The sequence below is a fragment of the Sphaerisporangium dianthi genome, from assembly GCF_042654065.1.
In the GTDB taxonomy this organism is placed as follows: domain Bacteria; phylum Actinomycetota; class Actinomycetes; order Streptosporangiales; family Streptosporangiaceae; genus Sphaerisporangium; species Sphaerisporangium dianthi.
In genome coordinates this window covers 94,776-210,118 of the sequence record NZ_JBHSFP010000013.1, presented here as the reverse complement: position 1 = coordinate 210,118, position 115,343 = coordinate 94,776, and the positions used below count along the sequence as shown (strand labels likewise).

The 115,343-nt window shown below is 71.2% G+C and carries 69 protein-coding genes and 2 pseudogenes (2 of these 71 cut by a window edge); 45 read left to right on the top strand and 26 right to left on the bottom strand.

Features of this window, described 5'->3' with window-relative positions:
- Positions 1-67, bottom strand: a pseudogene (locus ACFO60_RS20585) (extracellular catalytic domain type 1 short-chain-length polyhydroxyalkanoate depolymerase) (its annotated part extends 140 nt beyond the left edge of the window); the annotation flags it as partial.
- A 256-nt stretch (positions 68-323) separates the two neighbouring features.
- Between ACFO60_RS20585 and ACFO60_RS20580 the strand changes: the two are divergent.
- Positions 324-785, top strand: a complete 462-nt coding sequence (locus ACFO60_RS20580; RefSeq protein WP_380842331.1) for a MarR family winged helix-turn-helix transcriptional regulator — start codon at positions 324-326, stop codon at positions 783-785.
- An 809-nt stretch (positions 786-1,594) separates the two neighbouring features.
- Here ACFO60_RS20580 and ACFO60_RS20575 read toward each other — a convergent pair.
- From ACFO60_RS20575 to ACFO60_RS20560, 4 genes are read right to left on the bottom strand one after another with little or no spacing between them, the layout of a single operon-like run.
- Positions 1,595-2,740, bottom strand: coding sequence for a mandelate racemase/muconate lactonizing enzyme family protein (locus ACFO60_RS20575; protein ID WP_380842328.1), 1,146 nt, complete (start codon positions 2,738-2,740; stop codon positions 1,595-1,597).
- A gap of 34 nt (positions 2,741-2,774) precedes the next feature.
- The gene (locus ACFO60_RS20570; protein WP_380842326.1) at positions 2,775-3,602 is read right to left on the bottom strand and encodes a carbohydrate ABC transporter permease; all 828 of its coding nucleotides are present in this window, start codon (positions 3,600-3,602) and stop codon (positions 2,775-2,777) included.
- A complete protein-coding gene (locus ACFO60_RS20565; protein WP_380842324.1) occupies positions 3,602-4,591 on the bottom strand; it encodes a carbohydrate ABC transporter permease in 990 nt (329 codons plus the stop codon). Before ACFO60_RS20565 ends, ACFO60_RS20570 begins: the two co-directional genes overlap by 1 nt.
- Before the next feature lie 4 nt (positions 4,592-4,595).
- Positions 4,596-5,882, bottom strand: a complete 1,287-nt coding sequence (locus ACFO60_RS20560; protein WP_380842322.1) for an ABC transporter substrate-binding protein — start codon at positions 5,880-5,882, stop codon at positions 4,596-4,598.
- 138 nt (positions 5,883-6,020) lie between these two features.
- Here ACFO60_RS20560 and ACFO60_RS20555 point away from each other — a divergent pair, with 138 nt between their 5' ends.
- The 11 genes from ACFO60_RS20555 to ACFO60_RS20505 all read left to right on the top strand — a co-directional run bounded on the left by ACFO60_RS20555 (position 6,021) and on the right by ACFO60_RS20505 (position 19,325).
- A complete protein-coding gene (locus tag ACFO60_RS20555) occupies positions 6,021-6,818 on the top strand; it encodes a FadR/GntR family transcriptional regulator (protein WP_380842320.1) in 798 nt (265 codons plus the stop codon).
- Positions 6,819-7,108: 290 nt separating this feature from the next.
- Positions 7,109-7,957 (top strand): fumarylacetoacetate hydrolase family protein, encoded by an 849-nt coding sequence (locus ACFO60_RS20550; protein WP_380842318.1) that lies wholly within the window; start codon positions 7,109-7,111, stop codon positions 7,955-7,957.
- A gap of 82 nt (positions 7,958-8,039) precedes the next feature.
- Entirely contained in the window at positions 8,040-8,795 is a 756-nt protein-coding gene (locus tag ACFO60_RS20545) for an SDR family NAD(P)-dependent oxidoreductase (RefSeq protein ID WP_380842316.1), read from the top strand.
- Positions 8,792-9,703 (top strand): aldo/keto reductase, encoded by a 912-nt coding sequence (locus ACFO60_RS20540; RefSeq protein ID WP_380842314.1) that lies wholly within the window; start codon positions 8,792-8,794, stop codon positions 9,701-9,703. The genes ACFO60_RS20545 and ACFO60_RS20540 overlap by 4 nt, the downstream gene beginning before the upstream one ends.
- Positions 9,693-10,946 carry a nickel-dependent lactate racemase gene (larA, locus tag ACFO60_RS20535; RefSeq protein ID WP_380842312.1) on the top strand — a complete coding sequence of 418 codons (1,254 nt, stop codon included), beginning with the start codon at positions 9,693-9,695 and terminating at the stop codon, positions 10,944-10,946. The genes ACFO60_RS20540 and larA overlap by 11 nt, the downstream gene beginning before the upstream one ends.
- Positions 10,943-11,608: a nickel pincer cofactor biosynthesis protein LarB gene (gene larB, locus ACFO60_RS20530; RefSeq protein ID WP_380842310.1), complete on the top strand. Its 666-nt coding sequence runs from the start codon at positions 10,943-10,945 to the stop codon at positions 11,606-11,608. Before larA ends, larB begins: the two co-directional genes overlap by 4 nt.
- Positions 11,605-12,720 carry a nickel pincer cofactor biosynthesis protein LarC gene (gene larC, locus ACFO60_RS20525; RefSeq protein WP_380842308.1) on the top strand — a complete coding sequence of 372 codons (1,116 nt, stop codon included), beginning with the start codon at positions 11,605-11,607 and terminating at the stop codon, positions 12,718-12,720. The genes larB and larC overlap by 4 nt, the downstream gene beginning before the upstream one ends.
- Positions 12,717-13,571 carry an amidohydrolase family protein gene (locus ACFO60_RS20520; protein ID WP_380842306.1) on the top strand — a complete coding sequence of 285 codons (855 nt, stop codon included), beginning with the start codon at positions 12,717-12,719 and terminating at the stop codon, positions 13,569-13,571. Before larC ends, ACFO60_RS20520 begins: the two co-directional genes overlap by 4 nt.
- Before the next feature lie 872 nt (positions 13,572-14,443).
- Positions 14,444-15,781: a CE1 family esterase gene (locus tag ACFO60_RS20515; protein ID WP_380842304.1), complete on the top strand. Its 1,338-nt coding sequence runs from the start codon at positions 14,444-14,446 to the stop codon at positions 15,779-15,781.
- Positions 15,782-16,268: 487 nt separating this feature from the next.
- Positions 16,269-18,602, top strand: a complete 2,334-nt coding sequence (locus ACFO60_RS20510; protein ID WP_380842302.1) for a ricin-type beta-trefoil lectin domain protein — start codon at positions 16,269-16,271, stop codon at positions 18,600-18,602.
- Positions 18,603-18,821: 219 nt separating this feature from the next.
- Positions 18,822-19,325 carry a MarR family winged helix-turn-helix transcriptional regulator gene (locus ACFO60_RS20505; protein ID WP_380842300.1) on the top strand — a complete coding sequence of 168 codons (504 nt, stop codon included), beginning with the start codon at positions 18,822-18,824 and terminating at the stop codon, positions 19,323-19,325.
- A gap of 74 nt (positions 19,326-19,399) precedes the next feature.
- Here the strand turns inward: ACFO60_RS20505 and ACFO60_RS20500 are convergent, their stop codons facing one another.
- The gene (locus ACFO60_RS20500) at positions 19,400-20,140 is read right to left on the bottom strand and encodes a FadR/GntR family transcriptional regulator (protein ID WP_380842298.1); all 741 of its coding nucleotides are present in this window, start codon (positions 20,138-20,140) and stop codon (positions 19,400-19,402) included.
- 700 nt (positions 20,141-20,840) lie between these two features.
- Here ACFO60_RS20500 and ACFO60_RS20495 point away from each other — a divergent pair.
- Positions 20,841-22,664, top strand: a complete 1,824-nt coding sequence (locus ACFO60_RS20495) for a family 43 glycosylhydrolase (protein ID WP_380842296.1) — start codon at positions 20,841-20,843, stop codon at positions 22,662-22,664.
- Positions 22,665-22,782: 118 nt separating this feature from the next.
- Here the strand turns inward: ACFO60_RS20495 and ACFO60_RS20490 are convergent, their stop codons facing one another.
- Complete coding sequence (locus ACFO60_RS20490) at positions 22,783-23,859, bottom strand: LacI family DNA-binding transcriptional regulator (protein WP_380842294.1); 1,077 nt, start codon at positions 23,857-23,859, stop codon at positions 22,783-22,785.
- A 150-nt stretch (positions 23,860-24,009) separates the two neighbouring features.
- Here ACFO60_RS20490 and ACFO60_RS20485 point away from each other — a divergent pair, with 150 nt between their 5' ends.
- The 4 genes from ACFO60_RS20485 to ACFO60_RS20470 are packed head-to-tail and all read left to right on the top strand — an operon-like array spanning position 24,010 to position 28,375.
- Complete coding sequence (locus ACFO60_RS20485; RefSeq protein WP_380842292.1) at positions 24,010-25,374, top strand: ABC transporter substrate-binding protein; 1,365 nt, start codon at positions 24,010-24,012, stop codon at positions 25,372-25,374.
- Positions 25,375-25,380: 6 nt separating this feature from the next.
- Positions 25,381-26,343, top strand: coding sequence for a carbohydrate ABC transporter permease (locus tag ACFO60_RS20480; protein ID WP_380842290.1), 963 nt, complete (start codon positions 25,381-25,383; stop codon positions 26,341-26,343).
- Positions 26,340-27,164, top strand: coding sequence for a carbohydrate ABC transporter permease (locus ACFO60_RS20475; protein WP_380842287.1), 825 nt, complete (start codon positions 26,340-26,342; stop codon positions 27,162-27,164). Before ACFO60_RS20480 ends, ACFO60_RS20475 begins: the two co-directional genes overlap by 4 nt.
- Complete coding sequence (locus tag ACFO60_RS20470) at positions 27,164-28,375, top strand: glycoside hydrolase family 68 protein (protein ID WP_380842284.1); 1,212 nt, start codon at positions 27,164-27,166, stop codon at positions 28,373-28,375. The genes ACFO60_RS20475 and ACFO60_RS20470 overlap by 1 nt, the downstream gene beginning before the upstream one ends.
- A gap of 49 nt (positions 28,376-28,424) precedes the next feature.
- Here the strand turns inward: ACFO60_RS20470 and ACFO60_RS20465 are convergent, their stop codons facing one another.
- Complete coding sequence (locus ACFO60_RS20465) at positions 28,425-30,554, bottom strand: family 43 glycosylhydrolase (RefSeq protein WP_380842282.1); 2,130 nt, start codon at positions 30,552-30,554, stop codon at positions 28,425-28,427.
- Between the two features lie 1,032 nt (positions 30,555-31,586).
- On the opposite strand from ACFO60_RS20465, the gene ACFO60_RS20460 reads away from it, so the two are divergent.
- The 5 genes from ACFO60_RS20460 (at position 31,587) to ACFO60_RS20440 (ending at position 37,926) form a co-directional block, all read left to right on the top strand.
- Positions 31,587-32,972 (top strand): glycoside hydrolase family 43 protein, encoded by a 1,386-nt coding sequence (locus ACFO60_RS20460; RefSeq protein WP_380842280.1) that lies wholly within the window; start codon positions 31,587-31,589, stop codon positions 32,970-32,972.
- A gap of 113 nt (positions 32,973-33,085) precedes the next feature.
- The gene (locus ACFO60_RS20455; protein WP_380842277.1) at positions 33,086-33,835 is read left to right on the top strand and encodes a FadR/GntR family transcriptional regulator; all 750 of its coding nucleotides are present in this window, start codon (positions 33,086-33,088) and stop codon (positions 33,833-33,835) included.
- 382 nt (positions 33,836-34,217) lie between these two features.
- On the top strand, positions 34,218-35,309 hold the full coding sequence (locus tag ACFO60_RS20450) for a sugar ABC transporter substrate-binding protein (protein ID WP_380842275.1): 1,092 nt from the start codon (positions 34,218-34,220) through the stop codon (positions 35,307-35,309).
- Between the two features lie 12 nt (positions 35,310-35,321).
- Positions 35,322-36,887 carry a sugar ABC transporter ATP-binding protein gene (locus ACFO60_RS20445; RefSeq protein WP_380842272.1) on the top strand — a complete coding sequence of 522 codons (1,566 nt, stop codon included), beginning with the start codon at positions 35,322-35,324 and terminating at the stop codon, positions 36,885-36,887.
- Positions 36,880-37,926, top strand: a complete 1,047-nt coding sequence (locus tag ACFO60_RS20440) for an ABC transporter permease (protein WP_380842269.1) — start codon at positions 36,880-36,882, stop codon at positions 37,924-37,926. The genes ACFO60_RS20445 and ACFO60_RS20440 overlap by 8 nt, the downstream gene beginning before the upstream one ends.
- Before the next feature lie 26 nt (positions 37,927-37,952).
- Here the strand turns inward: ACFO60_RS20440 and larE are convergent, their stop codons facing one another.
- Genes larE through ACFO60_RS20425 form a run of 3 tightly spaced genes read right to left on the bottom strand, consistent with a single transcriptional unit; the run spans position 37,953 to position 40,801 of the window.
- A complete protein-coding gene (larE, locus tag ACFO60_RS20435; protein WP_380842266.1) occupies positions 37,953-38,804 on the bottom strand; it encodes an ATP-dependent sacrificial sulfur transferase LarE in 852 nt (283 codons plus the stop codon).
- Entirely contained in the window at positions 38,797-39,507 is a 711-nt protein-coding gene (locus tag ACFO60_RS20430) for a FadR/GntR family transcriptional regulator (RefSeq protein ID WP_380842263.1), read from the bottom strand. The genes larE and ACFO60_RS20430 overlap by 8 nt, the downstream gene beginning before the upstream one ends.
- A 1-nt stretch (position 39,508) precedes the next feature.
- Positions 39,509-40,801 (bottom strand): L-fuconate dehydratase, encoded by a 1,293-nt coding sequence (locus ACFO60_RS20425; RefSeq protein WP_380842260.1) that lies wholly within the window; start codon positions 40,799-40,801, stop codon positions 39,509-39,511.
- 732 nt (positions 40,802-41,533) lie between these two features.
- On the opposite strand from ACFO60_RS20425, the gene ACFO60_RS20420 reads away from it, so the two are divergent.
- Entirely contained in the window at positions 41,534-44,386 is a 2,853-nt protein-coding gene (locus ACFO60_RS20420) for a glycosyl hydrolase family 95 catalytic domain-containing protein (protein ID WP_380842258.1), read from the top strand.
- A 203-nt stretch (positions 44,387-44,589) separates the two neighbouring features.
- On the opposite strand, the gene ACFO60_RS20415 is transcribed toward ACFO60_RS20420, so the two are convergent.
- Together ACFO60_RS20415 and ACFO60_RS20410 are read right to left on the bottom strand one after the other, a co-directional pair.
- Positions 44,590-46,569 carry an alpha-L-fucosidase gene (locus ACFO60_RS20415; RefSeq protein ID WP_380842255.1) on the bottom strand — a complete coding sequence of 660 codons (1,980 nt, stop codon included), beginning with the start codon at positions 46,567-46,569 and terminating at the stop codon, positions 44,590-44,592.
- 669 nt (positions 46,570-47,238) lie between these two features.
- Positions 47,239-48,234, bottom strand: a complete 996-nt coding sequence (locus tag ACFO60_RS20410; RefSeq protein ID WP_380842252.1) for an isopenicillin N synthase family dioxygenase — start codon at positions 48,232-48,234, stop codon at positions 47,239-47,241.
- Between the two features lie 178 nt (positions 48,235-48,412).
- On the opposite strand from ACFO60_RS20410, the gene ACFO60_RS20405 reads away from it, so the two are divergent.
- The 14 genes from ACFO60_RS20405 (at position 48,413) to ACFO60_RS20340 (ending at position 84,519) form a co-directional block, all read left to right on the top strand.
- The gene (locus ACFO60_RS20405; protein WP_380842250.1) at positions 48,413-49,540 is read left to right on the top strand and encodes an FAD-dependent oxidoreductase; all 1,128 of its coding nucleotides are present in this window, start codon (positions 48,413-48,415) and stop codon (positions 49,538-49,540) included.
- 41 nt (positions 49,541-49,581) lie between these two features.
- A complete protein-coding gene (locus tag ACFO60_RS20400; protein ID WP_380842248.1) occupies positions 49,582-50,538 on the top strand; it encodes a glutathione S-transferase C-terminal domain-containing protein in 957 nt (318 codons plus the stop codon).
- Between the two features lie 524 nt (positions 50,539-51,062).
- Positions 51,063-52,349, top strand: coding sequence for a helix-turn-helix transcriptional regulator (locus ACFO60_RS20395; RefSeq protein ID WP_380842346.1), 1,287 nt, complete (start codon positions 51,063-51,065; stop codon positions 52,347-52,349).
- A 91-nt stretch (positions 52,350-52,440) separates the two neighbouring features.
- A complete protein-coding gene (locus ACFO60_RS20390; protein WP_380842245.1) occupies positions 52,441-58,758 on the top strand; it encodes a type I polyketide synthase in 6,318 nt (2,105 codons plus the stop codon).
- A gap of 14 nt (positions 58,759-58,772) precedes the next feature.
- A complete protein-coding gene (locus ACFO60_RS20385; RefSeq protein WP_380842243.1) occupies positions 58,773-63,443 on the top strand; it encodes a type I polyketide synthase in 4,671 nt (1,556 codons plus the stop codon).
- Between the two features lie 18 nt (positions 63,444-63,461).
- Entirely contained in the window at positions 63,462-71,747 is an 8,286-nt protein-coding gene (locus ACFO60_RS20380) for a type I polyketide synthase (RefSeq protein ID WP_380842241.1), read from the top strand.
- An 11-nt stretch (positions 71,748-71,758) separates the two neighbouring features.
- Entirely contained in the window at positions 71,759-77,716 is a 5,958-nt protein-coding gene (locus ACFO60_RS20375; RefSeq protein WP_380842239.1) for a type I polyketide synthase, read from the top strand.
- Entirely contained in the window at positions 77,713-78,486 is a 774-nt protein-coding gene (locus ACFO60_RS20370) for an SDR family NAD(P)-dependent oxidoreductase (RefSeq protein WP_380842237.1), read from the top strand. The genes ACFO60_RS20375 and ACFO60_RS20370 overlap by 4 nt, the downstream gene beginning before the upstream one ends.
- An 8-nt stretch (positions 78,487-78,494) precedes the next feature.
- Complete coding sequence (locus ACFO60_RS20365) at positions 78,495-78,896, top strand: ester cyclase (RefSeq protein ID WP_380842234.1); 402 nt, start codon at positions 78,495-78,497, stop codon at positions 78,894-78,896.
- A 7-nt stretch (positions 78,897-78,903) separates the two neighbouring features.
- A complete protein-coding gene (locus tag ACFO60_RS20360) occupies positions 78,904-79,299 on the top strand; it encodes a nuclear transport factor 2 family protein (RefSeq protein ID WP_380842232.1) in 396 nt (131 codons plus the stop codon).
- Positions 79,300-79,419: 120 nt separating this feature from the next.
- Complete coding sequence (locus ACFO60_RS20355; RefSeq protein WP_380842229.1) at positions 79,420-81,066, top strand: ABC transporter substrate-binding protein; 1,647 nt, start codon at positions 79,420-79,422, stop codon at positions 81,064-81,066.
- Entirely contained in the window at positions 81,066-81,986 is a 921-nt protein-coding gene (locus ACFO60_RS20350; RefSeq protein WP_380842227.1) for an ABC transporter permease, read from the top strand. The genes ACFO60_RS20355 and ACFO60_RS20350 overlap by 1 nt, the downstream gene beginning before the upstream one ends.
- Positions 81,983-82,783: an ABC transporter permease gene (locus ACFO60_RS20345; protein WP_380842225.1), complete on the top strand. Its 801-nt coding sequence runs from the start codon at positions 81,983-81,985 to the stop codon at positions 82,781-82,783. Before ACFO60_RS20350 ends, ACFO60_RS20345 begins: the two co-directional genes overlap by 4 nt.
- The gene (locus ACFO60_RS20340) at positions 82,780-84,519 is read left to right on the top strand and encodes a dipeptide ABC transporter ATP-binding protein (protein ID WP_380842223.1); all 1,740 of its coding nucleotides are present in this window, start codon (positions 82,780-82,782) and stop codon (positions 84,517-84,519) included. The genes ACFO60_RS20345 and ACFO60_RS20340 overlap by 4 nt, the downstream gene beginning before the upstream one ends.
- A gap of 132 nt (positions 84,520-84,651) precedes the next feature.
- On the opposite strand, the gene ACFO60_RS20335 is transcribed toward ACFO60_RS20340, so the two are convergent.
- The 5 genes from ACFO60_RS20335 to ACFO60_RS20315 all read right to left on the bottom strand — a co-directional run bounded on the left by ACFO60_RS20335 (position 84,652) and on the right by ACFO60_RS20315 (position 91,538).
- A complete protein-coding gene (locus ACFO60_RS20335) occupies positions 84,652-86,007 on the bottom strand; it encodes a PepSY-associated TM helix domain-containing protein (protein ID WP_380842221.1) in 1,356 nt (451 codons plus the stop codon).
- A gap of 250 nt (positions 86,008-86,257) precedes the next feature.
- The gene (locus tag ACFO60_RS20330; protein ID WP_380842219.1) at positions 86,258-86,803 is read right to left on the bottom strand and encodes a hypothetical protein; all 546 of its coding nucleotides are present in this window, start codon (positions 86,801-86,803) and stop codon (positions 86,258-86,260) included.
- Between the two features lie 328 nt (positions 86,804-87,131).
- Positions 87,132-88,634, bottom strand: a complete 1,503-nt coding sequence (locus ACFO60_RS20325) for a CehA/McbA family metallohydrolase domain-containing protein (RefSeq protein WP_380842216.1) — start codon at positions 88,632-88,634, stop codon at positions 87,132-87,134.
- Positions 88,635-88,817: 183 nt separating this feature from the next.
- Positions 88,818-90,035: an FAD-dependent oxidoreductase gene (locus ACFO60_RS20320; RefSeq protein ID WP_380842214.1), complete on the bottom strand. Its 1,218-nt coding sequence runs from the start codon at positions 90,033-90,035 to the stop codon at positions 88,818-88,820.
- Positions 90,036-90,320: 285 nt separating this feature from the next.
- Positions 90,321-91,538 (bottom strand): FAD-dependent monooxygenase, encoded by a 1,218-nt coding sequence (locus tag ACFO60_RS20315; protein WP_380842211.1) that lies wholly within the window; start codon positions 91,536-91,538, stop codon positions 90,321-90,323.
- A 120-nt stretch (positions 91,539-91,658) separates the two neighbouring features.
- Between ACFO60_RS20315 and ACFO60_RS20310 the strand changes: the two genes are divergently transcribed.
- Positions 91,659-92,174 (top strand): MarR family winged helix-turn-helix transcriptional regulator, encoded by a 516-nt coding sequence (locus ACFO60_RS20310; RefSeq protein ID WP_380842209.1) that lies wholly within the window; start codon positions 91,659-91,661, stop codon positions 92,172-92,174.
- 209 nt (positions 92,175-92,383) lie between these two features.
- Positions 92,384-92,842: a GNAT family N-acetyltransferase gene (locus ACFO60_RS20305; RefSeq protein WP_380842207.1), complete on the top strand. Its 459-nt coding sequence runs from the start codon at positions 92,384-92,386 to the stop codon at positions 92,840-92,842.
- Between the two features lie 441 nt (positions 92,843-93,283).
- On the opposite strand, the gene ACFO60_RS20300 is transcribed toward ACFO60_RS20305, so the two are convergent.
- Together ACFO60_RS20300 and ACFO60_RS20295 are read right to left on the bottom strand one after the other, a co-directional pair.
- Positions 93,284-95,245, bottom strand: coding sequence for a multicopper oxidase family protein (locus tag ACFO60_RS20300; protein WP_380842205.1), 1,962 nt, complete (start codon positions 95,243-95,245; stop codon positions 93,284-93,286).
- A gap of 162 nt (positions 95,246-95,407) precedes the next feature.
- Positions 95,408-98,137: a GNAT family N-acetyltransferase gene (locus ACFO60_RS20295; protein WP_380842202.1), complete on the bottom strand. Its 2,730-nt coding sequence runs from the start codon at positions 98,135-98,137 to the stop codon at positions 95,408-95,410.
- A 146-nt stretch (positions 98,138-98,283) separates the two neighbouring features.
- Here ACFO60_RS20295 and ACFO60_RS20290 point away from each other — a divergent pair, with 146 nt between their 5' ends.
- From ACFO60_RS20290 to ACFO60_RS20280, 3 genes are all read left to right on the top strand, one after another.
- Positions 98,284-99,957, top strand: a complete 1,674-nt coding sequence (locus tag ACFO60_RS20290; protein WP_380842200.1) for an NADH-ubiquinone oxidoreductase-F iron-sulfur binding region domain-containing protein — start codon at positions 98,284-98,286, stop codon at positions 99,955-99,957.
- Between the two features lie 103 nt (positions 99,958-100,060).
- Positions 100,061-102,739 (top strand): formate dehydrogenase subunit alpha, encoded by a 2,679-nt coding sequence (gene fdhF / locus ACFO60_RS20285; RefSeq protein WP_380842198.1) that lies wholly within the window; start codon positions 100,061-100,063, stop codon positions 102,737-102,739.
- A 40-nt stretch (positions 102,740-102,779) separates the two neighbouring features.
- Positions 102,780-104,072: a PP2C family protein-serine/threonine phosphatase gene (locus ACFO60_RS20280; RefSeq protein WP_380842196.1), complete on the top strand. Its 1,293-nt coding sequence runs from the start codon at positions 102,780-102,782 to the stop codon at positions 104,070-104,072.
- Between the two features lie 55 nt (positions 104,073-104,127).
- On the opposite strand, the gene ACFO60_RS20275 is transcribed toward ACFO60_RS20280, so the two are convergent.
- The 3 genes from ACFO60_RS20275 to ACFO60_RS20265 all read right to left on the bottom strand — a co-directional run bounded on the left by ACFO60_RS20275 (position 104,128) and on the right by ACFO60_RS20265 (position 109,968).
- Positions 104,128-106,980: a cation-translocating P-type ATPase gene (locus ACFO60_RS20275; protein ID WP_380842193.1), complete on the bottom strand. Its 2,853-nt coding sequence runs from the start codon at positions 106,978-106,980 to the stop codon at positions 104,128-104,130.
- Between the two features lie 58 nt (positions 106,981-107,038).
- On the bottom strand, positions 107,039-107,269 hold the full coding sequence (locus ACFO60_RS20270; RefSeq protein ID WP_380842344.1) for a universal stress protein: 231 nt from the start codon (positions 107,267-107,269) through the stop codon (positions 107,039-107,041).
- Between the two features lie 92 nt (positions 107,270-107,361).
- Positions 107,362-109,968, bottom strand: coding sequence for a cation-translocating P-type ATPase (locus ACFO60_RS20265; RefSeq protein ID WP_380842191.1), 2,607 nt, complete (start codon positions 109,966-109,968; stop codon positions 107,362-107,364).
- A gap of 588 nt (positions 109,969-110,556) precedes the next feature.
- Here ACFO60_RS20265 and ACFO60_RS20260 point away from each other — a divergent pair.
- Complete coding sequence (locus tag ACFO60_RS20260) at positions 110,557-110,886, top strand: hypothetical protein (protein WP_380842189.1); 330 nt, start codon at positions 110,557-110,559, stop codon at positions 110,884-110,886.
- A gap of 14 nt (positions 110,887-110,900) precedes the next feature.
- Here the strand turns inward: ACFO60_RS20260 and ACFO60_RS20255 are convergent, their stop codons facing one another.
- Positions 110,901-111,761: an SDR family NAD(P)-dependent oxidoreductase gene (locus ACFO60_RS20255; protein ID WP_380842186.1), complete on the bottom strand. Its 861-nt coding sequence runs from the start codon at positions 111,759-111,761 to the stop codon at positions 110,901-110,903.
- Between the two features lie 184 nt (positions 111,762-111,945).
- Here ACFO60_RS20255 and ACFO60_RS20250 point away from each other — a divergent pair, with 184 nt between their 5' ends.
- On the top strand, positions 111,946-112,827 hold the full coding sequence (locus ACFO60_RS20250; RefSeq protein WP_380842184.1) for a helix-turn-helix transcriptional regulator: 882 nt from the start codon (positions 111,946-111,948) through the stop codon (positions 112,825-112,827).
- Between the two features lie 284 nt (positions 112,828-113,111).
- Here the strand turns inward: ACFO60_RS20250 and ACFO60_RS20245 are convergent, their stop codons facing one another.
- The gene (locus ACFO60_RS20245; RefSeq protein WP_380842182.1) at positions 113,112-114,494 is read right to left on the bottom strand and encodes an NAD-dependent succinate-semialdehyde dehydrogenase; all 1,383 of its coding nucleotides are present in this window, start codon (positions 114,492-114,494) and stop codon (positions 113,112-113,114) included.
- Between the two features lie 180 nt (positions 114,495-114,674).
- Between ACFO60_RS20245 and ACFO60_RS20240 the strand changes: the two are divergent.
- Positions 114,675-114,857: pseudogene (locus tag ACFO60_RS20240) on the top strand (erythromycin esterase family protein); the annotation flags it as partial.
- 95 nt (positions 114,858-114,952) lie between these two features.
- On the opposite strand, the gene ACFO60_RS20235 reads toward ACFO60_RS20240, so the two are convergent.
- On the bottom strand, positions 114,953-115,343 hold the final stretch of the coding sequence (locus ACFO60_RS20235; RefSeq protein WP_380842180.1) for an LLM class F420-dependent oxidoreductase. The gene runs 455 nt beyond the window's last position; 391 of the gene's 846 nt are visible here — the last part of the coding sequence; its start codon lies beyond the right edge, outside the window; its stop codon occupies positions 114,953-114,955.

Genomic DNA, 115,343 nt, shown 5'->3' with positions numbered 1-115,343 from the left:
CCAGCGCGACGGCGGCGTACAGCAGCGCTGCGCACGCAGTGGCCAGTAAGGCGGTGAACCGTTTCATCCGCTCTCCTCTGCTGGGTATGCGGGTTGATCCTCTGCTCGATGCCAAAGGGCCGCGACGCGAGGGCGCCGGAAGCCGGGCTCGACGGATGCAAAGTAGGCGTGGCCCGAAGGGAGGTCAAGGTAATGCCCGCACAGGCCTTGCCGACCAGGAAGAGCAGCGGTGTCTTTGGGCTGCTTATCAAGCTACTTGTTATCAACCCGCTTTATATTGGGCGCGAAACTTACACGCGACGACCGCACGGTATGGTCGTCCGGTGACCGCCCGCCAAGATTCGCAGCCGGCCGCTCCCGCACCACGCCTGAGCTATTTGGTGTTCCGCCTGGAACGCCGCATCCGGGCTCGTCTGGACGAGGCTCTCTCCCGGCACGGCGTCACCACCCCGGCGTACATGGCGCTCAGCGAGCTGCGCATGCGCGATGGGTTGTCCTCGGCGGAACTGGCCCGCATCGCCTTCGTCACGCCGCAGGCGATGAACCTCGTCATCCGCGACCTGGAACGGCGTGAGCTGATCCGTCGTGACCCGCATCCGAACGGCGGCCGGGTGTTGTGCGCCCGCCTCACCCCCAAGGGGCTGTCCCTGCTGCGGCGCTGCCACCGCTCGCTCGACGCCATCGAAACGGCCATGCTCACCGAGATCGACGACGCGACCGGCAAGACCCTGGTGGAGGGGCTGACACTGTGTGCCCGCGCCCTGCATCCGGACACTCACGCGTGAACCTTTCAGGCGGTTCGGCCCCGATCGTCCCCCCCATCTGCGGCCGGACGGGTGCGGCCCGCCACCGGCATGAGACGGGCGTTCGAGAGCCCGTGGTCCCATGGCACGCCAGAGGGCCGGCCCGTGATGCGAGGCCGGCGCTACCGTGCTTTCCGCTCTCTCATCGCGGAACGTCGCGAAGTGAGGGCATCGCGTCCGGGGCATGCCGGGATCCGGCGCGTCGTGGCTCGCCGGTCACCTGACCCGCGTCGCCGCGCGGTCAGCACCGCACCGGCCGCCGCGGCCGCCGGTGTGCACAGGGAACCTTCCTGTCGAGAGATCGGCGACAGGGACGGCGGACCGTGGGCGCGGTGCCGTCCAGGTTCACGGATTCTGGTCGCCGGGCGCGTCTCCGTAGAGAAGCACCTAATTATGTTAGCGCTAACAATTATTGTCCGGGGGTGCGTGCTCCTCTTCGCCGAGCGGTATGAAGGTGGTGGTGGTGCAGCGGAGCAAATACGACGCGCGGACGGTTCGTCAAGGGCGCGGTGTGCGCGGGTGCCGTCGCCCCACCGGTCGTCGCCGGCTTCCCGCGCTTCCAGCAGGCGTGCTCACACGGTGTGCCCGGTGCGTCATGATGCAACTTTCATCGCCTGGCGGCATGGCGCGGCCGAGGGTACGCCCGTCCGACAGCCCGGCACGGGCACGACTCGGGCATGGGCCGGCGCGACGTTGGGGGGTGAGCCGGTGCCTCATGGGCACGGCTTGGGCGAGCCGGTGCCTCAGTGGCAGTGGCACGGCTTGAGGTGTGCCGGCGCCCTGCCGGTGCCTCAGGGAGTCGGCTGGCGCTGTTGCGCCGCACCATGATGGGCCACCGACAGCAGCCTTCGGCCGGCGTGCTCGGGACGCACGTGCGGGCCGTCCGCCGACGCGACCGGCCGGCGGGTGGACGCCGTGATCGCGTCCTCGTCGATGGTGACGCCCAGGCCCGGCGACTGCCCGAGGACGAACGCGCCGTCCTCGATGTGCAGGTCGAGGGACACACCCCGCGGCGGCCGCAGATCCTGCAGCTCGCTGACCATGTGGTTGGGCACCGACGTCGCGGCGTGCAGCAGGCCGACCGAAGTGGTGCCGATCGGGCTGACCGGCAGGTCGTGGGCGTGCGCCAGGGCCGACACCCGCAGGAAATGGGTGACGCCCCAGACGGCCGCCGTCTGGACGATGTCCAGGGCGCCCGCGGCGATGAGCGGCCGGAACTGCTCGAGCCCGCTGAGGTTCTCCCCACTGGCGACCGAGGCACGGACGCCGGCGCTGACGGCGGAAAGGCCCTCGGCGTCCCACCGCCGGACGGGCTCCTCGATCCAGGTGAGATCCAGGGTGCGCTCGAGCTCGCAGACGTGCCGGACCGCCTGCTTGCGCGTCCAGGCCTCGTTCACGTCGAGCATCATGCTCGGCCGGGATCCGTGCGCGGCCTCGGTCAGGACCTCTCGCACGAGCGTCAGGCGGTGCAGGTCGCGCTCGATGTCGAGGCCGCCCTTGAGCTTGGCCGCCCGCAGACCGTGCTTGGCGTAGTCCTCGTAGAGCGAGACGAGCTCGTCGTCGTCCAGGCCGATGTCCAGGCCCGACGCGTAGGCGGGGACCCGCCGGTCGCGGCCGCCCAGCAGGCGCCAGAGCGGCTCGCCGGCGGCCTGTGCCTTGATGTCCCACAGGGCGGTGTCGAGCGCGCCGATGGTGCCGAACACCGCGCCCGCGTGGCCCGCCTTGAAGGTCTGCCGCAGCATGCGGTCGTACAGCGCCGTCACACCGCGCGGGTCCTCGCCTTCGATGGCGGCGAATATGGAGTCGAGTTCCACGTGCGGACCGAGCCCGACGCCGGTGATGCCTTCATCGGTGTCCACCAAGATGATCGGCACCGAGACGTTCCCGTCGGTGTACACGCCATTGGCGTCACCGACGGGACGGCCCCATTCATGCACCGTCGTCAGAGTCCGATACCCCGAAATCCGCATGTCAGCCCTTCGTGGAGCCGGCGGTGACACCGGCGGCGATCTGACGTTGAAGGAAGAGATAGATCAACAGGACGGGTATCGCGGCGATCAGGACTCCCGAGGCGAAGGTGGGGATGTCATCGGAGTACTGGCCGCGGAGCGAGGTGACCCCGACCATGAGGGTGCGATGCTCGGCCGACGGCATCATCACCAGGGAGATGAGCACGTCGTTCCAGCAGAACAAGGTATCGAGGATGCCGACCGACAACAGGGCCGGGACACCCAGCGGGATCATGATCCGCCGGTAGACGCCGTAGGTGGTGTTCCCGTCGATTCTGGCCGCGTGGACGATCTCCGCGGGGATCGTCCTGTAGTGGCTGGTCATCAGGAAGATGGTGAACGGCAGGAACTGCGCCACGTAGGCCAGGATCAGTCCCGGGTAGGTGTCGATGAGACCGGTGTCCGCCATGACGCGGGCGAGCGGCACCATGATCACCTGGAACGGGATGAACAGTGCCGCGAGGCAGCCCAGGAAGAGCGCCTTGGAGCCGCGGAACCGCAACTGGCTCAGCGCGAAGCCGGCCATCGACCCGAAGAGCAACAGGAAGAAGACCGAGAGCCCCACCACCACGACCGAGTTGGCGAAGTAGCGTGCCATGCCGACGGTGTTCCACGCGCCGGAGATGTTGTCGGCCTGCAGGGAGGTCACCGGGGAGAACCGGTCGAGGATGTACTCCCGCCGGGTCTTCATGGCGACGTTGACGGTGAACACCATGGGGTAGATCGTCGCGAGGGCGAGGGCCGCCATCGGAACGGCGGCCACCCACTTGCCCAGGCGCTTGCCGGCCATCAGCTCTCCCTCCCCGCGCGGCGCAGCACGCTCATCTGGGCGAGTCCCACCACGAGCATGATGAGGAACAGAACCGTCGAGGCCGCCGAGGCGAGCGCCGGGGCGTTCATCCGTCCCTGCTGGATCCAGATGTAGAACTCCGGCAGGTAGGTCGAACCCTCCGGGCCGCCGGCGGTCATGACGTACAGCAGGCCGAACATGGACGTCAGCATCCCGATCATGGTGGTCACGAAGACGAACTGGATGGTGCGCGACAGACTCGGGATGATCACGTGCCAGATGGTCTGGGGAAGCGTCGCGCCGTCCACCTTGGCGGCGTCCAGGAGAGCGGAGTCCAGGGTGGAGAATCCGGCGAGGAACACGACCAGGGCCATCCCGAACGTCGCCCAGATGTGCACGCCGACCACGGTGAACATGGCCACGTTCGGATCGCCGAGCCAGTCGACCGGGCCGAGTCCGATCGTCCCGAGAAGGGCGTTCAACGGACCGTCGAAGGCGAGGATCAGGTTGAAGATGGCGCCGACGATCACCGGTGACAGGACGGCAGGGAAGAAGTAGACGCTGCGGTAGACCCGGTTCCCCGGCACGCGCAGGTAGATGAACGTCGCGAGCAGACCGGGGATGGCCACCGCCACGGGAAGCAGCACCACCAGCAGTCCGACGTTGCCCAGCGCGGTGCGGAACAACGGGTCGTCGAGCAGCAGCAGGTAGTTGTCGAAGCCGACCGCCGTCCCGTTGCGCTCACCGTCGCCCGTGAAGGAGAAGTTGACGCCCAGGATCAGCGGGTACAGCCGCAGCACCACGATGATCAGTACGGCCGGGGCCAGCAGGACCAGGGGGGCGAAGCGTTCGGCGAGCGCCCCGGCGCGGGAGGTGCGCCGCGCGTGCGTTCCGGCGCCGCCGCGGCGTGCTCGCCCTTCGAGCCTCGCACCGCCGGTCCGCTCGGCCTCGGCCGAGCGGACCAACGGCGAGGAACCTCCGACTGGCACGTGATCAGCCTGCCCGGTCGGAAGCGGCAAGCTGCTTCACCGCCTCGTCGACGCTCGCCGATCCGCTCAGGAGCTGCTGGGACAGTCTGCCCATCAGGTCGAGAGTCTTGGAGGAGAGCGCGACGTGCAGCGCGGGCTTGCCGGCCTTGAGCTGCGACACGAGCGTGCCGACGGCCGGAGGGGCCTGCGACACGTCGATCGTCGTGTCGGAGGCGATCGCGCCGGCCCCGGTGAAGAAGGCGGTCAACGCGTCGGTCGACGTCAGGGACCGGACCAGGTCGGAGGCCGACTTCGGATCCTTGGTCCACTTGGCGACCGCGTAGCCGATGCCGCCGTCGTACGGGAGGACCGGCTCGGCTCCGGTGGTGACGAGCGGGGCCTGCATGACGCCGACCTTGTCGCCGAGGAACTCCCCGAAGTCCTTCCAGTGCCCGATGTCCGACATCAGCCCGATGATGTTCGCGGCCTTGCCGGAGTCGAAGAGCGTGAAGGAGTCGTTGAACATCGCGGTCGAGTTGGCCCCGTCGTTGTTCAGCTTCTTGTCGTTGACGTCCTTCCACAACTTGAAGATCTGCTTCACGTTGGGGGAGGTCCAGTCACGCTTCCCGGCGATCCAGTCGTCGTACTCCTTGGGCGTCAGGACGCCGGGGCCGATGCCGGAGAGCCAGAACTGGATTCCGAAGCCCTCCTTGTTGCCGAGCGAGAAGCACTTGGCGCCGGCCTTCTTGATGGCGGCACAGGCGCTCATCAACTCGTCCCACGTCTTGGGCGGCTGCGCCGGGTCGAGCCCCGCCTTCTCGTAGAGCCCCTTGTTGTAGTAGATGGGGTGGCCCTGCAAGGTCACCGGAGCGGCGTAGGTCTTGCCGTCCTTGGCGAACGCGTCCCAGCCCGCCAGCCGCTGCTTGTCCTCGGTGACGTACTCGTCCAAGGGGAGGAGCGCGCTCACGCGGTCGCGGATCTGGCCGCCTCCGTTGAAGAGCATGACGTCGGGACCCTTGCCGGACTGGATCGCCCCCCCGAGCAGGGTGTAGTACTGGTCGAACGGCTGGGCGACGAATTCGACGGTGATATCAGGGTGCTTCTTGGCGAAGTCGGCCTTCGCCTTTTCGATGTAGGTAGCCACGTTCTTGTCGCTGGACTTCCAGTCCCAGACCACGAGCTTGCTCTTCGAGGCCCCGGAGGTGGATCCCGATGTCGGCTCCGACCCTGAACCCGTCGGCGCGGCGCTTCCGCAGCCGGCCAGGGCCAAGCCCGCGATCAGGGCGACCGACCATAAAGTGTGCTGCTTCATTGCTGTTCACTCTCCAGAGGGCGGCCAGCCACCCCGGCCGTCTGCCGCGAAACGTAACTCGTATGACGTCTTACGTCAATACAGATGACATATACTGCCCCGGTGACGCTTGTCCTCGGCGGGTCACCGGAGGGGGATATGACGACATCGCAGGAGTCGCCCGGCAGCGTCTCGGCACCGGTGGACGGCCTGGTCGCCCGCAAAGAGCCGGCCTGGGTACGACGACCGGCCAGTCTGGCGAAGGCGGTGACGGCAGAGCTGGTGGAGCGCATCGTCCGCGGAGTTCATCCGTCGGGAACGCCGCTTCCCCCTGAGCCCGCATTGTGCGAGACCTTCTCGGTGAGCCGCACCGTCGTCCGCGAGGCCGTGAAGATCCTTCAAGAGAAGGGGCTCGTGCAGGTCCGTCAAGGAGCGGGCACGATGGTGACCCCGCCGACGATGTGGGACATGCTCGACGAGCTCGTCCTCGGGGCGGCCATCGAGGAGGACGAGAGTTTGGCGATACTCGACGACCTCGTCGTCACCCGCCGCGTCCTTGAGTCCGACATGGCGAACCTCGCCGCCCGCGTGGCGGACGAGGACGCCATCGAGCGGATGGGTGCGCTGGTCGATCGCATGGACGAGCACGTGGACGATCATGTCATCTACGCGGACTATGACCGCGCCTTCCATGACACCATCATGCAGGCGTCCGGGAACCGCATCGCCAGGGGCGTGGTGCGGTCACTGGAGAGCCAGGTCATCAACATAGCCCGGTACATGGGCAGGACCGAGCGGGCCTTGTGCGTGGCATCGAACCTCGGCCATCGCCGCATCTACGAACGCATCGCCGCCCATGATCCTGAAGGTGCCGCCGAAGCGATGTTCACGCACATCACCGAGGCATGGCTCGTCCGTCGCAGCGCACCGGGCGATCCCGTGCGCCTGCAGCGTTAGGGCGCGTCGTATTCTCACCTCAAGCTCGGCCGGCAAGGCCGGCAAGGGCGGCCGCGAGGCGCGGGCGGCCGGGCGTCCTCGACGGCGAGGACGCGCGCGGCCGTGAAGAACAGGCGAACTCTGCGGCGATTGACCCGATGAATGCGGCTCGGACAGTATGGTCCGCGCCTCGTGGGGGCCACGAGGCCTGATGGGAAGAGCGACCCGTGGACCTGGCTTTACTTCGACCCGGTGAATCTGCCAGGCTCCCCCACCACCTCCATCAGTGAACCCATGAAAGAAGGCGGTCAGTGAAGCTGTTGCGTGTGGGGCCGGCAGGCGGCGAGCGGCCGTGTGTGCTCGGGCCCGGCGGCGAGGTGTTCGACCTGTCGTCGCTGACGGCGGACATCGACGGCGCGTTCCTCCAGGCGGGAGGCGTCGAGAGGGTGCGGGCGGCCCTGGCGGAGGGGCTGCTGCCCGAGGCCGGGCCGTACGAGCGGGTCGGCGCGCCGGTGGCCAGGCCAGGGAAGATCGTTTGTATCGGGTTGAACTACTCCGACCACGCGGAGGAGACCGGGGCCGCGATCCCCGCCGAGCCGGTGGTCTTCATGAAGGCGTCCAACACGCTCGTCGGCCCCGACGACGAGGTCCTCGTGCCGCGCGGCAGTGTGAAGACCGACTACGAGGTCGAGCTGGCCGTGGTCCTCGGCCGCGAGGCGCGCTATCTGTCCTCGCCGGAGGAGGCGGCGGAGGTGATCGCCGGGTACGCGATCGCCAACGACGTCTCCGAGCGCGAGTTCCAGATCGAGCGCGGTGGCCAGTGGGACAAGGGCAAGTCGTGCGAGACGTTCAACCCGCTCGGTCCCTGGCTGGTCACGGCCGACGAGGTCGATGACCCGCAGGCGCTGGGCCTGCGGCTGTGGGTCAACGGAGAGCCGCGCCAGAACGGCGACACCAAGAACCAGATCTTCGGTGTGCACCACGTGATCTGGTATCTCAGCCAGTTCATGGTGCTGGAGGCCGGCGATGTGGTGAACACCGGCACCCCGGCGGGCGTGGCGCTCGGCCGCGGGCCGGAGGCCTACCTCCGGGAGGGCGACGTCGTGGAACTGGAGATCGACGGCCTCGGCCGCCAGCGTCAGCGGGTGGGCCAGGCGTGAGAGCGGGCGAAGCACTCACCGCCCCCAGGGACGTGAGGATGAACGGGCGTCGTCCCGAGGCCGAGTCCGCACAGGAGGAACGATGACCGAGCCGGCGGGCAATGGCGGCGAGTTCGAGGGGCTGGTGGCCGTGGTCACCGGTGGCGCCTCGGGCATCGGGGAGGCGGTCGCCGGCGAACTGGCCGCGCGGGGCGCACAGGTCGCGGTCCTGGACCTCAAGGACACCGAGTTCGTCTGCGACGTGACCGACGACACGACCGTACGGCGCGCGATCACGGCCGTTGCCGAGCGGTTCGGCCGCATCGACGTGCTGGTGAACAACGCGGGCATCGGCGCGCAGGGGACCGTGGCCGACAACGACGACGCCGAATGGCTGCGCGTGTTCGACCTCAACGTGGTGGGCATCGCCCGCGTCACGCGGGCGGCCCTGCCGTACCTGCGGGAGTCTCCGCACGCGGCGATCGTCAACACCTGCTCGATCGCCGCCACCGCGGGGCTGCAGCAGCGGGCGTTGTACTCGGCGTCCAAGGGCGCGGTGCTCGCGCTGACCCGCGCGATGGCGGCCGACCACATCCGGGAGGGGATCCGCGTCAACTGCGTCACCCCCGGCACCGTGGACACCCCGTGGATCGGGCGGCTGCTCGACGCCGCTCCCGATCCGGCCGCCGAGAGGGCCGCGCTGTCCGCGCGGCAGCCGCACGGCCGCCTGGTCGGCGCACAGGAGGTCGCCCAGGCCGTCGCCTACCTCGCCAGCCCCGCCTCGGGTTCCACGGTCGGCATCGAGCTCGCGGTGGACGGCGGCATGTCCGGCCTGCGCCTCCGGCCGGTGTCGTCATGAAGATCGACCTCGGGCCGTACGGGCTCGGCACCGCGCCGCTCGGCGGCCTGTTCACGCCGGTGAGCGAGGAGCAGGCGCAGGAGGCGCTCGCCGCCGCGTGGGACGGCGGGATCCGGTACTTCGACACCGCGCCGCACTACGGCACCGGTCTCGCCGAGGAGCGCCTCGGTCGTTTCCTGCGCGGCCTGCCCGCGAACACCGGCAAGGCGATCGTCTCCACGAAGGTGGGCCGCCTCCTTGTGACAGGTCAGGGCGAGGAGGACGGCTTCCCCGGCAGGGAGGGCCACGTGCGGGTGCGGGACTACAGCCGCGACGGCGTCCTGCGCTCGCTGGAGGACAGCCTGGCGCGCACCGGGCTCGACCGGTTCGACCTGGTGTTCATCCACGACCCGGACGACCACTGGGAACAGGCGGCGGGCGAGGCGTACCCCGCGCTGGCCGAGCTGCGCGACCAGGGTGTCATCGGCGCGATCGGCGCCGGCATGAACCAGGCCGAGATGCTCACCCGGTTCGTCCGTGAGACCGACGTCGACGCGGTCCTCGTCGCGGGGCGTTACACGCTGCTCGACCGGTCCGCCGCCGTCGAACTGCTGCCGGCGTGCGAGCGGCGCGGCGTCGCCGCCATCGCGGGCGGCGTGTTCAACAGCGGTGTCCTGGCCGGCGGGACGACCTACGACTACGACGCGGCTCCTCCCGAGGTGCTCACGCGGGCGCGTGAGCTGGAGCGGGTCTGCGCGAAGTACGGCGTGCCGCTGCCGGCGGCCGCGCTGCGGTTCCCCCAGCGGCATCCGGCCGTCACGACGGTCCTGATCGGCGCGCGCAGCGCGGCCGAGGTCCGCGAAGACCTCGAACTGGCCGCCGCCGCCGTGCCCGGGGAACTGTGGGAGGAACTCGATCATGCGAGTTGACCTCGCGTACGGCACCGGCGGGCTCGTGGTGGACCTGCCGGACGACCGGACCACGGTGATCACGCCGGTGGCCCGGCCGGCCGCCCCGGACGAGGCGGCCGAGCTGCGGCGTGCCCTTCGTGAGCCCGTCGCGGGGCCGCCGCTGCGCGAGCGGGTGCGCCCGGGGCAGACGGTGGCGATCTCGGCCTGCGACGGCACCAGGCCGCAGCCCCGGCACCTGATGATCCCGGCGATCCTCGCCGAGCTGGACGGGGTGACCGACCTGGACGACGTCGTGATCCTGGTCGCCACCGGCACCCACCGCGGCAACAGCGCGGACGAGCTGCGCAAGATGTTCGGCGACGAGGTCGTGGACGCCGTGCGCATCGTCAACCACGACGCCCGCGACAGCTCCTCGTTGCGCTGGATGGGCCGCCACGGCAAGGACGTCCCGGTCTGGCTCAACCGCGAGTGGGCCGAGGCGGACGTGCGGATCACGACCGGGTTCGTGGAGCCGCACTTCTTCGCCGGGTTCTCCGGCGGCCCCAAGCTGGTCGCGCCCGGGCTGGCCGCGCTGGAGACCGTGCTCACCCTGCACGACGCGGCCCGCATCGGCGACCCGCGGGCCACCTGGGGGGTCATCGAGGGCAACCCCGTCCATGACGACGTCCGCGCCATCGCCGCCGCGACCGGCGTCACCTTCGCCCTCGACGTCGTGCTCGACCGTGAGCAGCGCATCGTGCGGGCGTTCGGCGGCGACCTGCCGCAGATGCACGCCGCCGCCACGGCGGCCGCTCGCGCGGTGGCGATGCGTCCGGTCGCCGAGCCGTTCGACGTGGTGGTGACGACCAACGCGGGCTTCCCGCTCGACCAGAACCTGTACCAGTCGGTCAAGGGGATGAGCGCCGCCGCCCAGGTCGTGAAGCCAGGGGGGACCATCATCTGCGCCGCCGAGTGCCAGGACGGGTTCCCCGACCACGGCTCCTACCGCGAGGTCCTCACCTCCGCGGCCTCGCCGGACGCGCTGTTCGAGGAGATCTCGCGTCGTGCCGAGACCGTGCCCGACCAGTGGCAGGTGCAGATCCAGGCCCGCATCCAGCGGACCGCCCGGGTGATCATGCACACGTCGTACATGAGCGACGCCGACCTGGCCGAGGCTCATCTGGAACAGACCGGCGACATCGGCCGCACCGTGCACGGCCTGCCCGGCCGGGTCTGCGTCCTGCCGGAGGGGCCGATGACCATCCCCTACCTGACGCCATGAGCGGCGCCTTCGATCTCGGTTACGCGCGCGTCGACCTCGACCGCGAGGCGCGCCAGGGGCTGCCCGAGATCGTCTACGGCCCGGGCAAGCAGGTGACCGAGATCGCCGGCATCGTGACCACCCTGCTCGACCGCAACACCGGGCCCGTCCTGGTGACGCGCGTCGAGTCCGGCGCGGCCGAGGCCGTGCTCGCGTCCGTCCCGGGCGGCCGGTACGAGCCGGCCGCCCGGCTGCTGGTCTGGCGCGAGGCCCCGCCGGCCGCGCACACCGTGGCCGTGGTCACCGCCGGGACGGCGGACGGCCCGGTGGCCGCCGAGGCCGCCGCCGTCGCCGCCGCCCTCGGCCTGGGCACGACGGTCGTGCGCGACGTGGGGGTGGCGGGCTTGCACCGGGTGCTCGCCGCGGCCGACGACCTGCGCGCGGCCGACAGCGTGATCGTCATCGCCGGGATGGAGGGGGCCCTGGCCAGCGTCGTGGGCGGCCTGGTCGAGACGCCGGTGATCGCGGTGCCCACCTCCACCGGCTACGGCGCGGCGCTGGAAGGCGTGACGGCCCTGCTGGCGATGCTCACCTCGTGCGCGGCGGGGATCACCGTGGTCAACATCGACTCCGGGTTCGGCGCCGCGCTCGCCGCCTACCGCCTCACCCGGGGGCCGAGGTGATCCTCTACCTCAACCCGTTCACCGGCCTGGCCGGGGACATGCTGCTCGCGGCGCTGCTGGACGCGGGCGCCTCCCTCGACGCCGTCCGGCGTGCCGTCGATCTGACCGGCCTGACCGGGTGGCGGCTGTCCGCCGAGCGCGTGCGCACCGGCCCGTTGATCGCCACCCGCGTCCTGATCGACGTCCACGACGACGCCACCGAGCGTCCCGCCTCGACGCTGATCGCGATGGCGGAGCGCACCGGCCTGCCGGCCGCCGTGGCGGCGCTGACCGCGATCGCCGAGGCGGAGGGCGCGCTGCACGGCGTCCCGGCCGCCGAGGTGCACCTGCACGAGCTCGGCGGGCACGACACGCTGATCGACATCGTCGGCTGCGCGGCGGCGCTGCGCGACCTCGGCGTGACGCGGGTCCATTGCGCGCCGCTTCCGCTGGGCGAGGGCACCGTGCGCACCCGCCATGGCGTGCTGCCCGTGCCCGCTCCCGCCACGCTCGCCCTGCTGCGCGGGGCACTGGTGCGGGGCGGGGCGGCGGGCGAGGCGGTCACCCCGACCGGCGCCGCCGTCCTGCACGCCGTGGCCACGGTCTACGGGCCGGCCCCGGAGATGGAACTACGCGCCACCGGGTACGGCGCGGGCAGCCGCGAGCTGCCCGACCGGCCCAACGTGACCGTGGCCATGCTCGGAGAGCCCGCGGCCCGGCGCGACTCGCAGGTCATCCTCACGACCAACCTCGACGACGTGACCGGAGAGGTCCTCGGGTACGTCATCGAGCGGGCCATCGCCGCCGGCGCCGCCGACGCGTGGGTCACGCCCGCGGTCATGAAGAAGGGCCGTCCCGCGCACATTCTGCACGTGCTCACCTCGCACGAACTGGCCGGCGCCCTGCAGGACCTCATCCTCACCGAGACCGGAAGTCTTGGCCTGCGCCGCAGCGTGGTCGAGAAGGTCGCGCTGCCCAGGAACGTCGGCACCGTGGAACTGCACGGTCAGACCGTACGGATGAAGCACGGGCCGTGGGGGGTCAAACCCGAGCACGACGACCTGGCCAAGCTGGCCGCGACAACCGGCAGACCGCTCAGAGAACTGGCACGAGAGGCCCTCGACGCACTATGACCCGCATCGACGCGCACCACCACATCTGGGACCTGTCCCGGCGGCCGCAGTCCTGGCTGGAGTCCCCGGAGGTGGCGCCCATCCACCGTGACTTCACCCTCACCGACTTCGCCGCCACCGCGGCCGAGGCGGAGATCGGCCGCTCGGTGCTCGTTCAGGTCCTGCCCGACGCCGAAGAGACCCGCGAGTTCCTCGCCCTGGCGGCGCGGTCGGACAGCGTCGCCGGGGTGGTGGGCTGGGCCGACCTGACCCGGCCCGACCTGTCCGACGAACTGGCGGCGCTCGGCCGGTCGCCCGGCGGCGAGCTGCTGCGCGGGATCCGGCACCTGGTGCAGGCCGAATCCGACCCGCGGTGGCTCGCCCGGGAGGACGTGCGCGGGGGACTGCGGCAGGTGGCGGAGGCCGGGCTCGTCTACGACCTGCTCGTCGTGCCGCACCAGCTGCCCGCCGCCATCGAGACCGTGCGCGCGCTGCCCGAGCTGGAGTTCGTCCTGGACCACCTGGCCAAACCGCCGGTCGCGTCCGGCGAGCTCGAACCGTGGGCCGGTCTGATCCGTGAGCTCGCCGCGGAGCCCAACGTGACGGCCAAACTCTCGGGCCTGATCACCGAGGCGGCCTGGGACGACTGGGAGGCGGAGGCCCTGAAGCCCTACGTCGACGTCGCGCTCGACGCGTTCGGCCCCGGACGTCTCATGTTCGGCTCCGACTGGCCGGTCTGCCTGCTCGCGGGCTCGCTGCCCGCCTGGGCCGAGACCGCGGGGGCCCTGCTCGCCGGCGCCGGGCTGTCGGCCGCCGAGTGCGACGAGGTCTTCCAGGGGACGGCGACGCGGGTCTACCGGGTTCGCCCGTAGCGCTCCCGGCCCTTGGGGTCTCACCTGAAGGCATCGCACGCTCCTGGGCGCTTGGTGGTGTCCGGCGGAGGAATCGGGGGTCCGGACCGGGAGTTCGGGCTCCCCGATGACCAAGGCGACAGACGTCACACGTCAGAGGTCGTACGTTAGGTCGGAGCGCCAGAGGCGTCAACGACTCACCTTCGCGGCATGTCACGACGATCCCAGACGGGTGCTGTCCGGCTTCGCACCTCATCGCGGAAAACGCGTCATAAGTTGATCGATGGACGCCACCGGAAGGCGTGAAATTTTCACGGGCCGTGTGCCGCGGGTCGCACGAGCGGAGGCATCCGGCGTTCCGGCATTCCGCCGATCCGGCGTTTGCCGTGACTCCCGGCACGCCCATTCCATTCGGCTGGTGGCCCTTGAATTCGCCTGTGCGCGGGCCGTCGTGAAACGGTCGATGACCTCGCCGCCGGCCCGCGCGAAGCCGGTGAAATTTTCATCATGACGCCTCGGCGACGTGTCCGCCGCCTCCCTGGTCACGAGCAGGAGGAATGGATCGTTTCGAGCAGGCGCTCCGGGGGGAGGCGGCCCATCCTTGACAGATCTCGTCACGGTCATATTTGCTCCGCTGCACCGTCTGTCCAGCCGCCCGGACGAGAGGAGTGCGCGACGTCTTCTCATGTTAACGCTAACACGAGTGCTGTTCTCGCCATTTCGGGCGTGCGGAGTTCCCCCTGGAATAACGGTAGCGCCCGCCGCGCGGCCCAGGTATTCGCCAGACCGGACTCCGCGCATGCCGGCCGATCGATAGATCGCCCCAAAAAGGAGAATCAAATGGTCTTGCCATTCAGGTGTGCCGATATTCGAGCCGCGGAAGGAATCGGCTGATGTCACGGCGCAGAACCCTCTTCGGAGCGGTCGCGGCCGCGGCGCTTCTCGTCCTGACCGCGGGTCACGCGGCGCTCAGCGACAGTTTCGGCGCGACGAAGGCGTCAGCGAGCGCGGGAACCCTCGCGGCGACCGCGGGATGCGGCAAGACTCCGACGCTGAGGAGCGGCACGCAGTCGATCACGACCAGCGGTAAGAACCGCTCGTACATCCTGCGGCTCCCCGACAACTACAACAACAACACCCCCTATCGGTTGATCTTCGGGTTCCACTGGCGGGGCGGTACCGCCAACGATGTCGACTCGGGCGGAACCAGCGGGTACCCGTGGTCCTTCTACGGGCTCAGGCAGCTGTCGAACAACGGCGCGATCTTCGTGGCGCCCCAGGGCTTCAACAACGGCTGGGCCAACTCCGGCGGCGAGGACGTGGTCTTCGTCGACGACATGATCAAGCGGATCGAGGCCGACCTCTGCGTCGACACCTCCCAGCGCTTCGCCACCGGTTTCAGCTACGGCGGCGGCATGAGCTACTCGCTCGCGTGCTCGCGGGCCACGGTCTTCCGCGCGGTCGCCGTCTTCTCCGGGGCGCAGCTCAGCGGATGCAGCGGCGGCACCCAGCCCATCGCGTACATGGGGCTGCACGGCATCACCGACAACGTGCTCAACATCTCCCAGGGGCGGAGTCTGCGCGACAAGTTCGTCCAGAACAACGGCTGTACCCCGCAGAGCCCGCGCGAGCCGGCTTCGGGCAGCCGGACGCACATCGTCACCGCCTACTCGGGGTGCCGGGCCGGGTATCCGGTCGTCTGGGCCGCGTTCGACAACGGTCACATGCCCGGTCCGGTAGACGGGACCTACTCCGAGAGCGGCATCACGACCTGGACCAAGGGGGAGGTGTGGAAGTTCTTCACCCAGTTCGGCAGCACCCCGTCCCCCAGCCCCACGCCCACCCCGACCCCGACGCCGACCCCCACGCCTACGCCGACCCCCACGCCGACGCCGACGCCGACCCCCACGCCTACGCCGACTCCCACGCCGGTACCCGGTGGGTGCGCCGCCACGATCGAGACGGTCAACACCTGGCCCGGAGGCTTCCAGTCCAGCGTCACCGTCCGCGCCGGCACCAGCGCCATCGGGGGCTGGACGGTCAGCTGGACCTGGCCGGGCGGGCAGACCATCAGCAGTCTGTGGAACGGCGTCCGCTCCGGCTCCGGAGCCGACGTGACCGTCCGCAACGAGGCCTACAACGGCTCGATCGCGGCCAACGGCAGCACCACGTTCGGCTTCACCGCCGGCGGCACCGCGGCCACACCAACCCTTTCCTGCAGCGCCTCCTGACCCGATGACGGCGCGGCGACGCGCCTGACTCGAGGCCGCGGCCGCGGCACCCTCGCCACGAGCGGGGGTGCCGTGGCCTGCGCTCCCGAGCCGGGGCCACCCGTATGCCCGCCCGCCTGTGAGCCGGCCGCAGACGCGGCCCGGCGGGCGCGCTCGTGGCCTCCCGCTCGATGCCTGGTTCGAGCTCTGTCGTCGAATGGACGACCCCATGGACGATTACGGCATATACCCCAACATGATTGACGTGAGACGTCATACGAGTTACGTTTCGCGGACCGACGGTCGAGTTCACCCATCCGGTCGCTGGAAAGTGAGGGCCGTGAGGGCAACCGCGCTCGCCCGGCGCCTGAGCGAGTACCGGAGCCGTACCCGCCCGGATCGGCTTCTGCAGGACGTTTCGCCGACCACCCCCCACACATATGGAGGTCCTGTGTTCGAATCGTCGTACCGTGCGATGCGGAGACTGGCGTTAGCGGGAGTCGCCACAATGGGGCTGACCGCCGCGGTCGCTCTGGTCGCGCCGGTCTCTCCCGCGTCGGCGGCCACCACGACCCTCTACGCCTCCCCTTCCGGCACCGGCACGAGTTGCTCCGCAGCCGAGCCGTGCTCGTTGCCGTCCGCGCAGACAGCGGTGCGGGGACTCACGGGCTCGATGTCCGGTGACATCGTCGTGGAACTGGCCGACGGGGTGTACCGGCTCTCCGAACCGCTGAGGCTCACCGCCGCCGATTCCGGCAACAACGGATATCAGGTGATCTGGAAGGCGGCCGCTTCGGCGCGTCCCGTGATCAGCGGCGCCAGGGCGGCCACCGGCTGGACGCTCGCCGACTCCGGGAAGAACATCTGGCGGGCCACCGTCGGCACCGGGGTCGACCCCCGGCAGCTCTACGTCAACGGCGCCATCGCCACGCGGGCGCGCACCACGGTGAACCGGTCCGACTTCACCGCCAGTAACACTGGGATGAGGTTCAGCAACAGCGCTCTGAGCTATCTGAACAACCTCGCCAACCAGACCCGGGTCGAGATGGAGAGCGTCGGTTCGTTCACCGACCGCTACGTGCCGGTGCAGAGCATCAGCGGGAACTTCATCACGATGCAGCAGCCCGCCTGGAACAACAACAACTTCGGGTACGACACCTTCAGCAACCCGCACCGGGCGGGCCCGCTCTACCTGGAGAACGCCTACGAGTTCCTCGACGCGGCGAACGAGTGGTACGTCAACACCGGGACCGGCGTCCTGTACTACATCCCGCCCGCCGGGCAGAACGTGAGCAACCTCAGCGTGGAAGTGCCGGTGCTGCAGTCCCTGGTGAACGTCGGGGGCTCCTACGACGCGCCCGCGCACCACATCACCTTCAGCGGGGTCACCTTCTCCGGCACGAGCTGGCGGGGGCCCAGCAGCAACCAGGGCTTCGTGGACCAGCAGACCGGCTCCTACATCGCCGGCAACTGGAACTGGCCCAGCTTCGGCTCCTGCCATGAGGGCTGCCAGCAGTTCGAGGCCGCCCGGCCGAACTGGTTCCAGATGCCCGCCGCCGTGCAGGTCTCCGCCGCCAACAACATCACCTTCACCGACTCCCAGTTCATCAACCTCGGTCAGACGGCCGTTGGCATCGGAAACGACGCCAACGCCCACGCCAGCGGTGTCGGCCTGGGCGCCAGCAACATCACGGTCACCCGGTCGGAGATCGCCCGCAGCTCGGCCGGCGGCATCGTGATCGGCGGCGTGCGCGCCGACGCGCACCACCCGAGCGACCAGCGGATGGTCAACCGGAGCATCACCGTCAGCAACAACCGCATCCACGACCTCGGCGTGGACTACCGCGGCGTCGTCTCGGTCCTGCCCACCTACGTCACCGGCGCCACGATCTCCCACAACGAGGTCTACAACATGCCCTACAGCGGCATGTCGCTCGGGTACGGCTGGGGCGCCAACGAGCCCGGTGGCAACACCTCCTACACCAACCGCGGCCTGTACAACTACCAGCCGCGCTACACCACGGCCACCACGGCGTCCAACAACCAGCTCGTCGGCAACTACATCCACGACGTCATGCAGCAGATGACCGACGGCGGATGCATCTACACGCTGTCGTGGAACCCGGGCGCGGTGATCAGCGACAACTACTGCCTGCGGACCAACGGCTTCTTCGGCGTCTACTTCGACGAGGGCTCCAAGTACTTCACCGTCAGGAACAACGTCCTGTCCAACACCGGTACCTGGCTCACCGCCAACTACTGGGGCGGCGAGAACATGGGCAACTTCACCGTCACCGGCAACTGGTCGAGCAACGGCAGTGCCAACGTGACCAACGGCGACCGCGGCAACGTCGTCAACAACAACGTGACGGTCACCAACGGCAACTGGCCGTCCGGAGCCCAGGCCGTGATGGCGTCCGCCGGACCCCAGACCGGCGGCGGCAACACCCGGACGAACGTGCAGCTCGTCGGGACCCAGTCCAACCGGTGCGCCGACGTGCCGAACAGCACCACGACCAACGGCACCCAGCTCCAGCTCTGGGACTGCGGGAGCGGCACCAACCAGCGCTTCACCTACACCTCGGGCAAGCAGCTGCAGGTGTACGGCAACAAGTGCCTGGACGCCAACGGGCAGGGCACCAGCAACGGCACCAAGGTGATCATCTGGGACTGCAACGGCGGCACCAACCAGCAGTGGAACATCAACGCCGACGGCAGCATCACCGGGGTGCAGTCCAACCTGTGCATGGAGGCGACCAACTTCGGGACCGCCAACGGGACCAAGGTCCAGCTGTGGTCCTGCACCGGCACGAGCAGCCAGAAATGGACTCTGCGCAGCTGATGCACGATCTGGGGGGCCGGGCGCGCGAACGCCCGGCCCCGCGGGCCGCCGGCCCGGCGGCGCGGCGTCAGCGGGCAGCGGCGCCAACGGCGCGTCGTCCGGGCCGGCGCCGGCGCCGGGCGGGCGTGCCGGAGCTCCGCTCCCGGCACGCCCGCGGACATGCTTGAGCACTGATGACGTACGGCGTAAGCCGGAATTCAGGTCTGGAGGTGTGTGGTGGTGGCAAGCCTGCGCACGATATTCGATGACTTGGTGCGGCTGGAAACGCTGATGTGGAACGGGATCGACGCCCGCATGAAGCAGGAGTGCGACCTCCCCCTGGGCTTCTTCAAGGCCCTCCTTGTCATTGACTCGACCCCGTCCTGCCGTGTCCAGGACCTCGCGAGCGCCCTGGCGGTCACCGTCGGCGGCGCCAGCCAGGGCGTCGATCGCATGGCGCGGGCCGGGCTGTGCGTGCGGCAGGCCAACCCGACGGACCGGCGGTCTTCCCTCGTGCGGCTGACACCGGAGGGGCGGCGCCGGCTGAAGTGCGCGGACGAGACCTTCGACCGCGGACTGTCGGATCTTTTCGGACCGCTCGCCGCGGCGGACCTGCAGGTGCTCGGCCCGGCCCTCGCCGCTCTGCGCGGCGTCGTCGAGCCCCCGCGGGCGCAGGAGGCGCCAGAGGCGCCGGGTCACCGCTTCACCGGGCGCGTCGCGCCGGAGATCTCAGAAAAGCGGTGAATCGGACCAGGCGCGAACGCATGCACCGGCGGCCGGCCGCCACGCGGCGCGCCCGCAGGAAATCCCCGGTCTCGTCAGCCGGGCGAGGAGAAGAGGCGCTGCTGGATCTCTCTGCGGTAGTCGTCCAGCGTGTTGTCGATGTGCGTGGCCGCGGCATGCGCGGCCGCCTCCGGGTCGCCGGCGCGGATGGCCTTGTAGATGGCCTCGTGCTCCTCGACGGCCTTGGCCGCGTGCCCGCCGACGGAGCCGCGCAGCCCGATGATGCTGGACTGAGCCTGCAGGCGGCGGACCTCGCGCACCGCCACCTGCAGGAACATGTTGTGCGCGGCGGTGGCGATGCCGGCGTGGAAGGCGTCGTCGCCCTCGTTGAACACGGCCTCGCGTCCGGTCTCGAATCCCTGGCGGCACAACTCGGCCGCCTTCTCGATGGCTCCGAGCTCGGCAGGGGTGGCGCGGTGGGCGGCCAGCCGGCTGGTCTCCATCTCCTGCGCCCGCCGGAACTCGAAGAGCATGTAGACGTGGTCCAGGTCGGTGGGGAGGAAGAAGGACGCCCATCGTCCCGCGCCGAGCATCCCCTCGTCGTCGGACACGTAGATGCCGCGGCCCTTCTGGGCGCGCACCCGGCCGAGCGCAGAGAGTATCTTCACGGCTTCCCGCACGACGGTGCGGCTGGTGCCCAGTTGCCGGGCCAGTTCGTTCTCGGTGGGCATGCGGTCCCCGGGGCGCAGACGCAGCCGCGCGATCAACTCCAGCACCTGCTCGGCGGCCACCTCGTAGCCTGGCCGGTAACCGCCCTCGCGTGGAGTCTCGGTCACAATGCTCCCTCCTTGTGATCCCTCGCAAAAGTATGACTCATCGGCCGACCGGCCGCCGGGTGACTGTTTTCCGTCGCCGGTTCACCGGCGCGCGGTTTCGCCGGCCCCGGGGCGCGATCGCTGGATCGTCCTACGGTGAATTTCCAGCACGGTGCTTCTCGGGCGATATGTGGTCCAGGAGTAAGGCGGCGTTGGATCCGCGGACGCCGGATGGATGCTACTTAATCGTCCTTGACGGGTCTTCGTGCATCGGATTTGCTCCACAGCGTCCCGCCGGAGAGAACGACTCAGAGGAATGATCGCCGCGGGGCGCAGGCGCCGGAATAGGTCTTGTCCGTCTGGCGGCCGGCGGACGAAGGCGGCTGAAAGTTTCAGCTCCATGCAAGATCGACGTCCCCCTCCGCGAGACTTTGTCGTCCAGTTCAGGAGGGCTCTCGCGGCGCGACTGTGAGCGGGGAAGGGCCGGGCGCCTTGACCCGTCTCTCGCGCATGAGGTTGGCTCCGCGCGTGGCGGTGGAGATGCGGCCGCCCTCGGCGCACACCGGCAGGGATCGTGGGCGGCGGCCCGTGCGATTGGCGACTCCTTTGTCGCCGATTGAATTGTGAGCGCTAACAACTTCCGCAGGAGGGAATTCTGCGAGGTGAATTCCCTCCGAACACGAGGCGCAAGGCGAGTGGTTACCGCCTTTGAAAGGTGATCATGAGATTCACGTTACCGCTTCCAGATCTCGGATCCAGGCGTGGCGTCGTCTGGCTGGTGGGCCTGCTGTGTCTGGTGGCGTTGCTGCCCGCGGTTCCGGCCAGGGCGGACAATCCGATCGTTCAGACGATCTACACCGCCGACCCCGCCCCGCTGGTGTACAACGGCCGGGTCTACCTCTACACCGGGCATGACGAGGACGCCTCGACCTACTTCACCATGAAGGAATGGCGGGTCTGGTCCTCGGCGGACATGGTGAACTGGACCGACCACGGCCCCGGGATGAACGTGTCCACCTTCAGCTGGGCCAGCCAGGACGCCTGGGCCGGACAGACGGTCTACCGCAACGGCAAGTTCTACTGGTACGTGCCGGTCAAAGACCGCGCCAGCGGGCAGATGGCCATCGGAGTCGGGGTGTCCACCAGCCCCACCGGCCCGTTCACCGACGCCATCGGACGCCCCCTGGTCAGAAACGGCGAAATCGACCCCACGGTGTTCATCGACGACGACGGCCAGGCCTACCTGTACTGGGGCAACCCCAACCTGTGGTACGTCCGGCTGAACACCGACATGATCTCCTACTCGGGCAGCCCCACCAAGATCCAGCTGACCACCGCCGGGTTCGGCACCCGCACCGGCGACGCCAACCGCCCCACCCTGTACGAAGAAGGCCCCTGGGTCTACAAGCGCAACAACACCTACTACAACGTGTTCGCCGCCAAGTGCTGCTCGGAATTCATCGGCTACTCCACCGCCACCGGCCCGCTTGGACCCTGGACCTACCGCGGCACCGTCATGCCCACCCAGGGCAGCAGCTTCACCAACCACCCCGCCGTCATCGACTTCAACGGCGGATCCTACTTCTTCTACCACAACGGCGCCCTGCCCGGCGGCGGCGGTTACACCCGCTCGGTCGCGGTGGAGAAATTCACCTACAACTCCAACGGCACCATCCCCACCATGAACATGACCACCACCGGCGCCCCCCAGATCGGCACCCTCAACCCCTACATCCGCCAGGAAGCCGAGACCGCCGCCTGGTCCCAAGGCGTGGAGACCGAAGCCGCCAGCGAAGGCGGCCGCAACGTCGGCTTCATCGAGAACGGCGACTACATCAAGGTCAAGGGCGTCGCCTTCGGCACCGGAACCACCGCCTTCAACGCCCGTGTCGCCTCCGCCACCAACGGCGGCCGCATCGAACTACGCCTGGACAGCACCACCGGCACCCTCGCCGGCACCTGCACCGCCCCCGCCACCGGCGGCTGGCAGACCTGGACCACCATCACCTGCCCCGCCACCGCCACCGGCACCCACGACCTCTACCTCCGCTTCACCGGCTCGACCGGCAACCTTTTCAACTTCAACTACTGGCAGTTCACCCCCACGGGCGGGCCCACCCCGACGCCCACGCCCACGCCCACGCCGACCCCGACTCCGACGCCCACCCCGACCCCGACCCCGACGCCCACGCCCACGCCGACCCCGACTCCGACCCCCACCCCGACTCCCACCCCCACGCCGACCGTGAGCGGCGCCTGCGACGCGACCTACCGCACCACCAACAGCTGGTCCGGCGGCTTCCAGGGCGAGGTCACGGTGACGGCCGGCACTTCGGCGATCACGGGCTGGACGGTCAGATGGACCCTCGGGAACGGCCAGACGATCAGCCAGGTCTGGAACGGCACGCTGAGCAGCAGCGGTTCGGCCGTGTCGGTGGCGAACGCCTCCTACAACGGCTCGCTCGCGCCGTCCGCCTCGACGACGTTCGGTTTCCTCGCCAACGGCACGGCTTCCACACCGTCTCTCACCTGCACAGGTTCGTGACGGTGACGGCGCCCTGACGACGGGTGCCGCCGCTGCCCGTGGCGATCGCGGGTCGTGCGGACCGCCCCGGCCGCGGCACTCCCTCAGCGCGAGGGGGTGCCGCGGCCCATGCGGCAGGTCAGGTGCGGTGGCCGGCTCGGGCGCCTGGTGGCGCGACGGACTCGCGGGCGCGGATCGGCATCGGGACGCGGTGGACCTCGGTCTCGGGGGCGGCGCCGGCGCGGTGGTGGCGGATCTCCGTGAAGAGCACGTCCACGGCCCTCCGGCCGAGCTCGTAGTACGGGAGGGCGACCGTGGTGAGCTTGGGGCGCATCCACGAGGCGAGGGGATGGTCGTCGAACGAGACCACCGAGACGTCCTCGGGGACCCGCAGGCCGTACTCGCCGAGCGCCTGGTAGGCGCCGAAGGCGAGGCGGTCGTTGAAGCAGATCAGCGCCCGCGGGCGCTCTGAGGCGAGGATCGCTCGCGTGGCGTCCAGGCCGTAATCAGGCTGCCAGTCGGCGCAGAGACGCCCGCCGGCGATCTTCACCCCTGCCTCCCCCAGCACCTCGCGGATGCCGGCGAGCCGTTCGACGGCGGCGGCGCCGCCCGGCGGCACGTCGCGTGTGCGGGGGCCGGCGCCGATCAGGTGGATGCCGTCGCGGTGGCCGGCCTCCAGCAGCACGCGCGCGGCGGTGCGCCCGGCCTCCACCTCGTCGGGCAGGATGCACGGCAGCGTCGACGGCTGCTTGGGCAGCGCGTTGAGCAGGACGGCGGGCGAGGCCGTGATCTCTTTGGGGACCTTGATCGCCCTTGTGTACATGGCGGCCAGGACGATGCCGTCGACCTGGCGGTCGTGCATGGCCTGCAGCAGACGCCGCTCGAGCTCGGGGTCGCCCTCGGTCTCACCGATGAAGAGCATCACGCCACGGTCTCGCGCGGCCTCCAGAGCACCTTTGATCATGTCCCCGGCGAGCCGCGAGGTCGCGACCGTGTCGGACACGAAGCCGATCGTCCTGGTCGTGCCGGTGCGCAGGCCGACCGACACCGCGTTCGGGCGGTACTCCAACTCGTCCGCCGCCTTCAGGACCCGCTTGCCGACCTCCTCGGAGATGCGCATCTCCCGCCCACGGCCCGACAGCACCAGAGATGCGGTGGTCGGGGAGACACCGGCGGCCTTGGCGACGTCGGCCAGTGTGACCCGGCGTCGGCTCACCGGCGGACCTCCAATGTTCAGATCGTATTACGGGGTCTTGACATCGGCGGAGACGTACGGTGAGACTATCGCACCGCTAATACGATTTAGCAAACCAAATCCGGGACATCTGGCGCAGGCCGGCGGTCCCATTGCACGGAGGAGACGCAGATGTCGCGTCGAGCTCGCCCCCGCTGGCAGGCGGCCGCGCTTGTGGTCATCACGGGAGGGACGCTGGCCGCCGGCTGCGCCGCACCCGGAAGCGATGCGCCGCAGGCCGAACCCACCACCGGCACCTCCCCCTCGACGGCTCCGGCCTGCGGCACGGCACCGGTCACGCTCAACGCCTACTTCGAGACCGGGTTCCCCCTGGCCAAGGCGCTCACTGTCGAATTCTCCAAGCAGCACCCGAACGTCAAGTGGAACATCCGCGAGGACCAGTTCGCGGTGATCACCCAGAACGCCCCGCGCGTCCTCGCCGACGACCCGCCGGACCTGATGCGGCTCCCGCAGGTGTCCGAGCTGGTCAAGGACAACCTGCTGAAGAACATGGACGGCTACGCGCAGGCGTTCGGCTGGGACAAGTGGCCGGCCTCGCAGCTCCAGCAGATGCGCCTCGCCCCCGGAGGGAAGACCCGCGGCGAGGGGTCGCTGTACGCGATGGGGCTCAACTTCAGCATGACCGGCGTCTTCTACAACAAGAAGCTCGCCGCCAAGATCGGCATGTCGGCCCCGCCCGCCACGCTGGCGGAGTTCGACGACCTGCTCGCGAAGGCCAAGGCCGCGGGCGTCGACCCGATCGCCCAGTTCAACGGCGGGGCCACCGGCGGTCTGGCGTTCCCGCTGCAGAACCTCATGGCCGCGTACGGCCCGGCGGCGCCGATCAACGACTGGATCTTCCAGAAGCCGGGCGCCACGATCGACACGCCGTCCAACCTGCAGGCCGCCCAGCACCTGGAGAAGTGGATCAAGGCCGGGTACTTCTGGAAGGACGTCAACGCCGTCGACTACGCGACGATGATGAGCCGCTTCATCGGCGGCAAGGGCCTGTTCATGTTCGACGGCGACTGGGAGTCGGGCAACCTCGACAAGCAGATGGCGGGCGACGCGGGCTTCTTCCTGATGCCGTCCGCGCAGGACGGCGGCAAGCTGGCCGCGATGTCGGCCCCGCTCACCTTCGGCGTGGGCGCGCGGGCGAAGAACACCGACTGCGCGGCGTTCTTCCTCAACTGGGTGGCGACCGACACCAAGGCGCGTGACATCACCGTGGAGATCGGAGGCTCGCACCCGATGGGCCCGGCCGACGCGCACATGCCGTCGGTGAAGCCCGGCACCGTCACCGAGAGCACGCTCGCGGCCGGCGCGAAGATCGCGGAGGACAACGGCGCGATGGACTTCATCGCCAACGCCACCGGTGCGATCTACGCCAAGAGCTGGACGCCGAACCTGCAGAAGATGATCGCCGGAAAGCAGACCCCGGACGGCCTGCTGAAGTCCGTGCAGAGCGACTACCAGAGCCAGACCGGAGGGAACTGAGCACCCATGGAAGGGCCGACTCCCGACACAGCGGTCGATCTCGCCGAGAGCCGGCCCGGACCGGCGAGCCGGACGCGAAGCCGCCTGCGGCGCAGGGGGCTTCGCGGATCGGTCCTCGTCGGCTGGTTGTTCATCCTTCCCGCGCTCGCGTTCTACGCGGTCTTCGTGCTGCGGCCGATCGCCTTGACGTTCCAGTACTCGATGTACACGTGGGACGGCATCGGGCCGTCCACCTGGGCCGGGTTCGGCAACTACGTGAAGGTGTTCACCGACCCCGACCTGTTCGCCTCCATCCTCAACGCCGTGAAGCTGATCGTGTTCTTCAGCGCGATCCCCGTCGTGCTCGGCCTCGCGATCGCCTCGACGATCCGGCGCATCGCCACGAGCCGGCTGGCCCTCGTGGCGCGGACGGTCATCTTCCTGCCGCAGGTCATCCCGCTCGTCGCGGCCGGCATCGCCTGGAGCTGGCTGCTGTCCTCCAACGGGGTGGTCAACCAGATGCTCGCTCTCGTCGGCCTCGACGGGGTGACGCGGGCCTGGCTGGGCGACTTCTCGACCGCGCTGCCCGCGGTCGGCGTGATCGGCGCGTGGGTGCTGCTCGGCCTGTGCATGCTCCTCCTGCTCGCGGGCATGAGCAAGATCGACCCGGCGCTCTACGAGGCCGCCCGGCTGGACGGCGCGGGGCCGCTGCGCGAGTTCCTCTCGATCACCCTGCCGAGCCTGCGGCAGGAGATCGCCGTCTGCGTGACGGTGACGGTCATCGCGGCCCTCGCGAGCTTCGACATCGTCTACATCTCGACGCAGGGCGGCCCCGGCAACGCCTCCATGGTCCCCGGCCTGGAGATCTACTACCTGGCCTTCTCGGAACGGAAGGTGGGCGTCGCGTCGGCGCTGGCCGTGGTGCTCATGGTGCTCGTCATCGCCGTCGCGCTGCCCATCCAACGGCTCTCCAGGGACAGGTCCTCATGATCACTGCGCGCCGGGAGGCGTGGACCGGAAGGCTCCTCCTCGTCCTGCTGATGGCGGTCACCCTGCTGCCGTTCCTCAGCCTGTTCGTCACGGCCCTGCATCCGCCGGGCACCTACCCGCCCGGCCTGAGCTGGCCAGGAGACCCGCACTGGGGGAACTTCCTCCAGGCGTTCGAGGCGGCCCGCATGGGCGAGATGCTGAAGTCGAGCACGCTCATCGTGCTCGGCGTGGTGCCGCTCTCGCTGGTGATCGGCACAATGGCCGGTTTCGCGATCGGCCACCTGCGGACGGCCGGGCGGAACGTCGTGTTCATCGTGTTCGTCCTCGGCCTGACCCTGCCGTTCGAGGGCGTCATCACGCCGCTGTACTACCAGGTGCGCGACATGGGGCTGCTGAACACCCGGTGGGCCATCATCCTGCCGCTGATCGGGCTGTTCATGCCGTTCTCGGTGTTCTGGATGCGGGCGCACTTCGTGAACATGCCCGAGGAGCTGTCGGAGAGCGCGCGGATCGACGGGGCGAACGTGTGGCAGCTCTTCTGGCGCGTCCACGTGCCGCTGGCCATGCCGGCGATCTCGTCCCTGGCCATCCTGCTGTTCCTGTGGACCTGGAACCAGTTCCTGCTGGCGATCGTGCTGGTCGACGACCCGCTGAAACGGACGATGTCCGGCGCCCTCGGCGCCTTCCAGGGGCAGTGGGGCACCGACATCCCGCTGCTGTGCGCCGGGTCGCTGCTCATCCTGGCCCCCACACTCCTGATCTTCCTCATCTTCCAGCGCCGGTTCGTCACGGCTCTCCTGCAAGGTTCCCTGAAGGGCTGATGGACGACACCACCGATCACGACGCGGTCGAGGCGAGCGGCGCCACATGGGCGGGGCCGCGCGACGTCGAGGAGCACCGTGTGAACGACACCCGGCCGGCGCGGTGGACGCGGCGGCATCTGGACCTGCTCGTCGAGAGCGCCGCGACGACGGCGCCGGCCGTGCCCGCCGGGCCCGCGCCGCGCGCGCTGCCGCACGACGACGTCTGGGACCCGTGGCCGGTCCAGGAGGAGGACGGCACGCCGGCCACCGTCCTCGGCCAGGAGCTGTGGATGGCGCTGTCGGCGCCCGCCACCGGCCACCCGGAGGAACGCCACTCCCGCGCCCGCCTGCGCCTGCTCGGCAAGGACGCCGGCGGCTGGACGGACCTCGGGCACGTGTTCGCCGACGGCGCGTCCCTGGGCGGCCGCGAGTGGTCGGGGTCGGCGGTGCGCAGGCCGGACGGCACGGTCTCGGTGTTCTACACGGCGGCGGGCCGGCGCGGGGAGCAACGGCCGACGTTCTCCCAGCGCGTCGCCGAGGCCCGGCCCCGCCTGCTCACCGGCGGCGGCCGCGTCACGCTCGGACAGGACGCCGAGCACCGTGAGATCCTCAGCTCGGACGGCCGCACGTACCTGCCGGCCGACGAGACCGAGGGGGCGCCCGGCGCCATCCGCGCCTTCCGCGACCCCGGATGGTTCCGCGATCCCGCCGACGGACGCGAGTACCTGCTGGTCGCCGCGTCCGTCCCGTGGCACGACGGGTTCATGGGGGCGATCGCCCTCGCCGGCGCCCGGCCCGGCGGTTGGTCGCTCGGCCCGCCGCTCCTGGTCGCCGACGGGATCAACCACGAGATCGAACGGCCGCACATCGTCGTGCACGACTCGGCGTACTACCTGTTCTTCGTGACGCAGCGCCACAACTTCCACCCGCGCGACCGCGCCCCCACCGGCCTGTACGGCTTCGCCGCCCCGGCACTCGCCGGGCCGTACGAGCCGCTCAACGGCAGCGGGCTCGTGGTCCAGAACGCGCCCGGGGATCCGGACCTGGCGTACGCCTGGCTGGTGCTGAGCGATCTTCGGGTGGTGGGTTTCCTGAACTACCGCTCCATCGGCGGCGCGGACCCGAGGCACGCCGGCCCGCCGGAGGCCCGTGCGGCCTTCGGCGGGACGGTCGCGCCGGTGCTGAAGCTCGCCCTCGACGGGCTGAGCACCTCGGTGATGGTGTGGTGACCGGCGGCCGTTATGGAGGACACAGCCGCCGGTCTCCACGATCAGGGGGTCACGGGGTCGTCAGGTCGAACCGGCGCACGGTGACGGAGCCGCCGAGAGCCTGGGTCGCGTAGTTGAAGATCCCGTATCGGTGCCCTGGGAAGAACTGCCAGGCGTTGCCCAGGGTCATCGCGGAGCCGAACGAGGTGAAGTTCACCCCGTCGGTGCTGTAGGAGAAGCGGGCCTGCCTGCCGGTTCCCGGGCGGATGTCGGCCGTGGCACGCAGCCAGATCCGGCCGCCTGAGACGGACGCGCTCGCGACCTCGCTTCCGGTACTGGTCGTGTTCCAGCTGCTGTTCATGGTCAGGTTGTTGGTCATCACCACGCGGGTGGCGCCGCTGTCGCGCCGGACCCCGATCCAGGCCGAGGAGTCGCGCAGGATGGCGAGACCGGTGCGGTCACCGTCGCGCATCGTGGAGTAGTCCAGCTCGATGGTGGCCGTCGAGGACGGTCCCTGGGTGCGGTGGGTGAGCGTGTTGCGGGCGTTGTAGAGGTCGTTGGTGACCGTCGCCGTCTGCAGGGTCAGGCCGTTGTTCACCGAGTACTTGGTGGTGTCGGGGTTGTGGTTCCACTCCCACTGCGGCCCGAGCGCCGTGCCGGAGAAGGTGTCGGCGCCGGTCAGCGGCTTCACCTGGCGTGGCGGCGTGGGCAGGTTCGGGCGCGGGTAGGTCGCGCCCCAGCCGCCGTTGACGGTCGTCACGGTCGGCCAGCCGTCGGAGGTCCAGGTGATCGGGGCCATGGCGGGCACCCGGCCGCCGGGGTAGGCGTCCACGAACGCCATGTAGTACCAGTCGCCGTTCTGCGTCTGCACGAGGCCGCCCTGGTGCGGCACGCCGCCACCGGAGATGGGGCTCGGCATGTTGAGCAGCACCTGGCGCATCTCGTACGGGCCGAAGGGGCCGTTGGTGGACTTCAGCACGTACTGGCCGTTGGCGGGACGGGTGAGCCAGATGTAGTAGGCCCCGTTGCGCTTGTAGAAGCGCGACCCTTCGAGGGTCCCCACGCTGGAAGGCGTGGTGAACACCTGCTGCGTCCGCACCTCGCTCGTGCCGTCGGCGGAGAGCTGCGCGACGCTGATGTTGCTGTTGCCGTAGGCGACGTACATGGTGTCGTTGTCGTCAACGAGCAGGCCCGCGTCGTAGTAGCACTTGTTGATCACCGATCGCCGCTGCCAGGGGCCTTCGACGGCCGAGGCGGAGTAGACGTACGTCCGGGCGAAGTCGATGCAGCCGAGCCAGTAGAACTGGTTGTCGCTGTTGCGGTGGCCGAAGGCAGACGCCCAGATGCCGTCGACGTAGGCGCGGTCGCCGTTCAGGCTGTACTTGTTGCCGAAGTCGAGCGTCGGCACCGAGTGCCCGGCGAACTCCCAGTTCACGAGGTCATAGGAGCGCAGGATCGGCGCGCCGGGCGAATAGTGGAAGGTCGAGGACGACATGTAGTACGCGTCGCCGACCCGGATGATGTCGACGTCGGGGAAGTCCTGCCAGACCACCGGGTTGTTGTACGTGCCGCCGCCTCCGGTCGGTGTGGGCGTGGGCGTCGGGGTCGGGGTCGGCGTGGGGTTGGTGCCGCCGACCTGGACGAGCTGCCACTGCTGGTTGTTGCCGCCCCAGTCGTCGTACTGGACGATGTTGCCGCCGTCGGCGGTGGAGGCGCTCTGGACCTCCATGACCTTGTTGCTGTTGCGGTTGATCAGCCGCACGTACCCGCCCGCGGAGTCGGCGAGGCGGAACTGCTGGTTGGTGCCGTTGGTGTCGCTCCACTGCACGATGGCCCCGCCGTTGGCGGTGGAGAAGCCGGAGACGTCCAGCACCTTGCCCGACAGCCGGGACTTCACCCGGTAGTAGCCGCCGCCGGAGTCGACGAACTGCCACTGCTGCTGGTTGCCGTTGTTGCGGGTCCACTGGGTGATGCGCGCGCCGTCGTTGGTGGCCAGGTTGTACACGTCCAGGGCCTTGCCGCTGTTGCGGTTGACCAGCACGTACCAGGCGGTGGTGTCGACGGTCGCCGCCGACGCGGTCGCCGAGTTCACCGCCGCCGCCGTGCCGGCCAGCAGGATCGCGACGACGACGGCGGCCAGCCGCGACCACGGACTTCGCCGCCGGGGCGCCTGCCGCCGGGGCTCATCAATGGTGATCATGACTCTCCTTCAGGGCGAGATGGTTCCAGGAACCACTGGAATGAGGCGTCGTCGATGGAGAGGCCGTCGGTGCCCGACGCGGTCTCCACGGAGAAGGCGGCATCGGACACGCCACGCCTCGTCGCGATGGCGGCGATCGGCGGAGATGTGAGTCTCACAACCACCCTCCGGGTGAAGTTCGCACGCTTCCGCCGCCCTCCGACTCGGCCGCGGGCATGCGTCATGGAACGTATGGATCGGCACAGCCTGGGGGGATCCTCGGGCGAAACGCCGGACATCCGATGGGATTCCCTGGCGCGGGACACGGATGGCACTCGAAGAAGTCAGGTCGAGCGCAAGCATTGTTAGCGCTAACATTCATCGCTGGTGCCGATCGCTCCTCTCTTCGGGGGACCGGAGTCGGTGGTGGGGCGGAGCCAATACGACAGGATCGTTTTCGTCAACGTCCCGGCCTCCCGCGTCACGGCGTCTCCCGGCCGCCGAAGCACGTCTGGTGTGCGGATATCCGAGGCCCGCGGCGAGCCCCACGCCGTCGCGGAGGTGAAACTTTCACCGCCCTGTATCCCGATGTCATCACCGGCTCCCGCGTGATCGGCGCCGGCGCGCGCCCGCGGCGGCACGACCGGGCGGCACTGTTCCAGTCGTGGTCTTGACAGGTTTCGCCGATGTTTCCAAACTGGCGACCGGGACGGTCCCCTGCCGGAGCCGGTGGTGCGCACGGCGGAGATCGCCGGCCGCGGCGCGGTCCGGCGACGGGTGGAACGTGGAGTCGCACGCCGGCTCACCCGTCCTGTCACCGCGCGTTCCCCTGCGATGGCGACGAGGCTCACCGGTCCCGGACGGCGCCGGAGAGGCGCTGCCCGCCCCACGTCGACCGCCGGCCGCGCGTCGAATCGTTCGCCGGCATCGGCGCCCGCCGCTCCGGCGCCGCCTTCCACCTCCGTCGCCCCTGGTCATGAGCCACGGCGTCGCACCACCTCGTGCAGGACCCCGCCCGCAACGCGTCGTCCCCCTGAGAAAGGTCAGCCCTCCATGACCCTGAGCCGCCGAGCATTCACTCAGGCCGCCCTCACCACCGCCGCGCTCGCCGCCACCGGCATGGCCTCGCCCCTGCGGGCGAGCGCGGCGGCGGCGAACACCGCCTACGCCTTCGCGTACTTCACCGAATCCCCGAACTCCCAGGGCGCGGACTACGGCCTGCACCTGGCGGTCAGCCGGGACGGCCTGAACTGGACCCCGCTGAACCAGAACAACCCGGTGGTCACCCCGACGGCCGGTCAGCAGGGCCTGCGCGACCCGTTCGTGTACCGCAAGCAGGACGGCACGTTCGTCGTCATCGCCACGGATCTCAAGGGCACCAACTTCGGCCTCAACAGCCAGTACCTGCACGTCTGGGACTCCACCGACCTGGCGTCCTTCACGGGGTACCGCCTCGTGCGCATGCACACCATGAACACCCACACCTGGGCCCCCACGGTGTTCTGGGACGCCTCTCGCGGCCAGTACGGCATCGTCTACTCGGCCAACAACGGGCGCGACGTGTTCATGGTGAACTACACCAGCGACTTCCGCACCGTCAGCGCCGCCCAGGTGTACTTCAGCCCGAGCGCCGGCGTGCTCGACGGGGACATCGTCGTCGACGGCGCCACCACCTACATGTATTACAAGAACCTCGCCGACGGGTACATCTACGGCGCGCGGTCCTCCACCGGCGCGCCCAACAGCTACACCACCTACACCGGCGGCCTCCGGCAGGGCAGCGGCATGGAAGCGCCGCTGCTGCTCAGGACCAACGAGGGCGGCTGGCGGCTGTGGGGAGACTCCTACAGCCCCGTCAACAACGACTTCTACGCGTGGTCCTCGAACAACATCTCCGCGAACGCCTGGACCGTGCTGAACCAGCGCGACTACACCCCGCCGCTGAACGCGAAGCACGGCTCCATCGTCGGCATCACCGACGCCGAGTACAACGCCATGGTGTCCCGGTGGGGCACCCCCAACTGGGTCAGGCTCAAGTCGTCCAACTATCCCGACCGCTATGTGCGGCACGCCGACCGCGTCGGCCGGATCGACCCCTACCCCTTCGACCCGTACCAGGACCAGCTGTGGCGCATGGTCTCCGGCCTCGCCGACCCGGCCGGCGTCTCGTTCGAGTCGGTGAACTACTCGGGAAACTATCTGCGCCACTACGACTACGCCCTGCGCCTCGACCCGAACGAGAACACCGCGGTCTTCCGCGCCGACGCCACCTTCTACCGCACCGCCGGCCTGGCCGACGCGTCCTGGTCCTCCTTCCGCTCCTACAACTTCCCCACCCGCTACCTGCGCCACTACAACAGCCTGCTGCGCATCGACCCGCTCAGCTCCGCCTCCAGCGCCGTCGACCGGCAGGACGCGACCTTCCGCGTCGTCTCGTGACGCGGCCGATCCCGGGGGCCTGCCCCGGAGCGGCATGATCACGCCGAGACCGGGCTGATCGCCGGCAGCGGGGCGGGTGGTCCTCTCCCGTGCTGAGGGACGAAAATCTGTCCATGTCGTTGACCGAGCAGGCGATCGAGCACATCAGGCAGCTCATCAAGGAAGGAACGCTGTCGCCGGGTGCCCGGTTGCCTCCTGAACAGGAGTTGGCCGTGGAACTGGGCCTTTCTCGGAATCTGCTCAGGGAGGCCGTGCGCTCTCTCGTCACCACCCGCGTGCTGGAGGTGCGCAGGGGGGACGGCACGTTCGTCACGAGTCTCAAGCCTGAGCTGCTGCTGGAAGGAGTCGGCCTCGCGGTCGAGATGATGCGGGGCGACGACCTCCTGGAGATCATGGAGGTGCGCCGCCTGTTCGAGCCCGTGGCCACCGGGCTGGCCGCCACGCGTATCACCGCCGGCCAGCTCGCGGTGGTCGAACGTCACCTCGAAGCGATGCGCGCCGCGCAGGACGACGTGGAGGCGCTCAACCACCACGACGACGCCTTCCACCGCGCTGTGTTCGAGGCCACGGGCAACAGGTCGCTGTTCGCCCTGCTCGGCGGCATCGCGAGCCGCACACTTCGCGCCCGGGTGTGGCGCGGGCTGGTCGAGGACAACGCGGCCGGCCGCACCGTCGCCGAGCACACCTCCATCTACCAGGCGCTGGTGCACCGCGACGCCCCGCTCGCGCAGGCGGCGGCCCTCATGCACGTCAGCACCACGGAGACCTGGTTGAGGGAGAACCTCGGCAGATCGTTCACCGAACCTGAGGCGCGGGAACGCACCGAAGGGACCGACGCCGGCGGGACGGCGGCCGCGCACTGAGCCGGGTGCGCGTCCGCCGGTGCCGTTCGCCGGGTGACGGCGCGGGCGCCGGACGCCGGTGAAGAGGCGTGATCCGGTCCTGGGCGCCGGTGCGGTCGTACGGCCGGCGACATGCGATGTGTCGTTATCGTCCCCTCCCGGAAAGGCGTATACATCGGAGCGCTAGCCGGAGCTTGGAGGGTCTCTGCGCGCATTTTGGCGATTCTGTCGCAGAGGTATGGACACCGACCCAGGTTTGGTCATAGAAAGACATCCCATGTCCTGTTGGTGAGTGGGCGAGGCGGACCTCCCCGGAGTTCTCCGCGTCAGGAGCGCGGGCCCGCCCCGAATGCGGTGCGTCGGCGACGGCAGGGCAGCCGTGGTGCTTTCAGAAGGAGAGACGATGGAACGCAGACGGTCCGCGCTCGTCGCGGCCTTGGCCATATCGGGGAGTCTGGTCGTGGCCTGCGGCGGGAACGGCGGGAACGGCGGGGACGGCGGGGGCGGGAACGCCGGCGCCAGCAGTGCGCCCGCGAAGCCGATCATCGGCGTGGACTACCCGCGCTCGGACACCGACTTTTGGAACTCCTACATCAGCTACGTGCCGAAGACCGCTGATGAGCTGGGCGTGGAGCTCAAGACCACCAACTCCCAGAACGACATCGCCAAGCTGACCGCCAACGTGCAGACGCTGGTCGGGCAGGGCGTGCGCGGCGTGGTGATGGCGCCGCAGGACACCGCCGCCGTGGCCCCCACGCTCCAGCAGCTCGAAAGCAAGAAGATCCCCGCCGTCCTGGTGGACACCCGGCCGGACACCGGCAACGCCTTCATGGTCGTGCGCGCCGACAACCGGGCGTACGGCGAGAAGGCCTGCCGCTTCCTCGGAGAGAAGCTGCAGGGCAAGGGCAAGGTGATCATGCTGCAGGGCGACCTGGCCTCCATCAACGGCCGGGACCGCACCGAGGCGTTCAACGAGTGCATGCAGAAGAACTACGCCGGCATCAAGGTCTTCGGCGAGGCCACCAAGTGGGACGGGGCGATCGCCGCGCAGAAGCTCTCGACGGTCCTCACCGCGAACCCGGACCTCAAGGGCGTGTACATGCAGTCCAGCTTCGCCCTCGCCGGCACGCTGCAGGTGCTCAAGCAGCGCGATCTGCTCGTGCCGCCGACCGACGCCAAGCACGTCTTCGTCGTCTCCAACGACGGCATCCCGCAGGAGCTGAAGGAGATCGCCGCGGGGAACATCGACGCGACCGTCTCCCAGCCGGCGGACCTGTACGCGAAGTGGGCGCTCTCGTACGCCCAGGCGGCGGTCGAGGGCAAGACCTTCCAGCCCGGCAAGACCGATCACGACAGCACGATCATCGAGGTCCGTCCGGGATTGCTGGAGGACCAGCTGTCCGCGCCTCTGGTCACCTCGGACGGCGGCACGTACGGAGGCATCTCCAGCCTGAAGAGCGACGACAAGTCGCTGTGGGGCAACAACCTGAGCTGAGAGGTCCGGTCAATGGGCGAGTTCGCGGGAGGGCCCGCGAGCCCTTCGTCCGCCCCCGATGACGAGCCGGCCCCCACGGGCCGGCCCGCCGTCGCGGAGGCGGAGCACATCACCAAGAAGTACGGCGAGACGGTGGCGCTGGACCGTGCGCACATCACGATCCGGCAGGGGGAGGCCCACGCCCTCGTGGGACGCAACGGCGCGGGCAAGTCGACCCTGGTGTCCATCCTCACCGGGCTGCAGGCGCCGGACGACGGCGAGATCCGCTTCTCCGGTGCCCCCGCCCCCCGGCTGCCCGACCGCGACGCGTGGCGCGCGCGGGTCGCCTGCGTGTACCAGAAGTCCACGATCATCCCTGAGCTCACCGTGGCGGAGAACCTGTACCTGAACCGGCACGAGCGCGACAGGTTCGGGCTGGTCCGGTGGAAGAGCCTGTGGAGGAAGGCGGCCGAGCTGCTGGAGATGTGGTCGGTGGACGTCGACGTCCGGCGGCCGGCCGGTGAGCTCGGGGTGGAGCAGCGGCAGTTCGTGGAGATCGCGCGGGCGCTGTCGTTCGGCGCGAGGTTCATCATCCTGGACGAGCCCACCGCGCAGCTCGACGGCGCGGCGATCTCCCGGCTCTTCCAGCGGATGCGGGCGATGCGGGAACAGGGGGTCACCTTTCTGTTCATCAGTCACCACCTGCAGGAGGTCTACGAGATCTGCGACACCGTCACGGTCTTCAGGGACGCCCGGCACATCCTCACCGCACCGGTGGAGGAACTGCCGCAAGGAGATCTGGTGGCCGCGATGACCGGCGAGGCCGCGGGCCTGCGGCAGCACACCGCCCGCCCGCCGCTCCAGCCGGACGCCTCGGTCGTCCTCGACGTCCAGGGCCTGACCGGCGAGGCCTACGAGGAGGTGGACCTGAGGGTCCGCTCCGGAGAGATCGTCGGGCTGGCCGGCCTCGGAGGCAGCGGGAAGACGGAACTCGCCGAGGCCATCGTGGGCCTTCATGCTCCGCGGGCGGGAACCGTGCGGGTGGCCGACGGCCGTCCGCGCCCCGGGAGCGTGCCGGCCTCGCTGGAGGCGGGCGTGGGGTTCGTGCCGAGGGACCGCCATCACCAGGGCCTGGTGCCGTTGATGTCGATCGCCGACAACGCCACGATGACCATCCCCGAGCGGCTCGGCACGGCGGGCTTCGTCAACGGCCGGCGCAAGGACGACCTGGCCCGCGAGATGATCGGCAATCTGGCGATCAAGACGCCCGGCCCTGAGCTGCCCGTCTCAGGCCTGTCCGGCGGCAACCAGCAGAAGGTCGTCATGGCCCGCGCTCTGGCCAACGACCCCCGCCTGCTCGTCCTGATCACGCCGACCGCCGGGGTCGACGTCCGGTCCAAGGAATTCCTGCTCGGCAAGGTCGAGGAGATCGCCGGGAACGGAACCGGCGTCGTGATCGCCTCCGACGAACTCGATGATCTGCGCCTGTGCGACCGGGTGCTCGTGATGTTCCACGGCCGCGTCGTCGCGGAACTGGCCGCCGGCTGGCACGACCACGAGATGGTGGCCGCCATGGAAGGAGTCGACCTCGATGCCTGAGACCACCGAGGCTCACGCCACGACGGAACACCCGCCGGGCCCCCCGCCGCCGGACGGCGAGCGAAGGCGTCGCGCCGGGCTCCGCCTGGCACGGCTGCGGGACCTCGCGCTGGTCCCCGCGGTCATCGTGATCGCGATCGTCGGGCAGATCGTCAACCCGATCTTCCTGCAGGGCGACAACGTGATCAACATCCTGCAGACCATGTCGGAGATCTCGCTGCTCGTCCTGGCGCAGACGCTCGTGCTGGTCAGCGGGAGGATGGACCTCTCGCTTGAGTCGACCTTCGGGCTGGCGCCCGGAGTGGCCGCCTGGATGACGGTGGCGGCGGGGGCCGGGCACGGGCTCGGGCTGCTGCCGGGGGCGTGGGCCATCCCCGTGACCCTCGCCGTCGGGGTGCTGGCCGGGGTGGTGAACGCGCTGTTCATCGTCCGCTTCGGGCTGAACGGCTTCATCGTCACCCTCGGCATGCTCATCGTGCTGCGAGGCCTGCTCACCGGCATCTCCGGCGGGCAGACGTTCTTCAACCTGCCGTCGTCCATGACCTACTTCGGCTCGGCCATATGGTTCGGCGTTCCCGCGTCGATCTGGATCTGCCTTCTGCTGTTCGCGGCGGGCATCGTGCTCCTCGGGCACACCCGGTTCGGCCGCTCGCTGTACGCCATCGGCGGGAACATCGACGCCGCCAAGGCGGCCGGCATCCGCACCGGCCGGGTCCTGTGGATCACGCTGATCGCCGCCGGCCTCCTGGCCGCGCTCGGCGGCCTGCTGCTGTCAGGCCGGCTGGCCTCCGTCGCCGCGGGCCAGGGCAACGGAGCGATCTTCACGGTGTTCGCCGCCGCCGTCATCGGCGGCGTCAGCCTCAACGGCGGCAAGGGCACGGTGTTCGGCGCCTTCACCGGCATCCTGCTGCTCTACATGATCCAGAACGTGCTCACCCTCGCGGGCGTCCCGGCGCAGTGGATCGAGGCGCTCAACGGAGGGATCATCCTCACCGCCCTCGCCATCTCCCGCCTCACCGGTGGAAAGTCCCAGGAATGACCGGTGGCCGGTCGCCTCTGCGAAGGTCACGGCGAGAGCAGCGGCAGCAGCGCGTTGAGGCGACCGGAGGCGAACCCCGACAGATCAAGCGAGCAGAAGGTGAAGCCGGCGCCGCGGACGGCGGCGTCGGCCCGCTCGCGCAGCTCGCTGAGGCGGGGGATCTCCTCCCGCGGCACCTCGATGCGGGCGAGCGTGCCGCCGGCGTGGGCGCGCACCCGGCACACCGGGAAGCCCAGATCGCGCAGCGCGGCCTCCGCGGTCTCGACCTTGCGCAGGACCTCGGGGGTGACCGGGTCTCCGTAGCTCACCCGCGAGGCCAGGCAGGGCGCGGCGGGTTTGTCCGCGGTGGCCAGGCCCAGCTCACGGGCGGCGGCGCGGACGCCGGCCTTGGTCAGCCCGGCGTCCACCAGCGGAGCGATGGCCCCGCGCTCGGCCGCGGCCCGCTGACCGGGGCGGTGGTCGCCGAGGTCGTCGAGGTTGGTGCCGAGCGCCACGCGGGCGCCCATCGCCGCCGCCAGCGGCGCGAGCGCGTCGAACAGCGCCGACTTGCAGTGGTAGCAGCGGTCGGCGCCGTTGGCGGCGTACTCGGGCCGGTCGGCCTCGTCGGTGCACACCTCGACGTGGGCCAGGCCGTGCTGCCGCGCGAACGCGCGGGCCGCGGCGCGTTCGGAGGCGGCCAGGCTGGGGGACACCGCGGTCACGGCGAGCGCCCGCGCGCCGAGCACCTGGGCCGCGGCGAAGGCCAGCAGCGCCGAGTCGGCGCCGCCGGAGTAGGCGACGACGACGGCCGTCTCCTCGCGCAGCCGGGCCGAGAGGCGCTCCATGCCGTCGCTCGTCGCGGCGCCGGCCGGTCGAGCGAGAGCGAGGTGATCAGACATCGATGCCACCGCCATAGGTATGCGAATCGGTGAGGCTCTCTTCCACGCCGAGGACGTGCAGGGCGGCGTGGAGGCGGGCACGCTCGGGGTCTCGCGCGAGCAGAGCCCGGTGGACGGCCCGGTGCTCACGCAGCGAGCGCTGGACCGCCTCAGGGTCGGTCATGCCGCGCCAGATGCGGGCCCGTGCGGTGCGGCCGGACATGTTCTGGATGACGGCGGCGAGCACGGCGTTGCCGCAGTGGGAGATGATCAGCGAGTGGAAGTCCTCGTCGAGGGCGATCAGTTTCCCGTGGTCGACCTCGCTCTCGGCGGCGAGCCGCTCGGTCTCGTCGAGCAGCTCGCCCAGGCGGAGCAGGTCGGCGTCGGGGATGCGCGTGGCGGCCGCCGCCGTCGCCTCCGGTTCCAAGATCCTGCGCACGTGCAGGAACTGCCCGGCCCCGGCGTCCATGTGGAGGTCGGCGGCGAAGCCCATCGCGTCCAGCAGCAGGCCAGGGGAGAGGCTGGTGACATAGGTGCCGTCGCCCTGGCGCGTCTGCACGACCCGCATGGCGATCAGCGCGCGGACGGCCTCGCGCAGGGTGTTGCGGGCGACGCCGAGCTGGTCGGCGAGGTCCTTCTCGACGGGGAGCTTCTGTCCAGGACGCAGCTTCCCATCGATGATCATCTGTTTGATCGTGTCGACCGCGCCCTCGATGACGCCCATCTCACCCTCCCCATCGCCGCCCATCAGGGTAGCGGTAGTCGGCCACGGAGCCGGAGTGCATGCGGCTGCTGTAGCCGGGCAGGTCGGGCAACCGGTAGCGGCCGCGCTCGACGCGCACGGGGTCGGTGAAGTGCTCGTGCAAGTGGTCGACGTATTCCAGGACCCGTCCCTCGAGGCTGCCGCTCACGCAGACGTAGTCGACGACCGCCAGGTGCTGGACCAGTTCGCACAGGCCCACGCCCCCGCCGTGCGGGCACACCGGCACCCCGAACTTGGCCGCCATCAGCAGGACAGGGATGATCTCGTTGACCGAGGCCAGGCGGCAGGAGTCGATCTGGCAGTAGTCGATCGCCCCCGCCTGCAGGAGCTGCTTGAACATGACCCGGTTGTGGCAGTGCTCGCCGGTGGCCACTCCGACGGGCGCGACCGCCTTGCGGATGGCCGCGTGGCCGAGGACGTCGTCGGGGCTGGTCGGCTCCTCGATCCACAGCGGCTCGTACGGCGCGAGCCGGTTCACCCACTCGATGGCCTGGGGCACGTCCCACACCTGGTTGGCGTCGATCATGAGCGTGCGGTCGCCCAGCGCCTCCCGGGCGATCGACAGCCGGCGGATGTCGTCCTCGACCTTCGCGCCGACCTTGAGCTTGACATGGGTCCAGCCGTCGGCGACGGCCTCACCGCACAGGCGGCGGAGCTTGTCGTCGTCGTACCCGAGCCAGCCGGGGGATGTGGTGTAGGCGGGGTACCCGTTCGCGGCGAGCTCGGCGACGCGCCGCTCGCGTGTGGGGGCGAGCGCGGTCAGCATCTCGACGGCCTCGGCGGGAGTGAGCGCGTCGGAGAGGTAGCGGAAGTCACAGGCGGCGACCAGCTCCTCGGGCGGCATGTCGGCGATCAGGCGCCACAGCGGCTTGCCCGCCCGGCGCGCCGCCAGGTCCCAGGCGGCGTTCAGCACGGCCGCGGCGGACAGGTGCACCACGCCCTTCTCGGGCCCGAGCCAGCGCATCTGGCTGTCGGACATGATGTCGCGGTACAGGCCGCCGAGGTCGGCCGCCACCGTGTCCACGTCGCAGCCCGCCAGACGTTGCCCGATCTGCTTGGCCGCGGTCACGCACAGGTCGTTGCCCCGGCCGATCGTGAACGTCAGGCCGTACCCCGAAAGGTCGCGGTCGTCGGTCTCCAGTACGACGTACGCCGCCGAGTAGTCGCCGTCCGGATTCATCGCGTCCGAGCCGTCGAGCGTGGCGGAGGTCGGAAACCTGATGTCGATCACGTTCACCGAGGTGATCGTCGGCATGAGTGAACTCCAATTAACCCGATGAATATGTTTCGAACAGTAAGGTTATCCCTGGATGTAGGTCAAGCCAGCGGGCCCGCTCGTAGCACAGGCTTTACATTAACCCGATGAATCCCGCAAGCCTGTCACGAGACGCGTCTGGAGGAGTCGGCGGAGGCGAGCCGGCGCCCTCGCGGGCCGATCCGCAGGAGGACGTCCTGGAGCGTCGGCATCCACATGGGATGTCTACTCCGACGGAACCTTCCCGTCGACCGGACCCTCCTGGGCGAAGAGGATGAATCATCGTGCCGAGTCGACCGTCATAGGCTCGATCCTTGAGGGAACGTCCGTGATGTGCGCTTCACATCCCATGTCTGTAGTTGAAACTTTCAGATCAAGCGCCTTGCGCCCGGCCGCTCTCCCGCCTCCGCGGAGGCCTTCCCGGTCCGCCGTCCGGCTCAAAACCCCTGGTACGGAGGCCTGGCCCTATCTCACCGAGTCAGAGGTCCGACCTGTCGTCGCGCACCATGGCGTCTGATGCGCGCTTGACACCCGGAAACCCCCGCTTAACGTCGGGTGTCTGGTGGTCAGATCCATTGAGGAACAGAGGTGGAAGACCTCTGCGAGCGACGCACATATGGCAGCAGCGCGGCGACGCGTCATGCCCGACCAGACCCACGGCTCCCGGCGGCACCCGCCGCGTCCGCCAGGGCCGGAGCCCCGTCCGCAACCCCTTCGGGATGGAGAACCAATATGTCTGACTTGTCGCGCCGGCAAGTGCTGCGATTCGGCGCGGTCGGAGCCGGAGCAGCGCTGTTGCCGTTCCAGTGGACGGCGGTCGCGCGGGCCGCGTCGGTGGCGCCCGCGCAGGTGCTCGCCGCGAACGATCTGGCCCTGTGGTACGACGAGAGCGCCGGGACGGACTGGCTGCGTGCGCTTCCGATCGGCAACGGGCGCCTGGGCGCGATGGTGTTCGGGAACGTCGACGTCGAGCGGCTGCAGCTGAACGAGGACACCGTCTGGGCCGGCGGGCCGTACGACCAGAGCAACACGCGTGGCGCCGGCGCGCTGGCACAGATCCGGCAGGCGGTCTTCCAGAACCAGTGGAGCCAGGCCCAGTCCCTGATCGACCAGAACATGCTCGGGAGCCCCGCGGGGCAGCTGGCCTACCAGACCGTGGGCAACCTGCGGCTCACCTTCAACGGCTCCAGCGGGGTCTCGGAGTACAACCGCATCCTGGACCTGACCACGGCCACCACGACGACGACGTTCCTGCAGAACGGCGTGCGCTACCAGCGCGAGACGTTCGCGAGCGCGCCCGACCAGGTCATCGCCATCCGCCTGACCGCCGACCGGGCCGGCTCGATCACCTTCTCCGCGACGTTCGACAGCCCGCAGCGGACGACGCGCACCAGCCCCGACAGCACGTCGGTCGGCCTGGACGGCGTCTCGGGCAACTTCGAGGGCAAGACCGGCTCGGTCCGGTTCCTCGCGCTGGCCAAGGTCGTCGCCGACGGCGGCAGCGTCAGCAGCTCCGGCGGCACGCTGCGGGTGCAGAGCGCCAACAGCGTGACGGTGCTGATCTCCATCGGCTCCAGCTACGTCAATTACCAGAACGTCGGCGGCGACTACCAGGGCATCGCCCGCAACCACCTGAACGCCGCCGTCGGCAGGAACTACGACGACCTGCGCTCCCGGCACGTGGCCGACTACCAGCAGCTGTTCGGGCGCACGACGCTCGACCTCGGCCGCACCGGCGCGGCCGACCAGCCGACCGACGTGCGCATCGCGCAGCACTCGAGCACCAACGACCCGCAGTTCTCGGTCCTGTTGTTCCAGTACGGCCGGTACCTGCTCATCTCCTCCTCCCGCCCGGGCAGCCAGCCGGCCAACCTGCAGGGCATCTGGAACGACTCGCTGGCCCCGGCGTGGGACTCGAAGTACACCCTCAACGCCAACCTGCCGATGAACTACTGGCCGACCGACACCACCAATCTGTCGGAGTGCTACGAGCCGGTGTTCAAGATGATCAATGATCTCGCGGTCACCGGCGCCCGCACCGCCCGGGTGCAGTACAACGCCGGCGGCTGGGTCACCCACCACAACACCGACGCGTGGCGGGCCTCCTCGGTGGTCGACTTCGCCGCGGCGGGCATGTGGCAGACCGGCGGCGCGTGGCTGTCCACCCTGATCTGGGACCACTATCTGTTCACCGGCGACGTCGCGTTCCTGCAGCAGTACTACCCCGCCATGAAGGGCTCCGCGCAGTTCTTCCTCGACAGCCTGGTGAACGAACCGAGTCTCGGGTTCCTGGTCACCAACCCGTCGAACTCCCCGGAACTGAACCACCACTCGGGCGTGAGCGTGTGCGCCGGCCCGACGATGGACAACCAGATCCTGCGCGACCTGTTCAACGGCGTCGCCCAGGCCAGCCAGGTGCTCGGCACCGACGCCGACTTCCGCACGCGGGTCCTCGCGGCCCGTGACCGGCTCGCGCCGATGAAGGTCGGCTCGCGCGGCAACATCCAGGAGTGGCTGTACGACTGGGTGGAGACCGAGCCGAACCACCGGCACATCTCCCACCTGTACGGCCTGCACCCGAGCAACCAGATCACCAAGCGCGGCACCCCCTCGCTGTACACCGCCGCGCGGCGGACGCTTGAGCTGCGCGGTGACGACGGCACGGGATGGTCGCTCGCCTGGAAGATCAACTACTGGGCGCGGATGGAGGAGGGCGCCCGGGCGCACACCCTGATCCGCCTGCTGGTGTCGACGGCCCGGCTCGCGCCGAACATGTTCGACCTGCACCCGCCGTTCCAGATCGACGGCAACTTCGGCGCCACGTCCGGCATCGCCGAGATGCTGCTGCAGAGCCACAACGGCGAACTGCACGTGCTGCCCGCGCTCCCGTCCGCCTGGCCGAGCGGGAAGGTGCAGGGCCTGCGGGGCCGCGGCGGCTACACCGTTGGCACGACGTGGAGCAACGGCGCGTCCAGCGAGATCCTCCTCAAGTTCGACCGCGCCGGCACGGTCAACGTGCGCAGCCGGATGTTCACCGGAACCTACGAGGTCGTCGACACCTCGACCGGCGGCGCCGTGACCGTCACCAAACCCGAGTCCGACGTCGTCAGGCTCACCGGCGAGGCCGGGCGCACGTACCGCCTGACCCTGCTGCAGAGCGGTCCGGAGCCGACGAGTTATGTCCGCATCGCCAACGGCACCACCGGCCTGATGCTGGACGGCGGCGGCAACGTCGCGTCCGGGTCCAACGTCAAGCAGTGGACCAACAACAGCAGCACCAACCTGCAGTGGCAGATGGTGGACCTGGGCAGCGGCTGGTACCGCATCGTCAACCGCACCAACGGCATGGTCATCGACAGCTGGGGCAACACCGCCAACGGCGCTCCGGCCAGGCAGTCCGCCTGGAGCGGCAGCAACAACCAGCAGTGGCGCCTAGCCAGCACGGGCAACGGCCGCAACCAGATCATCAACCGCGGCACCGGCACCGCCCTGGACGGCGCCGGCGTCACCACGTCCGGCTCCAACGTGGTCATGTGGACGCCGAACGGCAGCTCCAACAACCAGTGGACCATCACCGCCGTCTGACGACCGGAGACCTGCCCACACACCTGACCCGCTCGACGCCTCGCCGCGACCGATCACCGGTCGCGGCGAGGCGTCGGGCGGGTTCGGGCTGTCGCCGATCAGGCGACCGGCGCGTCAAGGCAGCCGGCGGGACTCCGATCCGGCGGGACTCCGATCCGGCGGGGCCACGGATGCGCGGAGCCCCGCCGGCGCGGACGAGGAGGTCACACCGCGGTGATGGTCCACTGGTTGTTGGTGCTGGCGTTCGGAGTCCACAGCTTCACCTGGGAGCCGGCCGTGGTGGCGCCCGCGCCGTCCAGCGCGGTGCCGGTGCCGCGGTTGATGATCTGGTAGCGGCCGTTGCCCATGCTGTTGAGCCGCCACTGCTGGTTGTTGCCGCCGTTCCAGGGCGCCTGCGGGCAATCGGCGCCGTTGGCGGTGTTGCCCCAGCTGTCGGCGACCATGCCGTTGGTGCGGTTGACGATGCGGTACCAGCCGCCGCCCAGGTCCACCAGCTGCCACTGCAGGTTGGTGCTGCCGTCGTAGTTCCACTGCTTGAGCGCCGATCCCGAGGCGACATTCCCGCCGCTGTCCAGCGCCAGGCCGGTGGTGGCGTTCGAGATCCGCGTCCACCCGGTGGGGGTGGGGCCGGAGCCGAGGGCGGGGATCTGGCCGGAGAAGGTCAGCCTGACCACGTAGGCGGGGGCGCTGAAGGGGGCGCTGGAGGACGGCATCGTGATGTGCAGGCCGGAGCCGTCCTGGGTGCGGGTGGGCAGGTTGGTGAAGGACCCGGCCGTGGAGCCCAGCAGCTCCACCGAGGCCAGGCTGCTCAGGTTGATCCGGTTGGAGCCGAGCGTCGCGATGTTCAGCGTGCCGCCGGGCCAGCCCATCACGGTCGCGTACAGCACGGTGTTGCTCTTGTTGCGGGTGAACCGGATGTCCTGGTTGGTTCCCGCCCGCGGGGTGGTGAAGGAGCCGCCGCCCATCTGCGTCGGTCCCTCGCCGAAGGTCGTCCAGGCGCGGGTGGCGTAGATCGACTCGCCGAAGCGCCTGAGGTAGTCACCGATGCCCAGCAGGATCGACCGTTGCCCCGACGGGATGGTGCCGTCGGCCATGGGGGCGATGTTCAGCAGCATGGTGCCGTTCTTGCTGACCCGGTCGATCAGCGAGTGCAGCATGGCGTTGAGGGAGTAGTAGCCGATGCCGACGGTGTAGCACCAGCTGGTGCTGGAGATGCTGTCGTCGGTCAGCCAGAAGGGGGTCTGGATGGCGGCCGGCCCGCCGCGTTCGTAGTCGAAGACCTCACCCCTGGTGTTGAACCCGTCCTTGTAGGTCGCGACGACGTCCCTGTTCCAGGCGACGGCCTGGTTGTAGTAGTACGACAGGAAGTTCAGCCGCTGGTTCTCGGGGATGCGGCTGAGATTGAAGTCCTGCCAGATGAGGTCGGGCTGGTAGCCGTCGATGACCTCTTTGAGCTTGTCGTACCACAGCTGGTTCTCTGTGGCCGTGTCGAGCTGGCCGTACAGCTTCTTCAACGAGGTCGTGGACTGCGCGGGCGCCCACTGGTAGAAGCCGGTGAAGTTGTAGGCGTGGTGCAGCGACACGATGAGCTTCAGGCCCTTGGCGCGGACGGCGTCGGCGTGCAGCCGCAGCAGATCGAGCCTGGGGCCGGTGGCGACCGAGTTCCACTCGTTCACCCGGCTGTTCCACATCGAGTAGCCGTCGTGGTGCTCGGCCACCGGCCCGGCGAACTTGGCGCCGGCGTCGGCGAACAGCTGCGCCCACGCGCTGGGGTCGAAGCTGCCGCCGGCGGACGTGAGCTTCGGCGCGAACTGGACGAAGTTGCCGGCCTTGTCGCGGGCGCCGTTGATGAAGTTGTGGTACGGCCAGGCCGACGGATCACCGTAGACGCTCTTGTGGTGATTGTTCTCGCTCGACCCGTTGTTGTACATGTTGCGGGGGTACCACTCGTTGGCGAACGCCGGGACGCTGAAGACGCCCCAGTGGTAGTAGATGCCGAACTTCGCGTCCTGGAACCACTCGGCGGCCGGCGGGTGCTGGTCCACCGACGCCCAGCTCGCGGTGTAACTCTGCGGACCGTCGGTCGCCCACGCGGTGCGGACCCCCAGTAGACCGGCGGCCGCGACACCCCCGGCCCCGGTGAGCAGTGCGCGGCGGCTGAACTGGTACGAGGACGAGGACATGGGGCGCCTTCCCGGGGACGAGTGGAGCTCCCTCCTGACTCGCGGAACTCCACGTGGCGAGACATTGGATGTCTTTGTAAGTCAGCCCCGGGCGGTACGTCCAGCGTTTCCGGTGCCGACCAGGAACACCGACTTCAGGTCCATGGCGACATAGGATGTCTGTGAATGTTTCACCGCGCTGTCAATGACAACGTCGGCCGAACGGGCCTCCCGGCCCCGGTCGTGCGCGCCGCGCTCCGCGGCCCCTCGCCCGCCGGTCACCCTGTCCGGACGGACCGGCTTAGCCGCGGCCTCGCCTGTCCGGACGGACCGGCTAGCCCGCGGCCTCGGTCATGTCGGAGGCGCCGAGGAACACGGCGAGCTGACGCAGCCGCTCGCGCACAGGGCGGCCCCCCGGGCGGTGGTGGACAGTGCGGCGTGCCTGTGGGGGAAAGTGCCCGGGGTCGGGTGGAGTCCTCCCCCGGGCGAGGTGGTCAGGTCTCGGCCAGGCGGCTGGTGAAGGTCGTGACGGGACGGTCGCGGAGCGGATCCACCCGCTTGTCAGGAAGTCGCGCCGGGCAGACCGGACGGGTAGTGTTTCAGCATATTCAACTATTCAAGTAGGAATAGTGTGTTGTCAATGTCCCAAGGGGAGGGAATCGGCCATGGAGAATCCCTCCTCCGGGGTGGTCACAGGACGTCCTCGCGGAGCTGCGGGAACACGCCGGCGACCTTGGACAGCAGATAATCCCCGTATGTGCCGGTGAAGGCCCGCAGGTCCTTGCCGTCCCACCGGGGCCGGCCCGCGGTGGCCGGCAGATCGCGCCGTATGGGGAGGGGCGGCACCTCGGCGGTCCAGGACGGGTCGAAGAAGAAGGGGTACGACAGCCGGTCGTGGCCACTGACGTTGCGGACGCGGTGCGGCGTCGAGCGGTAGTGCCCGCCCGTCAGCTTGTCGAGCATGTCGCCGATGTTGCAGACGAACGTGCCGGGAAGCGGCGGCGCGTCGATCCAGCCGTCGCGGGTGTGCACCTGCAGGCCGCCGTACCGATCTTGGGCCAGCAGGGTCAGCAGGCCGTAGTCGGTGTGCTCGCCGACCCCCCAGTCGTCCGCGTCCGCCGGCGTGGGCGGGTAGTGGAACATCCGGAACAGGATCGTGGGGTCGGCGGTGTACCCCGCGGCGAAGTAGTCCTCGTCCAGGTCCAGGCCGAGCGCGATGCCTCGCATGACCGACTGGGCCACGCCGGTGAGCGTGGTCATGTACTCCAGAACGGCCGGGCCGAGCTCGGGGACCTGCCGGGGGAACAGGTTGCGTCCGTGCAGCGGCACGCCGGCCCGTACGCGGCCGTCGTCGTCGGGCAGTTCGGCGCCGAAGTAGACGCCCTCCTTCAGATCGGGACGGCCCGAAGTGAGCTCGGCCCCGACCGGGAAGAATCCGCGCCACGCGCGCCCGCCCCGCGCCATCGCGATCTCCATCTTCTGCTCGTGAGGCAGCGCGAAGAACCGGCGGCCGGCGGCGTCCAGCCGTTCGACCAGCGCGGACGGCACGCCATGCCCGGTGACGTAGAAGAAGCCGCTGTCCCGGCACGCCGTGGCGATCTCCCGCGCGGTGGCGTTCCGGCCGGCCGGGGATCCTCGGCCGGAGGTCAGGAGGGAACTGATGTCGATCACCGGCAGTGCGGACATGACCCCATCATGCCGTGCGGACGTGCCGCGGCGGCCTTCCACGCGGAGCGCGGCGGAGGATGGCGCGACCGGTTCCGGCCGACCTCGGCCGCTTTCTATGCAAAACGGGTAGCTTAAGCTGATTTTGCTCTCACGGGAGCGTACGTTGAGGTCTTCGCCGCGCTCGGGAAGGTAGTGGATGACGAGGCATGAGGCGGATGTCGTCGTCGTGGGCGGCGGCGGGATGGGGTCGGCGGCCGCATGGCGGCTGGCCGGTCGCGGGGCCGACGTCGTGTTGCTGGAGCGGTTCGAGGCCGGGCACGTACGCGGAGCCTCGCACGGAGCGTCGCGGATCTTCCGCCTCTCCTACGCCGAGCCCGTCTACATCAGGCTCGCCCAGGAAGCCGGGAGGTCGTGGCGGGAACTGGAGGCCGCCGCGGGCGTCTCTCTGCTCACCGTCACCGGTGGAGTCGACCACGGGCGGACGGCGGACCTCCGGCCGCTGGCCGAGGCGGTCGAGGCGGCGGGCGCGCCAGGTGAGTGGCTCGCCCCTGAGGAGGCCGCCGAGCGCTGGCCCGGCCTGCGCTATGACGGCAAGGTGCTCTTCCATCCGGCGAGCGGGCGGCTGCACGCCGACGACGCCCTGTCGGCGCTCCAGGCACAGGCGGTGCGGCTGGGCGCCGTCGTCCGGCATGAGACGCCGGTCACCTCGATCGCCGTACGCGGCGACGACGCCGTCGAGGTGACGGCCGGGGAGGACGTCTACCGCGCGAAGAGAGTCGTCGTCGCGGCCGGGGCGTGGGCGGAGAAGCTGCTCGGCGGGCTCCTCCCGCTGCCGCCGCTGCGCGTCACGCAGGAGCAGCCGGCGTACTTCGCCCCGCTGGGCGAGGTGGCGTGGCCCAGCTTCACCCACCACCTCGACGACGCGTCGCTGAAGGCCACGGGCTTCCCGAGCGGTGTCTACGGCCTCGGCACGCCCGGCGAGGGGGTCAAGGCCGGGTTCCACGGCACGGGCCCGGTGATCGACCCCGACGAACGCGACTTCCGCCCGGAGCCCGTCCAGCTGCGCCTCCTGCGTGAGTACGCCCGCGCATGGCTGCCCGGCGTCGACGCGGACGCCTTCACTCCGATCAGCTGCACCTACACCACGACGCCGACCTCCGACTTCGTCCTGGACCGCGTCGGCCCCGTCGTCGTGGCGGCCGGCTTCTCCGGGCACGGCTTCAAGTTCGTCCCTGCGGTCGGACGGATCCTCGCCGACCTCGCCATCACCGGTGAGCGGCCCGATGCGCGCTTCGCGCTGAGACGCCCGCCCGTGGGGGCCTGACCCGGACAGTCGCTCCAGCGCTTCGATCTCCCGGAGGTTCCATGTCAGCACCGTCTTCGTCCGATCGTCTGGCGGGCCCCGTCGACATCGCCGGCCACGGGGAGTACCGCATCACCCGCCGGGCCGACGACCCCCGCCCGCTCTACCGGTTCACCGGCCGGATCAGCGAGGACGGCCGGACCGGCTTCACGCCGGACGCCGGCCGGTACCACGTGTACGCGGGCTGGTTCTGCCCGTGGTCGCAGCGGGTGACGATCGCCCGGGCCCTCGCCGGCCTCGGCGACGCCATCAGCGTCTCGTACGTGGACAACGCGCGGGACGGCCGGGGCTGGGCGTTCCGCGAGCGGTACGGGCCTGACCCGGTCAACGGCTTCACCCTGCTGCGCGAGGCCTACGAGGCGACGGAAGCGGGCTTCGACGGCCACGTCTCCGTGCCGACGCTGTGGGACCGGGTCACCGGGACCGTGGTCAGCAACGACTTCAAGGGCATCGGCATCGACATCGGCACCCGGTTCCGGCGTCTCGCCGAGCCGCTCGTGGACACCTACCCCGAGCGGCACCGCGACGAGATCGAGGAACTCGACGCCTGGCTCGGCCCGGCGGTCAACCACGGCGCCGGCGCGGCCGGCCGGCCCGGCCCGGACGGCGCGCGGGCCCGCGCCACGCTGCTGGACGCGTTCGCCGCGCTCGACGAGCGGCTGGCCACCCGGCGATACCTGGTCGGATCGACGCCGACCGAGGCCGACATCCGGCTCTGGGTGACCCTGGTCCGCTACGACGCCGGGCCGAACGCCCGCCGCGCCATCAACCCGGGCCTGCATGAGTACCCGCATCTGTGGGCGTACGCGCGGGATCTCTACACCGTCCCGGCCTTCCGGGACACCACCGAGTTCGCGTCCTTCACGGCGCCCGGCGCGGAGGTGCCCGACTGGCATGCTCCGAGGACGAGGGCGCTACCGACTCCAGGTACGCGAGGTGCAGCAGCACACGTGGGGTGATCGCGCCGGAGGCCCTCGCCGAGTTCGCGGAGTCGCTCGCCGGGGACGAGCGCCACCCGGCCCCGATCGAGGCGCACGCGACCTGACGCCCTCGCGCAGATCGCGGCCGCCGGACCGGCGGATCGCCGAGAGGTACGCTCGACCGCACGCCGCCTGAGCCGCCGGTTGTGGAGCATTCTTGACGCCGTCTCTATTTTATGGTTACTTAGTAGGAAATGTAGGTTGTTGGCGCGGGGCGACGGCCGGCGCTGATCTCGGCTCGCGGACGACGGTGACGGCGGCTGGAGAAGGGCGTTGACCTTGAGGCCGATTGACCGCTGCTGTATCTTCCGGCGGAGCCTCGAATGGATTTTGTGGACCATCGATTCGCGATAGACCGACGGGCGGAACCGCTCGAATTAATTCGCAGGTTATTTGCGGACGCGTCCGCGGACGAGCAGATGTCGGCGAAAGTCGCGACAATCGTCGATGAATGGCTCGGCCGGTCGCGTCCGGAGGTCGTCACCGCATTATCAGTGCGGTTGATGCTGCTGCACGGGCACACCCGCGAGGCCGCGCGCCATCTGCGGGAGTTCCACGACGCCGGCTCGTTCCCGGAACTGGCCGACTGGGTGCGATGCTGGTATCCCGGCCTGTCCGGCCTGGTGTCCGTGCCGCCCGCGGCTCCCTCGTTCGAGGTCAGCACCGGGCTGGAGGGGCTGCGCGTGCTGGCGGCGTTCTTCACCGGGCACGACTCGGCCGCGGCGGTCGCGCGGGCCGACCAGGTGCTGCGAGCGTGCCCGATGGGAGAGCCCGGGCTGGAGTCGCTGGTCTCGGCGCTGGCCACGCTCGTGTACGCCGACCGCGCCGACCTGGCCGCCCGCTGGTGCGAGCCGCTGCTGGAGCAGACGACCGACCACTGCGATCCCTACTGGCAGGGGGCGTTCGCCGCGATCAGGGCCGAGACCGCGATCCGGCAGGGCCGGATCAAGGACGCCGAACGGTGCGCCCGCAACGCCTTCTCCCATCTGGCGATGGGGGCCTGGGGAGTGGCGCTCGGGACGCCGCTGGCGGCCATGACGATCGCCAAGACCGCCCTCGGCAAACTCGAGGACGCCGCGCGCTACCTGGCCGTACCCGTCCCGGACGCCATGTTCCAGACTCCGGTCGGGCTGCACTACCTCAACGCGCGCGGCACCTACCGGCTTTCGGCAGGGGCCGCCGACGAGGCCCTTGCCGACTTCCTGACCTGCGGCGAGCTCATGCGCAGCTGGGGGATCGACCTGCCGGGCGTCGCCGCCTGGCGGCTCGGCGCCGTGCGCGCGCTGCTCCGGCTCGACCGCAAGGGGGAAGCGCGGCAACTGGCCGACGAGCAACTGGCCAGGGCGGAGCACACCCGTACGCGCGGGATCGCCCTCCGGCTGCGGGCCGCCACGCTGCCCCTGGCGGAACGGCCCGAGGTCTTGGAGCAGGCCGTGGAGACGCTCCAGTCCGTCCAGGACACGCTCGAACTGGCGCACGCCCTGGCCGACGCGGGGTCGGCGTACTCCCGGCTGGGGGACGGGCCGAGGGCCCGTTCGGCGGAGCGGCGGTCGCGGCAGCTGCTGCGGTCGTGCGGGGCCTCGCCGCAGGAGCGGCCCGGTCCGCCGCCGGGCGCCGACCTGAGCGAGGCCGAGCGGCGGGTGGCCACGCTGGCCGCCCGGGGGCAGACCAACCGTCAGATCTCGGGGAAACTCTTCGTTACGGTGAGCACCGTCGAACAGCATCTCACCCGCATTTACCGGAAACTCGGCGTGTCTCGCCGGGCCGATCTTCCGGTGTTTCTGGACTGACCCCGCTTAGGGGCTTTTAGGGGTACTGCATTAGGGACCGGTTGGCGAATCTGTTAGCAGCTTGCCGCCGGTTCATAAATGTGGAGCGAAAATGAGTGTGGGCCGTTTCGCGCCGGTCGCCGTCGTCGGGGTCGCCTGCCGGTTGCCGCAGGCGCCCGATCCGGCGGCGTTCTGGGAACTGCTGCGGGACGCGCGCTCCGCGATCACGGCGCCCCCTCACGGCCGATGGGAGGAGGCGCCGGACGCGCCCCGGTTCGGCGGTTTCCTCGACGACCTCGACAAGTTCGACCCCGAGTTCTTCGGCATCTCCCCGCGTGAGGCGGCGGAGATGGATCCGCAACAGCGGCTCGTCCTGGAACTGGCCTGGGAGGCGCTCGAAGACGCCAGGCTCCCGCCGGCCCGCCTCGCCGCCACCTCGGCCGGTGTCTACGTCGGGGCCATCGCGGCCGACTACGCCGCCCTCGTCGCCCGCGGCGGCCCGGCCGCCGTGACCCGGCACACCCTGACCGGGCTCAACCGGGGACTGATCGCCAACCGGGTCTCGCACGTGCTGGGGCTGCGCGGGCCGAGCCTGACGGTCGACTCGGCGCAGTCGTCGTCGCTGGTGGCGGTGCACCTGGCCGCGGAGAGCCTGAGGTCGGGCGAGTCGTCGGTGGCCATCGCGGCGGGCGTCCATCTCAACATCGGCACCGACGGCGCCGTGGCCGCCGGCCGGTTCGGCGCGCTGTCGCCGGACGGGCGATGCTTCACCTTCGATGCCCGGGCCAACGGGTACGTGCGGGGCGAGGGCGGGGTCGCGCTGGTCCTCAAGACGCTCGATCAGGCCCGAGCAGACGGCGACCGCGTGTACGCCCTGATCGCCGGCTCGGCGGTCAACAACGACGGCCGCACCTCCGGCCTGACGGTGCCCGACCCGCGGGCCCAGGCGCAGGTCATCCGGCAGGCCGTCACGCGCGCGGGCGTCGATCCCTCCGATGTCCAGTACGTCGAACTGCACGGCACCGGCACCAAGGTCGGCGACCCGGTGGAGGCCGCCGCCCTCGGCGCCGCCCTTGGGACCGGAAGAGCCGAGCCGCTGCACGTCGGCTCGGCCAAGACCAACGTCGGCCACCTGGAGGGCGCGGCGGGCATCGTCGGCCTGCTCAAGGCCGTCCTGTGCGTCCGCCACCGGCAGCTGGCCGCCAGCCTCAACTACGAGACCCCGAACCCCGGCATCCCGCTCGGCGAGCTCCGCCTTCGGGTCCGCACGTCGGGCGGGGCGTGGCCCCGCCCGGACCGCCCGCTCGTGGCCGGGGTGAGCTCGTTCGGCATGGGCGGCACCAACTGCCACGTGGTGCTCACCGAGGCGCCCGCGGAGATCACCCCGGAGCGCGGCGCCGGGGCCTCCGGGGTGCTGCCGTGGGTGCTGTCCGGTGCGAGTGAAGGGGCGCTGCGGGATCAGGCGGCCGGGATCCTGAAGCTGCTGGAGAAGCCCGGCGCTCCCGCCGGCGCGGATGTCGCCTTGTCCCTCGCGGCGACGCGGGCGGTGTTCCGGCACCGGGCGGTGCTGGCCGGGGACGAGGGCGAGGTCAGGGACGGTCTGCGGGCGCTGGCCGAGGGCGCGCAGGCGACCGCTCTGGTGCGGGACGTGGCCCGGCCGCGTGGACGGACCGTGCTGGTGTTCCCCGGGCAGGGGTCGCAGTGGGCGGGGATGGCCGTCGCGCTGCTGCGCGAGTCGCCGGTCTTCGCGGAGTCGATCGAGAGGACCGCGCGGGCGCTGGCCCCGCACACCGGCTGGTGGCTTCCTGACCTGCTGATCGGGCGTCCGGGCGCGCCGCCCGCCGACCGGGTGGACGTGGTGCAGCCGACGCTGTTCGCGGTCATGGTGGCGCTGGCCCGGCTCTGGGAGTCCGCCGGGGTGCGGCCCGACGCGGTCATCGGGCACTCGCAGGGGGAGATCGCGGCGGCGCACGTCGCGGGCGCCCTGTCGCTGGAGGAGGCCGCCACCGTGGTGGCGCTGCGCAGCCGCGCCATCACCGCGATCGCCGGGCACGGCGGGATGGCGTCGGTGCTCCTCCCGGTGAGCGCCGTGCGGGAGCGGCTCGCGCGTTACGAGGGCGGGCTGGCCGTGGCGGCCGTCAACGGGGCCGCCTCGACGGTCGTCTCGGGAGACGCCGCCGCGGTCGCCGAACTGGTCGCCGCCTACCAGGCGGAGGGGGTGCGGGCGCGGGCCGTGCCGGTCGACTACGCGTCGCATTCGGCGCACGTCGAACCCCTGCGGGACCGGCTCCTCGAAGAGCTCGCCGGGATCACACCGCGCACCTCCGAGGTGACCTTCTACTCCACCGTCACGGGCGAGCCCCTCGACACGGCGGGGCTCACCGCCGAGTACTGGTATCGCAACCTCCGCGAGCCGGTCGAGTTCGACCGGGCCGTGCGGAGCGCCGTCGCCGGCGGGCACGACGTCTTCGTGGAGAGCAGTCCGCATCCCCTCCTGGTGGAAGGCGTACGGGAGACCGCGGGGAACGTGCTCGCCACCGGGACCCTCCGGCGCGACCACGGCGGGCTGCGCCGGTTCCTGCTCTCCGCCGGCCGCCTCCACGCCGGGGGCGGGGCCGTCGACTGGGCCGGGCTGATCGGCCCGGACGCGCGCCTGACCGACCTGCCCACCTATCCCTTCCAGCGCCGCAGCCTGTGGATCGCCCCCTCCGCGCCCACAGCGGCTCCGGTCCCTACGGAAATCACCGCCGAAGCCGCTGTCGAAGCCGTCGTAGAGGCCGCCGCCGAAGCCGCCGCCGAGGCCGTCGTAGAAGCCGTCGTCGCTGACGCGCCGGAGGGTTTCCGTGAGGTCGTGGCGGCCAGCGCGGCGCTCGTCCTCGGCTACTCCTCGGGCGACGACGTCGATCCCGACCTGACCTTCAAGGACCTCGGGTTCGACTCGGCGGCGGCCGTCGAGTTCGGGCAGCGGCTCGCCGAGGCCACCGGCCGCAGGCTGTCCTCCTCGCTCGTCTACGACCACCCGACGGTCCGGGCCGTCGCCGACCACCTCTCCGGCGGCACGCGGCCCGAGGAGGCCGCCGCCACGGCGACCGAGGAGCCGATCGCCGTCGTCGCCATGAGCGGGCGCTGGCCCGGCGGCGCGCAGACGCCCGAGGACCTGTGGCGGATCCTGTCCGCCGACCAGGACGTCATCAGCGGGTTCCCCCTCAACCGGGGCTGGGACCTGGCCCGGCTGAGCGGCGCGGGCGGCTCGGCCACCGGTTCGGGCGGGTTCCTGCACGACGCCGACCGGTTCGACGCCGCCTTCTTCGGGCTGAGCCCCCGGGAGGCCGCCGTCATGGACCCGCAGCAGCGGCTGCTGCTGGAAGCGGCCTGGGAACTGTACGAGCGGGCCGGGCTCGACCCGTCGGCGCAGCGCGGCAGCCGCACCGGGGTGTTCGTCGGCGTCACCCCGCAGGAGTACGGCCCCCGTCTGCACGAGATCCCCGACGACTACCAGGGCCACGCCCTCACCGGCACCCTGACCAGCGTGGCCTCGGGCCGCATCTCCTACGTCCTCGGGCTGGAGGGCCCGGCGATCACGATCGACACCGCGTGCTCGTCGTCGCTGGTGGCCGTCCACCTGGCGGTGCAGGCGCTGCGGCGCGGCGAGTGCGACCGCGCGGTCGCGGGCGGCGCGGCGATCATGTCCACGCCGGGCATGTTCACCGAGTTCAGCCGCCAGGGCGGGCTCGCCCCGGACGGCCGGTGCAAGCCGTTCGCCGCCGCCGCCGACGGCACGGCGTGGGCCGAGGCGGCCGGACTGGTCCTGCTGGAGCCCCTGTCGGCGGCGCGGCGCGCGGGTCATCCCGTGCTGGCGGTGATCAGGGGAAGCGCGGTCAACCAGGACGGCGCGTCCAACGGCCTGACCGCGCCGAGCGGCCCGTCGCAGGAGCGGGTGATCAGGGCCGCGCTCGCCTCCGCCGGGCTGGCTCCCGGCGACGTCGACGCGGTCGAGGCGCACGGCACGGGGACCACCCTGGGCGACCCGATCGAGGCGGGGGCGATCCTGGCGACGTACGGGAAAGACCGTGAACGGACCCTGCTGCTCGGCTCGACCAAATCCCATCTCGGCCACACGCAGGCGGCGGCCGGGGTCACAGGGCTGGTGGCGATGGTGCAGGCCATCCGGCACGCGACCCTCCCGGCGACCCTGCACGTCGACCGGCCCTCACCCCACGTCGACTGGACCTCGGGCGACGTGGCCCTGCTCACCGAGCCGACCCCCTGGCCGCGGACCGGACGCCCCCGCCGGGCCGCGGTCTCCTCGTTCGGCATCAGCGGCACCAACGCCCACCTGATCCTGGAACAGGCCCCGGAACCGGAGCATCGCGACGTTCCCGACCTCGGCGCGCCGCTGGTGCTGTCGGCGAAGTCGGAGCAGGCACTGCGCGGCCAGGCATCCCGGCTGCGCGCGTGGCTGGCGGACAATCCGGACGGCACCGGCCTCGCGCGCACTCTCGTCACCGGCCGTGCCCTCTTCGAGCATCGGGCGGTGCTGCTCACCGACTCGCGCGACGACGGGCTGTCCGCGCTGGCCGACGGCGCCGACCTGCCCGGCCTGGTGCGCGGGACCGCCACCCGCAGAGGCGGGCTGGCCGTCATGTTCACCGGTCAGGGCAGCCAGCGGGCCGGGATGGGCCGTGAGCTCGCCGCCGCGTTCCCCGTCTTCGCCGACGCGCTCGCCGAGGTCGCAGGGCACCTGGACACGCACCTCGACCTGCCGATCCGCGAGGTCATGTTCACCGGCGGGCAGGGGGCGCTGGACACGACCGAGTACACGCAGCCCGCGCTGTTCGCCTTCGAGGTCGCGCTGTTCCGGCTGGCGGAGTCGTTCGGGCTGCGGCCGACCCATCTGATCGGGCACTCGATCGGCGAGCTGACCGCCGCGCACCTCGCCGGGGTGTTCCCGCTGGCCGACGCCGCGGCGCTGGTCACCGCCCGGGGCCGCCTCATGCAGTCGGCACGTGCGGACGGTGCGATGGCCGCCCTGCGCGGCACCGAGGACGAGATCGGCGGCACCGTGGACCTCGCCGCCGTCAACGGCCCGGATTCCGTCGTGGTGTCCGGCGGCCGCGACGCCGTCGCCGAACTTGTGGCCCGCTGGCGCGAGCGGGGTCGCCAGGCCACGATGCTCCAGGTCAGCCACGCTTTCCACTCGTCCCACATGGATCAGATCCTGGCCGGGTTCCGGGAGGTCGCCGAGCGGGTGACGTTCTCGGCGCCGCGCCTGCCGCTGGTCTCCAACGTGTCCGGCGGCCTGGCCGGGGACGAGGTCCGCGACCCCGGGTACTGGGCCGGGCACATCCGGCACGCGGTCCGGTTCCGCGACGGCGTGGCCACGCTCCGGTCGCTCGGCGTCACCGACTACCTGGAGGCGGGTCCCGGCGGGGCGCTCACCACGCTCGCCCTCGACACCCTCGGCTCCGGCGGGAACCTCGTGGTCACCGCCGCGTCCCGGGGCGGCAGGCCGGAGCCACTGGCCTTCCGCACGGCCCTCGCCGAGTTGCACGTCGCCGGAGTGACCGTCGACTGGCGCGCCGACGTGGCGAGGCCGGGCCCGCCTCCCGCCGGCCTGCCCACGTACGCCTTCCAGCGCAGCCGCTTCTGGCTGACCCCTGCCCCGGCCGCCGGGACGAGCGCCACCGGCCACCCACTGCTGACCGCCGAGGTCGACCTGACGGACGGGTCCACCGTCCACGCGGGCCGGCTGCCCGCAGCGTGGCCCGATGACGACGCCGTCGCCGACCTGGCCGCGCACGCCGCGCGCCGTGCGGGCGGGCTCCGGATCGAGGAGCTCACCGTGGAGACGCCCCTCGGGGCCGACGTGCAGGTCCAGGTCCTGGTGGGCGCGGCCGGCGGCGACGGGCGCCGCACGGTCACCGTGCACTCCCGCCGGTCCGCCGCCGAACCGTGGGCCCGGAACGCGAGCGGGACCTTCGCCCCCGAGCCGGAGACGGCGGAACCGCCGGACTCGGCGCGCCACGCGCTGACGGCCGCGCTGCTCGGACGTCCGGAACCCGACCAGCTCGATCGGCTGCTCGACCTGGTCCAGGCGACGGGAGCGGCCGTGCTCGGGCATACCGACGTCCAGGCCGTGCCGCCCGACAAGGGGTTCCTGGACGGCGAGTTCGACTCGCTCAGCAGCGTCGAGCTGCGCAATCGGCTGGACCGGGCGACCGGGCTGCGGCTGCCGTCGACGCTCGTGTTCGACCATCCGACCCCCCTCGCGGTGGCGGCCTACCTCCGGGAACGGCTCGTTCCCGCGGAACCGGCGGACTCCGGTCCGGACATCGAGCCGGAGATCGGCCCCGAGTTCGACAGTGAGATCGACGGGGCGACGAATGACGAGCTCTTCGAGCTCATCGAGAACGAACTGCGTCTTTCGTGAAGGGCACCGCGCACATGTCCGAAGAAGAGAAACTCCGTACCTACCTCAACCGGGTGACCCACCAGCTGCGCCAGACCCGGCAGAAGCTGGAGACCGTCGAGTCGGCCGCCAGGGAGCCGATCGCGATCGTCGGCATGGCGTGCCGGTTCCCCGGCGGCATCGCCTCACCGGACGACCTGTGGCGGGTGGTGGTCGAGGAGCGGGACGCGATAGGGCCCTTCCCCGCCGACCGGGGCTGGGACCTCGACGGCCTCTACCACCCCGACCCCGCGCATCGCGGCACCTCCTACGTCCGGGACGGCGGTTTCCTGTACGACGCCGGCGACTTCGACGCGGAGTTCTTCGGCATCCCGCCCCGGGAGGCGCTGGCGATCGACCCGCAGCAGCGGCTGCTGCTCGAGACGGCGTGGGAGGCCCTGGAGGACGCGGGGATCGACCCGGCCGGGCTGCGCGGCGGCGACGTCGGCGTGTTCGCCGGAGTCATCGCCCAGGAGTACGGTCCGAGCCTGCACCATCCGCCCGTCCGGGGCACCGACGGCTATGTGCTGACCGGCAACACCACGAGCGTGGCGTCGGGGCGGCTCGCGTACACCTTCGGTTTCGAAGGCCCGGCGGTGACCGTCGACACGGCCTGCTCGTCGTCGCTGGTCGCGCTGCACCTGGCCGCGCAGTCGCTACGGCTGGGCGAGTGCTCCTTCGCCCTGGCCGGCGGCGCGACCGTGCTGGCGGCGCCCGGGATGTTCATCGAGTTCTCCCGCCAGCGCGGCCTTGCCCCCGACGGCCGGATCAAGGCCTTCGCCGGGGCCGCCGACGGCACCTCCTGGGCCGAAGGCGCCGGGCTGCTCGCGCTCGAACGTCTCTCCGACGCCCGGCGGCACGGCCACCGTGTGCTGGCCCTGCTGCGCGGCAGCGCCGTCAACCAGGACGGCCGCAGCAGCCAGCTCACCGCCCCCAACGGCCCCGCCCAGCAGCGCGTCATCCGCCGCGCCCTGGACTCGGCGGAGGTGGCGGCGCACGAGGTCGACCTGATGGAGGCGCACGGCACCGGCACGACCCTCGGCGACCCGATCGAGGCCGGCGCCCTGCTCGCCACCTACGGCCAGGGTCGCGCGCCGGGCCGTCCGCTGTGGCTGGGCTCGCTGAAGTCCAACATCGGCCACTCCCAGGCCGCCGCCGGCGTGGGCGGCGTGATCAAGGCCGTGCAGTCGATCCGGTACGGGCTGCTCCCGCGCACCCTGCATGTGGACGAGCCGTCTCCGCACGTCGACTGGTCGGCGGGCGACGTGGAGCTGCTGACCGAGGCCCGCGCCTGGCCGCAGGACGTGATCCGCCGGGCGGCCGTGTCGAGTTTCGGCGTGAGCGGCACCAACGCCCACGTGATCGTCGAGCAGGCCCCGGCCGCCGCCGAGACCGCCGCACCCCCGCAGGATCCGGCCGCGCCGGGCGCGGGTGTGAGCGGCGCCGACGCCCACGTCGTCATCGGGCACACCCCGGAGCCGGTCACCGGCCCGTCGTCGCGAGGACCCGCCGGGGTCGTCCCGTGGGTGATCTCGGGCCGGACCCCCGCCGGGCTGAGGGCGCAGGCCGGCCGGCTGGCCGAGTTCGTGACGCCCGATCTGGACCTCGCGGACGCCGGCCACTCCTTAGCCCGCCACCGCGCGTCACTGGACGAACGCGCGGTGGTCATCGGAGGGCACGACGAGCTGGTGGCGGGGCTGCGGGCGCTGGCGGCGGGCGAGCCGTCGGCCTCGGTGGTCGCCGGCCGGGCGGGCCGGGGCCTCGCTTACCTGTTCACCGGGCAGGGCAGCCAGCGGGAGGGCATGGGCCGCGAGCTGCATGAACGCTTCCCCGTCTTCGCGCAGGCGTTCGACGCCGCCGTCACCGAACTGGACCGTCACCTCGACGGGGTCTCGGTCAGGGAGGCGGTGTTCGGCGCGGAAGGGCTGCTGCACCGGACCGTCTACACGCAGACCGGCCTGTTCGCGTTGCAGGTGGGCCTGTTCCGGCTGCTGGAGTCGTGGGGGGTGCGGCCTGACCATGTGGCCGGGCATTCGATCGGGGAGCTCGCGGCGGCGCATGTCGCGGGCGTGTGGTCACTGGCGGACGCGGCGCGGGTGGTCGCGGCGCGGGGCCGGTTGATGCAGGCGCTGCCCACCGGTGGCGCGATGGCCGCCGTCGAGGCCACCGAGGACGAGATCCCGTACGACGTGGAGATCGCCGCGATCAACGGCCCGTCGTCGATCGTGATCACCGGCGACGAGGAGCTGATCGACGAGCTCGTCGCCGAGTTCACCGAGCACGGCCGGCGCGCGCGGCGGCTGACGGTCGGCCACGCCTTCCACTCCAAGAGGCTGGACCCGATCCTGGACGAGTTCCGGCACGTCCTGGAATCGGTGGCCTTCCACGAGCCGCGGATCCCGCTCGTGTCCACCCTCACCGGCCAGGTCAGCGAGGTCACCACGCCGGACCACTGGGTCCGTCAGGTACGGGAGCCCGTCAGGTTCGCCGATGCGGTCATCACCCTTGACGCCGCGAACGTCACGACGTTCCTCGAACTGGGACCCGATGCGGTCCTGTCCGGCATGGCCCGCGAATCGCTGCCCGCCGAGCGGGTCGTCGTCCCCGTCCTGCGCAAGGACCGGCCCGAGGACGTCACCGCGCTCCTGGCGCTCGGCCACGCCCACATCCACGGCCGGCGGATCGACTGGGAGGCCGTCTTCCCCGGAGCCGCGCGGGCCGACCTCCCCTTGTACGCCTTCCAGCGCGAACGCTTCTGGCTCGACGCCACCAAACCCGCCGGCGCCGAACCGCAGGGCGCCGACGCCTGGCGCTTCCAGATCATGTGGCGTGCCCTGCCCGACGCCCCCGCCGCCACCGGGCTGGGCAGGTGGCTGGTGGTCGCACCGGAAGGCGCCGGAGACGCGGCAGAACAGGCGCTCAAGCGCCGGGGGGCCGAGACCGCCAGGCTGACCGTCACGTCGCAGGGCCGGGAGGAACTGGCCGCCGGCCTGGCCGCGGCCGGGCCGGTCGACGGGGTCCTGTCACTGCTCGCCGAATCGGACGCCGACGCGCAGGAAGACCTGCCATGGGCGTACGAGACGAATCTGGCCCTGCTCCAGGCCGCGCACGACGCCGGCCTGACCGCCCCCGTCTGGTACGTGACCAGGAACGCCGTCTCGACCGGCCCCGACGACGCGCCGCCCGAGCCGGCGCAGGCGCTGCTGTGGGGCCTCGGCGCGATCGCCGCTCCCGAGAGCCCGGAGAACTGGGGCGGCCTCGCCGACCTGCCCGCCGACGCGGGGGAGGCCCACTGGGACCGCCTCGCCGACGCCCTCGGCGGCCCCGAGCACGAGATCGCCATCCGCGCCTCCGGCCGGTACGCCCGCCGCCTGACCCGGACCATTCCGCCTTCGGAGCCACCGGGGGGCACGCCGTGGACGACGACCGGGACCGTCCTCGTCACCGGCGGCACCGGCGCGCTCGGCAGGCACCTCGCGCAGCTGCTGGCCGGACGGGGAGTGCGGCACCTCCTGCTGGTCGGCAGGCGCGGCGGGGACGCTCCCGGCGCGGCGGAGCTGCGGGACCGTCTCGCGGCGCTGGGCGCCGAGGTCACCTTCGCCGCCGCCGACGTCGGCGACCGGGCCGCGCTCCAGCGGGTGCTGGCCGAGATCCCGGCCGACCGGCCGCTGACCGCCGTCTTCCACGCCGCCGCCGTCCTGGACGACGGCGTGATCACCGAGCTCAGCCCCGAACGGGCCGAGCGGGTGCTCCGGGTCAAGGCGGGCGGCGCCCGCCACCTGGACGAGCTGACCCGCGACCTCGACCTGACCGCGTTCGTCCTGTTCTCCTCGCTGGCCGGCGTGTGCGGCGTGCCGGGGCAGGCCAACTACGCGCCCGGCAACGCCTATCTGGACGCGCTCGCCGCCCGCCGCCACGCCGAGGGCCGGCCCGCCACGGCCATCGCCTGGGGCCACTGGGCGGGCGCGGGCATCGCCGGCTCCGAAGCCACGCGTGCGCTCGCCCGGTACGGCCTGCGCGGCATGAACCCGGAGACCGCGATCACCGCTCTCGGCCTGGCGCTGGACCGCGGCGAGGTCAACGTGGTCGTCGCCGACGTCGACTGGGCCACCCTCTTCGCCGCCCGCCCCCGCGCGCTCGTCAGCGAACTCCCAGGCGCCCACGCCGACACCCCGCAGGCCGTCGCGGAGGAGGACCTGACCGCCCGGCTGTCCGGGCTCGGCGGCGCCGACCGGCATCGGACGGTGCTGCGGCTGGTCCGCACCCAGGTCGCCGCCGTTCAGGGGCGTCCGTCGGCCGACGCCGTCGACCCCCGGGCGAACTTCCGCGACCAGGGCTTCGACTCGCTCACCTCGGTCGAGCTGCGCAACCGGCTCGGCGCCGCGACGGGCCTGCGGCTGCCGCCGTCCATGGTGTACGACCACCCGACCCCCGAGGCGCTCACCGCCTACCTGCTGACCGAACTCGCGCCCGCCGCGCCCGCGGCGCCCGGTCTCCTGGACCGCATCGAGGAGCTGGCCACGGCCGAGGCGACCCCGCAGGAGCGGGAGGCCGCCGCGGCCCGGCTGCGCACCCTGGCCGCCGCCTGGGACAGCCGGCCCGACCTCGCGTCGGCGGGCGACGACGAGCTGGTCGACTTCATCACCCGAACCCTCGGCATCTCCTGACCTTTGGACGAACGACATATGAGCGACGACCAGATCAGGCACCTGCTCAAGCGGGTGTCCACCGAACTGCACGAGACCCGGCGGCAGCTCCAGCGAGTCGAGGAGGAGCGCACCGAGCCGATCGCCGTCATCGGCATGGCCTGCAGGCTCCCGGGCGGCGTCCGGTCACCGGAGGACCTGTGGCGGCTGCTCGAGGACGGCACCGACGCCGTCACGGAGTTCCCCTCCGACCGGGGCTGGGATCTCGATGCCCTGTACGACCAGGACCCCGACCGGCCCGGCACCACCTACACCCGCCATGGCGGCTTCCTGGACGGTGTGGCCGACTTCGACGCGGACTTCTTCGGCATCGCGCCGCGGGAGGCGCTGGCCACCGACCCGCAGCATCGGCTGCTGCTGGAGCTGGCCTGGGAGGCGTTCGAACGGTCCGGCCTCGACGCCACCGAGTGGCGCGGCGGCCGGACGGGCGTGTTCGTGGGGATGAACGGCCAGGACTACGCGGCGAGGCTGCCTTCCGTCCCGGCCGCCGTGGACGGCTACCTGTCGATCGGCACGGCCATGAGCGTGGCGTCGGGACGGGTGGCCTACACCTTCGGCTTCGAGGGCCCGGCGGTGACGGTGGACACCGCGTGCTCGTCGTCGCTGGTCTCGCTACACCTGGCGGCCCAGTCGCTGCGGTCCGGTGAGTCCGAGCTGGCGCTGGCCGGCGGGGTGACCGTGATGACGTCGCCCGTCGGGTTCGTGGAGTTCTCCCGGCAGCGCGGCCTGGCGCCCGACGGGCGCGTCAAGGCCTTCGCGGCCTCCGCCGACGGGACCGGCTGGGCGGAGGGGGTGGCGTTCCTGCTCCTCGAACGCCTCTCCGACGCGCACCGCCTCGGCCACGACGTGCTGGCCGTGCTGACCGGTTCGGCGGTCAACCAGGACGGCGCCTCCAACGGCCTGACCGCGCCCAACGGCCCGTCGCAGCAGCGGGTCATCCGACGCGCCCTTGAGTCGGCCGGGCTGTCGGCGGGTGAGGTCGACCTGCTGGAGGCCCACGGGACGGGGACGACCCTCGGCGACCCGATCGAGGCGGGGGCGCTGCTGGCGACGTACGGGAAGGACCGCGACCCCGGGCGGCCGCTCTGGCTGGGCTCGGTGAAGTCGAACATCGGGCACACCCAGGCGGCGGCCGGCGTGGCCGGAGTGATCAAGGTCATCGAGTCGATCCGGCGCGGCGTGCTGCCGAGGACCCTGCACGTGGACGAGCCCACGCCGCACGTGGACTGGACGGCGGGGACGATACGCCTGCTCACCGAGGCCAGGCGGTGGCCCGCGGACGGCCCGCGCAGGGCGGGCGTGTCGGCGTTCGGCGTGAGCGGCACCAACGCCCACGTCATCGTCGAACAGGCCCCCGCGCGTCCTCCGGCGGCGACGGCGGAGGGGACCGAGGGGCCGGTGCCGCAGGTGGCGACGGCGGGGAAGACCGAAGGGCCGGCGCCGCAGGTGGTGTCGGCAGGGAAGACCGAGGGGCCGGTGCCGTGGGTGGTGTCGGCGCGGACGCCCGAGGCGCTCCGTGCCCAGGCCGCCGCGCTGGGCGCGCACCTGGCGGAGCGATCCGACCCGGCCGGCGTCGCCCGATCTCTGGCCCGCAGGGCGCGGCTCGGCGAACGCGCGGTCGTGGTCGGGTCGAGCAACGACGAGCTGGTGGCGGGGCTGCTCGCCCTGGCGGCGGACGAGCCGTCACCCCAGGTCGTGAAGGGCGCCGAGGGCGGCGAACTCGCCTACCTGTTCACCGGGCAGGGCAGCCAGCGGGAGGGCATGGGCCGCGAGCTGCATGAACGCTTCCCCGTCTTCGCGGAGGCGTTCGACGCCGCCGTCGCCGAACTGGACCGTCACCTCGACGGGGTCTCGGTCAGGGAGGCGGTGTTCGGTGCGGAAGGGCTGCTGCACCGGACCGTCTACACGCAGACCGGCCTGTTCGCGTTGCAGGTGGGCCTGTTCCGGCTGCTGGAGTCGTGGGGGGTGCGGCCGGACTACGTGGCCGGGCATTCGATCGGGGAGCTCGCGGCGGCGCATGTCGCGGGCGTGTGGTCACTGGCGGACGCGGCGCGGGTGGTCGCGGCGCGGGGCCGGTTGATGCAGGCGCTGCCCACCGGTGGCGCGATGGCGGCCGTCGAGGCCACCGAGCAGGAGGTCGCGGGGTTCGCGGGGATCGCGGGCGCGGTGGAGATCGCGGATTCCGTGGAGAACGCGGGAACTGAGCAGATCGCGGGATCTGTGGAGATCGCCGCGATCAACGGGCCGTCCTCGGTCGTGGTGACCGGTGACGAGGACGCGGTCGAGGCGGTGGCGGCGGAGTTCGCCGCGCGCGGCCGGCGCGTACGGCGGCTCACGGTGAGCCACGCCTTCCACTCCGCGCGGCTCGATCCGATGCTGGCCGGATACCGGCAGGTCCTGGAATCGGTGGCCTTCCACGAGCCGCGCATACCGCTGGTGTCCACCCTCACCGGCCAGGTCGGCGACGTCACCACGCCGGACCACTGGGTCCGTCAGGTACGGGAACCCGTCAGGTTCGCCGACGCGATCACGGCCCTCGATGCGGCAGGTGTCACGACATTTCTTGAACTGGGCCCTGATGGGGTCCTGTCCGGGATGGCCGGCGAATCGCTGCCCGCCGATCGTGTGGTCACCTCGGTCCTGCGCAAGGACCGGCCCGAGGACGTCACCGCGCTCCTCGCCCTCGGGCACGCCCACATCCACGGCCGGCGGATCGACTGGGACGCCCTGCTTCCCGGCGCGGGCAAGGTCGACCTGCCCACCTACCCGTTCCAGCGCTCCCGCTACTGGCTCGACCTGCCCGGGGAGGCCGCAGGCGTAGGCCACGACCATCCGCTGCTGAACGCCGTCGTCCACCTCGCCGACGGAGGCGTGCTGCTCACCGGCCGGTTCTCCACGCGCACCCACCCGTGGCTCGCCGACCACGCCATCGCCGGCACCGTGGTGCTCCCCGGCACCGCCCTCGTCGACCTCGCGCTGCGCGCCGGCGCCGAAGCAGGGCTGCCCGTCCTAGACGAGCTGGTCATCGAGAGCCCGGTGGTCATCCCCGAAGACGGCGCCACGGACATCCAGCTCGCCCTGGACGGCGGCGACCTCGTCGTCCACTCCCGATCGGGCGAGGGCGACTGGGTCAGGAACGCCACCGGCCGCCTCACGACCGGCGACCGGGAACCCGGCGCGGGCGTGTGGCCGCCCGAGCACGCCGAGCCGCTCGGCGTCGACGGCCTCTACGAGCTGCTCGCGCTGGGCGGGCTCGACTACGGCCCCGCCTTCCAGGGCGTGACCACGGCCTGGCGTGACGGTGAGACGATCTACGGCGAGGTTTCCCTCCAGGACGCCCGGGCCGCCGAGGACGCCGGGCGGTTCACCGTGCACCCGGCCCTGCTCGACGCGGCCCTCCACCTGGCCGCCGACCCGGGCCGGGTCCTGGTCCCGTTCGCCTGGCGGGGAGTCCGCGTCCACGGCTCGGCGGCCACGAGCGCCCGCGTCCGGCTGACCCCGATGGGCAACGACGAATGGACGGTGGACCTGGCCGACGCCGCGGGCGCCCCGATCCTCTCGGTCGAGGGCCTGCGCTCCCGCCCGATCGACCCCGGCGCCCTCCGGCCGGCCGCGCTGTACGTGGTCGAATGGATCGACGCCCCGGCCGGGCCGCCGGTGGAGACCGCCACCACGATCGACATCGGGACGACCACGCCCGGCCGGCTCGACCGGGCCGGCGGGGAGGCCGCCGCCGGAACCGGCGTGGCGCAGGACGGGCCCGGTCTCCATGACCTGGTGAACGGCACGCTCGCCGAGTTGCGCGACCGGCTCGACGGGCCGGGCACGATCGTGGTCCGCACGTCCGGCGCGGTGGCCGCCCTGCCGGGCGAGAGCGTCGACCCCGCGGCCGCCGCCGTCTGGGGGCTGGTGCGGTCGGCCCAGACCGAGCACCCGGGCCGTGTCGTCCTGATCGACGGCGACGTTCCGTCCTCGATCCCCGCCGGCGAGCCGCAGGTCGCGGTGAGGGACGGGCGGATCCTCGTGCCCCGCCTCACCAGGACCACGGGAGACCCGGCCGCGCCGCTCGACCCCGAGGGGACCGTCCTGATCACCGGCGGCACCGGTGGCCTCGGGGCGCTGCTGGCCCGGCACCTCGTCACCCGCCACGGCGTCCGGCGGCTCGTCCTGACCAGTCGCCGGGGGGCGGGGGCGCCCGGGGCGATCGAGTTGCGGGAGGAACTGGCCGCGCTCGGCGCCCGGGTCGACCTCCTCGCGGGTGACGTGGCCGACCGGAGCTTCCTCGCGGGCGTGCTGGCCTCCGTGCCGGAAACGCACCCGTTGACCGCCGTGGTGCACGCGGCCGGCGTCGTCGACGACGGGGTGCTCGGCTCGCTCACCCCCGAGCGGGTGTCGGCGGTGCTGCGGCCGAAGGCCGACGCGGCCCGACACCTCCATGAGCTGACCAGAGAGCGGCCGCCGGCCTGGTTCGTGCTGTATTCGTCGATCGCGGCCACGCTCGGCAGCGCCGGTCAGGCCTCCTACGCCGCCGCCAACGCCTACCTCGACGGCCTGGCCGCGCACCGCCGCGCGCTCGGCCTGCCCGCCGTGTCGCTGGCCTGGGGCCTGTGGGCGGAGAGCACGGGGATCAGCGCCCACCTGAGCGAGGCCGACCTGGCGAGGGCGGCCAGGAGCGGGGTCCGGCCGCTGGCGACCGCCACCGGACTGGAGTTGTTCGACGCCGCGCTCGGCCTGGACGCTTCCCTCGTGGTCCCGGCCGCGCTCGATCCCGGCGCCGTGCCGCTGCTGCGCGGCGCCTCCCGCCCGGCACGCGGGCCCGCCACCCAGGACGTCCCGCCGGCCCGCAAGCTCGCCGGCCTGGCCGGGGACGCCCGGAGCGAGGCCGTGCTGGCGCTGGTCCGCGCGGAGACCGGAGCGGTGCTCGGCACGGACGCGGTCGGCGGAAAGCGGGCCTTCGGCGACCTCGGGCTCGACTCGCTGATGTCGGTCGAACTGCGCAACCGCCTCACCGCCGCCACCGGGCTGCGGCTGCCCGCCACGCTGACCTTCGACCACCCGACGCCCGCCGCCGTCGCCACCTTCATCGAGTCCCGGCTCGAACCCGCGGCCCCCTCCGCCCCCGCCGCCCCCGCGGCCGCGCCCCGGCGCGTGCGGACCGACGAGGACCCGATCGTCATCGTCGGCATGGCCTGCCGCCTGCCCGGCGGCGTGGCCGGCCCCGACGACCTGTGGCGGCTCGTCGAGTCGGGCGGTGACGCGATCTCCGGGTTCCCGGACGATCGCGGCTGGGACCTTGAGGCCCTGTACGACCCCGACCCCGCCCGTCCCGGCACCTCCTACACCCGGCACGGCGGTTTCCTGCACGACGCCGCCGACTTCGACGCGGCGTTCTTCGGCATCTCTCCCCGGGAGGCGCTGGCCACCGACCCCCAGCAACGCCTGCTGCTGGAGACGGCGTGGGAGGCGTTCGAGCAGGCCGGGATCGACCCCGAGACGCTGCGCGGCAGCCGTACCGGCGTGTTCGCCGGGGTCATGTACCACGACTACGCGCCACCCGCCGGGACCGCGCCGGCCAGCCTGGAAGGCTATCTGGCCAACGGCAACGCGGGCAGCGTCGCGTCCGGCCGCATCGCCTACTCCTTCGGGTTCGAGGGGCCGGCCGTCACCGTCGACACGGCCTGCTCGTCGTCGCTGGTGGCGCTGCACCTGGCCGCGCAGTCGCTGCGGACCGGCGAGTCGGACCTGGCGCTGGCGGGGGGAGTGGCGGTGATGGCCACGCCGTCGGTGTTCGTCGAGTTCTCCCGGCAGCGCGGCCTGGCCGCCGACGGTCGCTGCAAGGCCTACGCGGCGGCGGCCGACGGCACCGGCTGGGCGGAAGGGGCGTCTCTGCTGCTGGTCGAGCGGCTGTCCGACGCCCGCCGGCTCGGCCATCCCGTGCTGGCCGTGGTCCGCGGCACCGCCGTCAACCAGGACGGCGCGTCCAACGGCCTGACCGCTCCCAACGGGCCGTCTCAGCAACGGGTGATCCGGCAGGCCCTGGCCAATGCCGGGCTCACCCCCGGCGAGGTGGACGTGGTCGAGGGCCACGGCACCGGGACCACGCTCGGCGACCCGATCGAGGCCCAGGCCCTGCTGGCCGTCTACGGGCAGGACCGGCCCGGCGACCCGCTCTGGCTCGGCTCGCTGAAGTCGAACGTCGGCCACACCCAGGCCGCCGCGGGCGCGGCCGGGGTCATCAAGATGATCCAGGCGATCCGGCACGGCGTGCTGCCCAAGACCTTGCACGTCGACGAGCCGACCCCGCATGTCGACTGGTCGGAGGGCGCGGTCCGGCTGCTCACCGAACCCCGCGAATGGACGTCGGAACGGCCCCGCAGGGCGGGGATCTCCTCGTTCGGCGTCAGCGGCACCAACGCCCACGTCATCATCGAACAGCCACCCGCCACCCCGGTGGTGGAATCCACCCGGGAACCCGGCCTGCCTTCGGTCTGGCCGATCTCCGCCCGGACGTCCGAGGCGCTGGCGGGCCAGGCCGCCCGGCTCGCCGAGGTCGCCGCGGATCCGGCCGATGTCGGGTTCTCGCTCGTCACCGGCCGGGCCGCGCTGGAGCAGCGCGCCGTCGTCGTGGCCGGCGACGCGGCGGGGTTCGCCGAAGGCGCTCGCGCGCTGGCCGCCGGGACCTCGTCCGGGCGTGTCGTCCGCGGCGCCGCCGACGCCGAGGGCAAGGTCGTGTTCGTCTTCCCCGGGCAGGGGTCGCAGTGGGCCGGCATGGCGGTCGAGCTGCTCGGACAGTCGCCCGTCTTCGCCGCCAGGTTCGCGGAGTGCGGGCGGGCGCTGGCCCCGTACATCGACTGGGAACCCGAAGAGGCCCTGAAGGACGACCTCGGCCGGGTGGACGTCATCCAGCCCTTGCTCTGGGCCGTCATGGTGTCGCTGGCCGCCGTGTGGGAGCACCACGGCGTGCGGCCGGACGCCGTCGTCGGGCACAGCCAAGGTGAGATCGCGGCGGCCGCCGTGGCGGGCCTGCTCACTCTCGACGACGCGGCCCGCGTGGTGGCGCTGCGCAGCCGGGCGATCGTCGCGCTGGCCGGCACGGGGGCGATGGCCTCCATCGCGCTCCCGCCGGACGAGGTCGAACCCCGGCTCGGTCCTGGAGTCTCGATCGCGGCCGTCAACAGTCCCGCGCAGGTCGTCGTGTCGGGCGATCCCGAGGCGGTGGAGGCGCTGGTCGAGGCCGTGAAGGCGGAGGGCGGGCGGGCCCGGCGGATCCCCGTCGACTACGCCTCACACTCGCACCACATCGAGCGCATCGAGACCGCCGTCCGCGACGTCCTCGCGCCGGCGAAGCCGCGGCAGGGCCGGGTGCCGCTGTTCTCGACGGTCACCGGCGACTGGCTCGGCGACACCCCGCCGGACGCCGGCTACTGGTACGCGAACCTGCGGGAACGGGTCAGGTTCGAGGAGGCCGTGCGTCGGCTCGCCGACCAGGAGTACGGCGTGTTCATCGAGGTCAGCCCGCATCCCGGGCTGACGGCGGGCGTCCAGGAGACGCTGCCCGACCGGCCCGTCGTGGTGGCCGGCTCGCTGCGCCGCGACCAGGGCGGCCTCGAACGCTTCCTCACGTCACTGGCCGAGGTCCATGTGCGGGGCGTCGCGGTCGACTGGCGGCCGGTCTTCTCCGGCGCCCGCCGGGTGCCGCTGCCCACCTACGCCTTCCACCGCCGCCGCTTCTGGCTCGACCAGGCCCCCGCCGGGCCGCGCGCCGCCGACGTCGTCACCGCCGAACCGGAGCGGGCGCCGTCACTGTCCGCGCTCACCGGCGCCGACCTCGAAGCCGCCGTGCTGGCGCTGGTCAGGGCCGAGTCGGCGATCGTGCTGGGCCACGACGACGCCGCGGCGGTGGAACTGGGCCGGCCCTACCGCGACGTCGGGCTCGACTCGCTCACGGCCGTCGACCTGCGCAACCGGCTCAACACGGCGACCGGGCTGCAACTGCCGCCCACGCTGGTGTTCGACCACCCGACCCCGGCGGCCGTCGCCCGTTACCTGCGCGACGAGCTGTCCGGCTCGGCCGTCCGGTTCCCGAACGCGGCGGCCTCCCTCGACTACCTGGAGACGGTGTTGTCCGCCGATCCGGAACCCGAACTGCTCAGCCGGATGCGGCGGCTGCTCGACCAGTGGGACACCGGTCCCCGCGCGACGGTCGACCTCGACTCCGCCACCGATGAGGAGCTGTTCCGGCTCCTCGACCACGACCCGCTTTAGGAGCTCTTCCCATGGCTGACGACGCACAGCTTCGCGAATATCTCAAACGCGCCATCGCCGACGTCCAGAGCCTGCGGTCCCGGCTCCACGAGGTGGAGTCGGCGCGGCGGGAACCGGTCGCGATCGTGGGCATGGCGTGCCGGTTCCCCGGCGGGGTGACCTCGCCGGAGGACCTGTGGGAGCTGGTCGCGTCCGGGCGCGACGCGGTGACCGCGTTCCCCGCCGACCGGGGCTGGGATCTCGACTCCCTGTACGACCCCGACCCCGACCACCAGGGCACCTCCTCCACCCGCCACGGCGGGTTCATCGAGGACGTGGCCGGGTTCGACGCCGGGTTCTTCGGCATCTCCCCACGGGAGGCCCTCGCCACCGACCCGCAGCACCGGCTGCTGCTGGAGACGGCGTGGGAGGCGTTCGAGCGGGCCGGGATCGACCCCGAGACGTTACGCGGCAGCCGTACCGCCGTGTTCGCAGGGCTGGCCGGCGGCGACTACGGCGTCGGGGCCGGTCACCCGGTGGAGCTGGAGGGGCAGATCGGCATCGGGACGCTGCGCAGCGTCGCCTCCGGCCGCATCGCCTACGCCTTCGGGTTCGAGGGCCCGGCCGTGACGGTCGACACCGCCTGCTCCTCGTCGCTGGTGGCGCTGCACCTGGCGGCGCTGTCGCTGCGGTCGGGGGAGTCGGACCTGGCTCTGGCCGGGGGCGTGTCGGTGATGGCGACCCCGCAGGGGTTCGTCGAGTTCTCCCGCCAGCGCGGTCTGTCGGCCGACGGCCGCTGCAAGGCGTTCGCCGCGTCCGCCGACGGCACCGGCTGGGCGGAGGGCGTCGGCTTCCTGCTGGTCGAGCGGCTCTCCGACGCGCAGCGGCTCGGCCATCCGATCCTCGCGGTGGTCCGCGGCTCGGCGGTGAACCAGGACGGCACCTCCAACGGCCTGACCGCCCCGAGCGGCCCTTCGCAGCAGCGCGTCATCCAGGCGGCGCTGGCCGGGGCCCGCCTGTCGCCGGCCGACGTCGATCTCGTGGAGGCCCACGGCACCGGCACCAGCCTGGGCGACCCGATCGAGGCCACGGCCATCCTCGCCACCTACGGCCAGGGGCGCGCGCCGGGCCGTCCGCTGTGGCTGGGCTCGCTGAAGTCCAACATCGGGCACTCCCAGGCGGCGGCCGGCGTCGGCGGGGTCATCAAGGTGGTGCAGGCGATCCGGCACGGGCTGATGCCGCGGACCCTGCACGTCGACGAGCCCTCTCCGTATGTGAACTGGTCGTCGGGTGAGGTGGAGCTGCTCACCGAGGCCCGCGAGTGGCCGTCGGAGGGGCCGCGGAGGGCGGGGGTCTCGGCGTTCGGCGTCAGCGGCACCAACGCCCACGTGATCATCGAGGAGGCCCCGGCCACCACAGAGCCCGGACGCCCCGCCGGGACGGGCTCGGTGCCCTGGGTGATCTCCGCCCGCACGCCCGGCGCGCTGCGCGCCCAGGCGGCCCGGCTGGCGGACTTCGTGACCTCGGGTGACGATCCGGCGGACGTGGCGTGGTCGCTGGTCCGTACCCGGGCGCGGCTCGACGAACACGCCGTGGTCGTGGGTTCGAGCCCCGCCGAGCTGGTGGAGGCGCTGCGGGCGCTGGCGGCCGAGGAGCCGTCGGCCTCGGTGGTCACCGGCCGGGCGGGCCGGGAGCTGGCCTTCCTGTTCACCGGTCAAGGGAGTCAGCGGGAGGGCATGGGCCGGGAGCTGTACGACCGGTTCCCGGTGTTCGCCGAGGCGTTCGACGCCGCCGCGGCCGAGCTCGACCGGCACCTCGACGGCGTCCCGGTCCGCGACGTCGTGTCCGGGTCCGACGGTCTGCTCGACCAGACCGTCTACACCCAGACCGGCCTGTTCGCGCTGCAGGTCGGCCTGTTCCGGTTGCTGGAGTCGTGGGGGGTGCGGCCCGACTACGTGGCCGGGCACTCGATCGGCGAGCTCGCGGCGGCCCATGTCGCGGGCGTGTGGTCACTGGCGGACGCGGCCCGGGTGGTCGCGGCGCGGGGCCGGTTGATGCAGGCGCTGCCGCCGGGTGGCGCGATGGCCGCCGTCGAGGCCACCGAGCGGGAGATCCCGGACACCGTCGAGATCGCCGCGATCAACGGCCCGTCGTCGATCGTGGTCACCGGCGACGAGGACGCGGTCGAGGCCGTCGTCGCGGAGTTCTCCGGCAGAGGCCGCCGCACCCGGCGGCTCACCGTCAGCCACGCCTTCCACTCGGCCCGGCTGGACCCGATGCTGGCCGAGTTCCGGCAGGTCCTCGAATCGGTCGCCTACCACGACCCGCGCATCCCGCTGGTCTCCACGCTGACCGGGAAGGCCGGCGACGTCACCGACCCCGGCTACTGGGTCGCCCAGGTGCGCGAACCCGTCAGATTCGCGGACGCGGTCACGGCCCTCGACGCGGCGGGCGTCACGACGTTCCTCGAACTGGGACCCGATGCGGTTTTGTCCGGCATGGCCCGCGAATCACTCCCCGAAGACCGGTCCCTGGTCCCCGTACTGCGCCGGAACCAGCCGGAGGAGCGCACCGCGCTGCTCGCCCTGGGCCGCGCGCACATCCACGGCCGGCCGGTCGACTGGGACGCCGTGCTCCCTGAGGCGCGCCGGGTCGACCTGCCGACCTACGCCTTCCAGCACGACCGCTACTGGCTCGGACCCGCCACGCTGAACTCCGGCGACCCGGCGTCGCTCGGCCTCACCTCGGCCGGGCATCCGCTGCTCGGCGCGACGGCCGTGCTGGCCGACGCCGGCGGCGTGCTGCTGTCGGGGAGGCTGTCGCTGCGCACCCACCCCTGGCTGGCCGGGCACACCGTCATGGGCACCGTCATCGTGCCCGGCACCGCGCTGGTCGAGCTGGCCGTCAGAGCCGGGGACGAGGTGGGCCTGACCACCCTGGACGAGCTCGTCGTCGAGACCCCGCTCGTCGTCCCGGCCGGCGGCCCGGTCGACGTCCAGGTCTCCGTCGGCGCGCTCGACGACGAGGGCCGCCGTCCCGTCACCATCCACTCCAGCACCGGCGAGGGCTGGACCAGGAACGCGGCGGGGACCCTCGGCGAATCGGGCCCGGCCCCGGAGAGCAGCGGTAGCTGGCCCCCGCCGGGGGCCGTCCCCGTCGAGATCGGCCACGTCTACCGGGAGCTCGCCGACGCGGGCCTCACCTACGGACCCGCGTTCCAGGGGCTGCGCGCCGCCTGGCGGGACGGCGACGACTTCTTCGCCGAGGTCGCGCTGGGGGAGGCCGAGCAGGGCGAGGCGGCCCGGTTCGGCGTGCACCCGGCGCTGCTCGACGCCGCCCTGCACATCGCCGCGCACCACGGGCTCAAGGACAGCCCGCCGGGGCAGAACCGCCTGCCGTTCGCCTACGGCGGGGTCCGGCTGCACGCCTCGGGCGCCGGCGCGCTGCGCGTCCGGCTGGTCCTGCACGGCCCCGACGAGCTCTCCCTCGACGCCGCCGACGAGACCGGCTCGCCGGTCGTGTCGGTCGCCTCGCTCCGGGCCCGCCTGGTCTCGGCCGACCGGTTGCGCCCGGCGGGCCACGACTCCCTGTTCACGGTCACCTGGACCGAGGTGACCCCGCGGCCTTCCGGCGGGGAGGCCCACGTCGTCCAGGTCACCGGCACGAAGCCCGGCGACCTGGGCACGGAGGCCGCCGTCCACGGGCAGGTGAACCGGGTGCTCGGCCAGGTGCAGGAGTGGCTCGCGGAAGAGAACGAGAGGCCGCTGGTCGTCCTCACCCGGCATGCCGTCGCGGCCACCCCGGAGGAGAGCCCCGACCCGGTCGTCGCGCCGGTCTGGGGGCTGGTCAGATCCGTACAGGCGGAACATCCCGGGCGGGTGTTCCTCGTGGACGCCGATGACGCCGCACCGGAGGCGGTGCGTCTGGCGGTCGCCGCCGTGCTCGGCTCGGAGGAGCCGCAACTGGCGGTGCGGAACGGGAGGTTCTTCGCGCCCAGGCTGGCGCGCGCGTCCGCGCGCGACGGTGCGGCGCGGGAGTGGAACCCGGACGGCACGGTGCTGATCACCGGCGGCACGGGCGCGCTCGCCGGCGAGCTCGCCCGGCACCTCGTGCGGACCGGGCGCACCCGGAACCTGGTCCTTCTGGGCCGCAGCGGACGGCTCGAACCCGGGCTGGAGGACGAGCTCGCCGGCCTCGGCGCGCACGTGACCGTCGCCGCCGGCGACGCGGCCGACCGCGCCGCGGTCGCCGCGGTGCTGGCCGCGATCCCGCGCGACCGGCCGCTGACCGCGGTGGTGCACGCGGCGGCCGTCGTCGACGACGGCCTGGTGGAGTCGCTCACCGGCGAACGGGTGGACCGCGTGCTGCGCGCCAAGGCCGATGGCGCGTGGGTGCTGCACGAACTCACGCGCGGCCACGACCTGGCCGCCTTCGTCCTGTACTCGTCGGTGGCCGGGCTGCTCGGCGGCCCGGGGCAGGCCTCCTACGCCGCCGCGGGCGGCTTCCTCGACGCGCTGGCCGCGCACCGCCGCACCCTCGGGCTGCCGGGCCTCTCGCTGGCCTGGGGCCTGTGGGAGCGCCCGACCGGGACGACCGCCCACCTCACCGACGCCGACCGGGCCAGGGCGGCGCGCGCCGGGCTCGGCGCGCTGACCACGGAGGAAGGACTGGCGCTCTTCGACGCGGCCCTCGATCGGGACGAGCCGCTCCTGGTCGCGGCCCGCTTCGACCTGCGCCCTCGCGAGGAGCGGCCGCTCGCCCTGCTGAGAGGCCTGATCCGCCCGGCCAGGAGCACCGCGGGGTCGCGCGCAGGAACCGGGCCGAAGCTCGCCCACCGCCTCGCGCGGCTGCCCGAAGGGCGGCGCGAGGAGGCCGCGCTGGAGGCGGTCACCGCCGAGGTCGCCGCCGTGCTCGGCGCGAACGCGCGCTCGATCGCCCCCGGCCGCCCGTTCAGCGAGCTCGGCCTCGACTCCTTGACCGCCGTGGAACTGCGCAACCGCCTCGACGCCCTCGCCGGGCTGCGGCTGCCCGCCACGGTCACCTTCGACCACGGCACCGCCGAGGCCCTCACCGGCTACCTCCTGACCAGGCTCGACACGGTGCGGCCTGAGCCGGAGCCGGAGCAGGTCCGCCAGGGCCCGCTGTCGGAGCTGTACCGCGCCCTCTACGCCAAGGGCCGGTACGCGGCGGCGGCCGAGCTGATCGGCGTCGCGTCGAGGCTGCGCGGCAGCTTCACCGCCGAGCAGACCTCCGATCACGTGCTGCCGCCGATCCGGCTGGCCGAGGGCCCCGCCCCGGCCGCCGTCATCTGCTTCCCCGCCGTCAGCGCCATCTCCGGCCCGCACGAGTACGCCCGTTTCGGCCAGGCGCTGAACGGCCGGCGGGACGTGCACGTGCTCCCGTCGCCCGGGTACGACCCGGAGGACCTGCTCCCCGACACCGAGGAGACCTACGTCCAGATGCACGCCGACACGGTTGCGAAGCTGGTCGGCGGGAGGCCTTACTTCATCGTCGGCCGGTCGATGGGCGGCTGCGTGGCCCATTCGGTCGCGGAGGAGCTGGACGGCCGGGGCATGCCCGCCTCCGGGCTGGTGCTGATCGACTCGTACCCGATCGACAGCCCCACCTTGGAGGGCATGCGCGACTGGTGGCTGAAGGCGATGCTCACCGGGATGCTCGAACGCATCGAGCGCTACCGCATGGTGTGGAGCGACGCGAGCCTCACCACCATGGGCGGCTACGGCCTCGTGCTGGCCGGCTGGCGGCCTAAGCCGATCTCGGCCCCCACCCTCATGGTCCGCGCCGCGGAGCCGCTGCGCGGGACCATCGTCGACCCGACGGGGCGGCTCGACTGGCGGCCCTCCTGGCCGCTGCCGCACGAGACCACAGACGTGCCCGGCGACCACTTCACTGTGCTGGAGGAGCACTCCGGCACCACGGTGGCCGCCGTGCGGGACTGGATCGAGACCATCGAGAAGAGGAGCGTATGAGCGCACAAGTCGTGGCCGTCACCGGCGCCGCCGGTGGGATCGGACGAGCCATCGTGGAGCTGTTCGCCGAGCGGGGCGCCCGCGTGGTCGCCGTCGACCTCGACAAACGAGGCCTCGACGAGCTCGCCGGTGACGGCATCGCCACCCTGGCCGGGGACATCTCCACCGAGGAGACCAACGAGGCGTTCGCCGAGCTGGCCTTGAGCCGGTTCGGCCGGCTCGACGCGGTCGTGCTCAACGCGGGCATCGGGGGCGCCGGGCCGCTGGAGTCGCCCGGCGCGATCGAGCGGTTCGACCGCGTCTGGGCGACCAACGTGCGCGGCGTGGCGCTCGGCGTGAAGGCCGCGCTGCCCGCGCTGCGGGCCTCGGGGGGCGGTTCCGTCGTGGTCACCTCGTCGATCTCCGGCCTGGCCGGCGACCCGGGGACCTGGGCGTACAACGCGGCCAAGGCGGCGGTGATCAACCTGGTGCGCGGGCTGGCCGTCGACTACGCGGTCGAGAACGTCCGGATCAACGCCATCGCGCCCGGCGGGGTGTCGGTGGGGCTCAACGCCGGCGCCGCCGCCCACCCCGTGCTCGGCCCGGCCATCCTGGAGCGGATCCCGCAGCATCGCTGGTCGGAGGCGCGCGAGCAGGCCGAGGCCGTCTGGTTCCTGACCTCGCCCGCCGCGTCGTACGTCACCGGCGTCACCCTCCCCGTCGACGGCGGCCTGAGCGCCAACAACGGCATCCTGCTGCCGCCCGCCCACCCGGGCGCCTCACCCCGATAGGAGCGTCAATGAGCATCGAGAAGAACAAGGAGACCGCGCGGCGGCTGTACGAGGAGTTGATCACGCTGCGCCGCCCCGAGCTCCTGGCGGAGCTGATCGCCGAGGACGCCGTCGACGAGACCGTCCAGCCCGGCGGCGGCGGCCGTGAGGACTTCCGCCGGCACATCGAGAACGTCTGGGCCACCGTCGAGGGCGTCAAGGCGACCGTCACCGACCTGGTCGCGGAGGACGACCGGGTGGTGGTGTTCTGGCGCATCGAGGGCGTCCAGCGGAAACCGCTCTTCGGCGTCCCCGCGAGCGGCCGTCATTTCATCGGCCACAGCATCAGCACCATCACCTTCCGGGACGGGCGGATCGTGCGATACAACGTTCTGCCCGACCGGCTCGGCATTCTCCAGCAGATTTCCTGAGGCGCAAATGGATAAATTGTCGTTCGAGGATATTTCGGACATCCGGGGCGTGCTCGCCCTGTTCTCTCACGTCTTCGACAACCGGGAGGTCGGCGACCTTCACCGCGTGTTCACCGAGGACGCCGTGATCGAGATGACCCGCGGCGCCGGGCGGGTCGTCGACGGCCTGCCCGCCATCGCCGAATTCTCGCTCGCGCTCGGCCCGGACGGCCCTGACCACCAGACTCTCGACAGCCACGTGTTCGTGGACGACGCGGGAGCGGTCAGGGCGCGCAGCCGCTACCTGGCGATCCTGCAGGACGGGAGCGTGCACAACGGCGACTACCTCGACGTGCTGGAACGCACCACGGAAGGGTGGCGGATCAGCCGCCGAGTTTCCATTCCCCGATATCCAAAGGAATAGCCCTTAGGGGCTTTTAGGGGTACCCGGCCGGTGGGTCGCGAATTAGCCTTCGACTGAAATATCGGCTAAGTATTCAAGCCCGCCGGATCGGTGAATATGCACGTACCCAGAATTATGAGATTGTCCGGAGCCGTCGCGGGGCTGGCGCTGTTCGCGGCCGCCTGCGGCGGCTCTCCGGCCGCCACCTCCGGCGCCCCGGCGGCGTCGGCCGCGCCGGCCGCGCCGGTCAAGGGCGGCTCCCTGACGTTCGCGGCCGACACCGAACCGGTCTCCTTCGACGTCCACCAGAGCTCCCAGGACATCACCGGCGCGATCATGCGCAATGTCTTCGACTCGCTCATCTCGCTGGACGCCTCCGGCAGGTTCCACCCGTGGCTGGCCGAGTCGTGGGAGGCCGCCCCCGACCTGAAGAGCTACACGTTCAAGCTGCGCAAGGACGTCGTCTTCCACGACGGCACCCCGTTCGACGCCGAAGCGGTCAAGATCAACTTTGACCGCATCCACGACCCGGCCACCAAGTCGCAGCTCGCGTCGAGCCTTCTGGGGCCGTACACGGGCACGAAGGTCGTCGACTCCCACACGGTCACCGTGGAGTTCTCCGCGCCGTTCGCGCCGTTCCTGCAGGCCGCCAGCACCGCCTACCTGGGCTTCTACTCGCCGAAGACGATCGCGGCCAACTCCGCGGCGCTCACCTCCGGCGGGCCGGTCGAGGTCGGCACAGGGCCGTTCGTGTTCAGCCAGTACGCCAAGGGCCGGCAGGCCGTCTTCACCCGCAACGACGCCTACAAGTGGGCGCCGAAGACGGCCGCGCACACCGGGCCGGCCTACCTCGACAATCTGACCGTGCGGTTCCTGCCCGAGGCGTCGGTGCGGGTCGGGTCGCTGTCGAGCAGGCAGATCGACGTCGCCGCCGCCGTACCGCCCGCCCAGACCAAGAGGATCCAGGGCAACGCCGCCCTGACGGTGCTGAGCGCCGACTACCCGGGCGGCAACTACAGCATCTACCTGAACACCTCGAAGGAACCGCTCAACGACGAGAAGGTCCGCAAGGCGATCCAGCGCGGCATCGACATCGACACCGACATCAAGGCGCTCTACTTCGGCCAGTTCAAGCGCGCCTGGAGCCCGCTCGCGCCGACCACGCCGGGCTACAACGCGTCCCTGGAGAACAGCTGGCCGTACGACCCGGCGCTCGCGAACAAGCTCCTCGACGAGGCCGGCTGGACCACCAAGGACGCCGAGGGCTACCGCACCAAGAACGGGAAACGCCTCGTCATCGACTGGCCGCTGCTGCCCGCCCAGTACGTCCGCGACCAGCGTGACATCCTCGGCCAGGCCTTCCAGGCCGACCTTAAGAAGATCGGCGTCGAGGTGACCCGCCCGCAGGCCGACATCGGCACCTACCTGGAACGCGTCTACGGCGGCAAGGCCGACATGGCCGACTACAGCTGGGCGCGGGCCGAACCCGACGTGCTGTGGCTGCTGCTCAACGGCACCAGCCGACCGCAGAAGGGCGGCCAGAACGCCACCTTCCTCAACGACCCCGACCTGACCAAGTGGACCGACGAGGGCAGGGCCACCCTGGACGAGGCCGTCCGCAAGGACGTGTACGGCCGGACCCAGCAGCGGGCCATCGACCTGGCCATCGTCATCCCGATCTACACCCAGTCGCAGGTGCTCGGCCTGAGCAAGCAGGTCCAGGGCCTCAGCCTGGACGCCAACGCCTGGCCGCTCTTCTACGACGCCTGGCTCGGCAAGCCGTCCTGATGACGACCGCCCTGAAAAGGGCCGGAGCGGGGTTCGCGGTGCTCTGGGGCGCCGCGACCCTCGCCTTCGCCGCCCTCATGCTCCTCCCGGGCGACCCGGTCGCCACCCTCCTCGGCCCGGCCACCATGGCCTCGGCCGAGGTCCGCGACCGGATCCGTGCCGAATACGGCTTCGACCGGCCCGTCCTGGTGCAGTATTTCGACTACCTGGGGAAGCTGGTGACGGGCGACCTCGGCTCGTCCTACCAGCTCCAGCGCCCGGTCTGGACGCTGATCACCGACCAGCTCGGGCCGACCGCGCAGCTGGCCGCCGCCGCGGTGGTCCTGGCCGTGGTGATCGCGATCATCAGCGCCGTCGTGACGGCGGGCCGGTCCCATACGGTGCGCGCGGCGGCCGGGGCGTGGGAGCTGGTGGCGGTGTCACTGCCGTCGTACTGGCTCGGGATCCTGCTGCTGACCGCGTTCTCCTTCCAGCTGCAGATCTTCCCGGTGATCGGCGCCCAGGACCTCGTGGCGCTGGTGCTGCCCGCGCTGACGCTGGCGCTGCCGATCGCGGGACTGCTCGCCCAGGTCCTGCGCGAAGGGCTGGAGACCGCGCTGGCCCAGCCCTTCGCGGTCACCGCTCGGGCGCGCGGGCTCTCCCAGCTCGCCGTACGGCTCCGCCACGCCCTGCGCCACGCCGCGGCGTCGCTCGCGACCCTGACCGGCTGGCTGGTGGGCACCCTGCTCGGCGGGGCCGTCCTGGTCGAGACGGTGTTCGGCCGGGCGGGCATCGGGGCCCTCACCCTCCAGGCGGTCGGCAACAAGGACATGCCGGTCGTGATGGGCGTCGTGCTGCTGTCGGCGGTGGTCTTCGTCGTCATCTCCAACGCGCTCGACCTGCTGCACGCGGTCATCGACCCGAGGGTGCGTCCCGCATGAGGCGATCCACGATCATCGCGGGGCTGGCGCTGGCGCCGCTTCTGGCGGCCGCCACCGTGCCCGACCTGCTGACCTCCGTCTCGCCGATCACCATCGACCCGGTGCGCGCGCTGCTGCCGCCCGGCGCCGGTCACTGGTTCGGCACCGACCAGCTCGGGCGCGACCTGTTCACCCGGGTCGTGTACGGGGCCCGTCCCTCCCTGCTGCTCGGGCTCGGCGCGACCGTGCTCGCGGTCGCCGCCGGGGCGCTGATCGGCGTCGTGGCGGCGCTCGGCGGCCGGGCCGCCGACCAGACGACCATGCGCCTGCTCGACGTGCTGCTGTCGCTGCCGCAGCTCCTGCTCGCCCTGCTGGTGATCACGGTGCTCGGCGGCGGCCTGGTCAACGTCGTGGTGGCCATCGCACTGGCCTTCACTCCCGGGTACGCCCGGATGGTCAGGACCGAGGCGCTGGTGGTGCGGCGGTCGGGCTACGTGGAAGCCGCGCACGGCCTCGGGCTGCGGCCCGTGGTCCTGGTGGTCCGGCACGTGCTGCCCAACGCGGTCGGGCCGGTGCTGGTGCTGGCCACGGTCGGGTTCGGCACCGCGCTGATCGCCGGGTCGGGGCTGAGCTTCCTCGGGTTCGGCGTGAAGCCGCCCGATCCCGAATGGGGGTCGATGCTCGCCGAGGGCCGTGACTTCCTGGCCGACGCCTGGTGGATCGGGCTGTTCCCCGGCGCCGCCATCACCGTCACGGTGATCGCCGTCAACGTGGTCGGCCGCGCGGCCCAGCGCCGCTACACCCGGAGGACATCATGATCGACGTCGACGGGCTGACCGTGTCGTTCGGCGGGCCGCCGGCCGTGCGGGACGTGTCGTTCCAGGTCGCACCGGGCGAGTGCCTGGCGATCGTGGGCGAGTCGGGCTCGGGCAAGAGCGTGACGGCCCGCGCCCTCGTCGGGCTGGCCGGGGACCGGGCGACGGTCTCCTCGCGCGGTCTCACCTTCGACGGACAGGACCTGTCGCGGCTGTCGGAGGCCGGATGGCGCGGCGTGCGGGGGCGGCGTATCGGGCTGATCCTCCAGGACGCGCTCGTCTCCCTCGACCCGCTCCGCACGGTCGGCGCCGAGGTGACCGAGACACTGCGCACCCACGACGTGGTGCCGGCCCGGGAGCGGAACAGGCGGATGCTCGAACTGCTGGCCGAGGCCGGCATCCCCGACCCTGAGCACCGAGCGGGGCAGCACCCGCACGAACTGTCCGGAGGCCTGCGCCAGCGGGCCCTGATCGCGTCCGTGGTCGCGGCCGGGCCGTCGCTGCTGGTCGCCGACGAACCCACCACCGCGCTCGACGCGACCGTGCAGGTCCAGATCCTCGACCTGCTCGGCCGCCTCAAGGAAGCCGGCTCCGCGCTCCTTCTGATCAGCCATGACCTGGCCGTGGTCTCGCGCCTCGCCGATCGCGTCGCGGTCATGTACGCCGGCCGCATCGTCGAGGAAGGCCCCGCCGCGGACCTGCTGGCCGATCCCGCGCACCCGTACACCAGAGCCCTGATGGCGGCGGTCCCCGCCGCCCACGCCAAGGGCACCCTGCTGTCGGTCCTGCACGCGGGCCCCTCCGGCGCGTGCGCCTACGCCTCCCGATGCGCCCTGGCCGACGACACCTGCCGCGAAGAGGACCCGCCGCACGCCGACGTCGCTCCCGGCCGCCGGGCCCGCTGCCACCGTCCGTTCGAGCGGCTGCCGGAACTTCCGCCGGTCGGCCTCGGCGGCGACCGGAAAGCCGGTCCGGTGCTGCTGTCGGCCGATGGGCTCGTCAAACGGTTCAAGGACCGGACGGCGGTCGACGACGTCTCCTTCGAACTGCGAGCCGGGGAAACCCTCGGGCTGGTAGGGGAGTCCGGTTCCGGGAAGACGACCGTGGCCCGGATCGCCCTGGGGCTGCTCGACCCCGACGAGGGGACGGTGATGCTCGGGGAGCGGCGCTGGAGCGGCGTACGGGAGAAGGAGCGCAGGCCGGGCCGCCGCCGGATCCAGGCCGTCTACCAGGACCCGCTCGGATCCTTCGACCCCCGGCACTCCGTCGAGCGCATCGTCGGCGAGGCCGTCGCGATCACCGGATCGCCCAGGAACCGGCGCCGGGCGCGGGTGATCGAACTGCTCGACCAGGTCGGGCTGGCGACCGGCCTGCTGGAGCGGCGGCCGCTGGAGATGTCCGGAGGGCAGCGGCAGCGGGTCGCCATCGCCCGTGCGCTGGCCACCGGCCCTGACGTGCTCGTCTGCGACGAGCCCGTGTCGGCCCTCGACGTGTCGATCCAGGCGCAGATCCTCGACCTGCTCGCCACGCTGCAGCGGGACCTGGCCGTGGCCATGCTCTTCATCTCGCACGACCTCGGTGTCATCCATCACGTCAGCGACCGGATCGCGGTCATGAAGGACGGCCGGATCATCGAGAGCGGTCCCGTCGCCGAGGTGTTCGGGTCGCCCAAGGAGCCGTACACCAAGGAGCTGCTCGCCGCCGTCCCCGCCCTCACGTCGGAACGGAGCCCTCGGTGACCGTCACCCCCGGCATCACCGTCGGCCGTGTTCTGTCCGAGAGTGGTGTGGAAGCCCTCGGCCGCGTCCTGGGCCCCGTCCCGGTCGCGTCACCGCAGCCGATCGCGCGGCGATCGGCTGCGGTGACGTGGATCAGGAGCGGCTCTTGACCCGGCCGAGCACGACATCGACGACCAGGAAGGCGAGCAGCGAGATGCCCAGGAGCGGGACGAGCACGCCCACCGCGATCGCCGCCACCCCCACGGCCAGCAGTACGGGCACGGGCGCCGCGCGCCAGCCGCCGCGCGCGTAGGGGGCGGCGAAGCCGCGGGTGGGCCGTCGCTGCCACCACATCCGGTACCCCAAGATGATCATCGTGATCAGCGACAGGGCGAGTGCGGCCAGCACGATCTGGTTCGCCAGGCCGAACAGCACGCCCATGTGCCCGTCGATGCCCCAGCGGGTCAGCTTGGCGCCCAGGGGGAAGTCGTCGAAGCGCAGTTCGCCGGTCACCTGGCCGCTCCCCGGGTCGACCGCGACCTGGTCGTTGCGCTGGGGCACCTGGCGGTCCATCTCCTTGACCGTGAAGGCGCCGCCGGCCTTCGCAGGCCAGGCGATCTCCAGCGGCCCGGACAGACCGGCGCCCGCCGCCGCCCGCACGATGCGGTCGGCGTCGACCTCCGCCGCGGGCCCGTCACCGTGCCCGGCGTGGCCGGCGTGGCCTCCCGTGGTGGCGGGCAGGGACGGGGTGCTCCAGCCGAGCGCGGTCTGGAGCTTGTCGACGTTCGCCCCGGCGTAGCTCGACCAGGTCAGGCCGGTCGCGGACAGGAACAGCAGGCCGACGGTGATCCACAGGCCCACCGAGCCGTGCCACGACAGGGTCCGGCGCAGGCCCTGCGCCTTGCGGCCGGGCCGCAGGGTGCGGCGACGGTGGCTCAGCCACAGCACCACGCCGCCGAGCGCGACGACCCACAGCCAGCCGGCCGCCAGCTCGCTGTACAGGCGTCCGGGCTCACCCAGGTGCAGGTGGCGGTGGAAGCCCGAGATCCAGGCGCGCACGGGAAGCGCGCCGGAACTGCCGTAGCTCGGAAGCACGCCCCGGACCTGACCGGTGTACGGGTCGACGAAGACCGCCAGCCGGGTGCTCTCCGGCAGGCCCTCCGCGTCGAGTAGGACCTGGGTGGTCTCTCCCGGCTCGGAGGCGGGCCGTACGGCGCCGATCGTCCCCTGCGGGTGCGCCTGCCGGGCGGCGGCGATCTGCCGCGCCAGGGGGAGCGGCGCCTGCCCGGCGGGCGGAGGCGGAGCGGTGAGCTCGTGAGCGTGGACGACCTTCTCGAGCTGGAAGGAGGCGGCGTACAGCAGGCCGGTGGTGGCGGCCACCAGCAGGAAGGGGGCCACGAGGATGCCGGCGTAGAAGTGCAGGCGCAGCAACAACGCCCGCGTCGCCGGCCAGGCGGTGGAAGGGGAGCGTTGAGGAGCAGGCTGAAGCTCGCGCACGTCAGAGGTCATGGAAGGTCTCCGTTCACGGAGGCGCGCACAGGCGGACGCACGCCTCGGCGGGGTTCGTCATGAGGGCGCCGCGCTGCCCGGATCCGCGAACACGGCCGCCGTGGTGGCGGCCGGCCCCGCGGTACCGGCCCGCCATACAGAGAGCCGGTCCGCGGTACAGAGAGCCGGCCCGCGGTACGGCGCAGGCGCCGAACCGGCGCGGACCGGGACGGCCCGTGCCGATGAACGTCTCACGGGCACGTGGCCCGGATCAGATGGCGAACATTCCCGCCGGCGGGCCGCGCCGGGAGACGGTCGCGGCGAGCAGCCGGGTGACGAACGAGGACCCGCTCTTCCCGGAGGGCCGCGGAAGGAGCCTCGGCGCGGACGGCGCGACCACCCGCACCAGCAGGGTGACCACGACGGCGACGAGCAGGCGCAGCAGAGTGGCCAGCGCCGTCTCCCCGCGTTCCAGCCAGTGCGCGGACAGCAGCGCCGTCACGGTGTGCGCCAGCAGCATCGCCACACCCACGGCGAGGCGGCCGTGCCCGTGGTAGGCGTCCGGCGGCGGCTGCGTCGCGGCCTGCGAGAACAGGTGGTGTAGCCCGTACTGGGCGGCGAACGCCGCGGCGAGCAGGGTTCCGAGCCCCCGCTGCCGCCGGGCGAGGAGGAAGGCGCCACCCGTCACGAGCGCCGTCACCCCGATGAAGACCGCCGCGCCGATGGCGGCGCCTCCGGCCAGCGCGTGCATGCCCAGCGACACCGCCACGCACACCACCGCGAACGCGGTGGCGCGCAACAGGCGCAGGACGGGCATGCCCCTTATCGTGACAGAGATTGATATAGCTGCCGAGTAGCCGGAGCCCTTGTCGCGGCGGCGACAGCCCTCGCACCCGCCGGCGCGGCGAAGTCCGACAGGCTGCCGGTGGCGACTCCGTCGACAGGGATGGTGCGTGCCCACTGATCCGCGCTCTGGTCATGGACGAGGCCGTGGCGGTCGCCGCGCGACACAACGCGATGTCGAACTCGGTGAAAGGTTCACTCCACCGCGCGTATGACGTGACCTCCGCGGGGTGCGGAGGTCACGTCATACGCCGATGATCCGGCCCGGCGGGCGCGACGCCCGTGGGCCGATCAGCGGGTTGCTAGCGGATCCGTACGAAGACGGGGTTGGAGTAGAACCACAGGTCCTCCCACGGGCTCTCCTTGCCGTCGGCGAGCGGCTCCTGCTCGTCGGTGCTGGTGCCGCGCACCCGGGCGTAGCAGTCGCCCTCCACGTCGCGGAGGGTGTACTTGATGACGTAGTCCTGGCCGGACCGGCGCCAGTCGCGGGGGCCGAACCGCGCCGCCACCTTGGTGGTGGGGTTGGTGTCGGCGCCGAGGTTGGCGTTGGGGCCGGTGACCTGGCCGACGATCAGGTCGACGCGACGCACTTCGGGACGCTCGCCGTTGCCGTTCTTGCCGTTGAGCGGCCGGAATCGGATCTCGATGTCGACGTCGGCGCGGTTGCGGCGGCTGACCGTCAGGGTCTCGCCCATCGCCGCCTCGCGGCCCTGGCCGCTCGCGGTGAGGTCGAGGCTGGTGATCAGGTCGCCGGTGGTGACCCAGATCCGCCCGTTGCGCAGACCGTCCATGATGTCGGCGTAGTCCTGCCGGGCGTGCACGTAGGTCTTGCTGTACTCGCCCGGCCAGAAGTCCGAGCCGCCGCGGGTCCAGTGCACGTGCGAGTCGGAGGTGGCGGTGATCCACCAGCGCCGGCCCTCGCCGAGCAGCGAGTCCCACAGGCCGCCGACGCGGGCGGTCATCTGGTCGAAGCCGCCGTAGGTGGGGTGGTTGCCGTACCCGCCGCGCGCGCCGCCGTTGAGCGGGCCGGCCTGGTGGCCGGGCGCGCCCTCGAAGCCGACGTAGATGTCCGGCGCGATGTTGTTGCCGTTGCGGAATTCCTTGGGCGTGTCCTGGCCGTAGACGCCCAGGCCGGTCGCTGAGCGCGAGGCGTGGTGGGCGAGGACCAGCGGCTTGTGCGGCATGGCCTGCGCGGCCGTCAGGAACTCGATCATCTTGGCTTCGGTGTCGCGGCCGGGGTCGGCGGGGAAGGGGTCGTTCTTGGCGAAGCGGCTCTCCAGTTCGAACAGCTGCTGCGCCTCGCCGTCGTGGTGCGGGATCATCAGGGTGTGGTGGTCCAGTGCCGGGGCGTCGAACTCCATGCCCCAGAACTGCAGCACCTCGGGAACCAGGCGGCGGGAGCGCAGGAGGTCGGGGTAGGCCTGCTCCAGGTTCACCTTCGAGTGGGTCGGCCCGCCGTGGTCGGTGCACATCGCCCAGGTCAGGCCGAAGTTCTTCGCCATGATCGCGTTGGTGACGATCGGGTACACCGCGTCGGCGCCCTTGATGAACTTCGGCGGATTGGTGGAGGTGTCGTAGTTCCCGCTGTACTCCGAATGCACATGGTGGTCGCCGGCCCGCCAGATGCGGGCGCGGTCGTTGCCGCGGCTCTGGCCTTGGCGCTCGTCATCGTCGTCGGCCGCCGCCGGACCGGCGCCCATGACCGAGTTCGCGGCGACCAGCGTCGCCCCGAGGCCGACGAACTTGGCCAACTGGCGCCGGGAGACTCCCGTGCCCTCGGGGTCCTCAATCTGCCTGTCTTGCATCGTGACGCCTTTCGTCCACTACCTCGGGTGCGACGAGCAGTCTCGGAGGGCGCCCTGAACGCGACTTGAACGACAAGCAGGATGATTAAGAACAAAGAACGCCAACACCGCTGAAACGGCTATCTCCGTGAGTGCTGGTCGCTCATCACGCAGCTCGGGCAGCTCGGCGGCGTGAACAGCCGCTCACGCGGGCAGCGGGTTCTGCGCCATGCGCTGCTCGCCGATCCGCGCGGCCTCGCGCACGACGGAGAACCCGTACGCGGTCATGTCGCGCTCGTAGCGGGACAGGGCTTCGCCGAGCTCGCCGTCTCCGGCGGCGACGGCGCGCAGCGCGCGGCCCAGCAGGGCGGCGTCGCGCATGGCGAGATTGGCGCCCCGTCCCAGGGTGGGCGTCATGGCGTGGACGGCGTCTCCCAGAAGCGTGACGTTGGTGGGCGCGTCCAGGCTGCCGGGAACGCTGGTGTGCATGCGGACCGGGAAGAACGCCTCGGCGTCGCCCTGGCGGACGAGGTCGGCGGCCTGGCCGTGCCAGTCCGCCACCGTGCCGGCCGCGAGGTCGCGCAGTCGTTCCCCGGACAGGTCGTCGGCGCCGGGGAAGAACCGGTGGCGTCCGCCGACGACGCACACGACGTAGTCGTCCTGATCGCGCATGGCGGTGCCCGGTGACCAGTGCGCCGCGGCCTTCGCGGGCGCGGTGGGGAATCGGACCGAGCCCAGACCGAGGAACACCTTCCGGTCGTCGGAGGCGATGGCGAAGATGTCCGTGAGGGCTTCCACGGGTACGCGCAGCCGGGCGGCGTCCAGGGGCAGCCGTCCGTAGATGGCGGTGATGCCCGCGTCGACGGTGGTCAGGCGCGGGGCGCGCTGGGCGCGCACGGCCGAGCGGACGCCGTCCGCGCCGACGAGGACGTCTCCGTGCGCGGTGGTGCCGTCGCTGAAGTACGCGGTGACGCCGTCCGCGGTGTTCTCGTAGCGCTCCAGCTTCTTGCCGAAGTGGACGACGTCATCGAGGCCGGACATGAGGATCTGGCGCAGTGTGGCGCGATCGACGTTCGCGTGGACGCTGTTCCCGCGGTCGGGCCAGACGTCCCCGTGGTCCCCGTGGTCGTCGTGGGAGGGCAGACGCTTGACGACGGACAGATCCGTACTCAGGATCGCGGTGAAGGGCTCGGTGAACTGCGAGGTCGCCTCGAACAGCGCGATCAGATGGCCGGGGAGCACTTCGCGGGCGGCATTGACGGCGTCGTCGTCGAGATGGAGGCGGTAGCCCTGGGGCCGGTCCCACGGGCTTGCGTCGCGTTCGAAGACGGCGACGTCGATCGCGCCGCCCCGCAGGGACCGCGCGAGCGTCAGGCCGCCGAGGCCGGAGCCGATGATGAGCACTTTACCGAGTGTGGACATGAGTGGCCCTTTGCTGAGTGGTTCGACAAAGGACGCACCGGTGGCCCGATCGGGCACTTGTACGGGCGCCATGGCCAGGCGCCGCCCGGACTACCTACCAGGCTGTGGCTTTCGTACGTCGCCCGAACGATAACACGACGGTCTGACCGGCGCCCGCGCCGGCGCCCACCGCGACCGGTTCGGCGTGGAGCCCGTCTGCCGGGTGCTGGAACATGTGATCTCGGCCTACTGCGCGGCCGGCTCCCGCCCGCCCTCGGCACGAAGCCACCCGCCACCACCGGACCCTTAAGTGGCCGGTATGCCTGCCGGCCGGGTGCCGGCGAAGTCCGGGAGGGTGAGCGCCGAGTGTTCGGGTCGCCCCTCCCCGGCGGGCATGACGGTCAGGCCGCGCAGCATCCGGTTGCGTCGCGCCAGGGCTTCGTCGGTACCGGGGAAGAGGGTGGCGTCGCCTTCCCTGACGAGTGCCTGGTTCATCTCGACGAACGCTCGGGCACGCTGTTCGTAGGCGTTCAACGCGGCCACGTGGTCGCGGTTCGTAGCCAGTTCCCCGGCGAGCAGGTAGGCGTCGACGAGGGCGAGGCTCGACCCCTGTCCGGTGAGGAACGAGGGGGCGTGGGCGGCGTCGCCGACGAGGGCGACCCGGCCGGCGGACCACCGGGGCATCCGGATCTGGCTGACGACGTCGAAGAAGAGATCGTCGGCCGTGCGCATGGCCGCGACCAGGCGCGGGACCTCCCACTGGTCGTCAGCGAAGATCGACGCGACGAGGTCGCGTTGCGCGTCGGGGTCCCGGAAGGCCTCGAACGGCGGTTCCGCCCGGCTGAAGCTCAGGAACCCGTGCACCGTGTCGCCGTCGCCGACGGCGTAGAGAGCCGCTGACCGGCCCGGGGTGTTCCACATGACGCCCTCGCGCGAGAGCCCCAGGTCGTTGCTCATGGTGAAGCCGGCGAAGCAGTACCCGAGATACCGGTGGAACCGCGCCTCGGGACCGAAGACGAGGCCCCTGGTGTGCGAGTGGAGTCCGTCGGCGCCGACGACCACGTCGAACGTGCGCCGGCCCCCGCCGCGGAAGGTGACGTCGACGCCGTCCGCGCGGGCGTCGAGGGCGGTGATGGTGTCGTCGAACAAGAACTCGACCTCGTCGCGGATGGTGTCGTAGAGGATCTCGGTGAGGTCGCCGCGGCGCACCTCCAGGTCGCGGACCTCGGCCCCGCCCGCCATGGACTGGGCGTCGACGGCGGCGATCACGCTGCCGTCCGGGTTGAGGAAGGTGATCCGCCGGGTGTTGATGTGAGCCGCCTGGAGGGCGGGAAGCACGCCCATCCGCCGGACGGCCTCGAGCGCGGTGCCGCGGATGTCGATGGGATACCCGCCGCCGCGCACCGCGCCCGCCTTCTCGACGACCGTGACCTCGAAGCCGTACCGGTGCAGCCAGTAGGCCAGCGCGGGCCCGGCGATGCTCGCCCCGGAGATCAGCACCCGGCCCTTCGACGTTGTGCTCATTCGCTCCTCCTCCATAATGGATAGCTACCTTAGGTAGCCTTTCCCCGGGTACGGGCAGGTGCTCGGTTCCCGGGGCCCTGGAGTAACTATATACCTAACTTAGGTATCTAATGGAGTGTGATGGCTGACACACGATCGTCGACCACGGACGACGCGGACGACGCGGACGACGGCGAACTCGACGTGCTCGCGGTGCTGCCCCGCCTGATGCAACTGGGCAACGTGCTGAACCGCAGCCGGCTCATCGAACGCGCCATGGATGCGGCCGGTGTCGCCCTGGACCGGCCCGCGATGTCGGTCCTGGTCACGCTGCAGATGGCCGCCCACCCGCTGCGCGTCGGCGAGATCGCCACGCGCATGCAGGTCGTAGGACCGCACGTCACCCGGCAGTTGAATGAGCTGGAGCGGCGCGGCCTGACGCGCCGGGTCCCGGATCCGCACGACCAGCGGGCCCGGTTGATCGAGCAGACGCCCGAGGGAGCCGCCGTCGTCGGCCGCTACCTGCAGACCGTCCTCAACTGGTTCGGCGACGCCCTCGCAGGCTGGTCCGAGCAGGATCGCCGGGCCTTCGGCAGCCTTCTCGAGCGCTTCGCGAGCGACCTCACCACCCGGTTGCAGGCCCTCGACGAGGAATGACCGGCCGGACGGCGATCAGCGCGGTGCCAGGATGCGCAGGTGCGGCATCGCGCCGTGCGCTAACGTGGGCGCGCCCATTCCACGTGAGTGAGGAGCGAGATGGTGCCCACCGGACGCCGGCGTGCCGATGTTCGGCGGTGGGTTCCCGACGTCCCTCCGGCTCCGAGACCGCCCAGCCGATCCGGCCGGCGCACCCCGATGAGGCTCCGATGAACATCCAGGTTCGACGGTCCCAGCCAGGCGCCGAGGCCGAGTTCGTGACGGGGCTTGAGTGGCTCTTCGCCCCGCCCGGCAGCCGTCCCCCAGATTGGGACCGCGACCGCGCCGTCGAGCGCACCGCCCAGGTCCTGGCCGACGAGAACGCCGCGCTGTTCGAAGCGCGCTCGCATCAGGATCGATTGGTCGGAGTGGCCAGCGTCTATCTGGACATCCTGTCGGTGCGGTTCGGTCGCCGGGCCTCGATCGAGGACCTCGCGGTGCACCCCGAATGGCGCTCCCGAGGCGTCGGCGCCGCCCTGCTGACGACCGCCAGGACGTGGGCACAAGATCACGGCGCCGACTACGTCTTCCTGGAGTCCGGCGTCGCACGAGCCGAGGCGCATCGCTTCTACCTCCGCGAAGGCGCGACCCACGGGGCCGCGGCGTTCAGATGGGACATAGAACGCTGACGGGCTCCGCGCCTGTTCGGCAGTAGTGCGGCGACGCTCCACACGCCCACTCGTCAACGACGTCCGAATCCTCGATTAAGTCGCATATTTCGTGGTTCGGGTCGGTCGAGGCCGGTCACGGCCCGGCGTTCTCTCCGATGGCCATGTCCTTGATCGCGAGCACCGTGGACGAGACGGCGGGGGCTGCTCCCGCTCATTCCTGTTTGCGGGCTCTCGACCCGCTTACCGGGCCTTCCGCCGTAGCTGGAGCCGCAGGCCATCTCAAGGTCCGCCCCGATGCCGGCCCGCACGGCACCGACGACTACGCCATCGTCCTGCACACCCCTGCGCCGGTCCCGCCGGCGCCCATGGAGATCGTATTCGAACCTGTGTACGAGTCTGTGGAAACTGTGGATAACTCCGCCTGACAGTGCGGGGCGCTGGTCTGGCGACGCCGCATCGTCAGTCGCCGATGCGGTAGGGGCGCATCATCTCGTTGTCCTCGTGTTCGAGGACGTGGCAGTGCCACACGTACAGGCCGGCGCGGTCGAACGTCATGCGGATCCTGGTGATCTGGTTCGGGTAGGCGATCACCGTGTCCTTGTATCCCGTCTCGGACTGCTCGGCCGGGCGGGCGGTGCCGTTGAACGGCCGGCGGTCGGCGACCTGGAACTCGACCTCGTGGACATGGATGGGGTGGGCGTCCTTGGTGAAGTTGTGGATCTCCCAGACCTCGGTGGCGCCCACCGCCGGGTTCTCGGTGATGGGGTCGCTCCACATCCTCGCCTTCACGCCTCCCTCCATGGTGCCGAGCAGGGCCGCTACCGGTCCCGCGTTGTCGACCACCGCTGAGTTCCTTTCCAGCAGCGCCACTCTGCGCGTCCTGCTCGCCGTGCCGACCGGCGTGAACGAGGGGAGCGTGAGCTGGTCTGGCGGCACCGTCCCGTCCCGCCCGGCGAGCGGTCGTACCACGAACTTCATCACCTGGCCCGTGGTCGCGGGATCGGCCGGCCGGTCCCGCGGGTCCCCTCGGAACGGGCCGTCGGGAGCCTCGTTGATGAGGTAGAGCTTCGTGCCCGCCGGGAAGGCGGCGAAATCGACGATCACGTCGGCCCGCTCGGCCGGAGCGAGCAGAAGGCGGGCCAGCCGCACGGGCTTCGGCAGGAACCCGCCGTCCGACCCGATCTGCCAGAAGGGCAGGACCGGGCTCGCCGGACGCCTGGCCACCGGGTTGGTGACGAGTTTCATGTCCAGGACCCGGCCGTTGCACCCGTTGAGGAAGCGGAGGCGGTAGCGGCGCGGCTCGACGGCCAGGAAAGGCCAGGTGCGGCCGTTGACCATCATGGTGTCGCCGAAGAATTCCGGGTTCCAGATGGGCGGCAGGTCGCTGTGCGGGATGTAAGGGCCGGGGAGACGGTCGAACAGGTTGCGGCTCACCGGATAGAGGAGCGAGCCGTCGGCGGTGAAGGACCGGTCTTGGACGACGATCGGGATCTCGTGGTGGCGTGTCCGCTCATCGTTGCGCTCCGCGGCCGCCGGTCCCGGCAGGACGCCCGGTGGAAGGTCGTCCGGGCCGCCCCGCAGGAGGTAGAAGCCGGCCATCCCGGCGTAGACGTTGAGCCGGGTGATCCCCAGGGTGTGGTCGTGGTACCACATCGTGGCCGGGCGCTGGTCGTTGTCGTACCGGAAGACGGCCGAGCCGGAATGCCACCGCGTGCCGTCCCGGTCGACGGATTCCGCGCCGAAATCCGCGTACTGCCTGCCTTCCGTCGCGTATCCCGCCGGGAGGTTCCGCGCCGCCGGCAGGTACCACGCCTCGGGGTGGCCGTCATAGCGGTCGACGCTGTCGCCGCCGTGCAGGTGGGTGATGATCGGGACCGGTCCGCGATAGGGGCCGGGGGTGGTGGTGAACGTGGGCCGCGAATCCCGCCCCGTCCTTCCGCCGGGTGGGTTGGCCCAGTGCAAGGTGGGGTCAACCGGCAGCAGGTGCCCCAAATAGTTTCCGCCGCCGTCTACCAGCTCGTTGACCCATTCGACCTGTACCGGGCGGCCGGCGGTGGCCTCCAGGGTGAATGCCGGGCTGCTGAAGGTCCGGGGGTGATGGACCGAGCCGTACCCCCAGACGGTGGTGGGCGGGTTTCCAGGAGGCAGGATCTGCTGCCGGAACTGCCGTACACCGATCACATACCGGTCGCCGGCGCCGTCTGCCGAGGCCAGGGACGGCATCACCGGTGGGATGGCCAGTGGCGTGACGTACTTGGCGATCGACGCCGGATTCATCAGGCCGGCCGCCGCTCCGCCCAGGTACGGGATCGTGCCAGAGACGAGGAGCACGGCACCGCTCGCCCCATTTCTCAGGAACTCTCGTCTTGTGAGCATCATGCCCCCGTCGAAGTGGATGCCGAAGACATGCGCCCCAGTCATGGCGCACTGGTTCGGCGATGGCATGTCGTCAGACCCGCGGAGGAATGCGTCCCTTGTAGCTCCAACGGCCTGCTTTCCAGATATACCCAGCTGTCAGGTGGTCCTCCGGTCGACGGCAAGGGAATGTCCGATGGACCGGCGGTCTTGGCCGGCCCCCACGGTTCAGCGCAGTCTTCGGCGGAACAGGGACGGCCTTCCGGCGTCGGGCGCCAGCCGGACGCGCGCGTCCACCGCTGTGACACCGGTCGGTGTGACGATGACGGGGTTGAGATCGACCTCGGCGATCTCCGGCAGGTCGTCCATGAGATGACCGAGCCGCACGATCTGGTTCTTCAGTCCCTTCACGTCTAGGGGAGGACTTCCTCGATAGCCGGAGAGCAGCGGTGCGCATCGAAGCTCTCCGATCATTCGTGCGGCCTCAGCGTCGCTGATCGGCGGCACCCGGAAGGCGCGGTCGGAGAGAAGCTCGGTGATGGTGCCGCCGAGACCGACCATGATGAGAGGCCCGAACGCCTCGTGCGCGACGCCACCGACGATCATCTCAAGGCCGCCGGTCATCATGTGCTGTACGACGGCGCCGGTCATGGCAGGGCCGATTCGCTCGGCCAACTCCCGGTACGCCTGCCGGACCTCCTCCGGCTTGCGCAGGCCCAGCCGGACGCCCCCGACATCGGTCTTGTGCACGATCTCCGGCCCGGTGGCCTTGACGACCGCCGGAAGTCCGACCCAGGCGGCGGCCTCGGCCGCGGTCTCAGGGCCGTCGACCGTCACGGAATCGGCGACCGAGATGTCGTAGTACGACAGCAGCCTCGTGGCGAGAGGAGTGTCGAGCCAGCGTCCTTGCGGGTACGCCGCCAGGTCCTGCTCGATGATCGCCCGAGCCCTCTTGAGGTCCGCTCCGCCGGTTCTCTCCGGCGGCTCAGAGGGGCGGTTTCGCCAGGCGGCGTAGTCGGCGGCACGACGCAAGGCGTGGACCGCCTGCTCGGGAAAGGCATAGCAGGGAATCCGGCCGTCGATGAGACCGTCACGCCCCATGACGCAGGCGAGCACGGTCTTGACCGACCCCGCCGTGGCGGTCCCGACGGCATCTCGCGTCGCCGCCAGACCCGAGCCGAACGGGGGCGTGTAGACGGCGAACAGGGCGTCGACCCCGGGATCGGCCAGGACGATCTCGATCGCCGCGGCGAACTCCCCGGCGTCGCCGCCGGCGGTCAGGTCGACAGGGTTGCCGACGGCCGCGGCCGCGCGAAGACGCGTTCTCAAGGCGTCCTGCGTGACGGTGGAGAGTTCCGGGACGCAAAGTCCTTGCTGCTCACAGGCGTCGGCCATGATGGCCTCCGGACCGCCGGAGTTGCCCACGATCGCGACCCGCCGCCCGGTGGGCAGGGGCTGGAAGGCCAGCAGTCTGGCGGTGTCGAGCATGTCCTGGACGCTGTCCTCGCGGATCACCCCCGACGCCCGGAGCAGTGCGTCCACTGCTCTGTCGGGCGTCGCGGCGGCGGCGGTGTGCGACCGGACGGCACGGCCGCCGGACGCGCTGCGCCCGCTCTTGACGACGATGATCGGTTTGCGTGCGCTGACTCTGCGGGCGATGCGGCCGAAGCGGCGCGGGTTGCCGAAGGACTCCATGTACATGGCGATGACGCCGGTGGCCTGATCGTCCTCCCAGTATTCGAGCAGGTCGTTGCCGCTGACGTCGGCCTTGTTCCCCACAGAGGCGAACGAGGAGACGCCGAGTCCCAGCTCGCGGGCTCGCTCGATCAGGGCGACCGCCACTGCGCCCGACTGCGACATCAGCCCCAGCCGGCCTTCAGACGGCAGGCTGGGCATGAAGCCGGCGTTCAGTGCAGCGGCGGTGTTCGCAATGCCCAGGCAGTTCGGACCCACCAGGCGCATCCCCGCCTCTCGGCAGATCCTGAGCAACCGATCTTCCAGGTCCTTGTTCCCGGCTTCCGCGAATCCTGCGCTCACCACGACCAGACCTCGGACACCGTGTCGCGCACAATCCCTGGCGACCTCGGGCACCGTGCCGGCCGGGGTCGCGATCACGGCGAGCTCTACTGGTCCCGGTACGGCCGACACGGTGGGGTAGGCCGGGAGGCCGCACACTTGCGCGGCGCCGGGGTTCACTGGATGCACGGGTCCGGAGAAGCCGCCGTCGATCAGGTTGCGCAGTACACGGTGTCCCACACTCGCCGAGTTCCGGCCGGCCCCTACGACGGCGACCGAAGCAGGGGAGAACATGTAGGCCAGGGAGTTGCGTTCGGCCTCGTGCGCTCGCCTTTCGATCTGCTCCAGCAGATCAGCCGTGGGATGCAGGCCGATACGCAATTCGATCTCGCCCTGCCGGCATCGCCGTTCGACCGGCAGGCCCAGGTCACCGAGTACCTGCAGCATCGGCCGGTTGCCCGCGAGGACGTTGGCCGTCAGCCGCTCGATCCCCCGTTGGGAGGCGTCGAGGGCGATGTGCTCCAGCAGCAGGGTGCCGAGTCCAAGACCGTGTACCTGGTCATCAAGCAGGATCCCGATGTCGGCCTCGGGACGATGAACGTCGGGGACGTACTCCGCGACCCCGACCACCCGGCCGGCGACAAGTGCCACCAGTGCATGACCGCGGTACGCAGGGCCGAGCAGGTGATCCATGTGGGCGCGGGCCGTGCCGAGCCCGCCGGTGAAGAACCGCAGGTATGCCGAGCGCTCGGATGACCGGCTCACCAGCGCGTGCAGAGCGTCCCGATCGGACACCCGCAACGGCCGGACGTGCGCGATCCCGCCGTCACGCAGGAGCACATCGCATCCGTCGTCCTCGCAGCGAAGCATGATTCGAGCCTGCGTCATGGATGACGCGCAATTCAGAGGCCTACTACCCCTGCGGCCAGGGCCTGTTGTCACTGGAGGAGACGGCGAGAGCGGCATGGATGCCGGCCGGCGCGGTGAGGGCGCCGAGCAGGGTCTCGATCCGGCAGTGGAAGCCCAAGAGTTGTCCAAGCCGGGATCTCATCCTCATCGGGGCTGAGTGCCACGCGGATGATGGGGCTATGAGGCCCGATGGTCGCTTCGACGCGTTTCGGGCGCTGGCGGACCGGCGTGGACGTCCGGGCGTCCGGTTGCTGGACGCCCTTGCCGATGCCGCGATCAGTGCGCCCGGCGGCGCGCGACGCTGGGCGCCCGAAGTCGCCGGACGGTTCGGCCTGCCCGCGGCGGCCGGCCTGGGCCCGGCCGGTTACTACGCCGATCTCGCGGTCCCGCGCGCCCGGCGTCACGTACGGGTCTGTGCGGCCGCGGCGTGCTTCGCGGCGCGCGGCGGACGGCACGTCGCCGAGGTCGAGGACGCGCTCGGCGCCGTGGCCGACGGCGCCGAACCGGTGAGGGCCGTGTCGCTGCAGACCGTGCGCTGCCTGGGGTTCTGCTACGCGAGCCCGGCCTGTCTCGACGGTGACACGCCCTGTACGGGTGCGGACCTCGCCGGCCAGCTGTGTGGTCGCGTTCCTGCCCGAGCCCCCGCCATCCCCGCCGCCGACGTGACAGGTGATCCCGTACTGCTCGCCGGGATCGTCGCCGGGCAGCCTTCCTGGCGGATGTGGCCGGAAACGGTGCGCGGAAGTGCGCCAGGGCGAGTGCGCGCGGAAGTGGAGGCCTCGGGGCTGCGCGGGCGGGGTGGGGCAGGGTTCCCTGTGGCGGCCAAGTGGGCCGCGGCGGGCGGCTCGCCGGAGACGGTCGTGGTGGCCAACGGTGACGAGGGCGATCCGGGGTCCTACGCCGACCGGCTGCTGATGGAGCTCGATCCGCAGCGGGTGCTGGAAGGGCTGGCTCTGGCCTGCTTCGCCTGCCACGCCCGCACGGGGCTTGTGCTGGTGCGTTCGGAGTACCCGGGTGCTCTGGCGCGGATGCGGGAGGCGACCCGGCGGGCGTACGAGGAGGGGCATCTGGGGAGGGCGGTCCACGGCAGCGCCGTCGATCTGGATGTCCGGATCGTGGAAGGGGCGGGATCCTACGTGGCGGGTGAGGAGACCGCGCTGATCGCCGGTCTGGAGGGGGGCAGGGGATGCGCGCGCCCGCGCCCGCCGTATCCCACGCAGCACGGGCTCTGGGACGCCCCGACCGTGGTGCACAACGTCGAGACGCTGGCCGCCGTGCCGTGGATCACCGGGCACGGCGGCCAGGCGTACGCCCGGCGCGGCACGCCGGCCGAAACGGGCACCAAGCTGGTGTGTTTGTCGGAAAGGTTCGCCCGGCCCGGCTGCTATGAGGTGGAACTCGGCACGCCCGTGGCACGCATCGTCACCGAACTGGGCGGCGGGCTGCGAGAAGGAGAAGAGCTGGCGGTGCTGCAGGTCGGCGGGCCTCTGGGCGGGTTCCTGGCCCCGGACGAGCTGGATGTGCCGCTGACCGAGGCGGCGCTGGCGGAGCGCGGAGCGGCCCTCGGTCACGCCGGTCTGGTGGCATTCGATCACCGGGTGGCGCCCGAGGAGGTGCTGCGGCACGTGTGGGAGTTCGCCGCCGCGGAGAGCTGCGGGGCCTGCTCACCGTGCCGCGTGGGATCTCGGCGAGGCCTGGAGATCACCTCGCGCGGCGTGCCGGGGGAGGAGTACGCGCGGCTGCTCCGGGTGATGGGTGAGGCGAGTCTGTGCGCGTTCGGCCGCCGGGTACCGGCCGCCGTACGCAGTCTGGCCCGCGCCTACGGTGACGAGCTCACGGGGTGGGACCGGTGAACGGCAGGAGGCGCCGGCCACGGCCCGCGGTGGTCGCGCTCAGGGGCGGCATCGTCTCCAGCACGGGCCCAGGGGCATATGACGGGCCCCGGCGGGGCCGGCGGTGAGAGTCGACGTGGACGGCATGGCCGTCACGGTGGCCGACGGGGCGTCGTTGCTCGACGCCGTACGGGCGGCCGGAGTCGAACTGCCCGCGCTCTGCCACGACGATCGGTTGACCCCGGCAGGCTCCTGCCGGTCGTGCCTGGTGAGGGTCGGCGGGAACGTGGTGGCCGCCTGCGTGACCCCCGCAAGGGACGGCATGCGGATCGGGGCGCGAAGCGAGGAACTGCGCGCACTGCGCCGGGAGTCCGTCGAGCTGATCGTCTCGGCGCTCCCGCCCCGGGCGCTGGCCGCCGGCGTTGAGGGGACCGAGCTGGCCCGGGTCTGCCACACGCTGGGCATCGGGCCGGAGGCGGCCCAGGCGGAAGACCAGCGGGGCCGCGACGACAGTCATCCCTACGTTCACCTGGACCGGGACCTGTGCATCGCCTGTGGCCGGTGCGTCCGGATGTGTGCCGAGGTCCAGGGGACCTTCGCCCTCACCCTGACCGGACGGGGCGCGGACACGGTGGTCGCCCCCGGCACCGGCGGATCGTGGGCGGACTCCGACTGTGTCGCCTGCGGCGGCTGTGTGGACACCTGCCCCACCGGCGCGCTCACCGAGCCCGGCCTGCCGGTCGGCGCCTCGCGGGCGGCTCCGATGCGTACTCGCACAACCTGCGGCTACTGCGGGGTCGGATGCTCGCTGGAGGTGCTGACGCGGAACGGGGAGATCACCGCCGTCCTGCCCGATCACGACGGCCCCGTCAATCGCGGCCACGCGTGCGTCAAGGGCCGTTTCGCTCACGGCTTCGTCGCATCGCCCGACCGGCTCACCCGGCCGCTGCTGCGGCGAGACGGCCGCCTTGAACCGGTGTCGTGGGCGGAGGCGCTGGAGCATGTGGCACGCGGCATGCGCACCGCGGTCGCCGAAGGCGGCCCGGACGCGGTGGCGGCGATCTCCTCGGCCCGGGCCACCAACGAGGAGAACTACCTGATCCAGAAGTTCATGCGGGTGGTGATCGGCACCAACAACGTCGACAACTGCTCCCGGCTGTGCCACGCGCCCTCCGCCGCCGGACTGACCGCCTCGTTCGGCCTGGCGGGCGGCACCGATCTCTTCGAGGACGCGGAGCGGGCCGACTGCCTGCTGGTGGTGGGCGCCAACCCGGCCGAGGCCCACCCGGTGGTCGGCGCCCGGCTGTTGCAGCGCGTCCTGCGCGGGGCGGGTCTGATCGTCATCGACCCCCGCGCGGTCGGGCTGGCCCGGTACGCCGACACGCACCTGCGGCCCCGGCCCGGCACCAACGTCGCCTTGTTTCACGGGCTGGCCCATGTCCTGCTCGCCGAGGGCCTGACCGACCAGGAGTTCCTGCGCGAGCACGCCATCGGTCTGCCGGAGCTCACCGAGCTGCTCGCCGCCTACCCGCCGGAGCGGGCGGCCGCGATCACCGGCGTCACCGCGGACGGTCTCGTCGCCGCCGCCCGGCTCTACGGCCGGGCCGAACGCCCCGCGATCTTCTACGGGCTCGGCGTGACCGAGCACCTGCACGGCACCGACGGCGTACGCGCCCTGGCCAACCTGGCCATCCTGCGCGGCGCGGTCGGCCCTGGCATCGGATACGGGGTGAACCCGCTGCGCGGTCAGAACAACGTGCAAGGAGCCTCCGACATGGGTGCCCTGCCCGACGCCCTGCCCGGCTACCAGAAGCTGGGCGATCCGGCGGCGCGGGCGCGGGCCGCGGCGGTCTGGGGCGTCCCGGTGCCCGCGCGGCCGGGCCTGCGGATCCCGGAGATGTTCGCTGCGGCGCGCTCGGGAGTGCTGAGGGCGTTGTGGGTGATCGGGGAGGACGTTTGCGCGACCGATCCCGACGCCGACCGCGTGGCGGAGGCGTTGGACAGCTGCCCACTTGTGGTCTGCAACGAACTTTTCCTGTCGGAGACCGCCGGCCGCGCCGACGTGGTGTTCCCCGTCGCGTCATGGTTGGAGAAGGACGGCACCTTCGTCAACTTCGACCGCCGTTTCCAGCGGGTGCGGCCCGCGCTCGACCCTCCCGGCGAGGCACGGCCCGACTTCGCCGTCGTCCACGCACTCGCCGCGGAACTCGGCGTCGATCTCGGCTGCCGCACACCGGCCGACGCGCTGGCCGAGTGCGGCCGAATCGCACCTGTGTTCGCCGGGCTGACCCACGAGCGGCTGGATAGGGAAGGTGCCGTTCCGTGGCCGTGCACGGACGCCGGCGCGCCTGGGGAGGGGCGGCTGTACCGCGAGCGGTTCGCCACCCCCGACGGGCTGGCTCACCTGGCCTCTCCTCCCTACCTGCCTCCAGGGGAGGAACCGGACCACAGCTACCCACTGGTGCTGGTCACCGGGCGACGCTGGGCGCATTACAACTCCGGCAGCATGACCCGGCGCACGGATGATCTCCGGCTCGACACGGTGGATCTGCTCGATCTCCACCCCGCCGATGCCACCCGGCTCGGCCTGCGTGACGGCGATCCGGTCGTCGTGGAGAGCCGTCACGGGCGGGCCGAGCTCGTCGCGAGACTCACCGAGGAGACGTCGCCCGGCCAGGCGTTCTGCGCCTTCCATTTCCCCTCCAGCGGGGTGAACACCCTCACCTCCAGCCATTCCGACACGGTCACGGCGTGCCCGGAGTACAAGGTCACCGCAGTGCGGGTGAGCCCTGCCCGGGAATGAGCCTCGTTTGATGGGAAGGAAGCAATAGGGGTGCGAGGCCATGGGAATCGAGGGGGTGCCGCCTGGCGAAGGCGGAGCGGATCGCTCGGAAGGGTTCGGTGAACGGCTGCTGGGGATCCCGCTGGACCTGGCCCACCGGTTGCCGCCCCAGTCGATCGCTCCACTGGTCGCCGAACAAGTGGCCAAGCTGGGCGGCCGCGAGGTCACGATCTTTCTGCAGGACTACACGCAAGAGCTGCTGGTGCCGCTGCCGGGAAGTGGTCTGGCGGTCACCGAACCGGAGCCGATCGATGACTCTCCCGCTGGAACGGCCTTCTTGCAGGGGAGGGTTGTCGAGGTGCCGAGGGCCGACGGCGTGCGGGTATACCTGCCGTTGGTCGCCGGGAGTGACCAGATGGGTGTGCTGGGGTGCACTCTTGACGCCAGCGACGACGACGTCCGCCGGTTGCTGGGCCGGCTGGGCGTCGTGGTCGCCGGCATGCTCGCCAGCAAGCAGTCCTATACCGACCAGTTCTTCAAGGTGCGGCGCCGACAACCGATGAGTGTGGCCGCCGAGATGCAGTGGTCGCTGCTGCCGCCGCTCGCGATGTGCATCCCACAGGTCGAGGTGGCCGGAGCCCTGGAGCCCGCCTACGACATCGCGGGGGACAGCTTCGACTACGCCCTCAACGACAGTGTCCTGCACGTCGCTGTATTCGATGCGATGGGCCACGATCTGCACGCCGCTACGATGGCGACCGTCGCCGTCAGCGTCTTCCGGCATGCCAGGCGCGCCGGCATCAGCCTCGGGGAGAAGTACGCGTTCATGGATCAGGCCATCGCCGATCAGTTCGGGCCAGATCACTTCGTCACCGGGCAGATGATGCACCTGAACATTTCCACGGGACGTCTGGAACTGGTGAACGCGGGCCACCCGGCCCCCCTGCTGATCCGTGAGCGCAGGGTCGTCCGTCAGCTGGAGGGGCCGACGACTCTGCCGATCGGGTTCGGCGGCCGGCCGCCTCGAGTCCGCGAGTTCGAGCTGCGACGCCGTGATCGTGTGCTGTGCTACAGCGACGGGGTGATCGAGGAGCGTGACGCGGACGGGCAGCCGTTCGGTGTGGAGCGGCTGATCGACTGCGTCCATCGGATGGAGCAGACGAGGGAAGGCGTCCGAGGGGCGGTGCGATGGTTGTCCCGGACGCTGAAGGATGAACGCGGCGGACGGACCAGCGACGACGCCACCGTTTTCCTGATCGAATGGTGCGGGGAAGGCGCGGTCGTCCGACGGCCCGGCATGAGCCGCCCCGTCGAGTCCTCCGACGCCATCCCTCCTGACGCCGGCACAAGATGATCGGGAGCACGCGTGCGGCCGTGCTGACCCCGCACTTCGGGCAGGAAGAGGAGACCTACTTCTCTCTGGTCCGAAGTTCCCCTCTCACCACGGTGGCCGACCGAGCGCCCGGCTCGTTCGGGGACGTCCGGCCGTCCCGCCGGCGCACGTACCGGCGGATCTCGTCGGCGCCCCAGACGATCAGCGGGAACGGGACGACGAAGGCCAGCATGTCCCAGGTCAGCGACGCGGTGCCCAGCAGCGCCTGGAACGGCGATGCGTAGATGAAGATCGCGGCGAGCGCCAGCTCGAACGCGATCCCCCACAGCAACAGTGGGTTGGACACAACACCGATCGAGCGCAGGGAAGCGCGTTCGGTCCGGACGGCGAATGCGGTGCCGACCTGGCCGGCGATCATGCCGAGGAACGTCATCGTGGTCGCCTGCCGGTAGGCATGGTGAAGACGCGTACCCGGACCGGTGGGCGCTCCGGGGTACCAGCCGGCCCGCAGCAGCACGTAGAAGAATCCGGCCATGGAAAGGACGGCGCAGATCACACCGAGGAAGAGCCAGGCGCGCAGCAGCATCGGCAGGCGGACGACGCTCTCGGAGCGTGCGCGTGGCGGACGTCGCATGAGGCCCGGCTCGGCGGGCTCACGCCCGAGCGCGAGCGCGGGGAGGGTCTCGGTGCCGACCTCGAAGGCCAGCAACTGCAGTACCGTCAGCGGCAACGGCACCGTACCGCCTGCCAGGGCGAACACCAGGAACGGAGTGACCTCCGGAGTGGTGTGGGCGAAGATGTAGCAGATGAACTTGCGGATGTTGTCGTAGACCTGCCGCCCTGTCCTCACGGCGGCGACGACGGTGGCGAAGTTGTCGTCGGTGAGCACCATGGTGGATGCCTCACGCGCAACGTCGGTTCCCGAACGTCCCATCGCCACCCCGATGTCGGCGCGGCGCAGCGCAGGTGCGTCGTTGACCCCGTCGCCGGTCATCGCCACGACGTGTCCCTCGGCCCGCAAGGCGTCGGCGATGCGCAGTTTCGCCTCCGGGGAACTGCGAGCGAAGATCAGCTGACGGTTCCGGCGCAGCAGCGCATCGAGTTCGTCCTCAGACATCCGGGCGAGCCGGTCGCCGGTCACCACTGTCGGATGGGCGCCCACGATCCCCACCTGAGCCGCGATCGCCGCGGCCGTCAGCGCATGGTCGCCGGTGACGACGATGATGCGGATGCCGGCGGTACGGCAGTGCCGGACGGCGTCGGCGACCCCTGGCCGCGGTGGGTCGTGCATGGCCACCAGCCCGAGTAGGGTCAGCTCCCGTTCGGCCTGTTCACGGCGTTCCGGGAGGTCATGTCCACCGACGGCGGTGGGTGCCGCCGGCGGAGGGACGGCGACCCCTGATCGACCGCCTCGCCCCGGCAGGCGCCGGGCGGCCACCGCCAGCACCCGCAGCCCCTGCCGCGCGTAGGAGTCGACGAGCCGCTCGACGTCGTGGCGCCGCGCCGGAGTGATCGGCGCCCGTGTCCGGTCGCTTTCCAGGATGGTGGTGCAGCGTGGAAGGACGGCCTCGGGGGCTCCCTTCGTATCCACACACATGTCCGCGTCCCGCTCGTCGAGCGTCGACATCAGTTTCAGAACCGGGTCGAAGTGGAACTGGCGCAGCCTGCGACGGCGCCGCTGAGCCGTGTCGCGGGCTTCGCCCAGAGTGATCGCAGCCTCGAGCATCGCAACCTCGGTGGGATCGCCGACCAGCTCGCCTTCGACGCCCGGTTGAGCGTTGTTGCAGGCGGCCATGACGGCGGCCATCTCACTGATCGCCGGATCACCCGCGATGTTCGGAGCTCCACCGCCGGTCAGGTCGTATGCGCCCGCCGCCGTCCAGACCGTCGTGACCCGCATGCGGTTCTCCGTCAGTGTGCCGGTCTTGTCGGTGCAGATCACGCTCGTCGCCCCCAGGCTCTCCACCGCGCTCAGCCGCTTGACCACGGCCCCCCGCCGTACCAGCCCGCGCACTCCCAGCGCCAGCGCCAAGGTGATCACCGGCAGCAGGCCCTCCGGAACGTTGCCGACGAGCAATCCCACCGCGAACACGACCGCGTCACCGAGCGGTAGGTGCGCGCCGATCATCGCCAGCGGAACGAACGCGATCCCCGAGACGACGGCGATCGCCGCGATGAGCCACGCCACCCGGCGGACCTGGCTTTCCAGCGGGCTCTCCTCTCTCTCGACGCGTTCCGACAGCGCCGCGATGCGTCCGAGCTCCGTACGCATCCCGGTCGCGAAGACCACCGCCTGGGCCTCGCCCTCGGTACAGCTCGTCCCGGAGAACACCAGGTTCCGGGCCCGCAGCAGTTCCACCTTGCTGTCGGTGAGCTCCGCGGAGCGGAACACCGGCATCGCCTCACCGGTCAGTGTCGACGGATCCACCTCGACGCCGCCTTCGATCAGTCGTGCGTCAGCCGAGATCCGATCGCCCTCCGCGATCAGCAGGATGTCGCCGGGGACCAACTCGGCGGCCGGTAGCAGCTGTACTCGCCCATCACGCACGACCCTGGCCTTCTGCGGTAGGTAAGCGGCCAGCGCTTCGACCGCGCGCTCGGCCTGAACCTCCTGGACGAACGCGAACACGGCATTGATCACGATCATGACGAGGATCGCCACCGCGACCGCGACGATCTGCGCCACCCAGGCCAGGACCGCCGCCACCCACAGCAGCAACGCCAGCGGATGGGTGAACTGCCGGAGCAATTCCCCCGGCCAACGACGTCCTCCGCGGCGGCGGAGCTCGTTCGGACCGTAGTGGATCAGCCGGCGCGCCGCCTCACGAGCGGAAAGCCCAGACCGGGTGCTACGCAGGTCGCGCAGCAGTGATTCCACGCGCTCGGTCGGATCGATTCCCGCACGCGGTTCCTCGCCTGGCTCGCTCATCGATCACCCCGCACCAACACCTGAACCACGCAGAGACTCTTCGTGTGCCACGTCCAGATCAAGGACGGGCCACGGCCACCGGAGCCAAGGCGTGATCGATGACCGTGTCGGTCGTCGCGTCCAGCCCGAACACGGCTCGCAGCCCCGGACGGGCTCCGATCACGACCAGGTCGGCGTCCGCCGAAGCTTCGACAGGAGCCTTCCCCGGATGGCCATGGATCACGTCCTCGATCAAGACGACATGAGACCTTGACCAGACCGCGTTTCGTTCATGCGGATCGCTGGCGATGATCGGTGTGCTCTGGAGTAAGACCTCAGCGATTGCAACTCTTTCGCGCGACAGATGGCGAAGATCCCCCTAGTGACGGCCATCGCACCCGGTCATGACCGGGTGCCCGGGTCGGCCTGGTGGTTCAGAGGGAGCGAATGTAGAGGTGAGGCGGCCACTGGCCGATCGCCTGGGCCGCGCGGTGGAGTCGGGTGCAGTGTCCGGTCGAGGCGTACGGCGGCGTAGCCGAGGGTGGAGAGCGCGATGACGATGAGCAGGTCCGCCATGCCCAGCGGCTCGGTGCCGAGGAGTCCGCGAAGTGGGGGGAGGTAGAGCGCCGCGAGTTGCAGGACGAGAGCGCCGGCGACGGCGAGGAGGAGCGCGGGGTTCGCCAGCGATCCAGGGCGGGTCCGGGAGCCGATCGCGACGCCGAGCTGGGTGGCGCCGAGGGCGAAGAAGGCCATGCTCTGCCAGGGACGTCCGGTGTGGTAGGCCCAGATGGCGACGCCGAGGGTGACGGCGGTGAGGACGATGCCGATGCGGATCACGCGCAGCCACAGTCCGGCCCCCATGATGCTCTGCGCGGGCGGCCGGGGTGGCCGCGCCATGGTGTCCGGCAGGGCGGGCTCGCCGCCAAGGGCCACACCCGGTAGTCCGTGGGTGAGCAGGTTGATCCACAGGATCTGGGCGGGTAGCAGGGGGAGGGCGAGGCCCGCGAACGGGCCCAGCAGCATGACGGCTATCTCCGCCGCCCCGCCGGACAGACCGTAGACGAGGAACCGGCGGATGTTGTCGTAGACCCGGCGGCCTTCCTCGACGGCCGCCACCACGGTTTCCAGGTTGTCGTCGACCAGCACCAGGTCGGCCGCCTGGCGGGCCACCTCGGTTCCGCGCCGTCCCATGGCCACGCCGATGTCGGCGCGTCGCAGCGCGGGTCCGTCGTTGACGCCGTCTCCGGTCATCGCGAGGATGTCGCCGCTTTCGCGCATGTTCTGGATGATGTCGAGTTTCTGCTCGGGCGTGGCCCGGGCGTAGACGCCGGCGCGGGTCTGACCGGCTTCGCCGGGGTCGCGGCAGTCGATGACCTGGTCGCCGGTGCCGATGATGCCCAGGCTGGTGGCGATGGCACGGGCGGTTCCCGGATGGTCGCCGGTGATCAGGACCGGTCTGATCCCGGCTCGCTTGAAGGCGGTCACGGCGGCGGCCGCGGCGGGGCGCGGCGGATCCAGGATCGCGATCAGCCCGAGCAGCGTCAGTCCGCTCTCCTCGACCGTTTCCGGAACGACGTCCAGATCGGTCCTCGCGACGGCCAGGACCCGATAGCCGGCCTCGGCGAGCTGATCGGCGCGCTCGGCCGCGCGGGCCAGGAGCGCCGCGTCGTCGACCAGGACCGGTGGATGCAGCAGCGCCTCGGGTGCGCCCTTGCAGATCACCCGGGCACGGCCGTCAAGGAGCCGGTGCGCGGTGCTCATACGCTTTCGGCCGCTGTCGAAGGGACGCTCGGCGAGTCTGGGGAACCGCCGTTGCAGCTGCGGCCGGTCCAGGTCCAGTTTGGCGGCGGCCACGAGCAGGGCCGCTTCGGTCGGATCGCCCAGCGCCGTCCACTCTCCACGGGGATCTTGAGACAGCCTGGCGTCGTTGCACAGCGTCGCCGCGACCAGTAGGTGGGTGAGGTCCTCGGCGTCGAGAAGCCGGTCTCGGACGATCTCGCCCTCAGGGGCATAGCCGGAGCCGGTGAGCGTGGCTTCCCCGGACGGCGTCCAGATCCGCTGGACGACCATCCGTCCTTCGGTGAGGGTGCCGGTCTTGTCGGTGGCCAGAACGGTGACCGAGCCCAGGGTCTCCACTGCGGGCAGCCTGCGCACCAAGGCGTTGCGGGCGGCCATCCGGCGGGCTCCGAGCGCGAGGCTCAAGGTGACGACGGCGGGAAGCGACTCGGGCACGGCCGCGACCACCAGGCTGATCGCGGTCACGACCATCAGCTCGACGGGTTGGCCGCGCAGCAGGCCGAGGGCCAGCACGGCCGCGCACAACAGCACGGTGACGCCGGCCAGCATGCGGCCGACTCCCATCAGACGTCGCTGCAGCGGGGTGAGACCCGCTCCCTTGGCCATCAGGGAGGCTATGCGCCCGGTCGCGCTCGCCACCCCCACCGCGGTGACCACCGCCCGGCCGCGGCCGCGTACCACGACGGTGCCCGAGGACACCACGTCCTCGAACCCCTTGTCCACGGGCACCGACTCGCCTGTCAGGGCCGACTCGTCGACGAGCAGCGCCGCCGACTCCACCACCTCGGCGTCAGCCGGAACGATGTCGCCCTCGGCCAGCACCAGAAGGTCCCCGACGACGATGCCGGCCGCCGGAACCTGCGCCTGGGAACCGTCACGGATCACACGCGCCGTCGGGGCCGTGAGATGCGACAGGGCCGTGATCGCCCGGTCGGCGCGGACCTCCTGCACCACGCCGACCGAACCGTTGACGACGATCACCAGCATGATCACGGCCATGTCGGCCCAGTCCCCCGTGGCGGCGGTCAACGCCGCCGCCACGAGCAGAACGAGGATCAAGGGGTCGCGAAGCTGGCCCGCGACCCGCCGCCAGAGCGGGACGGGGAGCTTCCCGGGCAGGATGTTGGCCCCATCCCGTGCCAGCCGCGCCGCCGACTCTGCCGATGACAGACCAGAGGGGATGCCGGTCGCAGCGGATTCCGCCTTGGCCATTCGTCGTCTCCCTATGAGTCTGGTCGAAGCCGGTCATGGTGCCGAAGGCCAGTCTTCACAGCAGGTCGAGCCCTTGGACAGGGCGGAAAGTCCCTACCAAGGAGTGCTGAAGACACGCGGTTGATCGATGGCCACCTGCCACACGAGCCGGCGGCGTTCGCTGGTCCGCCCCGATCTCCTCGGATGACGTAACGGTGAATGCCTCACGTCCCCCACGCCCTCGCCCCAGTGGTTCCCGGTCGGGCCCGCCGGGAACCTGGTATCCGATGAGTCTCACTTGCGGGCGTGCACGATGTGGACGGCGGCGCGGATTCTGCGTTCTTGGGCGGACGCTCGACCGAGGACCGGCAGCCGGACTGCTCGCGACTCCGCCGACGTGCGGTCCAGCTCGCGCCCGGGCGCCTGTCGCGATCAGGTCAGGTCAGGTCTCCACCCCGTAGTACAGGGCGAGGTAGTCGATGATGTCGGCGGCGTGGGGCAGGAGCTCGGGCAGGTGGGCCGTCAGGGCGGCGCGGGTGGCGTCGGCGAGTTCGGACTGGCCGGCGGCGGGGCGGACGTAGGGTTCGAGCCGTTTTGATCAACTCGTAGTTGCTTTCGATGTTCTCGGCGCGCATGGCCCGCTCGGTCGAGGGCGCGCCGGGCGGTGGAATGGGGGCAGCGACCACGATCCACGCCGCCTACGCCGCAGCGCTGAAGCGGGTCCGTCAGACCCACATGAAGACCGTGCTGCGCCGCGCGTCGAATACCGTCAACGCCCACCTCACCGCGTTGGACCACTTCTTCACCCAGCTCGGACTCGGCCCCGCCGTCGTCCGCCGCGACGACGCCCCAAGCTCGCGCCCCGTGCCCTGGACGCCCGCCGGCAGAGGCGCTACCTGTGCGCGCTCGGACCCATCGGGGGAGATTTCCTTTCTATGACAAACGGCGAATTCTCAGGCGTCGGCGAAGTCGGTGGCGTCGGCCGTCTGCGCGGTGGCCTCGAGGTTCGCGCGCAGGGCATCGACCTTCGCGGCGGCGTAGGCGTGGGCGTCCGAGCCGAGCAGCTGGCGCAGCGGGCCATCGCCGCGGACAACCTCGCGGATGATCGCCTCCGCACCCTTGACCGGGTTGCCCAGCTGGTTGCCCTGGAGCTTCAGATGGTTCTCGGTCATCTCACGCAGACCCGGGTACGCATCCGTCGTCGAGGCGGGCAGCGCGAGCGAGTCGGTGGTGAGGAAATCGGTGCGGAAGTAGCCGGGCTCGACGATGGTGACCTTGACGTCGAAGTCGGTCATCTCCTGGGCCAGCGCTTCGGTGAGACCCTCGAGCGCGAACTTGCCCGCGCAGTAGAGGCCCCAGCCCGGAACCGCGGTCAGCCCGAGAATCGACGACACGTTGACCACATGACCGCTCTTCTGCTCGCGAAGGACCGGCAGCGTGGCACGCAATACGTTCCACACCCCGACGACCTGGACGTCGAGCATGTCGCGAACCTCGCGGGCACTCGTCTCCTCCACGGCGGCCAGGTAGCCGTAGCCGGCGTTGTTGACGACCACGTCGAGCCCGCCGAACCGCTCCGTGGCTTGGCGGACAGCCTGCCGGACCTGCTCGTCATCACGCAGGTCGACGGTTAGCGGCAGCAGCCGCGAAGTGTCGACGCGGTCACCGAGGGCTGCCAGCAGCCGCTCCGTGGAACGGGTCGTCGCGGCGACCTGGTCGCCACGCTGGAGCAGTTGTGTGACCAGCTCCAGGCCCAGACCGCGGGAGGTACCGGTCACGAACCAGGTCGCGGGTCGATCCGTCGGGAAACTCATGGTCGTCCTTTGCTCACGATTTCGGTGATGCGCCGCCGGGCTGTTCCCGTGGTGGCGTGCTTCAAGCGTGACCCGCCGCAAGCCCCCATTGGGGCCTATCTCGCGCCCTGTGGAGGCGCGGTCTGCGGGACCTAGGACTCGCCGGTCCACCCAGGACCGCGCCGGCTCAGGGAGACTCGAACCTGTGAACAAGACCAACCAAGAACTCGCCGATTTCCTACGGCGCGCCCGCAGCCAGATCGACCCCGCGCGCGCAGGCCTGCCCCCCGACGGACGCGTCCGCCGCGTACCCGGCCTCCGCCGCGAAGAAGTCGCCCGCCTCGCCGGCGTGTCCACCGACTACTACGCCCGCCTCGAACAAGGCCGCCGCATCACTCCCTCCGCCGCCGTCGTCGAAGCCATCGGCCGCGCCCTCGGCCTCGACGCCGCTGGACGCGCCCACCTCAAAGACCTCATCGGCCTGACCTCGACACCAACCCCCCGCCGAACCCACGACGTCCAGCGCGTCCGCCCCGGCCTCTACCAGCTCCTCGACGCCCTCGACGGCGAACCCGCCCTCATCCTCGGCCGCCGCACCGACATCCTCGCCGCCAACCGCATGGCCAAAGCCCTCTTCACCGACTTCGACCAGCTCCCCGCCGCCCACCGCAACTACGCCCGCTGGATGTTCCTCGACGGCGACGCCCGAGCCCTCTTCCTCGACTGGCCCGACCAAGCCCGCGCCGCCGTCGAAAGCCTCCGGTTCGAAGTCGGCCGCAACCCCGACGACCGCGCCACCACCGACCTGGTCACCGAACTACGCGAACACAGCCGCGAATTCGACCAATGGTGGGAACAACACCGCGTTCACCAGCGCACCCATGGCTCCAAACGCCTCCGCCACAACCTCGTCGGAGACCTCACCGTCGAATACGAAACCCTCACCCTTCCCGGCGACCCCGAGACCACCCTGTTCATCTACACCACCGAACCGGAATCACCCTCACGACGAGCCATCGACATCCTCGCCAGCTGGACCGCAACCATCCCCACCCTCGAACCGAACCCCAACATCACCGAGCAGTAACGCCCATCCGAGTTCGCCGGCGACAGCGGCATCGCGGGGCGATATCGACCTGCGACAGGCCGCCGCATCGGCCCGTTCGTCGTTCGCCGACCAGCTGCTGATCATGCGCAGCGCCCTGTAACCGGCAAGTGCAGCCGACCGCCCGCATCGAGAAGGATCGGGGTGTTGGCAGGCAGCCGGGCGGCGACCTCGCGGGCGCATCGACATTGACAGGTGCTACTACAACGACACTCCGTCGGGCCCGGCGCATCTTCAACCTTGGTAGCGCTCGTGGCCGGGCATGCTCACGGCGCGGCGTCGAGCGGAACGACGTTGATCAGCTTCTTGTTGACGAACTCATGGATGCCGAGCCAGGACAGCTCCCGCCCGTAACCGGACTGCTTGATGCCACCGAACGGCAACTCGGGCGCGGTCCAGGTGGGATGGTTGATGAAGACCATGCCGCTCTCGATGCGGTGGGCGATCTTCTTGCCGTGCTCGATGTCGGAGGTGAAGACCGCGCCACCGAGCCCGAAGCCGGTGTCGTTGGCGATGGAGATCGCCTCATCCTCGTCCCGGATGCTGAAGAACATCGCCACTGGGCCGAAGAGCTCCTGCCCGTAGACCGGGTTGTCACGGCTCACGTCGGTGAGGATCGTCGGCTGGACGAACGCTCCGGTCTCCGGCACCTGGGGGCCGACCTCGGTCGCCCGGGCACCGTGCTCGACCGCCTCGGCCACCTGCGCCTTCAGCTTGTCGGCGGCCGACTGGGACGACATCGGCGGCAGGGTGGTCCGCTCGTCCATCGGGTCCCCGGCGACCAGCCCGCTCATGGCCGCGGTGAACTCCTCGAGGAACTTGTCGGCGATCTGCTCGTGGACCAGGAGCCGCTTGGTGGCCACGCAGGACTGCCCGCAGTTGTGGAGGCGGCCCCACACGGCCCAGTGGACCGTCGGACCCAGATCGGCGTCGGGCATGGCGATCAGCGGGTCGCTGCCGCCCAGTTCGAGGGTGGTCTTCTTGACCGCCTTGCCGGCGCGCGTCGCGATGACACTGCCCGCCTGCTCGCTGCCAGTAAGGGCCACCCCCATCACGCGCGGATCGTCGATCACCTTTCCGACCTGCTCCTTGGTGACGAAAAGGTTGGTGTAGACGCCGTCCGGCGCACCGGCCTCGCGGTAGAGATCCTCAAAGGCCAGCGCGGACCGGGGTACGCCCGACGCGTGCTTGACCATGGTGACGTTGCCCGCCATCACGTTGGGGACCGCGAATCGCGCCAGTTGGTAGTACGGGAAGTTCCACGGCTGCACGCCGAACAGGACACCTAGCGGGCTGCTGACGACGACCGCCTCGCCCCTACGCGTGTCGATCGGGACCGGCTTGAGGAAGTTCTCGGCGTTGTCGGCGTAGTAGTCGAAGATGTCCGCGCTCAGGAGCACCTCTTCGACGCTCTCGCCGATCCGCTTTCCCATCTCCAGGGTCAACAGGCGGGCGAACTCGTCCCGCCGCTCACGCAGGATCCGGGCCGCGTGTCTGGTGACGGCCGCTCGCTCGTCGAAGCTTCGCCGACGCCATTCCTCGTACGCCGACCGAGCACGTGACAGGGCGTCCTCGAGTTCCGCGTCGGTGATCTCCGCGAACGTGGCGACGACCTCACCACTGTAAGGATTGACCGATTGATAAGGCATGATTCCCCCCCGAATATGCCTAGTTGTGCCTTATGCCCGCCTTGCCGACGGCCGAAACGTTAGGAGGGGAGCCCAAGGAGCATACGGATCTCCTCCTGGACGGTGTCCGGATAGCGCCCGCGTCGACGACGAAGCCCGGAGCCTTGCGCCGGAGCCGGTCCAACTGATTTCGCGCTTCCGACCTGGATGTGGCGGAACACGGCGGTGCTCGACTTCGTCGGCTGGCTGCGCGAGTACAACGACCGTGCAAAGGACGACATGGACAAGACCGGCTTCTACGGTATGGACCTGTACAGCTTGTGCCGATTCATGGAGGAAGTCGTCGCCTTCCAGGAGCGGGTCGACCCGGACGCCGCCGCGCGCCTGCGAACGCTACTCCTGTTTCGGCCACGCCAGCGGCGACGACGGCGAGTCCCTACCCTTTCGCGGTCTGAGGATCGGACGCAGGCCGGAACCTGTCACGCGGTGAACGAGCGGGCGACCGCCGCGAGCTCGTCTAGCGTCTGGTACGTCTCCTCGGCCGGCAACGTGGGCAGATCGAAGAGCACCTGGTCGACGCCGGCGTCGGCGAGCCGGGCGACGGCCTCGCGCTCGCCCGGCACGGCGTAGACGGACACGGGGACCCGGCCCCGGCCGGCCTCCATGGCGCGTCGCTCCAGCTCGGCGATCCTGCGGGCGATCTCCTCGGACCCCAGTCCGTACGTCGGCATCCAGCAGTCGCCGTACTCCAGCGTGCGGTCGAGCGCCTTCGGCCCGTTGCCACCTACGACGATCGGCGGATGCGGGCGCTGTACGGGCTTGGGCCAGCAAAAGATCGGATCGAAGTTCACGAACGTCCCGTGGTGCTCG

Coding starts and splice junctions, on each gene's coding strand:
- ACFO60_RS20450 (WP_380842275.1), top strand. CDS start 34,218: ATGGAACGCAGACGGTCCGCGCTCGTCGCGGCCTTGGCCATATCGGGG.
- ACFO60_RS20470 (WP_380842284.1), top strand. CDS start 27,164: ATGGACGACACCACCGATCACGACGCGGTCGAGGCGAGCGGCGCCACA.
- ACFO60_RS20360 (WP_380842232.1), top strand. CDS start 78,904: ATGGATAAATTGTCGTTCGAGGATATTTCGGACATCCGGGGCGTGCTC.
- larE (WP_380842266.1), bottom strand. CDS start 38,804: ATGTCTGATCACCTCGCTCTCGCTCGACCGGCCGGCGCCGCGACGAGC.
- ACFO60_RS20370 (WP_380842237.1), top strand. CDS start 77,713: ATGAGCGCACAAGTCGTGGCCGTCACCGGCGCCGCCGGTGGGATCGGA.
- ACFO60_RS20335 (WP_380842221.1), bottom strand. CDS start 86,007: ATGACCTCTGACGTGCGCGAGCTTCAGCCTGCTCCTCAACGCTCCCCT.
- ACFO60_RS20545 (WP_380842316.1), top strand. CDS start 8,040: ATGACCGAGCCGGCGGGCAATGGCGGCGAGTTCGAGGGGCTGGTGGCC.
- ACFO60_RS20365 (WP_380842234.1), top strand. CDS start 78,495: ATGAGCATCGAGAAGAACAAGGAGACCGCGCGGCGGCTGTACGAGGAG.
- ACFO60_RS20420 (WP_380842258.1), top strand. CDS start 41,534: ATGTCTGACTTGTCGCGCCGGCAAGTGCTGCGATTCGGCGCGGTCGGA.
- ACFO60_RS20290 (WP_380842200.1), top strand. CDS start 98,284: ATGAGGCCCGATGGTCGCTTCGACGCGTTTCGGGCGCTGGCGGACCGG.
- ACFO60_RS20445 (WP_380842272.1), top strand. CDS start 35,322: ATGGGCGAGTTCGCGGGAGGGCCCGCGAGCCCTTCGTCCGCCCCCGAT.
- ACFO60_RS20305 (WP_380842207.1), top strand. CDS start 92,384: ATGAACATCCAGGTTCGACGGTCCCAGCCAGGCGCCGAGGCCGAGTTC.
- ACFO60_RS20455 (WP_380842277.1), top strand. CDS start 33,086: ATGTCGTTGACCGAGCAGGCGATCGAGCACATCAGGCAGCTCATCAAG.
- ACFO60_RS20315 (WP_380842211.1), bottom strand. CDS start 91,538: ATGAGCACAACGTCGAAGGGCCGGGTGCTGATCTCCGGGGCGAGCATC.
- ACFO60_RS20275 (WP_380842193.1), bottom strand. CDS start 106,980: ATGAGCGAGCCAGGCGAGGAACCGCGTGCGGGAATCGATCCGACCGAG.
- ACFO60_RS20330 (WP_380842219.1), bottom strand. CDS start 86,803: ATGCCCGTCCTGCGCCTGTTGCGCGCCACCGCGTTCGCGGTGGTGTGC.
- ACFO60_RS20410 (WP_380842252.1), bottom strand. CDS start 48,234: ATGTCCGCACTGCCGGTGATCGACATCAGTTCCCTCCTGACCTCCGGC.
- ACFO60_RS20560 (WP_380842322.1), bottom strand. CDS start 5,882: ATGAAGCAGCACACTTTATGGTCGGTCGCCCTGATCGCGGGCTTGGCC.
- ACFO60_RS20350 (WP_380842227.1), top strand. CDS start 81,066: ATGACGACCGCCCTGAAAAGGGCCGGAGCGGGGTTCGCGGTGCTCTGG.
- ACFO60_RS20440 (WP_380842269.1), top strand. CDS start 36,880: ATGCCTGAGACCACCGAGGCTCACGCCACGACGGAACACCCGCCGGGC.
- ACFO60_RS20300 (WP_380842205.1), bottom strand. CDS start 95,245: ATGACTGGGGCGCATGTCTTCGGCATCCACTTCGACGGGGGCATGATG.
- ACFO60_RS20415 (WP_380842255.1), bottom strand. CDS start 46,569: ATGTCCTCGTCCTCGTACCAGTTCAGCCGCCGCGCACTGCTCACCGGG.
- ACFO60_RS20405 (WP_380842250.1), top strand. CDS start 48,413: ATGACGAGGCATGAGGCGGATGTCGTCGTCGTGGGCGGCGGCGGGATG.
- ACFO60_RS20485 (WP_380842292.1), top strand. CDS start 24,010: ATGTCGCGTCGAGCTCGCCCCCGCTGGCAGGCGGCCGCGCTTGTGGTC.
- ACFO60_RS20280 (WP_380842196.1), top strand. CDS start 102,780: ATGGGAATCGAGGGGGTGCCGCCTGGCGAAGGCGGAGCGGATCGCTCG.
- ACFO60_RS20345 (WP_380842225.1), top strand. CDS start 81,983: ATGAGGCGATCCACGATCATCGCGGGGCTGGCGCTGGCGCCGCTTCTG.
- ACFO60_RS20460 (WP_380842280.1), top strand. CDS start 31,587: ATGACCCTGAGCCGCCGAGCATTCACTCAGGCCGCCCTCACCACCGCC.
- ACFO60_RS20395 (WP_380842346.1), top strand. CDS start 51,063: ATGCTGCTGCACGGGCACACCCGCGAGGCCGCGCGCCATCTGCGGGAG.
- ACFO60_RS20325 (WP_380842216.1), bottom strand. CDS start 88,634: ATGCAAGACAGGCAGATTGAGGACCCCGAGGGCACGGGAGTCTCCCGG.
- ACFO60_RS20380 (WP_380842241.1), top strand. CDS start 63,462: ATGAGCGACGACCAGATCAGGCACCTGCTCAAGCGGGTGTCCACCGAA.
- larB (WP_380842310.1), top strand. CDS start 10,943: ATGAGCGGCGCCTTCGATCTCGGTTACGCGCGCGTCGACCTCGACCGC.
- ACFO60_RS20510 (WP_380842302.1), top strand. CDS start 16,269: ATGGGGCTGACCGCCGCGGTCGCTCTGGTCGCGCCGGTCTCTCCCGCG.
- ACFO60_RS20255 (WP_380842186.1), bottom strand. CDS start 111,761: ATGAGTTTCCCGACGGATCGACCCGCGACCTGGTTCGTGACCGGTACC.
- ACFO60_RS20425 (WP_380842260.1), bottom strand. CDS start 40,801: ATGCCGACGATCACCTCGGTGAACGTGATCGACATCAGGTTTCCGACC.
- ACFO60_RS20570 (WP_380842326.1), bottom strand. CDS start 3,602: ATGGCCGGCAAGCGCCTGGGCAAGTGGGTGGCCGCCGTTCCGATGGCG.
- ACFO60_RS20465 (WP_380842282.1), bottom strand. CDS start 30,554: ATGATCACCATTGATGAGCCCCGGCGGCAGGCGCCCCGGCGGCGAAGT.
- ACFO60_RS20400 (WP_380842248.1), top strand. CDS start 49,582: ATGTCAGCACCGTCTTCGTCCGATCGTCTGGCGGGCCCCGTCGACATC.
- ACFO60_RS20520 (WP_380842306.1), top strand. CDS start 12,717: ATGACCCGCATCGACGCGCACCACCACATCTGGGACCTGTCCCGGCGG.
- ACFO60_RS20265 (WP_380842191.1), bottom strand. CDS start 109,968: ATGGCCAAGGCGGAATCCGCTGCGACCGGCATCCCCTCTGGTCTGTCA.
- ACFO60_RS20385 (WP_380842243.1), top strand. CDS start 58,773: ATGTCCGAAGAAGAGAAACTCCGTACCTACCTCAACCGGGTGACCCAC.
- ACFO60_RS20375 (WP_380842239.1), top strand. CDS start 71,759: ATGGCTGACGACGCACAGCTTCGCGAATATCTCAAACGCGCCATCGCC.
- ACFO60_RS20340 (WP_380842223.1), top strand. CDS start 82,780: ATGATCGACGTCGACGGGCTGACCGTGTCGTTCGGCGGGCCGCCGGCC.
- ACFO60_RS20515 (WP_380842304.1), top strand. CDS start 14,444: ATGTCACGGCGCAGAACCCTCTTCGGAGCGGTCGCGGCCGCGGCGCTT.
- ACFO60_RS20320 (WP_380842214.1), bottom strand. CDS start 90,035: ATGTCCACACTCGGTAAAGTGCTCATCATCGGCTCCGGCCTCGGCGGC.
- ACFO60_RS20430 (WP_380842263.1), bottom strand. CDS start 39,507: ATGGGCGTCATCGAGGGCGCGGTCGACACGATCAAACAGATGATCATC.
- ACFO60_RS20390 (WP_380842245.1), top strand. CDS start 52,441: ATGAGTGTGGGCCGTTTCGCGCCGGTCGCCGTCGTCGGGGTCGCCTGC.
- ACFO60_RS20475 (WP_380842287.1), top strand. CDS start 26,340: ATGATCACTGCGCGCCGGGAGGCGTGGACCGGAAGGCTCCTCCTCGTC.
- ACFO60_RS20245 (WP_380842182.1), bottom strand. CDS start 114,494: ATGCCTTATCAATCGGTCAATCCTTACAGTGGTGAGGTCGTCGCCACG.
- ACFO60_RS20555 (WP_380842320.1), top strand. CDS start 6,021: ATGACGACATCGCAGGAGTCGCCCGGCAGCGTCTCGGCACCGGTGGAC.
- ACFO60_RS20480 (WP_380842290.1), top strand. CDS start 25,381: ATGGAAGGGCCGACTCCCGACACAGCGGTCGATCTCGCCGAGAGCCGG.
- larA (WP_380842312.1), top strand. CDS start 9,693: ATGCGAGTTGACCTCGCGTACGGCACCGGCGGGCTCGTGGTGGACCTG.
- ACFO60_RS20540 (WP_380842314.1), top strand. CDS start 8,792: ATGAAGATCGACCTCGGGCCGTACGGGCTCGGCACCGCGCCGCTCGGC.
- ACFO60_RS20495 (WP_380842296.1), top strand. CDS start 20,841: ATGAGATTCACGTTACCGCTTCCAGATCTCGGATCCAGGCGTGGCGTC.
- ACFO60_RS20310 (WP_380842209.1), top strand. CDS start 91,659: ATGGCTGACACACGATCGTCGACCACGGACGACGCGGACGACGCGGAC.